General features: G+C 54.2%; 86 protein-coding genes (1 of these 86 running past the window's edge). 56 read left to right on the top strand and 30 right to left on the bottom strand.

Features of this window, described 5'->3' with window-relative positions; translation table 11 throughout:
- The 24 genes from FBR45_RS10920 to FBR45_RS10805 all read left to right on the top strand — a co-directional run.
- Window positions 1–3,411: the 3' portion of a TonB-dependent receptor gene (locus tag FBR45_RS10920; RefSeq protein WP_394344373.1), read on the top strand. It extends 39 nt beyond the left edge of the window; only the last 3,411 of its 3,450 coding nucleotides appear in the window; the start codon falls outside the window, past its left edge; its stop codon occupies window positions 3,409–3,411.
- A 14-nt stretch (window positions 3,412–3,425) separates the two neighbouring features.
- A complete protein-coding gene (locus FBR45_RS10915) occupies window positions 3,426–5,240 on the top strand; it encodes a RagB/SusD family nutrient uptake outer membrane protein (protein ID WP_138502215.1) in 1,815 nt (604 codons plus the stop codon).
- Window positions 5,241–5,404: 164 nt separating this feature from the next.
- On the top strand, window positions 5,405–7,870 hold the full coding sequence (locus tag FBR45_RS10910) for a glycoside hydrolase family 95 protein (protein ID WP_138502212.1): 2,466 nt from the start codon (window positions 5,405–5,407) through the stop codon (window positions 7,868–7,870).
- Between the two features lie 108 nt (window positions 7,871–7,978).
- Window positions 7,979–9,655 carry a glycoside hydrolase family 43 protein gene (locus tag FBR45_RS10905; protein ID WP_138502210.1) on the top strand — a complete coding sequence of 559 codons (1,677 nt, stop codon included), beginning with the start codon at window positions 7,979–7,981 and terminating at the stop codon, window positions 9,653–9,655.
- A 44-nt stretch (window positions 9,656–9,699) separates the two neighbouring features.
- Complete coding sequence (locus FBR45_RS10900) at window positions 9,700–11,979, top strand: glycoside hydrolase family 127 protein (protein ID WP_138502208.1); 2,280 nt, start codon at window positions 9,700–9,702, stop codon at window positions 11,977–11,979.
- A 32-nt stretch (window positions 11,980–12,011) separates the two neighbouring features.
- A complete protein-coding gene (locus tag FBR45_RS10895) occupies window positions 12,012–12,530 on the top strand; it encodes a VOC family protein (RefSeq protein WP_138503065.1) in 519 nt (172 codons plus the stop codon).
- A gap of 145 nt (window positions 12,531–12,675) precedes the next feature.
- Window positions 12,676–14,193, top strand: coding sequence for a glycoside hydrolase family 43 protein (locus tag FBR45_RS10890; protein WP_246082202.1), 1,518 nt, complete (start codon window positions 12,676–12,678; stop codon window positions 14,191–14,193).
- A 35-nt stretch (window positions 14,194–14,228) separates the two neighbouring features.
- On the top strand, window positions 14,229–16,766 hold the full coding sequence (locus tag FBR45_RS10885) for a glycoside hydrolase family 9 protein (RefSeq protein ID WP_138502204.1): 2,538 nt from the start codon (window positions 14,229–14,231) through the stop codon (window positions 16,764–16,766).
- Window positions 16,767–16,777: 11 nt separating this feature from the next.
- Entirely contained in the window at window positions 16,778–18,730 is a 1,953-nt protein-coding gene (locus FBR45_RS10880; protein ID WP_138502202.1) for a glycoside hydrolase family 97 protein, read from the top strand.
- A gap of 68 nt (window positions 18,731–18,798) precedes the next feature.
- The gene (locus FBR45_RS10875; protein ID WP_138502200.1) at window positions 18,799–20,766 is read left to right on the top strand and encodes a family 43 glycosylhydrolase; all 1,968 of its coding nucleotides are present in this window, start codon (window positions 18,799–18,801) and stop codon (window positions 20,764–20,766) included.
- A gap of 44 nt (window positions 20,767–20,810) precedes the next feature.
- Window positions 20,811–21,665 (top strand): sialate O-acetylesterase, encoded by an 855-nt coding sequence (locus FBR45_RS10870; protein WP_138502198.1) that lies wholly within the window; start codon window positions 20,811–20,813, stop codon window positions 21,663–21,665.
- Window positions 21,666–21,786: 121 nt separating this feature from the next.
- Complete coding sequence (locus FBR45_RS10865; protein WP_246082201.1) at window positions 21,787–22,689, top strand: alpha/beta hydrolase; 903 nt, start codon at window positions 21,787–21,789, stop codon at window positions 22,687–22,689.
- Window positions 22,690–22,779: 90 nt separating this feature from the next.
- A complete protein-coding gene (locus tag FBR45_RS10860) occupies window positions 22,780–24,453 on the top strand; it encodes a GH39 family glycosyl hydrolase (RefSeq protein WP_138502194.1) in 1,674 nt (557 codons plus the stop codon).
- A 118-nt stretch (window positions 24,454–24,571) separates the two neighbouring features.
- Window positions 24,572–24,784, top strand: coding sequence for a discoidin domain-containing protein (locus FBR45_RS10855; RefSeq protein WP_317128615.1), 213 nt, complete (start codon window positions 24,572–24,574; stop codon window positions 24,782–24,784).
- A 79-nt stretch (window positions 24,785–24,863) separates the two neighbouring features.
- Entirely contained in the window at window positions 24,864–25,991 is a 1,128-nt protein-coding gene (locus FBR45_RS10850) for an esterase (protein WP_138502192.1), read from the top strand.
- An 80-nt stretch (window positions 25,992–26,071) separates the two neighbouring features.
- Window positions 26,072–27,232 (top strand): esterase, encoded by a 1,161-nt coding sequence (locus FBR45_RS10845; RefSeq protein WP_138502191.1) that lies wholly within the window; start codon window positions 26,072–26,074, stop codon window positions 27,230–27,232.
- Between the two features lie 15 nt (window positions 27,233–27,247).
- A complete protein-coding gene (locus tag FBR45_RS10840; RefSeq protein WP_138502189.1) occupies window positions 27,248–28,327 on the top strand; it encodes an alpha/beta hydrolase-fold protein in 1,080 nt (359 codons plus the stop codon).
- A gap of 48 nt (window positions 28,328–28,375) precedes the next feature.
- Complete coding sequence (locus FBR45_RS10835; RefSeq protein WP_138502187.1) at window positions 28,376–29,482, top strand: alpha/beta hydrolase-fold protein; 1,107 nt, start codon at window positions 28,376–28,378, stop codon at window positions 29,480–29,482.
- Between the two features lie 183 nt (window positions 29,483–29,665).
- The gene (locus FBR45_RS10830) at window positions 29,666–30,889 is read left to right on the top strand and encodes a glycosyl hydrolase family 8 (RefSeq protein ID WP_246082200.1); all 1,224 of its coding nucleotides are present in this window, start codon (window positions 29,666–29,668) and stop codon (window positions 30,887–30,889) included.
- 286 nt (window positions 30,890–31,175) lie between these two features.
- Complete coding sequence (locus tag FBR45_RS10825) at window positions 31,176–32,315, top strand: alpha/beta hydrolase-fold protein (protein WP_138502185.1); 1,140 nt, start codon at window positions 31,176–31,178, stop codon at window positions 32,313–32,315.
- Window positions 32,316–32,406: 91 nt separating this feature from the next.
- Window positions 32,407–34,329, top strand: a complete 1,923-nt coding sequence (locus FBR45_RS10820; protein WP_138502183.1) for an alpha/beta hydrolase-fold protein — start codon at window positions 32,407–32,409, stop codon at window positions 34,327–34,329.
- Between the two features lie 148 nt (window positions 34,330–34,477).
- Window positions 34,478–35,281 (top strand): oxidoreductase, encoded by an 804-nt coding sequence (locus tag FBR45_RS10815; RefSeq protein WP_138502181.1) that lies wholly within the window; start codon window positions 34,478–34,480, stop codon window positions 35,279–35,281.
- A gap of 9 nt (window positions 35,282–35,290) precedes the next feature.
- A complete protein-coding gene (locus tag FBR45_RS10810; RefSeq protein WP_138502179.1) occupies window positions 35,291–36,205 on the top strand; it encodes a helix-turn-helix domain-containing protein in 915 nt (304 codons plus the stop codon).
- 71 nt (window positions 36,206–36,276) lie between these two features.
- Complete coding sequence (locus FBR45_RS10805) at window positions 36,277–37,392, top strand: endo-1,4-beta-xylanase (RefSeq protein WP_138502177.1); 1,116 nt, start codon at window positions 36,277–36,279, stop codon at window positions 37,390–37,392.
- A 43-nt stretch (window positions 37,393–37,435) separates the two neighbouring features.
- Here FBR45_RS10805 and FBR45_RS10800 read toward each other — a convergent pair whose 3' ends face one another.
- The 3 genes from FBR45_RS10800 to FBR45_RS10790 all read right to left on the bottom strand — a co-directional run bounded on the left by FBR45_RS10800 (window position 37,436) and on the right by FBR45_RS10790 (window position 40,234).
- On the bottom strand, window positions 37,436–38,518 hold the full coding sequence (locus FBR45_RS10800) for a fatty acid desaturase family protein (RefSeq protein WP_138502175.1): 1,083 nt from the start codon (window positions 38,516–38,518) through the stop codon (window positions 37,436–37,438).
- Between the two features lie 10 nt (window positions 38,519–38,528).
- Window positions 38,529–38,858: a winged helix-turn-helix transcriptional regulator gene (locus FBR45_RS10795; RefSeq protein ID WP_138502173.1), complete on the bottom strand. Its 330-nt coding sequence runs from the start codon at window positions 38,856–38,858 to the stop codon at window positions 38,529–38,531.
- 254 nt (window positions 38,859–39,112) lie between these two features.
- Window positions 39,113–40,234: an endonuclease/exonuclease/phosphatase family protein gene (locus FBR45_RS10790; RefSeq protein ID WP_138502171.1), complete on the bottom strand. Its 1,122-nt coding sequence runs from the start codon at window positions 40,232–40,234 to the stop codon at window positions 39,113–39,115.
- Between the two features lie 191 nt (window positions 40,235–40,425).
- Here FBR45_RS10790 and FBR45_RS10785 point away from each other — a divergent pair, with 191 nt between their 5' ends.
- From FBR45_RS10785 to FBR45_RS10770, 4 genes are all read left to right on the top strand, one after another.
- Window positions 40,426–40,935 (top strand): ribosome maturation factor RimP, encoded by a 510-nt coding sequence (locus FBR45_RS10785; protein WP_138502169.1) that lies wholly within the window; start codon window positions 40,426–40,428, stop codon window positions 40,933–40,935.
- 117 nt (window positions 40,936–41,052) lie between these two features.
- Window positions 41,053–42,297: a transcription termination factor NusA gene (gene nusA / locus FBR45_RS10780; RefSeq protein ID WP_077921335.1), complete on the top strand. Its 1,245-nt coding sequence runs from the start codon at window positions 41,053–41,055 to the stop codon at window positions 42,295–42,297.
- A 166-nt stretch (window positions 42,298–42,463) separates the two neighbouring features.
- The gene (gene infB, locus FBR45_RS10775) at window positions 42,464–45,703 is read left to right on the top strand and encodes a translation initiation factor IF-2 (RefSeq protein WP_138502167.1); all 3,240 of its coding nucleotides are present in this window, start codon (window positions 42,464–42,466) and stop codon (window positions 45,701–45,703) included.
- A 300-nt stretch (window positions 45,704–46,003) separates the two neighbouring features.
- The gene (locus FBR45_RS10770; RefSeq protein ID WP_138502165.1) at window positions 46,004–48,067 is read left to right on the top strand and encodes a BatA domain-containing protein; all 2,064 of its coding nucleotides are present in this window, start codon (window positions 46,004–46,006) and stop codon (window positions 48,065–48,067) included.
- Between the two features lie 32 nt (window positions 48,068–48,099).
- On the opposite strand, the gene FBR45_RS10765 is transcribed toward FBR45_RS10770, so the two are convergent.
- Both FBR45_RS10765 and fmt read right to left on the bottom strand, forming a co-directional pair.
- Entirely contained in the window at window positions 48,100–48,609 is a 510-nt protein-coding gene (locus FBR45_RS10765) for a dihydrofolate reductase (protein WP_138502163.1), read from the bottom strand.
- 105 nt (window positions 48,610–48,714) lie between these two features.
- On the bottom strand, window positions 48,715–49,641 hold the full coding sequence (gene fmt / locus FBR45_RS10760; RefSeq protein ID WP_246082199.1) for a methionyl-tRNA formyltransferase: 927 nt from the start codon (window positions 49,639–49,641) through the stop codon (window positions 48,715–48,717).
- Between the two features lie 315 nt (window positions 49,642–49,956).
- Here fmt and greA point away from each other — a divergent pair, with 315 nt between their 5' ends.
- Window positions 49,957–50,430 (top strand): transcription elongation factor GreA, encoded by a 474-nt coding sequence (gene greA / locus FBR45_RS10755; protein ID WP_077921339.1) that lies wholly within the window; start codon window positions 49,957–49,959, stop codon window positions 50,428–50,430.
- 91 nt (window positions 50,431–50,521) lie between these two features.
- Window positions 50,522–50,914 carry an HIT family protein gene (locus tag FBR45_RS10750; RefSeq protein ID WP_138502161.1) on the top strand — a complete coding sequence of 131 codons (393 nt, stop codon included), beginning with the start codon at window positions 50,522–50,524 and terminating at the stop codon, window positions 50,912–50,914.
- Window positions 50,915–50,928: 14 nt separating this feature from the next.
- Here FBR45_RS10750 and FBR45_RS10745 read toward each other — a convergent pair whose 3' ends face one another.
- The 3 genes from FBR45_RS10745 to FBR45_RS10735 all read right to left on the bottom strand — a co-directional run bounded on the left by FBR45_RS10745 (window position 50,929) and on the right by FBR45_RS10735 (window position 55,344).
- The gene (locus tag FBR45_RS10745; RefSeq protein WP_138502160.1) at window positions 50,929–53,115 is read right to left on the bottom strand and encodes a PQQ-dependent sugar dehydrogenase; all 2,187 of its coding nucleotides are present in this window, start codon (window positions 53,113–53,115) and stop codon (window positions 50,929–50,931) included.
- A 144-nt stretch (window positions 53,116–53,259) separates the two neighbouring features.
- Entirely contained in the window at window positions 53,260–54,264 is a 1,005-nt protein-coding gene (locus tag FBR45_RS10740) for an NAD(P)H-dependent glycerol-3-phosphate dehydrogenase (protein WP_138502158.1), read from the bottom strand.
- A 48-nt stretch (window positions 54,265–54,312) separates the two neighbouring features.
- Window positions 54,313–55,344, bottom strand: coding sequence for a Gfo/Idh/MocA family protein (locus FBR45_RS10735; RefSeq protein ID WP_138502156.1), 1,032 nt, complete (start codon window positions 55,342–55,344; stop codon window positions 54,313–54,315).
- A gap of 174 nt (window positions 55,345–55,518) precedes the next feature.
- Between FBR45_RS10735 and FBR45_RS10730 the strand changes: the two genes are divergently transcribed.
- Together FBR45_RS10730 and FBR45_RS10725 are read left to right on the top strand one after the other, a co-directional pair.
- Window positions 55,519–57,993 carry a DUF2339 domain-containing protein gene (locus FBR45_RS10730; RefSeq protein WP_138502154.1) on the top strand — a complete coding sequence of 825 codons (2,475 nt, stop codon included), beginning with the start codon at window positions 55,519–55,521 and terminating at the stop codon, window positions 57,991–57,993.
- Entirely contained in the window at window positions 57,990–59,225 is a 1,236-nt protein-coding gene (locus tag FBR45_RS10725) for a DUF3999 family protein (RefSeq protein WP_138502152.1), read from the top strand. The genes FBR45_RS10730 and FBR45_RS10725 overlap by 4 nt, the downstream gene beginning before the upstream one ends.
- Window positions 59,226–59,243: 18 nt before the next feature.
- Here the strand turns inward: FBR45_RS10725 and FBR45_RS10720 are convergent, their stop codons facing one another.
- The 3 genes from FBR45_RS10720 to FBR45_RS10710 all read right to left on the bottom strand — a co-directional run bounded on the left by FBR45_RS10720 (window position 59,244) and on the right by FBR45_RS10710 (window position 62,831).
- Window positions 59,244–59,633 (bottom strand): T9SS type A sorting domain-containing protein, encoded by a 390-nt coding sequence (locus FBR45_RS10720; protein WP_138502150.1) that lies wholly within the window; start codon window positions 59,631–59,633, stop codon window positions 59,244–59,246.
- 199 nt (window positions 59,634–59,832) lie between these two features.
- Window positions 59,833–61,242, bottom strand: coding sequence for an efflux RND transporter periplasmic adaptor subunit (locus tag FBR45_RS10715; protein ID WP_138502148.1), 1,410 nt, complete (start codon window positions 61,240–61,242; stop codon window positions 59,833–59,835).
- 83 nt (window positions 61,243–61,325) lie between these two features.
- The gene (locus FBR45_RS10710) at window positions 61,326–62,831 is read right to left on the bottom strand and encodes a TolC family protein (RefSeq protein ID WP_138502146.1); all 1,506 of its coding nucleotides are present in this window, start codon (window positions 62,829–62,831) and stop codon (window positions 61,326–61,328) included.
- 75 nt (window positions 62,832–62,906) lie between these two features.
- Between FBR45_RS10710 and FBR45_RS10705 the strand changes: the two genes are divergently transcribed.
- The gene (locus FBR45_RS10705) at window positions 62,907–63,704 is read left to right on the top strand and encodes an aminotransferase class IV (protein ID WP_138502144.1); all 798 of its coding nucleotides are present in this window, start codon (window positions 62,907–62,909) and stop codon (window positions 63,702–63,704) included.
- 11 nt (window positions 63,705–63,715) lie between these two features.
- Here FBR45_RS10705 and FBR45_RS10700 read toward each other — a convergent pair whose 3' ends face one another.
- Entirely contained in the window at window positions 63,716–64,411 is a 696-nt protein-coding gene (locus FBR45_RS10700) for an ABC transporter ATP-binding protein (RefSeq protein ID WP_138502142.1), read from the bottom strand.
- A 271-nt stretch (window positions 64,412–64,682) separates the two neighbouring features.
- Between FBR45_RS10700 and FBR45_RS10695 the strand changes: the two genes are divergently transcribed.
- Entirely contained in the window at window positions 64,683–65,387 is a 705-nt protein-coding gene (locus FBR45_RS10695) for a head GIN domain-containing protein (RefSeq protein WP_138502140.1), read from the top strand.
- On the opposite strand, the gene FBR45_RS10690 is transcribed toward FBR45_RS10695, so the two are convergent.
- Window positions 65,371–65,640 (bottom strand): hypothetical protein, encoded by a 270-nt coding sequence (locus tag FBR45_RS10690; protein WP_138502138.1) that lies wholly within the window; start codon window positions 65,638–65,640, stop codon window positions 65,371–65,373. The two genes, FBR45_RS10695 and FBR45_RS10690, sit on opposite strands and share 17 nt — an antisense overlap.
- Window positions 65,628–66,182, bottom strand: a complete 555-nt coding sequence (locus tag FBR45_RS10685; RefSeq protein ID WP_138502136.1) for an RNA polymerase sigma factor — start codon at window positions 66,180–66,182, stop codon at window positions 65,628–65,630. The genes FBR45_RS10690 and FBR45_RS10685 overlap by 13 nt, the downstream gene beginning before the upstream one ends.
- Before the next feature lie 243 nt (window positions 66,183–66,425).
- Here FBR45_RS10685 and FBR45_RS10680 point away from each other — a divergent pair, with 243 nt between their 5' ends.
- Genes FBR45_RS10680 through FBR45_RS10660 form a run of 5 tightly spaced genes read left to right on the top strand, consistent with a single transcriptional unit; the run spans window position 66,426 to window position 75,121 of the window.
- Window positions 66,426–66,965 carry a heme NO-binding domain-containing protein gene (locus FBR45_RS10680; RefSeq protein WP_138502134.1) on the top strand — a complete coding sequence of 180 codons (540 nt, stop codon included), beginning with the start codon at window positions 66,426–66,428 and terminating at the stop codon, window positions 66,963–66,965.
- Between the two features lie 4 nt (window positions 66,966–66,969).
- Window positions 66,970–69,099 carry a PAS domain-containing hybrid sensor histidine kinase/response regulator gene (locus FBR45_RS10675; protein ID WP_138502132.1) on the top strand — a complete coding sequence of 710 codons (2,130 nt, stop codon included), beginning with the start codon at window positions 66,970–66,972 and terminating at the stop codon, window positions 69,097–69,099.
- A gap of 3 nt (window positions 69,100–69,102) precedes the next feature.
- The gene (locus FBR45_RS10670; RefSeq protein WP_138502130.1) at window positions 69,103–69,795 is read left to right on the top strand and encodes a LytR/AlgR family response regulator transcription factor; all 693 of its coding nucleotides are present in this window, start codon (window positions 69,103–69,105) and stop codon (window positions 69,793–69,795) included.
- Window positions 69,796–69,841: 46 nt separating this feature from the next.
- A complete protein-coding gene (locus tag FBR45_RS10665) occupies window positions 69,842–73,954 on the top strand; it encodes a nitric oxide synthase oxygenase (RefSeq protein ID WP_138502128.1) in 4,113 nt (1,370 codons plus the stop codon).
- Between the two features lie 30 nt (window positions 73,955–73,984).
- Complete coding sequence (locus tag FBR45_RS10660; protein ID WP_138502126.1) at window positions 73,985–75,121, top strand: 5-(carboxyamino)imidazole ribonucleotide synthase; 1,137 nt, start codon at window positions 73,985–73,987, stop codon at window positions 75,119–75,121.
- Here the strand turns inward: FBR45_RS10660 and FBR45_RS10655 are convergent.
- Window positions 75,118–75,954, bottom strand: a complete 837-nt coding sequence (locus FBR45_RS10655) for a fumarylacetoacetate hydrolase family protein (protein ID WP_138502124.1) — start codon at window positions 75,952–75,954, stop codon at window positions 75,118–75,120. The genes FBR45_RS10660 and FBR45_RS10655 overlap by 4 nt on opposite strands.
- A gap of 134 nt (window positions 75,955–76,088) precedes the next feature.
- On the opposite strand from FBR45_RS10655, the gene recO reads away from it, so the two are divergent.
- Window positions 76,089–76,781, top strand: a complete 693-nt coding sequence (gene recO, locus FBR45_RS10650) for a DNA repair protein RecO (protein WP_138502122.1) — start codon at window positions 76,089–76,091, stop codon at window positions 76,779–76,781.
- Window positions 76,782–76,784: 3 nt separating this feature from the next.
- Here the strand turns inward: recO and FBR45_RS10645 are convergent, their stop codons facing one another.
- Window positions 76,785–78,269 carry an alpha-L-fucosidase gene (locus tag FBR45_RS10645; RefSeq protein WP_138502120.1) on the bottom strand — a complete coding sequence of 495 codons (1,485 nt, stop codon included), beginning with the start codon at window positions 78,267–78,269 and terminating at the stop codon, window positions 76,785–76,787.
- A gap of 101 nt (window positions 78,270–78,370) precedes the next feature.
- Between FBR45_RS10645 and FBR45_RS10640 the strand changes: the two genes are divergently transcribed.
- Window positions 78,371–80,836, top strand: coding sequence for an ABC transporter permease (locus tag FBR45_RS10640; protein ID WP_138502118.1), 2,466 nt, complete (start codon window positions 78,371–78,373; stop codon window positions 80,834–80,836).
- A gap of 16 nt (window positions 80,837–80,852) precedes the next feature.
- On the opposite strand, the gene lptB is transcribed toward FBR45_RS10640, so the two are convergent.
- Together lptB and recJ are read right to left on the bottom strand one after the other, a co-directional pair.
- Entirely contained in the window at window positions 80,853–81,584 is a 732-nt protein-coding gene (lptB, locus tag FBR45_RS10635; protein ID WP_077921363.1) for an LPS export ABC transporter ATP-binding protein, read from the bottom strand.
- Between the two features lie 124 nt (window positions 81,585–81,708).
- Entirely contained in the window at window positions 81,709–83,460 is a 1,752-nt protein-coding gene (gene recJ / locus FBR45_RS10630; protein ID WP_138502116.1) for a single-stranded-DNA-specific exonuclease RecJ, read from the bottom strand.
- A gap of 40 nt (window positions 83,461–83,500) precedes the next feature.
- Between recJ and FBR45_RS10625 the strand changes: the two genes are divergently transcribed.
- Window positions 83,501–83,923, top strand: a complete 423-nt coding sequence (locus tag FBR45_RS10625; RefSeq protein WP_138502114.1) for a DUF2141 domain-containing protein — start codon at window positions 83,501–83,503, stop codon at window positions 83,921–83,923.
- Between the two features lie 140 nt (window positions 83,924–84,063).
- On the opposite strand, the gene FBR45_RS10620 is transcribed toward FBR45_RS10625, so the two are convergent.
- The 4 genes from FBR45_RS10620 to FBR45_RS10605 all read right to left on the bottom strand — a co-directional run bounded on the left by FBR45_RS10620 (window position 84,064) and on the right by FBR45_RS10605 (window position 86,219).
- On the bottom strand, window positions 84,064–84,360 hold the full coding sequence (locus FBR45_RS10620) for a winged helix-turn-helix domain-containing protein (RefSeq protein WP_138502112.1): 297 nt from the start codon (window positions 84,358–84,360) through the stop codon (window positions 84,064–84,066).
- Complete coding sequence (locus FBR45_RS10615; protein ID WP_138502110.1) at window positions 84,357–85,004, bottom strand: hypothetical protein; 648 nt, start codon at window positions 85,002–85,004, stop codon at window positions 84,357–84,359. Before FBR45_RS10615 ends, FBR45_RS10620 begins: the two co-directional genes overlap by 4 nt.
- A gap of 63 nt (window positions 85,005–85,067) precedes the next feature.
- Window positions 85,068–85,442 (bottom strand): diacylglycerol kinase family protein, encoded by a 375-nt coding sequence (locus tag FBR45_RS10610; RefSeq protein ID WP_138502108.1) that lies wholly within the window; start codon window positions 85,440–85,442, stop codon window positions 85,068–85,070.
- A gap of 81 nt (window positions 85,443–85,523) precedes the next feature.
- Complete coding sequence (locus FBR45_RS10605; RefSeq protein ID WP_138502106.1) at window positions 85,524–86,219, bottom strand: DUF1361 domain-containing protein; 696 nt, start codon at window positions 86,217–86,219, stop codon at window positions 85,524–85,526.
- A 294-nt stretch (window positions 86,220–86,513) separates the two neighbouring features.
- On the opposite strand from FBR45_RS10605, the gene FBR45_RS10600 reads away from it, so the two are divergent.
- The 4 genes from FBR45_RS10600 to FBR45_RS10585 all read left to right on the top strand — a co-directional run bounded on the left by FBR45_RS10600 (window position 86,514) and on the right by FBR45_RS10585 (window position 91,135).
- The gene (locus FBR45_RS10600; protein WP_138502104.1) at window positions 86,514–87,872 is read left to right on the top strand and encodes a DUF1800 domain-containing protein; all 1,359 of its coding nucleotides are present in this window, start codon (window positions 86,514–86,516) and stop codon (window positions 87,870–87,872) included.
- 57 nt (window positions 87,873–87,929) lie between these two features.
- Window positions 87,930–89,471, top strand: a complete 1,542-nt coding sequence (locus FBR45_RS10595; protein WP_138502102.1) for a DUF1501 domain-containing protein — start codon at window positions 87,930–87,932, stop codon at window positions 89,469–89,471.
- Between the two features lie 105 nt (window positions 89,472–89,576).
- The gene (gene mazG / locus FBR45_RS10590; RefSeq protein ID WP_246082198.1) at window positions 89,577–90,401 is read left to right on the top strand and encodes a nucleoside triphosphate pyrophosphohydrolase; all 825 of its coding nucleotides are present in this window, start codon (window positions 89,577–89,579) and stop codon (window positions 90,399–90,401) included.
- Window positions 90,401–91,135, top strand: coding sequence for a metallophosphoesterase (locus FBR45_RS10585; protein WP_138502100.1), 735 nt, complete (start codon window positions 90,401–90,403; stop codon window positions 91,133–91,135). Before mazG ends, FBR45_RS10585 begins: the two co-directional genes overlap by 1 nt.
- Window positions 91,136–91,210: 75 nt before the next feature.
- Here FBR45_RS10585 and guaB read toward each other — a convergent pair whose 3' ends face one another.
- Entirely contained in the window at window positions 91,211–92,683 is a 1,473-nt protein-coding gene (gene guaB / locus FBR45_RS10580; RefSeq protein ID WP_077921366.1) for an IMP dehydrogenase, read from the bottom strand.
- A gap of 784 nt (window positions 92,684–93,467) precedes the next feature.
- On the opposite strand from guaB, the gene FBR45_RS10575 reads away from it, so the two are divergent.
- Window positions 93,468–93,965: a cupin domain-containing protein gene (locus FBR45_RS10575; RefSeq protein ID WP_246082197.1), complete on the top strand. Its 498-nt coding sequence runs from the start codon at window positions 93,468–93,470 to the stop codon at window positions 93,963–93,965.
- Window positions 93,966–94,246: 281 nt separating this feature from the next.
- Window positions 94,247–95,614: an MATE family efflux transporter gene (locus FBR45_RS10570; protein ID WP_138502098.1), complete on the top strand. Its 1,368-nt coding sequence runs from the start codon at window positions 94,247–94,249 to the stop codon at window positions 95,612–95,614.
- Window positions 95,615–95,897: 283 nt separating this feature from the next.
- Here the strand turns inward: FBR45_RS10570 and FBR45_RS10565 are convergent, their stop codons facing one another.
- From FBR45_RS10565 to FBR45_RS10545, 5 genes are all read right to left on the bottom strand, one after another.
- Window positions 95,898–96,980 carry a PA14 domain-containing protein gene (locus tag FBR45_RS10565; protein ID WP_246082196.1) on the bottom strand — a complete coding sequence of 361 codons (1,083 nt, stop codon included), beginning with the start codon at window positions 96,978–96,980 and terminating at the stop codon, window positions 95,898–95,900.
- Window positions 96,981–97,096: 116 nt separating this feature from the next.
- Entirely contained in the window at window positions 97,097–99,196 is a 2,100-nt protein-coding gene (locus tag FBR45_RS10560; RefSeq protein WP_246082195.1) for an acylase, read from the bottom strand.
- A 78-nt stretch (window positions 99,197–99,274) separates the two neighbouring features.
- Window positions 99,275–101,677, bottom strand: a complete 2,403-nt coding sequence (locus FBR45_RS10555; RefSeq protein ID WP_138502096.1) for an ABC transporter permease — start codon at window positions 101,675–101,677, stop codon at window positions 99,275–99,277.
- Between the two features lie 48 nt (window positions 101,678–101,725).
- Window positions 101,726–102,223: a hypothetical protein gene (locus tag FBR45_RS10550; RefSeq protein WP_138502093.1), complete on the bottom strand. Its 498-nt coding sequence runs from the start codon at window positions 102,221–102,223 to the stop codon at window positions 101,726–101,728.
- Between the two features lie 36 nt (window positions 102,224–102,259).
- Window positions 102,260–102,613: a PadR family transcriptional regulator gene (locus tag FBR45_RS10545; protein WP_138502091.1), complete on the bottom strand. Its 354-nt coding sequence runs from the start codon at window positions 102,611–102,613 to the stop codon at window positions 102,260–102,262.
- Window positions 102,614–103,587: 974 nt separating this feature from the next.
- Between FBR45_RS10545 and FBR45_RS10540 the strand changes: the two genes are divergently transcribed.
- From FBR45_RS10540 to FBR45_RS10510, 7 genes are all read left to right on the top strand, one after another.
- Complete coding sequence (locus FBR45_RS10540; RefSeq protein WP_138502089.1) at window positions 103,588–103,980, top strand: barstar family protein; 393 nt, start codon at window positions 103,588–103,590, stop codon at window positions 103,978–103,980.
- A 194-nt stretch (window positions 103,981–104,174) separates the two neighbouring features.
- On the top strand, window positions 104,175–104,591 hold the full coding sequence (locus FBR45_RS10535; RefSeq protein WP_138502087.1) for a PH domain-containing protein: 417 nt from the start codon (window positions 104,175–104,177) through the stop codon (window positions 104,589–104,591).
- A 228-nt stretch (window positions 104,592–104,819) separates the two neighbouring features.
- Window positions 104,820–107,645 (top strand): GAF domain-containing protein, encoded by a 2,826-nt coding sequence (locus FBR45_RS10530; protein WP_138502085.1) that lies wholly within the window; start codon window positions 104,820–104,822, stop codon window positions 107,643–107,645.
- Window positions 107,615–108,871 (top strand): hybrid sensor histidine kinase/response regulator, encoded by a 1,257-nt coding sequence (locus tag FBR45_RS10525; protein WP_138502083.1) that lies wholly within the window; start codon window positions 107,615–107,617, stop codon window positions 108,869–108,871. Before FBR45_RS10530 ends, FBR45_RS10525 begins: the two co-directional genes overlap by 31 nt.
- A 137-nt stretch (window positions 108,872–109,008) precedes the next feature.
- Complete coding sequence (locus FBR45_RS10520) at window positions 109,009–110,325, top strand: sensor histidine kinase (RefSeq protein ID WP_138502081.1); 1,317 nt, start codon at window positions 109,009–109,011, stop codon at window positions 110,323–110,325.
- A 410-nt stretch (window positions 110,326–110,735) separates the two neighbouring features.
- On the top strand, window positions 110,736–111,698 hold the full coding sequence (locus FBR45_RS10515) for an SDR family oxidoreductase (RefSeq protein WP_138503052.1): 963 nt from the start codon (window positions 110,736–110,738) through the stop codon (window positions 111,696–111,698).
- 29 nt (window positions 111,699–111,727) lie between these two features.
- Window positions 111,728–112,537 (top strand): helix-turn-helix transcriptional regulator, encoded by an 810-nt coding sequence (locus FBR45_RS10510; protein ID WP_138502079.1) that lies wholly within the window; start codon window positions 111,728–111,730, stop codon window positions 112,535–112,537.
- A gap of 124 nt (window positions 112,538–112,661) precedes the next feature.
- Here the strand turns inward: FBR45_RS10510 and FBR45_RS10505 are convergent, their stop codons facing one another.
- Window positions 112,662–113,498 carry a helix-turn-helix domain-containing protein gene (locus FBR45_RS10505; RefSeq protein ID WP_138502077.1) on the bottom strand — a complete coding sequence of 279 codons (837 nt, stop codon included), beginning with the start codon at window positions 113,496–113,498 and terminating at the stop codon, window positions 112,662–112,664.
- 12 nt (window positions 113,499–113,510) lie between these two features.
- Entirely contained in the window at window positions 113,511–114,263 is a 753-nt protein-coding gene (locus FBR45_RS10500) for an oxidoreductase (protein ID WP_246082226.1), read from the bottom strand.
- 662 nt (window positions 114,264–114,925) lie between these two features.
- Between FBR45_RS10500 and FBR45_RS10495 the strand changes: the two genes are divergently transcribed.
- A partial coding sequence (locus tag FBR45_RS10495; protein WP_138502073.1) for a transposase occupies window positions 114,926–115,343 on the top strand: 418 nt, incomplete at its 3' end.

Raw genomic sequence — 115,343 nt, 5'->3', positions numbered from 1 at the left:
ATTGTCAACATAAGCTTCGCGGTTAAAGGCAAGGCACAGGAGATTCTGAACCGGCGCGTTACCCTGAGCATCCAGAACCAGGATGTGGAAGAGGTAATCCGGCGGATTCAGGAACAGACAAAAATCCAGTTTCTGTTCAGTCGGGAAGTGATTCAGTCGAAACGAAAACTGAGCTACCAGGCCAAAAATGAACAGCTCCAGCAGGTACTGAACCGCTTGCTGACTCCACTCAATTTAAGTTATGAAGTTGCCGGTCAGCAGATCGTTATCAAGCGAATCGCGACCGCCCCCGTTCTTCCCCAGAACGCCCCCCGCGAATCCTCGATGGAAACCAGTCAGGATATACAGATCACGGGCCGGGTTGTTGACGAAAAAGGCGAAGGACTGCCCGGCGTCAACATCCAGATCAAATCGACAACGCGCGGCACTACCACCGACGAACGTGGTAATTACCGGCTGGCCGTTCCGGATGCCAACGCCGTGCTGGTATTCTCGCTGGTGGGCTTCACCGCCCGGGAGGTTACCGTTGGCTCACAGAGCGCCATTAACGTTACGATGGCGCCTGATAACAAAACGCTGGATGAAGTGGTAGTCGTCGGCTACGGTACGCAGCGCAAACGCGACGTTACGGGCTCCGTTGTTTCGGTCAATGAAGCTACCCTACGTGAAGTACCGGCTCCTAACCTGGTTAACCAGCTGAAAGGCCGGGCCGCCGGGGTAACGATTGTCAGCAACGGCTCCACGCCCGGTAGCCAGGGTTCTATTCGTATCCGGGGTAACCGGACGCTGACCACCTCGAATGGCGATGGACTCGATGGTCCGCTGGTCGTGGTCGACGGGATACCGTATGGCGGGCTGAACGATATCAACCCCGACGACATTGCCAACCTCGAAATCCTGAAAGATGCATCGGCTACCGCCATTTACGGATCGCGGGGCGCGGGCGGGGTTATCCTGATCACCACCAAGCGGGGTAAAATCGGGAAACCGGTTTTCACCTACGACGGCTACCACGGCGTAACGACCATCATGGACAAATACAACGTCATGAATGGACAGGAGTACGCTCAATTCAAGAGCGACGCGACCAAATATAACCGCACCGCTCCGGGAACCACGGCCTACCCGCTGACAATCAAGGAGCAGGAAGCGCTGGCGGCCGGCGTTTCGACCGACTGGCAGGATTTGATTTACAAGCCCGGCTTCAACACCAACCACCAGCTGGGGATGCAGGGCGGTACTGAAAACACCCAGTACTCTCTGGGCCTCGGTTATTTTAACGAGACGGGTATTATTCCCAGCCAGAAATTCGAACGCTATACCATCCGGGCTACCATCGATCAGCGGCTTGGAAAAAGCATCAAGATTGGTTTGAATACCCTTAATACACTTACCTACACCAATACACCGGGTGGAGGTGGTGTACCGGGTGGTTTGGTTCGGCTAACTCCGCTGGCCTCTCCCTATAATGCGGATGGAACCGTAAACCTCTTCCCTTCGGAAGGGTCTATCGATGCGGCTAATATAAATCCGCTGACGATCATCACGAAAAGAGACGCCTATCTGGGACGGACCCGGTCGTTGAGAACGTTTAATAGTCTGTATGGGGAGGTGAACATCCTGCCCGGTCTGCGGTACCGGTTCAATGCCGGTCTGAACTTTAGCCAGTCTAACTACAATGGCTACAATGGCCCGCTTACCTATTTCAATCAGGCTCAGGTTCAGTCGTCGTCCAACGCCGAGATCAGCAACACTGAGTTCTGGGATATCAACATTCAGCATCTGCTGTATTACGATAAAACCTTTGGTAAGCACAAACTGGGCGTAACGGGTCTGTACGAAATCACCAAAAACCACTCGCTGGGAAGCCGGTTTACGGTAACGGGGGTACCAGCCGATTACATCAAAACGTCTAACTTCTCGCTGGCGTCGGGGCAGCCCGTGGCCAACTCCGATTTTGGCAACTCGTTCTCCGAAACCGGGTTGATCTCGTACATGGGTCGGGCCAACTACAGCTACAACGACCGCTACCTGTTAACCCTGACCCTGCGTCGCGACGGATCATCGACCCTGTCGCCTGCTAACCGGTACTTCAACTACCCGGCCATTGGCGCGGGCTGGAACGTGATCGAAGAGGGCTTCATGAAAAGCGTTCCTGCCATCTCGAACCTGAAGCTACGCGGTGGCTGGGGTATCTCCGGTAACCGGAACGTAGGCGCTTATGCTACCCTGGGCGCCTTATCGGCAGGCTACTATAACTTCGGCCTGGGTACGGCCGGTCAGCAGCTGGCCTATACCGTTACCAGCCTGCCCGCCACCAACCTGGGCTGGCAGTCGACATCGCAGGTCGACATCGGGATTGACTTTGGCTTCCTGAATAACCGGATCACCGGTACGGTTGACTGGTATCTCCAGAAAACCAAAGACATCCTGCTGTCTGTTCCGCTGCCACCCAGCAACGGGGCCGGATCGACCCTGCAGAACCTGGGCCGCACAGAAGGTCGGGGTTTAGAAACATCGCTGACGTTTGATATTTTCAGAAAGCCCGGCGGATTCAACTGGAGTGCCGATGTGATTTACTTCTTCAACCGGGAAAAAATCACCCAGCTCACCAAGCCAACCGAACTGTCAAATATTGGTGCCGGCTGGTTTGTAGGACAGCCTCTTTCCGTCATTTATGATTACAAGAAGATTGGCATCTGGCAGACGGCCGATCAGGAAAGTGGCGCGCTGGCCCGGCAAACTACGCCGGTGCAGTTTCCTGGACAGATCAGGGTTGAAGACATAAACGGTGATAACCGCATCGACCCGGCCGACCGGCAGATTCTGGGCAACTTCCAGCCCAAGTGGGAAGGCGGCATTACGAACCGGTTCACCTTCAAGAACTTCGACGCGTCGATCGTCACCTTTGCCCGGATGGGTATGAAAGTAGTCGTTCCGTATCTGACGGGTAACTCGACGGGTTCGGGCGGGTTCGCCTTCTTCAACCAGGGCCGCGTAAACCAGGTAAAAACTGACTACTGGACGGATACCAACCCAACCAACGCCTTCCCGGCTCCTGACGCGGGCCAGGCCGTAGCCTGGTTTGGATCAACGCTGGGCTATTATGACGGATCATTCGTTAAGATCAGAAGTATTAACCTGGGCTATACCTTCACCAGCCAGTTGCTCAAGAAGGTGGGCGCCAGTTCGGCCCGGCTTTACGTTAACGCAACCAACCCGCTCATCCTGTATTCGCCTTTAGTACGCGACAACCTGGCTATCGATCCGGAAGGAAACAGCTACGCTACGGGCCAGTCAACGCTGAGCGCACAGGGAGCCGATCGGGCCACGCCGGAGCGCCAGATTGCGGTTAACCTGAACAACCCACCTATCCGGCAACTCACAGTCGGCGTAAATCTCAAATTCTAATCATTGACACTCCTATGAAATCGATAAAAGTTGGAGCCCTGCTTGGCCTTATGGCTTTATTAAGTACAGGGTGCGAAGAGATTCTGGAAGAGAATCCGCAGTCGCAGATTGTTCCTTCTTACTTCAACAGCCCGTCGGGTGTGCTGGGTGGTATTGCCGGGGTCTACAACGACATCCGGTCGCAGTGGGGTACTGAAGGGTTTACCGTTGAAATGCAGGCTGGCACCGATGATTTTCTGCAGGGAGCCAGCTCAGGCGGAGGCCCCGCCTACACCTATAACGGCCTGAACGGCAGTAACTTTGGCTCGGCCTGGGGCATAGCTTTTCAGGACATCAACACCCTGAATGGCGTACTCCAATATGGGGCTACTATCGATTTACCGGAGGCTACCCGCAAGCAATACCTGGCCCAGGCCAAGTTTCTGCGCGGATTCTGGTACTTCTATCTGGTACAGACCTGGGGCGATGTACCCCTCAGCACCACGTTTATTACGGTGCCTTCGCAGGCCGCTTCCCGTCAGCCAGCCGCCGAGGTGTACGCCCAGGTCATCAAAGACCTGACCGAAGCCGCGGCCGACCTGCCCAACACACCAACGGCGCCGTTCCTGGGTAAAGCCGCCACCAAACCCGTGGCGCAACTACTGCTGGCCAAGGCGTATCTGACTCGTGGCTGGCTCAATAATACGGCGGCCGACTTCACCCAGGCAGCTACTATCTGCGCCGATATCATTGCCAACAAAGCCACTTATGGGCTCGACCTCTGGGCCGACTATGGCGATGCGTTTGTGCCGGCCAATGACTACGGTAAAGAAACCATGTTTGTGAGCGACCACGTGCTCGATCCAAAGTTTGGGTACTATCAGGTAGGCGCGGGGGCCAGTGGCGGAGCCGCCCAAAACCTGACGCCCTGGTTTACGACCTGGAACTACCCCAACAACAGCGGTGTCAACTCGTTTATCAATGCCGCCGGCACGCTGGTCAACAGTGGTACCTCCGGCATGATTCGGGACTCTCAGTACGGACGGCCGTATGTTCGGATGCGGCCCAACACCGACAGGCTGAAAACGGGGCCTAACACGGGTAAGAGCTATTTCCTCGACCAGGCTTTCACGAACCGGAACATCGATACCCGCTTTGCCAATTCGTTCACGACGGTATACATCGCCAACACATCGGTCACCAACACCCCTACAGCCGCCAACAACAGACGGGGTATTGGCTATACAACCGTGGTTGGTGCCGATACGGCCGTGTGGCTGCCGGATTTTGAGGTGGCGGGGGCTCCCCAGTTTGTCGGCACCAGGCCCTTCAAAGGCATCGTTGTACCGCCCAGCCTGTGGAACAACGGTATTTTCCCGGCGCTGAAGAAGTTTATGGACCCCAGCCGCGGGGCTAACTTCAACGATCCCTCGACCCGTCCTGTTGTTTTATATCGCTTCTCGGATGTGTACCTAACGGGGGCCGAAGCCTATCTCAAAGCCAATGATCCTACCCGGGCAGCCGCTCTGATTAATGTAGTACGGCAGCGGGCAGCCTTTAAAAAGACCAACACAGCCGCCCAGAACGCAGCTGCAGCTACGGCCCTGACCATCACCCCCGCTGACGTAACGGTCGATTTCATCCTGGATGAACGCAGCCGGGAGTTCTTCGGTGAATGGCAACGGTGGCATGATTTGGTCCGGACCCGTTCGCTGGTGCGCCGGGTGCAGGCCTGGAATCCCGAAGCGGCAGCCAACATTAAGGACTACCATATGCTGCGGCCAATTCCCCAGACACAGATAGACCGGGTTGTTGAAGGACCTAAGTTCCCCCAAAATCCTGGTTACTAAATTCTTATAAGTAGCAGTAGTATCAGATGGAAGAGGCTATTTTAGTCCTCTTTCATCTTGTTTTTAGGTAGTTGGTTTGTCGTTTTTGCCGGTAACTTTGGCAGACCGCATTCCTTCAGTTTGCAACCGGGGCCATCGAATCCGCCCCTTTTAGCACGTTTTAGATGAGACACTTTCTTTGCTTGCTTCTGCTGGTCGTACCGATCCAGGTTTTTTCGCAGACCAGCTCAGAGCTGAAACTCTGGTACAACAAGCCATCGGGCCAGACCTGGGAAAATGCCTTGCCAGTCGGTAATGGCCGTCTGGGCGCTATGGTCTATGGCAACGTAGCCCGGGAAACCATACAACTCAATGAGCACACGGTCTGGAGCGGAAGCCCCAACCGCAACGACAACCCCGATGCGCTGGCGGCTTTGCCAGAGGTTCGTCGGTTGATCTTTGAGGGTAAGCAGAAAGAAGCAGAGCAGCTGGCTAACAAAGCGATAATTACCAAAAAGTCGCACGGACAAATGTTTCAGCCGGTAGGGAGTTTTCATCTGACATTCGACGGACACGACCAGTACACCAATTATTACCGGGATCTGGATATAGCCAGAGCCGTTGCCAGCACATCCTATACGGTCAACGGGGTAACCTACACCCGCGAAGTGCTGGCTTCGTTCCCCGATCAGGTGCTTGTTATGCGGCTGACCGCCAGCCAACCGGGCCGGCTGTCGTTTTCCGCTTCTTACTCCACTCCACAAGTTAACGCGAAGATTACCGTTAACGCAGCCCGCGACCTGACCATTGCCGGCCTCACATCGGACCACGATGGGGTCAAAGGCATGGTCAGGTTCAAAGGCATTGCCCGAATAAAAACCGAAGGCGGCTCGCTCGCAGCCACCGACACCTCGCTGACGGTGCAGGGTGCCAATGCTGCCACCATTTATCTGTCAGTAGCCACCAACTTCAACAACTACAAAGACCTCAGTGGCGACGAAAACGCCCGGGCAGAAACATACCTCAACAAAGCCTACCCCAAATCCTACGCGGCTATTCTGACACCACACGTGGCCGCTTACCAACAATACTTCAACCGAGTGGGGCTGAACCTCGGGTCAACCGAGGCCGCCAATCGGCCAACCGACGAACGACTAACGAATTTCCGATCAGTCAATGACCCCCAACTCGTCACGCTCTATTACCAATACGGCCGTTACCTGCTGATTTCATCATCGCAGCCTACGGGTCAGCCCGCTAACCTGCAAGGCATCTGGAACAACAGGATGCGGCCACCCTGGGACAGCAAGTACACGATCAACATCAACGCCCAGATGAATTACTGGCCCGCCGAGAAAACCAACCTGGCCGAGCTACACGAGCCGTTTTTACGGATGGTACGCGACATGTCGGAGACTGGTCAGGAAACGGCGCGGGTCATGTACGGGGCCCGCGGCTGGATGGCTCACCACAACACCGACATCTGGCGGGCAACGGGCGCCATCGACGGAGCGCTCTGGGGCATGTGGGTGGCCGGGGGCGGCTGGACCAGCCAGCATCTGTGGGAGCACTACCAGTACAGTGGCGACAGGAAATTCCTGGCCTCGGCCTATCCTGTCCTGAAAGGAGCCGCCCAGTTTTACGTCGATTACCTGGTCGAGCACCCTAAATACAAGTGGCTGGTAGTAACACCAGGCACATCGCCCGAAAACGCACCGCAGGCCCACGGTGGTTCATCGCTGGACGCTGGCACGACGATGGACAATCAGATTGCGTTCGACGTTTTCACGACCACCATCCGGGCAGCCGAACTGTTGAAGCAGGATGCCGCCTTTGTCGACACGCTGAAGCAGATGCGGAGCAAGCTTCCGCCTATGCACATCGGCAGGCACGGCCAATTGCAGGAGTGGCTGGAAGACATCGACGACCCCAACGACAAACACCGCCATATTTCGCATCTATACGGTCTGTTTCCATCCAATCAGATTTCGGCTTCCCGCACGCCCGGCCTGTACAATGCGGCCAAAACAACCCTGATTCATCGGGGCGATGTATCGACGGGCTGGAGTATGGGCTGGAAAGTAAACTGGTGGGCGCGCTTGCAGGATGGCAACCATGCCTACACGCTAATTCAGAACCAGCTCACACCACTCGGTGCCAACAAGGAAGCTGGAGGTGGCGGTACCTATAACAACCTGTTCGATGCGCATCCGCCCTTTCAGATCGATGGCAACTTTGGTTGTACATCAGGCATCACCGAAATGCTCGTACAAAGTGCGGATGGAGCCATTCACCTGCTCCCCGCCCTGCCCGACGTATGGCCAACCGGTAGCATCAAAGGCATACGGGCCATTGGTGGCTTCGAGGTAGTGAATATGGAATGGAAGAACGGCAAACTGACAAAGCTTGCTATAAAGTCGAACCTCGGCGGCAACCTGCGCGTACGCACGCCCAACACCCTGAAAGCGGGCAAAGGCGTAGCGTTAAAACAGGCATCAGGTCCGAATAGCAACCCATTTTACGCCGTCGAAACCACCCCAGCGCCCATTATCGCTACCAACGCTAATCTGACGGCTCCCGTCCTGAAAGAAACCATGCTGTACGATATAGCCACTCAGCCGGGGAAAGTGTATTCGCTGGTGGGGCAGTAATGTGTTTTTGTTTTTTATCATCCCTCCTGCCGCACCAGCAGACTGGTCGGGATGACATAAAAAGCGAACAACAAAACAGTCATTAAAAACGTGAAAATCAAATTATTGATGAAAAGACATATTGCCTCTTTTGCCCTGATTCTATGCTGTTTTATTTTCAGCCACATCGCATCGGCGCAGACCACCCTGACCAACCCCGTCCTGACCGGTTTTTACCCCGATCCGAGCATTGTTCGGGTGGGGCCTGATTATTATTCGGTGCATTCTACGTTTTCGTATTTCCCGGGTTTGCCCATCATGCACAGCCGCGACCTAAAAAACTGGAAGCAAATCGGCAATGTGATCAATCGTCCTTCGCAAATGGAGTTCATGGGTGAGCGGATGACGCGCGGGCTGTTTGCCCCGGCCATCGCGTACTACAAAGGGACGTACTACGTGACCTGTACGGATATTGACCATGATGGAAATTTCGTTGTGACATCCAAAAATCCGGCGGGCCCGTACAGCAATCCGGTGAAAATCCCGCAGGTCCGCGGTATTGACCCCTCCATCTATTTCGATGAAGAAACCGACAAAGCCTACATCATCTACAACAGCGATGCGCCCGACCGCAAACCGCTGTACTCGGGCCACCGCACCATCCGAATGTACGAGTTCGATTATAAGAATTTGACCGTTGTCGGCGAAGAAAAACAATTGGTGAATGGTGGTGTAGACCTTTCTAAAAAACCCGTCTGGATCGAAGGGCCTCATATTTTAAAGCGTAATGGCTGGTATATTCTGTATGCGGCCGAAGGCGGAACCTCCGTGAATCACTCGCAGGTGGCCCTGCGCAGCCGGGATGTCTGGGGCCCTTATGTGCCGTTTGAAGGCAATCCGGTGCTGACGCAACGAGGCTTACCAGCCGACCGACCCAACCCGATCACGTCGGCTGGGCACGCTCAGTTTATTGAAGGTCCCGATGGTAACTGGTATTCAATCTTCCTGGCAGTGCGTCCCTACGAAGGCGATTATTACAACACGGGCCGCGAAATGTTCATCGCTCCACTAACGTGGGTAAACGATTGGCCGATGATCGAACACGGCGAAAAAGCCATTGAATACCAATACAAAACCAACATCAAAGAAGTAAAACAGAAAGGGGCTTTGCCGCAAAGCGGGAACTTCGCGTATACGATGACGTTCGACAAAGGGCTCGATCTGTCGATGCTTTTTTTGAGAACCGTTGATAGCAGTTCGTTTAAAACGTCGAAGGCGAATGGACTGACGCTTACACTCAAACCGGAAACAATTTCAGAAGCCGGCAATCCATCGTTTGTGGGCAAGCGGCAGCAACATTTGTACAGCACCGCCGAAACCGAACTAAGTTTCTCCCCTAAGTCAGACAACGAGAAAGCGGGTTTGGTGATTTTTCAGGACGAACGTCATTTTTACTTCGCGGCCAAATCAAAAAAAGAAGGTAAAGACGTGATTCAGCTGTTCAAGAGCAAAGACAAAGCCCTGGAGTTGGTAACAGAAGTGCCTTTGACATCATCTGCTGCGAAGGTGAATGTCAAAATACAGTCGGAAGGTGCCTTGTACAGTTTCTACTACTCAACCGACGGGAAAAACTGGACCTTGTTAAAAGATCAGGTTGACGGCAAGTTTTTGAGCACCAAAGCAGCGAACAGCTTCATTGGCTGCGTGTACGGCCTGTATGCGACGTCATCGGGCGAAAAATCCGACAATTCGGCTTCGTTCAAGTACCTGACCTACAAAGGCGACGATCCGATGTACAAGAAGTAGCTTGTCATCAGGCTGGGATGACAAAAAACAACACAACGTTACCCTTGAAAAAAAACCTACTCCATATCGCGCTTCTTCTGCTCAGCGTTTCCGCTCTGGCGCAGATGCAGCCGTTTGCTTTGCAGGATGTGAAGCTGACGGGCGGGCCTTTTAAAAATGCGCAGGATGTTGACCAGAAGTACATTCTGGCTCTGAACCCGGATAAACTGCTGGCTCCATACCTGATTGATGCCGGTTTGCCGGTAAAAGCACCGCGCTATGGCAACTGGGAGAGTTCGGGGCTGGATGGGCACATTGGTGGGCACTACCTGTCGGCGCTGGCCATGCTGCATGCCTCGACCGGGGATGCCGAACTGAAAAAACGACTCGATTACATGGTCGATCAACTGGCGCAGTGTCAGGCGAAGAATGGCAATGGGTACGTCGGCGGCATTCCGCAGGGCAAGGTGTTCTGGGAGCGGATTCACAAAGGCGACATCGATGGCAGCAGCTTCGGGCTGAACAACACCTGGGTGCCGCTCTATAACATTCACAAGCTGTTTGCCGGCCTGCGCGATGCCTATGAGTACACCGGAAACAAGCAGGCCAAACAAGTGCTGATTGGTCTCGGTGACTGGTTTGTTGAGCTGATCAAGCCCCTGTCCGACGAGCAGATTCAGCAGGTGTTGCGCACCGAACATGGCGGCATCAACGAGACCTTCGCCGACCTGTACATCCTCACTAAAGACCAGAAATACCTCGAAACGGCGCAGCGGATTTCGCACCGGGCCATTCTGGAACCGCTGATGGCGAAACAGGATAAGCTAACCGGATTGCACGCCAACACCCAGATTCCGAAGGTGATCGGGTTCGAGAAGATCGCTACGCTGACCGGTCAGGAAGACTGGTCAGAAGCGGCCCGGTATTTCTGGCAAAACGTGTCTCAGACGCGTAGTGTGGCTTTCGGCGGCAACAGCGTGCGCGAGCATTTCAACCCGACAACGGATTTCAGCCAGGTGCTAAAATCGAATCAGGGGCCGGAAACCTGTAACTCGTTTAATATGCTGCGACTGAGCAAAGCCCTGTTTCTGGATAAGAACGACGTCAGCTACGTTGATTTCTACGAACGGACGCTCTATAACCACATTCTATCGAGCCAACACCCGGAAAAAGGCGGCTTTGTCTATTTCACCCCCATCCGGCCTAACCATTACCGGGTGTATTCGCAGCCCGAAACCAGCATGTGGTGTTGCGTGGGGTCGGGCATCGAGAACCACACCAAGTACGGCGAACTCATCTACAGCCACTCGACTAATGACCTGTTTGTGAACCTGTTCATTCCATCGACAGTGAACTGGACCGATAAATCCGTCAAGCTGATCCAGCGCACCGACTTTCCCTATCAGAACCAATCTGATCTAGTCATCGAGACAACAAAACCACAGGAGTTTTCATTGAATATCCGCTATCCGAAATGGGCCGAAAACCTGGTCGTTCTGGTAAATGGCAAAGCACAGGCGGTCGATGCGAAACCGGCCAGCTACGTAGCCGTTCGTCGAAAATGGAAGTCGGGCGATAAAGTGACGGTTCGTTTCAATACCTCGACACGGCTGGAGTATCTGCCCGATGGGTCGAACTGGGCGGCCTTCGTGAACGGTCCTATTGTGCTGGCCGCCAAGACGTCGACCGCCGACCTGACGGGTATTTTTGCCGACGATAGCCGGATGGGCCACGAAACAAAAGGGAAACTGTACCCGATCACCAATGCCTACGCGCTCGTGGGCGATCCGACCACCTACCTGGGGCAGATCAAACCGACCAGTAAACTCCGCTTCAGCCTGGATTCGCTGACCCTTCAACCGTTCTACGAGGTACACGACGCCCGGTACCAGATGTATTTCCAGACGTTTACCAAGGCGGCCTACGATGAGCAGAAAGCCCGGTTGAAACAACAGGAAGCCGAAGCACTCGCCCTTGAAGCTATCACGGTCGACAAGGTAAACTGCGGGGAACAGCAGCCCGAAGTCGATCACCAGTATACAGGTGAAAAGAGTGATTCGGGCTATGACGACGAGCGGTTCTGGCGACGTACCCGATCCTCGATCAGCTACCAGTTGCAAAACAAAAACCGGGCGGGTAAGTACATCGACATTCGTGCTTTAGACACTATAAAGCCGGAGACAGTACGCTTTCTGATCAACGAAAAACCAGCCGAGATTCTTTCTGCCGACGGAAAAACGATCCGATTAAACGCAAATGATACTGAAGCGATTACGATAAAAATTATAGCTACCACCGGGACGAATACTCCGCGTTTCCACCAAATCAGACTCATAACGAACTAACCATGTTTCTTTTCAAAAAGAATAAAACAACGATGCTTGCCCGTAAATGTGTCAAAATAACACTATTCATAATTGGATGTGCTTTACCATCCTTTGGGCAATCCAACTTTACCAGCAAAACCATCGGCGTGGGAGTTGTCGTTGCCGACATTGAGCGTTCGGTTGACTTCTATGTCAATGGCATCGGCATGGTCAAAACCGGCAGCTTCACTATCAATGAAGACTTCGGCAAACGCTCCGGCCTGACTAATGGTGTAGCCACGAACGTAACCATCCTGAAACTCGAAAACAGCCCCGAAGCCACCGACTGGAAGCTGATGAGCTTCGGCAAAAAAGCGTCGCATCCGAAGCCCACCTACATCCAGGACGATACGGGTATGCAGTACATCACCATTCAGGTGAAAGCCCTCCAGCCCATCATCGACCGGTTGACACAGATGAAGGTGAAGTTTCTGGGCAGCACGCCCACACCCCTGAACGCCAAAGCGCACTTCGTTTTCGTGCAGGATCCCGACGGCAATTTTATCGAGTTGATCGGGCCGTTGCAGTAGCTCTTTTTGTCATCCCGAAGAATGACAAACCACTGACATAAACAGTACAACAGCAAAAAGCCATTGTAGAATGCTTACTATCAACCAATTGTATCAAAAAATACTGCTTCGATCGTTGACGATGGTGTTGCTGCTAACGCAGACTATGGTAATTGCTCAAACGGCCCAAAACCCGGTGATTTTTGCCGACGTGCCCGACATGGCCATGATTCGCGTAGGCAACACCTACTACATGAGCAGCACGACCATGCACCTGAGTCCGGGTTTGCCGATTATGAAATCGAACGACCTGATCAACTGGCAACTGGTCGGCTACGCGTACGATACGCTGACAACGGTAGACGCGATGAGCCTGAACAACGGCAACAGCACCTACGGGCGCGGCTCGTGGGCCAGCAGTCTGCGTTACCACAACGGACTTTACTACGCGACGACCTTCGCCCAGACCAGCGGCCGAACTCACATCTACACCACGAAAAATATCGAAAAAGGCCCCTGGAAAGAGGTGTCGTTCAAGCCGTCGTACCACGACCACAGCCTGTTTTTCGACGATGATGGACGAACATACCTGATCTACGGCGCGGGTAAACTCCGACTGGTTGAACTTACCGCTGATGCTACCGGGGTGAAGCCCGGCACCACCGAGCAGGTCATCATTGAAAACGCCAGCACGCCATCGGGTACGGGTGGTGGCCTTCCTGCAGAGGGGTCGCAGTTGTTCAAAGTAAACGGCAAATACTACCTCTTCAATATTTCGTGGCCACGTGGCGGCATGCGGACAGTCATCATCCACCGGGCCGACAAGATTACCGGTCCGTGGGAAGGGCGCGTGGCGTTGCAGGATCTGGGCGTGGCGCAGGGCGGATTGATCGACACCCCCGACGGAAAGTGGTTTTCGTACCTGTTCCGCGACTTCGGCGGAGTAGGCCGCATTCCGTATCTGGTACCTGTCGAATGGAAAGACGGCTGGCCGGTATTGGGCGAAAACGGCAAAGTGCCCCAAACGCTCAACCTGCCCGCCAGCAAGGGCCTGATTCCCGGCATCGTGAACTCCGACGAGTTTACCCGCAAAAAAGGCGACCCCGCGCTGCCGCTGGTGTGGCAGTGGAACCACAACCCCGACAATAGCCTCTGGTCCGTCTCGGAGCGAAAAGGGTTTCTGCGCCTGAAAACCGGCCGTACCGATACCTCCTTCGTGATGGCCCGCAACACCCTCACCCAGCGGACCATTGGCCCCGAATCGACCGGGTCGACAATGCTTGATGTGTCGAATCTGAAAGATGGTGATTTTGCCGGGCTGAGTCTACTGCAAAAGAACTATGGGCTGGTGGGCGTAAAAATGGAGAACGGTGCGAAAGCCATTGTGATGGTCAGTGCCAGTTCGGGCAAGCCAGTAGAGGTACAGCGCGTGCCGCTGGGCCAGAAAACGGTCTATCTAAAGGCTGAATGCGATTTCCGCGACCGCAAAGACACTGCTCATTTCTTCTATAGCCTCGACGGCAAGACCTGGACGGCCATTGGCGACCCGTTGAAAATGCCGTACACCATTCCGCACTTTATGGGCTATCGATTCGGGCTGTTCAACTACGCCACCTCACAAACGGGCGGCTTTGCCGACTTCGATTACTTCCGGATCAGCGACAAGCTGGGCCAAAAGCAATAACCCACTCCCCTCTCCTGCCTACCTAAACCCTTACCATGAAAAAAACACTGACCTATCCAGGCCTTCGGGCAACGGGCCTGTTCCTGCTTCTTTTGACCACGACAGCCGCCTTTTGTCAGAAGACCAAACTGAATGATGCGGAATATTTCGAAACGCCGGGGCTCAACGTACTGGTTTTCAGCAGCCAGTACAACGGGATGTTCTTCGACGAAAAAACGGCCGGCATCGAGATGATTCACCACGGCGTCCGTACCTCGACGGGCGGAGCGGTGCGCCTGCAGCACACACCCGAACAATGGGACCTGGTGCCAAAAATGACGTCGCGCAAAGTAGATAAAGCAAACAATAGCATCGAAGTGGGCCTACGCTATCAGGAAGTCGATTTCGACTCGCGGGTGGTGGTCAGCGCCAAAGGCAACGGGTTCGAAATCAGCGTGTACCTCGACAAACCACTACCCGCAAAAGTGGTTGGCAAAGCTGGCTTTAACCTGGAGTTTGTGCCGTCTGCTTACTTTGAGAAGTCGTATATGGCCGACGGTAGGCCAGGTACGTTCCCACTGTATCCGGCCAGCAACACTAAAACAGAGCCGCTCTCCGAGAAGATTCAGCAGTTCGGCATCCACAATACCTTCGAGGAGCGGGGCAAGCCCGAATTTATCGTACCGGCACCGCTGACGTCGGGCAAAAGCATGGTGCTGGCCCCCGATGATCCCGAACACATGGTCAGCATCCAGTCGGAAACGGAGTTGATGCTGTTCGACGGGCGGAATCTGGCCCAGAACGGCTGGTTTATTGTACGCAGTCTGCTACCCGCCGGAAAAACCGGCAAGGTGCTGACCTGGTACCTGGAACCCAATGTGATCCCCAACTGGAAACGCGCCCCCGTGATTGAATTCTCGCAGGTAGGCTATAACCCGGGGCAGGAAAAAGTAGCGGTGATTGAGTTGGATCAGACGGATCAGGCGCTGAAAACGGCGTCGCTGGTTCAGGTGATGGCCGATGGCAAACAGGTCGAGAAGCTGAAGGGCGCCGTGACGCCCTGGGGCAAATTTCTGCGCTACAACTACGCCCGATTCGACTTCAGCTCGGTCAAAGAGCCAGGCGTATACTTTATCCGGTACGGCGATCAGAAGACCAATATCTTCCCCATTGCGGCCGATGTATACGAAAAGACCTGGCACCCAACGCTCGATGTCTGGTTTCCGGTGCAGATGGACCACATGACGGTAAACGAAGCGTATCGCGTATGGCACGGGGCTCCGTTCAAAGACGATGCGTTACAGGCGCCACTTAACCAGCAGCACTTTGACGGCTACTCGATGGGCGACAAAACTGATACGAAGTATAAACCGCTGGAGCGAATTCCGGGACTGGGCGTAGGCGGCTGGTTCGACGCGGGTGATTTCGATATTCAGACCGGCTCCCACAACACCACGATCCTGAACTTCGTGGATGCCTGGGAAAAGCTGAAACTGACCCGCGACGAAACCCGCATCGATCAGGCCAGGCAATATGTCGATATCCACCGACCCGACGGCAAACCGGATCTTCTTCAGCAGATCGAACACGGCACGCTGAATCTGGTGGCGCAGGTCAAGAACATCGGCCATCCCGTTCGGGGCATCATTGTACCCAATCTGCACCAATACCACCACCTCGGCGACGCGAATACCGAAACCGACAACCTGCCCTACAACCCGAACCTGAAACCCTACGAGTCGGACGGAAAATCGAGCGGTACCATGGACGACCGCTGGGCCTTCACCACCCGCTCGGCTTTTCTGGACTATAACACGGCCGCAGCGCTGGCAGCCGCCAGCCGGGCACTGAAAGGCTTCAACGATACCTTATCGACGCAGGCACTGACATACGCCAAAAAATTGTGGGACGAAAACGACGGCAAAGTCAACACCGACACCTCCCGCTTTGCCATGTTCCGCCGGAATACCGAAATGGCCGCGGCATTGCAGCTATTCATTACTACCAAAGACGACCGCTACGCCAAAAAATTCAACGACGCAATATGGCCCGCCCTCGACCGGAATGTTGGGCTGGGCCTGACGGCGGCTCTGCAAGCGTATCCGTTTATGGACAAGGCCTACCAGACCAGGCTGAAAGACTATGTGGTCAAGTTCAGGGCGGCAAACGATGAGCTTACCAAACAGAATCCATACGGCGTTCCGGCGGGTACGCGGGGCGGCTGGGGCAGCAACCAGCAGGTAATCAGCTGGGCCATCACCAACTACCACGCCAACCGGCATTTTCCGGACATCATCAGCCCGGAATATGTCTTCAGAGGACTAAACTACATTTTCGGCTGCCACCCGTATCACAATCTCTCATTCGTGTCGGCGGTGGGTACGCGATCCAAGAAGATTACCTACGGCAGCAACCGCGCTGACTTCAGCTACATCGCCGGTGGGGTAGTTCCCGGCATTATGGTGCTGAAGCCCGACTTTCCGGAGAACCGCGAGGACTGGCCGTTTCTGTGGGGCGAAAACGAAGTGATCATCGACATCTGCTCGGCCTATATTCTGCTGGCCAGCGCGGCTAATGAATTAGTTAAAAAGTAACGTAACCCGTTATGAAACACCTTATTTTCCTGTTGCCGCTCTGGATTTGTGCGTATGCAGGTCATGCGCAAACGCCAAATTCGGTCGTGAGCAGCCCAGACGGCAAATTGCAGGTAACCCTATCGCTGGATAATGGGAAGCCAGTTTACAGTGTGTCGCTGAACGGCAACCCATTTGTCGTAAAATCCCCCCTTGGTTTGAAAACGAATGTGGGCGACTTTACGGAAGGACTCTCCGTTGGTAAAGCATTGGCGATCAGCAAGCTTGACAACACCTACGAGTTGCCGAACATCAAGCGGAGTAAGGTGCATTACGTGGCCAACGAAGGCGTCATGTCATACTCGAAAAACAATGCTGCGGCCATCGACATTACGTTCCGGGTCAGTAATAACGATGTGGCGTTCCGGTACAGAGTATATCCGCAAAAGGCGTCGCGGTCCTGCGTAATTGACGAAGAAAAAACGGGCTTTACGTTTCCGGCCGGTACCACCACGTTTCTGTCGGCGCAAAGCAAAGCGATGGTGGGTTTCGCCCGGACCATGCCCAGCTACGAAATTCCGTATACGGTCGACGACACCCTGGGCGAAAACGGCCGGGGCAATGGCTACACCTTTCCCTGCCTGTTCAAGGTCAATACCAACGGCTGGGTACTGGTCTCTGAAACGGGCGTCGACAGTCGCTACTGTGGCAGCCGCCTGATTGGCCATACCGACGGCTTGTATACCATCGGCTTCCCGATGCCCGACGAAAACAACGGCATTGGCACTTCGGCACCGGGTATTCCACTACCCGGCGAGACGCCCTGGCGCACGATCACCGTCGGCCAAACGCTGGCTCCCATCGTTGAAACCACCGTGCCCTTCGATGTCGTTGAACCGCGTTACGAGGGGTCTCAGCAATACGAATACACAAAGGGAAGCTGGAGCTGGATCATTGGCATGGACAGCCGAACGGTGTATGACGAACAGATTCGCTACATCAATTTTAGCGCGGCTATGGGCTACAAAACCGTGTTGGTCGACGCCCTCTGGGACACACAGATCGGACGGGATAAAATAGCCGAACTGGCCAGGTACGGAGCCAGCAAAGGTGTTAGCCTGTATTTGTGGTACAACTCAAACGGCTACTGGAACGACGCTCCGCAGGGGCCACGCGGTATTATGGACAATACCATTGCCCGTCGGAAGGAGATGGCCTGGCTGAAGAAAATCGGCGTAAAGGGAATCAAGGTCGATTTCTTTGGCGGTGACAAGCAGGAGACGATGAAGTTGTACGAAGACATTCTGTACGACGCCAACGACTTCGGCATCCTGTGCATTTTTCACGGCTCGACACTCCCCCGCGGCTGGGAGCGGATGTACCCCAACTACGCAGCCAGCGAAGCCGTACTGGCCAGCGAGAACCTGGCTTTTTCGCAGGGAAGTAATGACAGAGAAGCGTTTAACGCCACGCTGCACCCGTTTATCCGCAACACGGTGGGTAGCATGGACTTTGGCGGCAGTGCGCTGAACAAATTTTACAACGCCAGCAACACGCCCAACCGGGGGTCGAAACGGGTTACATCCGACGTGTACGCGCTGGCCACGGCGGTCCTGTTTCAGAGTGGCGTTCAGCATTTTGCGCTGGCACCGAACAACCTCACCGATGCGCCGGACTGGGCTATCGACTTCATGAAAACCGTGCCCACCACCTGGGACGACGTGCGCTTCATCGATGGCTATCCGGGCAAGTACGTTGTCCTGGCTCGTCGGCAGGGCACGAAATGGTACGTAGCCGGGATAAACGCCCAGAAAGAACCCCTCAAGCTGAAACTGAAATTATCCATGATTGCCGCCGGTGCCGAGTATAAGCTCTACAGCGACGATGCGCAATTGACCGGCAGGGTGAGCACCGCCAAACTACCAAAAAATGGGGAAGTAGACTGGGTAATCCCGACAAACGGGGCCGCCCTTCTAGTGAATTGATGGAAAGTGAGTACGGCTACTTTTCCCGAGAGCCGGTGTACAAATAAGTAGCGAAAATTGGTAGTTGAATGAATCCCCAAAAAACATATATACGGCTAGCCATCCTGGCACTTTCTATAACCTGTGGTTCCCTGTTGGCGCAGCGTACCACAGGCGATAAATCATTTTATAACGAAGTAAAGACGTATGTCAACCCCGTTTTGCCCGGCGATCACCCGGACCCGACGATGTTGCGCGTGGGTGACGATTTTTACCATTGCGGGTCGAGCTTTCATTTCACGCCCTACCTGCCCATCTACCATTCCAAAGACATGGTGCATTGGGAGGTAATCAGCCGCGTGGTGCCACCCACAGCCAGTTTCGTGACCGACCGGCCCTCGGCGGGCATCTGGCAGGGAGCCATCACCTATTTCTACGGCTCGTACTGGATCTATTTCTCGGCCAACGGGCAGTGGTTCTCTAAAGCCAGCAACCCAAAAGGGCCGTGGTCGGAGCCGGTGCGGGTAAAGGGCGACCCAAAAACGGGACCGCTGGGTTACGACAATTCGATTTTCGTCGACGATGATGGCAAGCCGTACATGGTCATCAAGAACGGCCAGAAAACCAACCGCATTCAGGAGCTGGGCCGAGACGGGCAGCTAACGTCGTCGGTCATTGATCTCGACTGGGTCAACGCTAAACTCCAATACAGCTGGGCTGAGGGGCCGGTGATGTGCAAGCGCAACGGCTACTACTATTATTTCCCGGCGGGCGACGTGTCGGGCGGGCAGTACGCCATGCGCGGTAAAGCGCTCACCGCCGACTCGACCCAGTGGGAACGCCTGGGGGAGTTCTTTAAACCCATCACCGATCCCAAAACGGGCTTTCGTCGACCAAACCATATTTCGGCCCCCATTCAACTGGCCGATGGCACCTGGTGGACCGTGGGCCAGAGCTACGAAAAGCCGCTTCAGGGAGCCGACTGGTCGGGCATGGGCCGGCAGACGAGCCTGTATCAGGTGATCTGGGAAGGTGATCGGCCATGGGGTCTGGCACCTACCACGCAGCCGGTGATAAAGCCCAACCTGCCCCAATCCGGCATTCTGTGGCGTAGCGCGCAGTCTGACCAGTTCGATAGCGAAACGCTGTCGATGAACTGGCATTTCCTGAATAAACGGGCGGCTACTCGGTATTCGCTGTCGGCCCGGAAAGGCTGGGTACGTCTCTCGCCCGACACGGCCCGCGTGCACCTGATGCAAAAGGAGACGGACCACTATTATTCCGCCGTTACCCGCGTTGACCTCAATGCCGAAGATGCCGCTACAAAAGCCGGCCTATACCTGACCAACGGGAATCAGAACGTGTTTGTGCAACTTTATAGTGGCTTCGACAACGGCAAAAAACTCGTCTTCAAACTCGATACGGCCATGCGTACGGCTCCTAATTTGATCGGTAACGTGGTTTGGCTGAAAGTGGAGCGGAATGAACACCAGTTGACTGGCTACTACAGCCGTGACGGAAAGAAATGGACAGCCATGGGCGCGCCCATCAGCGCGGTGAGTCTGGATAAAGCCCAGCCTAATTTCAATTCGTGGGTGGGCACCAGCGTGGGCCTGTTTGCCGAGGGTAAACCCGCCGACTTTGATTTCTTCATCGGCAAAGATGGCTTTTCAAGCCTCCCCGCTGTGGGATACAGCAATTACTACGGCATCGAAAAAGTAGACAAAGCGGCCGAAGCGGCCGTCACCAACGACTCCGATCAGGGCGGCTGGTTCATGCTGTCGGGCGTTGATCTGGGCACTGGAAAAGACGCGGCCAAACAGATTCAGGTCCAGCTAACGGCCGCAACGTCAGGTACGCTGGAAGTGTGGCTCGACGATCTAACCACGGGGAAAAAGATGGCTGGTATTCCGTTCAAATCAACCGGAGGAAAGGCAACCTGGAAAACGGTAAGCCAATCCGTCAAAGGCATCACCGGCCATCACGACGTGTTCGTAAAGTTTCCGGCCGGACAGGCCAGGGTGGCGACAATTAAAACTATTCAATTTCAAAAGTAGCCGGGCCTCTACCAATAACGACACCTCCTAAACCGACTAAATTGATGAAAAAGCGAACTGGTATTTTCCTGTTGATCGGGCTCTTTCTGCTGAGCCTGAACGCCGTGGCGCAGGACAAGAACTTTTACATTTTCCTCTGTTTCGGGCAATCGAACATGGAGGGTAACGCCCGAATTGAAGCGCAGGATACCGTCAATGTGAACCCCCGTTTTCAGGTGATGGAAGCGGTAGACTGTCCGGCCATCAACCGGACGAAAGGCAACTGGTACACCGCCAAACCGCCCCTCTGCCGCTGCCGGACGGGCCTTACCCCTGCCGATTATTTTGGTCGTGAACTGGTAGCTAACCTGCCCTCAACAGTCCGCATTGGCGTAATCAACGTGGCGGTGGGCGGCTGTAAGATCGAGTTGTTCGACAAGGATCAGTATATGTCCTACACCACCAACGTACCCGGCTGGATGAAAAACTTTATCGGGGAATACGGCGGAAATCCGTACGGTCGGCTGGTCGAGATGGCGAAGCTGGCGCAGAAAGACGGGGTGATCAAAGGCATTTTGCTGCATCAGGGTGAGTCGAACACGGGCGATACCCTGTGGACCAAAAAGGTCAAGGTCGTGTACGACAACCTGATGAATGACCTGGACCTGAAGCCCAAAAAAGTGCCGCTGCTGGCCGGTGAAACGGTCAACGCCGACCAGAATGGCAAATGTGCGAGCATGAATAAGATCATTGCCACGCTCCCGCAAACGATCAAAAATGCCCACGTGATCTCATCGGCAGGCTGCACAGATTCGGCCGACGACCTGCACTTCAATGCCGCCGGTTATCGGGAATTGGGCAAACGGTACGCCATGCAGATGCTATCGTTGCTGGGGTATAAGCCAATGGCGACGAATTAGTATGATTCAACGCTGTTTGTCATCCCGACGGAGGACCGGGCCGCCGGGATGACAAAAAATCAATGAATACCACAAGTCATCAGGATAAACCCCCACCCAGATGAAACCCTTTCGTTTAATCATGACATTGCCCCTAGCCGCGTTAACTGGTTGGCTAGTAGTTGCATCGTTTGCCGCACAAGCCCAGGAAATCATTCCCCTGTATGCCACTGTAGTGCCCAACTCAAAAGCGTCCGATGTGCAGGAGTCGGGGATGGAATCGGGCGTGATCAGGGGGGTCACAAAACCCACGCTGGAGTATTTCAAACCGGCCACAGACAAAGCGTCCGGCGCGGCAGTCATCATCATTCCCGGCGGGGGATATGGCGTGGTGGTCTACAAAGGCGAGGGCGTCAATACGGCAAAAGCGCTGGCCGAAAAAGGCATAGCCGCATTTGTGCTGAAGTACCGCTTGCCCAGCGACGCCATTATGCCCGACAAGAAAATCGGGCCGTTGCAGGATGCGCAACAAGCCATCAAACTCGTCAGGGAGAATGCGGCCAACTGGGGAATCGACCCCGCAAAGGTAGGCATCATGGGTTTTTCGGCGGGTGGGCATCTGGCCTCGACGGCCGCCACGCATTTCGAGAAAGCGTATGTCGACAACGCCAGTAACACCAGCCTGCGCCCTGATTTTCAGATTCTGGTTTATCCCGTTATCAGCATGCGCGACAGCCTGACGCACGGCGGCTCCCACGACGCCCTGCTGGGCAAAAACGCATCGCGACAGGACGTGGAGCTGTTCTCCAACGAGCTGCAGGTACGTGCCAACACGCCCCCAACGTACCTGACCCACGCGGCCGACGATAAGCTGGTCGACGTTGACAATAGCATCGCCTATTTTGAAACCCTGCGACGCCAAAAAGTACCCGTCGAAATGCACGTCTACCCCAAAGGCGACCACGGTTTCATTTTTCGTCACCCCGGCTGGATGGACCCGCTGTTCGCGTGGATGAAAGCCAATAACTGGCTCACTAGCAATTGAGTTTACCTGCCAATTTTATGAAGTCTGGGTGCTGTCTCGCTGTACGAACTCCACACAAAACAGGCCCTGTCATTTCTTTATTACTTGACCATGAATCGTATCATCGTCCTTTCTCTTCTACTGCTTTGCTATCGGGTCGCTCCCGCGCAACAGTCGCCCGTTTCTATTCAGGTGGACGCGGCAAAACCTGTGGGCGAGATGAAACCGTTCTGGGCCTTTTTCGGGTATGATGAGCCCAATTACACAACCCGAAAAGATGGCCAGAAACTCCTGAGCGAGCTACAGCAGCTAAGCCCTGTTCCGGTGTATGTCAGAGCGCACAACCTGCTGACCTCCAAAGGTGAAAGCTCCGGACCCGATCTCAAATGGGGGTTCACCGATGCCTATAAAGAAGACGCCAACGGCAAGCCCGTCTACAACTGGGTAACAGTCGACAGCATTGTGGATACCTACGTCAAACGGGGCATGAAGCCACTGATGGAGATCGGGTTCATGCCGAAAGATCTGTCGTCGAAACCCGAACCATACGCCCATACCTGGAGCAAAAACGGTACCATCTGGACGGGCTGGACGTACCCACCCAAAGACTACGACAAATGGCGCGAACTGGTATACCAGTGGGGCAAGCATTCCATTGACCGTTACGGCAAAAAAGAAGTAAGCTCGTGGCTGTGGGAAGTCTGGAACGAGCCGGACATTGGCTACTGGTCAGGTACCTTCGACGAGTACTGCAAAACTTACGACTATGCTGCCGACGGCCTGAAACGGGCCTGTCCCGAATGTACCATCGGCGGGCCGCACACCACCAGTCCGCGCAGCGACAAAGCGTACAGCTATCTGACGCGTTTCATCGAGCATTGCCTGCGGGGCAAAAACTACGCGACGGGCCAAACCGGTACACCGTTGCAATACATCGGCTTTCACGCCAAGGGCAGTCCGGAAATTGTCGACGGGCACATCCGCATGAACATGGGTGTGCAGCTGAAAGACGTGCAACGGGCGTTTGAAGCAGTCAACTCCTTTCCCGAACTCAAAAATATCCCCATCATCATCGGCGAATGCGACCCCGAAGGTTGTGCCGCCTGCTCCGCCACGCGTGACCCCAAATACGGGTATCGCAATGGCACTATGTATTCGAGTTACACGGCCTCTTCATTTGCGCGCATCTACGAACTGATGGACCAGTACAACGTAAACCTGCGCGGGGCCGTGAGCTGGTCGTTCGAGTTTGAAGATCAGCCCTGGTTTGCTGGTTTCCGCGACCTGGCCACGCATGGCGTCGACAAGCCGGTATTGAACGTTTTTCGGATGTTCGGCAAGATGAACGGCCAGCGGCTGGCTGTCCAAACGGGCAATGGGCTGAAGGCGAGCGACATCATCGCCAACGGTGTCAGGGCCGGTAACGACGTGAACGCCATCGCCAGCAAAGGCCCGAACTCGGTTTGTGTGATGGTCTGGAATTACCACGACGACAACGTATCTGGCCCGGCGGCTCCGGTAGAGCTGACCGTGAGCGGCCTCGGCAAAAACAAGGTGCAGGTGCGCCATTACCGGGTAGATGATCGACATAGTAACTCGTTTGAGGCCTGGAAGTCGATGGGCAGTCCGCAGCAGGTGTCGGCCGATCAATACAAGGCGCTGGAAACGGCCGGACAGCTACAGGAACTGACGCCCCCGAGTTCGAAAGCCATCGCTAACGGAAAAACAACGCTAACCTTCGACCTGCCCCGGCAGGGCGTATCCTTCGTTGAATTGACTTGGTAACGTGTAACACATGAAACCAACCGATGCCTACAGCCATTTTCGTACAACTGGCGCTGGGTAAGAGAATCTGATCGGCTTCCGCTACCTGCCCGCCCAGAACTAGCGGGAAGAAGCGAGTATCATAACCCGTTATCAGGTTGAGGTATCTACCGATAACACAACCTGGAAGCGGGTTAGTGAAGGCGAATTTTCCAACATTAAAAACAGTCCGGTCTGGCAAACCAAGTCATTTGAGCCAGTCCGCGCCCGATACGTCAAACTGCGTGCGCTGAAAAACACGCAGGAGGGGTCAGCTTCAGGCTATGCTGAAATTGATGTCATTACGCAGTGAGTGCAGTTTATTAACCTGTTTTTGTTATCCCGGCGGCTGCGTCGGGATAACAGAAAATAACTACTAAACCCTTACTAAAATGAACCAACAACTAACCCGTCAATTATGGCTACTAATAGCCCTGATTAGCTTGTACGCCGGGGCATTGGCTCAGCCACCCGGAGGAGCAGTCGTGGTATCACCCCAGGTGAATGCCGACAATACGGTCACGTTTCGGTTGCAGGCTCCCACAGCAAAAGACGTGAAGCTAAATGCTCAGTTCGAGAAGGCTCCCGTCGCCATGACCAAAGATGCGCAGGGCGTCTGGAGCGTGACAGTCGGCCCCGTGAAGCCGGATATGTACCCGTATTTGTTTGTGGTGGACGGCATTTCGGTAGCGGACCCCAAAAACTCAGCCATCTTCCCGAACGAAGGGTTTCAGAACAGCGTGGTCGAGATAACCGGCGCTACGCCACTCGTGCACACCCTTCAGAACGTACCCCACGGCACGTTGTCGTACCGCTATTACACCTCGCCCGAACTGGGGCAGCGGCCCGTGGTGGTATATACCCCACCCGGCTATGAAACCGATCCGAAAACAACATACCCGGTGTTGTATCTTCTCCACGGCACCACGGATCTGGAAGAAACCTGGACCAAAGTGGGCCGCGCCAACATCATTCTGGACAACCTCATTGCGCAGCGCAAAGCCAAACCGATGATCATCGTCATGCCCTACGGACGCGCGTATCCCGTCATCAGTAAATCATCGGGAAGCCTCCGGAACTGGGACAATCTACAGGAGTTCAAGAAAGATTTTCTGGGTAACCTGCTTCCGTTCGTCGAGAAAAACTATCGGGTGAAAAAAGACAAGGACAGCCGGGCCATTGCCGGTTTTTCGGGTGGCGGTGGCGAGACGCTTTTCCTCGGCCTGAACAACCCCGACCTGTTTAGCTGGGTGTGCGGCTTCGCACCAGGAATGCTGAAAGAAGAGTTCGACCGCAACAACGCCACGGCGTTTGCTAACCCCGCTCTTACCAACCAGCGGCTGAAACTGTTCTGGATCGGCGTCGGGAAGGAGGATATGCTGTACCCGGTCATCAATGACTATCTGAAGGTGCTCGATGAGAAAAAGATCAAGCACGAAACGCTGATTTCGGACGGGGGCCATACCTGGATGAACTGCAAACTCTACCTGTCGACCATCGCCCAGAAATTATTTCAGTAACCCATTGACGAGTTCTAAAACCGTGGTCTGTGTCCTCACAGACTACAGAAAAGAAAAAATACCTAAACACGTAACAACCCATGAATCAACAACAAATCCGCCAATTCTGGCTCCTGGTAGTCCTGATTGGCCTGCATGCCGGGGCTTTGGCCCAGCCGCCCCGCGGGCCGCTGGTAGTATCGCCCCAGGTGAACGCCGACAAGACCGTTACCTTCCGCTACCAGGCCCCGCAGGCTAAAGTGGTGGAACTGAGCGCGCAGTTTGAAAAAGCGCCCGTTGCCATGACCAAAGACGCCCAGGGTATCTGGAGCGTAACGGTCGGTCCCGTCAAACCCGATATTTACCCGTACAACTTTCGGGTAGATGGCGTATCGGTGATGGACCCCGCCAACGTCGCGTTTTTCCCCAACGAACGGTTCAAGGCCAGTCTGGTCGACGTGCCCGGCGATCAGCCGCTAATTCACGCCCTGCGCGACGTGCCGCACGGGTCGATCAGTTACGACTATTACCCGTCCATGGAAGGCACAACGGGCTCGCTGGTGATCTATACGCCACCGGGCTATGACCAGTCGCCGTCGAAGAAGTATCCGGTCTATTACCTCATCAGTGGCACAACGGATACGGAAGAGACCTTTTTTAAAGTAGGCAAGACCAACCTGATTCTGGACAATCTGCTGGCCGAAGGCAAGGTGAAGCCCATGATTGTTGTGATGCCTTACGGCAACATTGCGGCCCGCGTAGCCGAGCAAAAAGGGGGCGCCAAACCCGCCGACCCAACCGTTCGCGATGGGGCTGATGCAGTGAAACGAGCCAACGATTTCACGACGGACCTGGTGAGTAATGTTATTCCGTACGTGGAGAAAAGTTACCGGGCCATTCCCAACCGGGAGAACCGGGCCATTGGCGGGTTTTCGCGCGGGGGCGGGCAAACGCTCCGGGCGGCTTTCAACAACATGGATAAGTTCGCCTGGGTATGCGCATACAGTTCGTACCTGTCGCCCCAGGAGATGGACGGCAATTTCAGCCAGATCGTGAACAAACCCGACCAGACCAACAAACAACTCAAGCTGCTGTGGGTAAGCGTCGGCAGCGACGATTTTCTGTACAAGGGCACGGTCGAATTTATGGACTACCTGAAGGCAAAGAAGGTGAATTACAAAAGCCTGATCACCGACGGCGGTCACACCTGGATGAATGTAAAGACGTACGTTGCCGCCACCACGCCACTGCTATTCCACTAATAGACATCCACGCTCATGAAACGCATTCTCTGTTTACTCCTAGCCGTTCTATTGTCAGGAATTTCGGCTTTGGCTCAGCAACGTCCGCCGGCCATCAGTTCACCCGATGTGCATAAAGATCACAGCATCACATTCCGGTATTTTTCCCGAAACGCAAAAAAGGTAATGGTTTCCGGCGAGTTTTTGAAAACACCCGTCGCCATGACCAAAGACACCTCGGGCATCTGGAGCGTGACGGTGCCGCCGGTAAAGCCGGATATTTACCCGTACAGCTTCACGGTCGACAGCGTACAAATAGCCGACCCCAGCAACACTTACATCTTCGCTAATGAGCGCTTCAAACGCAGCATTGTCGACGTACCCGGCGATCAGCCGCTGGTGCATTCGCTGCAGAACGTACCCCACGGCAAAATCAGCTACCGGTATTACAAATCCGGTACGCTGGGAACCACGCGGCAGTTGCTGGTCTACACCCCGCCCGGCTTCAACCCGAATGGCAAGACCAGATACCCGGTGCTGTACCTGATTCACGGCGGTTCCGATACCGAAGAAACCTGGACCAAAGTGGGCCGCGCCAACCTGATTGCCGACAACCTCATTGCGCAGGGCAAAGCCAAACCGATGCTGATCGTGATGCCCTACGGTAACGTTCGGCCGGCCCCGATGGCTGATTTTACCAAAGACATGGTGAACGACATTGTGCCGTTTGTAGAGGCCAATTACCCCGTCATCAAGGAAAGCACCGGCCGGGCGGTGGCAGGCTTTTCGGTCGGTGGCGGACAGACGCTGAACATCGGCCTGACCAACCCCTCCACCTTCGCCTACGTCTGTTCGTACGCACCCTACACGGCCACCGACGAGTTCAAGGCAAACTTTACGAACTGGACACCGGACGCCAACAAGCTCAACAGTCAGTTGAAACTGTTCACCATCAGCGTCGGCACGGAAGACTTTCTGTATGAGCCGGTGAAGCAGAACATCGCCATGTTTACCGACAGGAAAATCAACGTAAAACCGCTGATCGTACCGGGTGGGCATACCTGGATGAACTGCAAACTGTACCTGGCCGATACGTTACCGCAGTTGTTCAAATGATTTTGTGTGTACAAACCCAATATTCTCCTAACATAAACCTATACCCCAATGACCATCAAACCAATTGCTGCATTCGTGGTAGCCACGATGATGAGCGTTAGCTGCTTCGCGCAGACAATCCAGGAGGATTTCAAACCCTCCTCACTGAATCAACCGGGGCAGGAGTACCCACAGGTGAACTCGCAGGGCTACGCCCGATTCCGGATCCATGCCCCCAACGCCGACAGCGTCCGGGTGAGCCTGGGTTTGGGTGGCCGGGGCGGTACCATCCTGACCAAAGGAGCCGACGGCTACTGGACCGGAACCACCGCAGGCCCTATGGATGAGGGATTCCATTACTACAATGTGACTATCGACGGCGGGAAGTTCAACGACCCCGGCGCCAAGAACTACTACGGCTCCGTTCGCTGGGAAAGTGGCATCGAAATACCGGCCCACGATCAGGATTTCTACGCCCTGAAAGACGTACCCCACGGCAACGTTCAGCAGATACTGTTCCCGTCAAAAAGCACGGGCGCACCCCGTCGGGCGTTTGTATACACGCCACCGGGCTACGAGAAAGAGAAGTCGAAGAAGTATCCGGTGCTGTACCTGCAACACGGCTGGGGTGAAGACGAAACGGCCTGGAGCAATCAGGGACACGCGAACCTGATCATGGATAATCTGATCGCCGAAGGCAAAATCAAGCCGTTTCTGATTGTGATGACCTACGGCATGACCAATGAAGTGAAATTTGGCAAGATACGGGAGTTCAAGATCGACCCCTTCCAGACGGTGCTTACTGAGGAGTTGATACCCTACGTTGACGCCAATTTCCGCACAATGGCTAACCGGGATAACCGGGCGATGGCGGGCCTCTCGATGGGCGGTATGGAAACCAAGATGATTACTCTCAACAAGCCCGAGGTGTTCGGTTATTACGGTCTGCTCAGCGGTGGTGTTTACGCACCGGACGATCTTAAGGACAAAGCCAAACCGAAGCTGGTGTTTATCAGCTGCGGCAGCAAAGAGCGGCCCGATGGCGTGAAGAAAGCCGCCGAGGATCTGAAAGCCGCCGGGTACAACGCCGTTTCGTACGTATCCGACAAAACCGCCCACGAGTTTCAGACCTGGCGCCGAAGCCTGCATGAGATGGCCCCGATGCTGTTTAAGTAAGCCATTCTCTTCTGTCATCGCGCGTTTTTGTCATCCCGGTGTCAGGACCGGGCCGCCGGGATGACAAAAACGCGCGATGAGCAAAGGCTCATAATAGCCTCATCACTAATAGCTTACTCAACCTAGTTTATGGTACAATCAATACGAATGAACGGAAAGCGCCGAATCAGTTTTTGTCTGATCATGACGATGCTATGTATCGGACAGGGTGTCGTGTCGGGGCAAAGTAAAAAGACAAGTAAGCCCAACTACCGCAATCTGTTTCGCGAAGCAGGCTACAAACAGGCCGACATCGACGCGAAACTGGCGAAAGCGTATCACGACATCTTCGAAGGCCCCAACAAGGTCTACTTTGAAGTTGGAGATACGATGGCGTATGTGTCGGACGTGAAGAACAAAGACGCCCGAACCGAAGGCTTGTCGTACGGCATGATGGTAGCCGTTCAGCTGGATAAAAAAGACGTCTTCGACCGAATCTGGCGGTGGTCTAAGAAGTACCTGCAACACCAGAGCGGCCCACGCGAAGGCTATTTTGCCTGGAGCATCAACCCGCAGACGATGAAGAAAAACGCCGAAGGGTCGGCCTCCGACGGCGAGTTGTACTACATCACCAGTCTGCTGTTTGCGGCCAATAAATGGGGCAACAACACCGGCATCAACTACTACGGCGAGGCCCGGCGGATATTGGATGCGATGTGGAAGAAAGATGGCACCGGCAACATCTACAACCTGATCAACACCGACGCCAAGCAGATCTCATTCGTCCCCGAAGGGAACAACTACAAATGGACCGACCCATCGTATCACCTACCCGCCTTCTACGATGCCTGGGTGCTGTACGCCAAAGACGGTCACGAAGCGTTTTACAAGGAATGTGCCGACACGTCGCGCGTATTCCTGCACCGGGCCTGCCACCCTGTTACGGGTCTCAACGCCGACTACACAGAGTTCAGCGGCAAACCACACGACACCCGCTGGTCGCCCTCGGCCTTCCGGTACGATTCGTGGCGGGTGCCCATGAACATAGCCATGGATTATACCTGGTCGGGAAAAGATAAAGCCTGGCAGGAAGATTACGCCAAACGGTTTCAGGGCTTCCTGCGCTCGAAAGGCATGGACACCTACGAGGATCAGTTCAACCTGGACGGTTCGCGGCCCGAGTTCATTTTGCAGGCCGGGCCGGTGAAGAAACTCCGCCACTCGCTCGGGTTGGTGTCGACGGCCGCAACGCTCTCGCTGATCAACAACGAAAAGAACAGCCGTGATTTTGTGGATGCCCTCTGGAACGCCAAACTCGAGCCGTTCGACGATGGCTACTTCGACCCGTATTATGATGGACTATTGTATCTGTTCAGTCTGATGCATTTGAGTGGAAACTATCAAATGATCACGCCAGCGACCCGTTAGGCAAGCCACGGCATTACCAACCAGCCGTTTAAGACAACCCATATTTCTCTGTAAAGCGAGTTACCAATCCCGTAGGGGTTCAACAGCGCAGCATTGGTAGAAAATTGGCGCACCCAAATCACCAGCGTGCCGTTGGTACGCGACATCCGAGCGGGTTGCGTACCAACGGCACGCTGTAAATGAACGGGACGATATCGGTTTTCTTTCTACCGACGCTGCGCTGTTAAGCCCCTAACGGAGCTCCGGCCCTAAACTATTAATCACCAACCCTTTACCACGAAATAATATGAAGGCATTATTCACCTTATTCATCGGAGCATTGACCCTGATGGGACCGGCTCTGGCCCAGACCGGGGGCGTACCGGCCTCGACCAACATTCCGGGGCAGAAGTATCCCCAGATATTACCTGACAACCGGGTGGTGTTTCGCGTGAAAGCACCGGACGCCCGCAAGCTCCAAATTGACCTGATGAAGAAGTACGACATGGTGAAAGACACCAGCGGCTTCTGGACCGTCACGACGGACCCCGTCGGTGAAGGGTTTCACTACTACTCGCTCATTGCCGACGGTATTGCCATCTGCGATCCGGCCAGCCAGACCTTTTACGGCATGGGACGTATGGCCAGCGGTATTGATATTCCCGACAAGGACATGGACTATTACCAGCCCAAAAATGTGCCGCATGGTCAGGTGCGTTCGGTCAATTACTACGCTGACATGACCAGAGCCTGGCGCCGGGCTAATGTCTACACGCCCCCCGGCTACGACGAAAACCCGAAGAAGCGCTACCCCGTGCTGTACTTACAGCACGGCTCGGGCGAAGACGAAACCGGCTGGCCCACGCAGGGCAAAATGGACTTTATTCTCGACAACCTGATCGCCGAAGGCAAAGCCACACCCATGATCGTGGTGATGGAACGCGGCTATGCCACCGACCCCACCAGGCCCGCCAGCACAACCAATGGCATGGCCCCTAATGTATTTCCTGAACTATTGGTAAAAGAGGTAATCCCGATGATCGACAAGTCGTTCCGGACGCTGACCGACCGCGATAACCGGGCCATGGCGGGTCTGTCGATGGGCGGTTTCCAGACGTTCCAGACTACCATGACCAACCTCGACAAGTTTGCCTACATCGGCGGCTTCAGCGGAGCGGGTCGGTTGCAGCCGGGCGCCGACGTCAAACAGCTTTACGACGGCGCTTTGGCCGATGCCGATGCGTTCAACAAGAAAATGAAGGTGGTGTATGTAAGCATTGGCACCAAAGAACCGGAGCGCATGTATGCGGGCGTGAAAGGCTTTCATGAAGCGCTCGACAAAGCAGGGATCAGGCATGTGTATTACGAATCGCCGGGTACATTGCACGAGTGGCAAACCTGGCGTCGGTCGCTGCGGCAGTACGCCAGTTTGATTTTTAAAAAATGAGCCTTTTGTTGTTGTGATTCCCAAGCACGAGGGATGACAAAACCAGTAATAACAAATAAATCACCGACCTATATCAAAAACGATATAACAGATGAAACGATTCGTCGCATTAGTAGCTGTTCTGGGAATGCTATACAGCAACAGCTACGCCCAAAAAATTGAGAAAGAAATGCCGAAGGGCTTCGATCAGGTCCGTTCGGGAACTGCCACGGGTAAGCTGGATTCGATCAGCTATCCGTCGAAAACCGTGGGCACAACGCGCAAAGCGCTGGTCTACACCCCGCCGGGATTCTCGAAGAAGACAAAATACCCGGTGCTATATCTGCTGCATGGCATCGGTGGCGATGAAAAAGAATGGCTGAAGGGGGGTAATCCGCAGGTAATTCTGGACAATCTGTACGCCGAAAACAAACTCCAGCCCATGATCGTGGTGATGCCCAACGGCCGCGCCATGAAAGACGACCGGGCGGTAGGAAATATCTTCGACAAAGACAAGGTAGAGGCCTTCGCTACATTCGAGAAAGACCTGCTGAACGACCTCATTCCGTTTATCGAAAAGAAGTACCCCACCCTGACCGACCGGGAACACCGCGCCATTGCCGGACTGTCGATGGGGGGCGGCCAATCGCTGAATTTCGGACTGGGCAATCTGAACAGGTTCGCCTGGGTCGGTGGTTTTTCGTCGGCTCCCAATACCAAACGCCCCGAAGAACTGGTTCCCGATCCCGAAGCCGCTAAAAAGCAATTGAAACTGCTCTGGATTTCGTGCGGAGACGCCGACGGGCTGATCTCGTTTAGCAAACGTACCCACGACTATCTGTACCAGCACAGCGTTCCGCATATCTACTACGTGGAGCCGGGTGGGCACGATTTCAAAGTCTGGAAAAACGGCCTGTACATGTTCTCGCAGTTTCTGTTCAAGCCCGTCGATAATGCCTCACTGACCCAATACAGCGTGTTGGGAACGCCGGCTTCGACCAATATCCGTAACGCCAAATACCCGCAGATTCTGCCCGACAATCGGGTCGTGTTTCGCGTCAAAGCGCCCGACGCCCAGAAAGTACAGGTCGACCTGGGTAAGAAGTACGATATGGTGAAAGACACAGCCGGTTTCTGGACCGCCACCACCGACTCCATCAGTCGGGGCTTTCATTATTACTCGCTGCTGATCGACGGCGTAGCCATTGCCGACCCAGCCAGCGAAAGTTTCTACGGCATGAGCCGCATGGCCAGTGGCATTGAGATACCTGACAGAGACGGAGCCTTTTACGCCCTGAAAGACGTACCCCACGGCGACATTCGCATCAAGCGCTACCTCTCGAAAGCCACCAACAGCTGGCGAGAAATGTATGTGTATACCCCGCCCGGCTACGACCAATCGACCGACAAATACCCGGTGCTGTACCTGCTGCACGGCGGAGGTGAAGATCAGCGCGGCTGGGCCACGCAGGGCAAAACGGACCTGATTCTCGACAACCTGATCGCCGAAGGAAAAGCCAAACCGATGATCATCGCCATGCTCGACGGCAACGTGAGCGCCGGTGGCCTGGCCGGTTTCAACGAAAACGTGCTGAAGGCCTTTGAAAACGAACTGAAGCTGGGCGCCATTCCCTTTGTGGAAAGCAACTTCCGGGTCGAGGCCGATGCCAAAAGCCGGGCGCTGGCGGGCCTGTCGATGGGCGGGTTGCAGACGCTGTACGCGGGCATCAAAAACACGCCGATGTTCTCGAGTCTGGGCGTGTTCAGTTCGGGCTGGTTTGCCAACAACCCCAAGCTGTCCGACCCGCAGTATGCGTTCATGAAAGATAACGCGTCGACCATTAACTCGAACCTAAAGAACCTGTGGATTTCGATGGGTGGTAAAGAAGACATTGCCTGGCAGAACTGCCAGACCATGATGAAGAAATTCGACGAGATGGGTATCAAGTACAACTACAGCGAATACGCCGGTGGGCATACCTGGCCCGTCTGGCGGCACGATTTAATGCTGTTCAGCCAGGTGCTGTTTAAATAGCCGAATTCCGGTTTGCGTCGGGATGCTCCGGTGTATAGCACCCCGACGCAAACCGGAATTCGTATACAACATTCAGGAATTCGATGTACCACTTGCCTGCACACAGGCCTGACCTTTGTCTCATTGATCAACCAAAACAAATTGAACCATGAGCAAGGTAATTTTAATCACAGGTGCGTCGTCGGGTATGGGTAAAGAAACTGCTAAAACGTTAATCGCCGAAGGACACAAAGTATATGTGGCGGCCCGGCGAATTGATCAGATGCAGGACCTTCAACTGGCAGGAGGCATTGCCCTGCAACTGGATGTTACCGACGAGGAAAACATTCAGCAGGTGGTCGATACCATCATCGGACGGGAAGGAAAAATCGATGTGCTGTTTAACAATGCCGGATACGCCATTTACGGATCAGTCGAGGAAATTCCGATTCAGGAGGCCCGGCGGCAGTTTGAGGTGAATGTGTTTGGGCTAGCCAGCTTAACCCAGAAAGTGATTCCCTTCATGCGCGAAGCCCGATCCGGCACCATTATCAACACCTCCTCGATGGGCGGTAAAATGTACACACCGATGGGTGCCTGGTATCACGCGTCAAAGCACGCCATCGAGGGCTGGAGTGATTGCCTGCGTCTGGAGTTGAGCCAGTTTAACATCCACGTCGTCATCCTGGAACCTGGTCTGATTGCCACCGAGTTTGGTGACGTGATGAGTGGTCCTATGGTGGCCCGGTCTGGCAGCGGTCCGTATGCCAATATCGTGAAAGGGGTTGCCAGTGCAGCTTCGATGGCGATGTCGCCAGCCTCGGTGATTGCGAAAACGGTGTCAGCCATTGTCAGGAGCCGGAAGCCAAAAACGCGCTATCGGGTGGGTAATCTGGCCAAGCCGATGGTCTGGATGCGGGTTAATCTGGGGGACCGACTGTTCGATAAAATCATTATGAGTCAGGTAAAATAAGCAAATCGTATGGCAGCCGTTCATCATATTGAAACCATCAGCGAGCTGAATCAACTCTTCAGCCAGGACAAGCCCCGGCATCCTCTGGTATCGATTATTGACTTTACCCGCGCCGACATCAATGCGCAGGACGGGGTGCTGATGACTTCTGGTTTCTACTCCGTCATGTTCAAGAATTACTGTGTGGGCGACGTAAAATATGGCAGAAAGCAGATCGATTTTCAGGAAGGAACCTTATTCTGCATTGCGCCCCGGCAGGCCGTAACGATTGAGGATGATCGACGCGAACCAGATGATCGGATCGGCTGGGGTTTATTCTTTCACCCCGACCTGATCCGGGGTACTTCGCTGGCCAGTAAAATAAAAGAGTACTCTTTTTTTTCGTATGAAGTCAGCGAAGCCCTGCACTTGTCCGATAAAGAGAAACAGACCTTACGTACCTGCATTCAGACTATCGATCAGGAACTGAGCGAAAATATTGACCGGCACAGTCAGACGCTGCTTGTCTCAACCATTGAACTGCTGCTGAACTACTGCTCACGGTATTACGACCGTCAGTTCATCACCCGAAAGTCGGCGAACAGCGATTTGCTGATCCGGTTCGATCAGGTATTAAAAGCGTATTTTGACGACAAACAGCTCCGAACAAAAGGCTTGCCTACCGTGGGGTATTTAGCGGAACAACTGGCACTCTCCGCCCATTATCTGAGCGATTTGCTGAAGAAAGAAACTGGCCAAAATGCGCAGGATCATATTCACGCGTACCTGATTGAAGAAGCCAAAACGAAGCTGCTCGGCTCACGAGCCAGCGTGAGCGAAATAGCCTATCAATTAGGATTCGAGTATCCGCAGTATTTCAGCAAGTTGTTCAAAGCGAAAACAGGCATGACGCCTGCTACCTATCGAACATCAGCTACTGCATAGGTAACAACTGACTCTCAATAACTGGTAAGAAACCCTTAACAACGTACACAACTTTAAACGGTATAAACCTCATGCAGCTCAACAGACATGTCTTTACCACCAGCACGGCCGCACTCTTGCTGGCAACCCTTATCCTGCCCTTTAAATCGGCATCGGCCCAAACCATTCCCTCGCTGAAAGACGCCTTCAGGAAAGATTTCGGCATCGGCACCTGCCTCAACAACGCGCAGATCGACGAACGGGACCCCAAAACGACAGAATTTATTGCACGTCAGTTCAACATGGCCACGCCCGAGAACATCATGAAGTCGGCGCTGCTTCATCCAAAGTGGGATACCTACAACTTCGAGATGGCCGACAAGCTGGTGGCATTTGGCAAAAAGCACAACATCAAAATCAACGGACACACGCTGGTTTGGCACAGCCAGTTGCCCCCGTTCATCAGGGGCATCAAAAGCCCGGATTCGATCCGGACGTTCTTCACCGATCATATCAAAACGGTGGCCGGGCGTTACGAGGGTAAAGTCTTTTCGTGGGATGTCGTCAACGAAGCCCTGAACGAAGACGGCTCCCTGCGGAAATCGGTCTTCCTGCAGCACCTCGGCGACGATTACATAACGGAAGCGTTCCGGCTGGCGCAACAGGCGGCTCCCAAAACGGAATTGTACTACAACGATTACAACAACGAGCAACCCAAGAAGCGGGCGGGCTGTATCGACATCATCAAAAAGATCAAAGCCGCCGGGGTGCGCATCGATGGCGTGGGCATACAGGGGCACTGGCATGTCGGCAAAGTACCCTTCGCCGACATCGAAGAAAGCATTCTGCAATACGCAGCGTTGGGCGTAAAAGTGATGTTTACGGAGCTAGATATTGAAGTACTGCCGCGCAACTTTCAGGGAGCCGACGTGGGGCAGCGAATGACCGCCAACGAGCAATCCAATCCCTACGTGAACGGACTCCCCGACGCGGTGCAGCAACAGCTAGCCGCCGATTACGAGAATCTGTTCAAACTCTTTCTCAAGCACAAAGACAAAGTCACCCGCGTCACGTTCTGGGGCGTCAACGACGGCGATAGCTGGCTGAACGGCTGGCCCATCCGCGGCCGGACCAATTACCCGCTGCTATTCGACCGCAACAACCAGCCCAAGCCCGCTTTCGAGAAAGTAATTGCGTTGAAGAAATAGAAGCAGCCAGCCAGCACCCATCTGACAGGGTGCTGGCTATAACCTAGACCGGGCGGCCCAGTTTCTGAAGCAGCCGAAAATGAGATACCAGCGCCGACCCAAAGCTATGGTTTTCCAGGTAGGGTAATCCGAACTCCTGCGCCGTATTCTTTACAATGGCCGTAATAGCCGGGTAGTGAATATGGCACACCTTCGGAAACAAATGGTGCTCGATCTGCCGGTTGAGGCCGCCACAGAAGAAAGCCGCGGTTCGGCTGCGGGGTGCAAAGTTGGCCGTCGTCTGCAACTGGTGTATCGCCCAGGCGTTCTGTACTGTACCGCTTTCGTCGGGCTGCGGAAACGTAGTACCCTCTACTGCGTGAGCCAGCTGAAAAACAAGCCCCAGCACCAGTCCTTCGACCAGGTGCATGACCACAAACCCGATCAGCAGTTGCCACCAGGTGATGTCAAGCACCAGCATGGGCAGCACCAGGAAAAAGAAGTAGTAACAGGCTTTTGAAAAGAACAGCCGGACATACTCCCGGCGCGGATGCGCCGAGTTGTCATGCTGACCGATTTGCTTCTTGAAGAACTTGACGTAATCTTTCCGAAATACCCACGACAGCGACGCCAGCGCGTAAAGTGGGAACGTATACCAATGCTGATACCGATGCCACGGATGCAACGCTTCCTGCACGTCGAGCCGAACAAGTCCCGGAGCTACTTCAATATCTTCGTCGTGACCCGGAATATTGGTATAGGTATGGTGAACCACATTGTGGGTTATGGTCCAGACGTATGGATTGGCGCCCAGCAGATAGAAGCTGTTACCCAGTATTCTGTTTACCCACCGGCGTGATGAAAAAGCCCCATGCAGCGCATCGTGCGATACGTTGAACCCGATAAAGGCCGCAAACATACCCAACAGCATAGCCAGCCCCAGCATGGCCCACGGGCCAAACTGATTCGACAGGATAAGACCATACAGGCTGACGTACCCAATCAGGAAGAAGCTGGCCTTAGCCCACATGGCTCCGTTGGCGTGGGGCGACAAAGCCTGTTCGGCGAAGTAAGCGTCGACCCGTTTTCGGACCGTGGGGAAAAAGGCTGACTTGTTTTTATTAACGAATTTCAATTGGGCAGACATAGTTGGATGCTTATTGGATGAGTTGACCGATGAGCTGAATCTGCCTTAATATGGGCAGCGCCATCCGTCCTTGTGGGGTTAGCGAATACTCTACTCGTGGCGGAATCTCGGCATATGCTTCACGTTTCATGATACCCAGCGCAACCAGTGCCTTCAACTCACTGGCCAGCACTTTCTCGCTTACCTCGGGCAACAAATCACTTAGTTGACTGTAACGAAGCGTTTGCTCGTTGAGCAGCAAAATGATATACAGGCGCCATTTGCCACATATAACTGACAACGCACTGGTGATCAGGAGCAGGTCCGGCTCCGGCGGCAGCTCAGAGCGGTCGCTTGACATAACGGGTTAAGGTTGGCAGACTATCAGACTAAACGGGAACGCATCGGTTGGGGCACGTACCTGACTACTAACGTCAATATACCGGCAGCGTATGGGGGAAAGTCGATCACGCTGTCACTGAAAAACCCAAAGACCGAATGAGGGGAGGGAAAACGAAAAGCGATTGTAGTATCCCAGTCACTATACTGTACGAAACCAACTTACGGAGCAGTAAGTTCCTAACTTAGTATACTATTATAGTAGACTAGCAAGTATTACTTTAGCTGGTACGTACCCACAATGGGGTAATGATCCGAATAGCTGACGTAGTTGAGCGTCTCAAAGTTAAGGATGTGCAGTTCAGGATCATAAAACTGGTGATCGATTCGGATAAAGCCCGGTAGCCGGTTGTAGGTAAAACCAAAACCACGCCCGCTGGTTTCGAAACTGTTGGGTAACGTTTGCCGCATCCGTTCGTAGACAACACTGTAAGGCGTGTCATTATGATCGCCGGTCACCACAACCGGATAGCGACTGTTCCTGATATATTCTTCTACCCGCCGGACCTGCTCCCGCCGGCTAATAAATCCGGATCGCAGCGCGCTTAGCACCCCCCGCGTTTCGTGTTTCACGCCGGTCAGCTCGTCCTGGCGTAACACTTTACCCACCCGGATTCCCATAGACTTAAGGTGTACGTTGATGACGCATATGGTATCTGTACCGATCTTAATATTGGCCCATACGATACCATTGAAGCCACTGAATGGTTCGCGGCCCGAGGATACAATAGGATAGGTCGAGAAAATAGCCGCACCGATGGGCCCATTCCGGGCGGTGGCCAGTTCAGGATGCAGCAGTACGGAGTATACATAGCCGCTCTGCCGGAACCGGCTAACCAGATCGTAATCCTTCAGGGCTACTGAATTATAAAACTCCTGCAAACACTTGATAGGGGCCTCGTAGCGTAGCACATAATTAGCCATCCGGCGTACCTTCGGCGAACTTTCCGGGTAGTTTACCTGATCATCGGTATAGCCAAACCCCTGCACGTTATAACTGAAGACTCGGAACGGAACAGTACTGCCGGTCGGCTCAATGGGACTGTTCCAGACAAAGGTGCGCGGCCCGAACAGGATCATGCCGATAACAAGTACCAGCCCCGACAGCCAGCTCCGCCAGGGACGACTCGTGAGCCAGAAAAAAACGAACAGCAGATTAAAGACCCACGCAACCGGTATCGAGATCATGATCATGCCCGATAACCAGTGTTCAGTCGGCATCGACTGCAGCAGCCAGTAAGCAAGGGCGGTGTATAGAACGAGAAGTAAGTTAAGCGACCACAACAGCGAGCGAAAAAAAAAGGCAATAAATCGGCTAACCTGTGTTCGAACCGTCATGGTGTCTGATCATTGAGCTGGACGATGCTCCTCAAAAGCCCAAAAGTACGGTATAATGGCCGAAACGCCCACAAACCCAGCCCAATCGGCACTTGCGAACCCCACAAAAAAATACTATCTTTGCACCAGAAATGATATTTAGTGTTAATGAAAAAAGGGAGTCGCACTCCCTTTTTTGTTAGCCCTACAGTATGGACGACAAAACGCGATTAACCGAATTACTGCAGCCGTACCTGAACAACGGCCAGTTTTACCTTGTTGATCTTCAGGTAGTTGGCCGCCAGGGTGGCCGCATCAAGGTAACCATTTTACTCGATAGCGACGAGGGGATTACCATAGATCAGTGTGCTGACATCAGTCGTCGGCTGGGTGGCGAGATGGACGAAGCCAACTTCTTCGGCGATTCGCCCTTCACGCTCGAAGTTTCGTCGCCAGGGGTTGACTTTCCGCTGGCGTTTCCGCGTCAGTACGTGCGTAACATCGGTCGGCAACTAGCGGTGGTGCTAACCGATGGCAGCCTGCACCGCGGCAAACTCGAGGCCGCCGATGAGCAGCAGATTGTGCTGAATATCGTCCCCGAGAAACGGTCAAAAACCAAACAGAAGAAAGACGCTGAAGCTGGTATCGATGTGTTGAGTGGCCCAACCACCCTCCCCTACGACCAGATAAAAAAAGCAACCGTAGAAATATCGTTCAATTAAGTTACAGACTGCTGCTTTCAGGGAACGACAAGTCCGTTCTGACTTTACTCGCTGACTGCCTGCCCGGGGTAGACCACCAATACAGAAACTGAAACAGAAAAACTGCACACGAAGAAAATGACCAGTGGATTATTAATCGAATCGTTTGCCGATTTCGCCCGGTCGAAGAACATTGACCGGCCCACCATGATCGCTATTCTGGAAGAAGTCTTCCGGACAATGATTCGTAAGAAATACGGCACCGACGAAAACTTCGACGTCATCATCAACGCCGAAAGTGGCGATCTGGAGATGTGGCGCACCCGCGAAATTGTCGACGATGACTCCGAAGACATCTGGGATTATGATAAAATCCCCCTTGCCGAAGCCCGCAAAATTCAGGACGACTTCGAAGTAGGCGAACAGGTTGCCGAAGAGGTAAAACTGGAAGACTTTGGCCGCCGGGTTGTTCAGACAGCCCGCCAGACCCTGATTCAGCGTATCAAGGATATGGAGAAAGAACTCCTGTATCAGAAATACAAAGATCAGGTAGGCGATCTGGTCAGCGCTGAAGTGTATCAGCTGCTGAAACACGAAATCATCCTGGTCGATTCGGAGAACAACGAATTGAGCCTGCCCCGTACCGAACAGATTCCTAAAGATCGGTACCGGAAAGGAGAAGCCGTTAAAGCTGTGATCAAGAGCGTCGAGATGCTGAACGGTACGCCCAAAATCATGCTGTCGCGCACGTCGCCGGTCTTCCTGGAGCGCCTGTTCGAGATTGAAGTTCCCGAAATTTACGATGGCCTGATCTCCATCCGTAAAATTGTTCGCGAACCGGGCGAGCGAGCTAAAGTAGCCGTTGAATCGTACGATGATCGCATCGATCCGGTGGGTGCCTGCGTAGGTATGAAAGGCTCCCGGATTCACGGCATCGTTCGTGAGCTGGGTAACGAAAACATTGACGTTATCAACTATACCGAAAACCTCGAGCTACTCATCAGCCGCGCCCTGAGCCCGGCCAAGATCAGCTCGATGCAGATCGACCGCGAAACCAAACGGGTGTCGGTATTCCTTAAACCCGATCAGGTATCTTTGGCCATAGGTAAAGGCGGACAGAACATCAAGCTGGCCGGCCGGCTGGTCGACATGGAAATCGACGTATTCCGCGACAACGAAGGCCAGGAAGACGACGAAGACGTTGACCTGATGGAATTCTCCGATGAGATCGACGAGTGGATGATCGATGAGCTGCGTAAGGTGGGTCTCGATACCGCCAAGAGCGTACTGGCCCTCAGCCGGGAAGAACTCGTTCGGCGGACCGATCTGGAAGAGGATACCGTTGAAGAAATCCTCAATATCCTCAAGCAGGAGTTTGAGTAAGACCGGCGGGCAGCGTAACCGATGAAGAATGGACAATTAACAACCTGACCAGGTGTTCATTCTTCACTTTTCACGCGGCATTATTGAAAGAAGGGATTTTAATTGCTGTAACTGTTGTTCATACCATATCAACAACCATTAAATTTGCCGAATATAGACCGAACGTATGGCAGAAGAAAAGTCAATGCGCCTGAGCCAAGTGGCAAAAATTCTCAACAAAGGGCTTTCCTCTGTTGCGAATAGTCTGTCTGCCAAAGGGTTTAAGGTCGAAATTAATCCTAACACCAAAATCAACATGGAACAGTTGGAGGTGTTAGCGAAGGAGTATAAATCAACGGAACTCCTGAACGGAGCTCGCCGGACCGAACCGTCGGTTGCGGTCGCCGAGCCACCGCGTCGTCGGGAGGAAGATTTCCTACCGGCCTACCGTCGTGATGACGCAGGTCGCCCCCTTGCCGAAGCCAAGCCTGAAGCGCCTAAACCCGCACCGGCCGAGCCCAAACCAGCCCCCCAGACCGCTCAGACGGGTTTGCCGGGCCTGAAAGTTGTTGGCAAGATTGATCTAAATGCCAGACCGGCTGCCACACCTGCCCCCGAAGCCAAAGCGCCGGTGGAAGAGAAGCCCGTCGAAGCACCAAAACCGGTTCCCGCTCCGGCTCCGGTAACACCACCCAAAGTGGAAGCTCCGGTTGAGAAGCCGGTTCAGCCAGAACCGGTGAAGGCTCCGGTCGAAGCACCGAAGCCGGCTCCCGCTCCGGTAGTGGCTAAAGAAGAACCCGCTCCGGCAGCTGCTCCTGTAGAGCCAAAGCCCGAAGCACCTAAACCAGTACAGGCCGCACCCGTTCCGGCTGCGCCAGTAGCGCAACCAGAACCACCAAAAGTGGAAGCACCCAAGCCTGTTCCTGCAGCAGCTCCGGCGCCCGCCCAGCCCCGTGCTGAAGAACGGCCGGCCGCTGCTCAGGCACCAGCCACGCCACCGCCCGCCCCAGCCCCGGCCGAGAGTGAGCCGGCACCAACCGAGACAATCCGGGCAGCCGGTAGTCACCAGTTGGGCGGTCTGAAAATTCTGGGTAAAATCGAACTGCCGGTCAATAACCCCCGTCAGGGTGGTGGTGGCAGCAACGCCGATAAAAAGAAACGCAAACGGATTCGAGGTGGTCGCGAAGGCGCCGTTGGTGGAACAAACCAACAGGGTCAGGGCGGCAACGGACAACCGCAGGGTCAAGGCAATAACAATCGTCCGCAGGGCGACCGCGGTCCGGCAAACCGGGCGCAGGGCGACCGGCCACAAGGCGATCGGAACCAGCCGCGCGATGGAAATCGTACACCGGCCCAGGGCGATCGGACGGCAACCAACAATCCGGCACCAGCTGGTGGCAACCAGGCTAATACCGGCAACAACGCCAACCGGGGCGGCAACAATGCCAACCGGGGTGGTAACAATGCCAACCGGGGCGGTAACAACGCCAACCGGGGTGGTAACAACCGTCGTGAAGCCCCCTCACAGGCCGATGTACGGAAGTCGATCCAGCAGACCAACGCCCGGATGCAGGGCAACCAGCCCAACCGGGGTGCAGATCGTCGGCGCGACCGCCGGAACCAGCGCGAAGAAGATCGTCGCCTGCTGAACGAACAGGAGGAACTCGAAGCAAAAATCCTGAAGGTAACCGAGTTCGTGTCGGCCAACGACCTGGCTTCGCTGATGAACGTTTCCATCAATGAGGTGATCTCGGTCTGCCTGAACCTGGGTATGTTCGTCTCGATCAACCAGCGACTCGATGCGGAAGCCATCACGGTTATCGCCGATGAGTTTGGGTATGACGTACAGTTTGTATCGGCCGAAGATGAAACCGAAGCGGGTATTGATGTAGAAGGCGACGAGCCGGACGATCTACAGCACCGGGCACCGATCGTTACGATCATGGGACACGTCGACCACGGTAAAACATCGCTGCTCGACTACATCCGACGGGCCAAGGTAGCGGCTGGTGAAGCCGGTGGTATTACGCAGCACATTGGTGCCTACAGCGTACGGACCAACGACGACCGGGCCATTACGTTCCTCGATACCCCGGGTCACGAAGCCTTTACGGCCATGCGGGCCCGCGGTGCAAAAGTAACCGACGTTGTTATCATCGTAATCGCGGCCGACGATAGCGTGATGCCCCAAACCCGCGAGGCTATCAACCACGCGCAGGTGGCTGGCGTACCGATTGTCTTTGCGTTCTCGAAAGTAGATAAACCAGGTGCCGATGCCGAGAAGATTCGTTCTGAGCTAGCGTCTATGAACCTCCTTGTCGAAGAATGGGGTGGTAAATACCAGGCCCAGGAAATTTCGTCGAAGTCGGGCATGGGCGTTGACGAGCTGCTTGAGAAAGTACTGCTCGAAGCTGAATTGCTCGAACTTAAAGCAAACCCCGACCGCCGGGCGCTGGGTACCGTTATTGAAGCCTCGCTCGATAAAGGACGTGGTTATGTATCAACGGTACTGGTCGAAAACGGAACGCTCCGTCAGGGAGACATCATGCTGGTAGGCGCTCATTACGGACGCATCCGGGCCATGACGAACGACCGGGGCGAACGGATCAAAGAAGCAGGTCCGGCCCAGCCGGTCCAGATTCTGGGTCTGCCGGGTGCTCCGCAGGCTGGCGATAAGTTTAACGTGATGGAAACGGAGCGCGAAGCCCGTGAAATTGCGAACAAACGCGAACAGCTGCTCCGCGAACAAACGCTCCGTACCCGCAAGCACATCACTCTCGAAGAAATTGGCCGCCGTAAAGCGATCGGCACTTTCAAAGAGCTGAACGTGATTGTGAAAGGCGACGTAGATGGTTCGGTGGAAGCTCTGTCGGATTCGCTGCTTCAACTGTCCACCGAAGAAGTCCAGGTGAACATCATCCACAAAGCAGTTGGTCAGATTTCTGAATCGGACATTCTGCTGGCTTCGGCCTCGGATGCGGTCATCGTTGGTTTCCAGGTGCGGCCATCGGCCCCGGCCCGGAAACTGGCCGAACAGGAGCAAATCGAAATTCGTCTGTACTCGATTATCTACGACGCCATCAACGAGGTGAAAGATGCCATGGAAGGCCTGCTGGCACCCACCGTTGAAGAAGTAATTGTCGGTAATATCGAAGTACGCGAGGTGTTCAAGATCAGTAAGATCGGTACAGTAGCCGGTTGTTACGTGACCGAAGGCAACATCAAACGGAACAACAAGATCCGGCTTATCCGCGACTTCATCGTGGTACACACGGGCGAAATCAGCGCCCTCAAGCGTTTCAAAGATGACGTCAACGAGGTGAAGTTCGGGTACGAATGTGGCTTGAGCATCAAAAATTTCAACGACATTGAAGTGGGTGATATCATCGAAAGCTTCGAATTGAAAGAGGTAAAACGGACGCTCTAACCGGCGCTGTCGGGCGGTACGAATTAATCGTGCACCCCGTATAGTAATCTGAGCCCCGATTGTGCTACAATCGGGGCTTTTTTGTGCTTTCGCCCGACCAGAAAACTCAGTATACCCGGCAGAAAGTACATGAATCAGCGTTTTTGGGGGTGATCCCCCCGCGCGGATGATAAACTGGTATAATCTGTGTACGATAGATAGGTGTTGCACCGGGCGGGTCAGGGTTTTACCAAGTCATAATCCCTGACTATCTTAGGGCACCTACAAACCAAAGTCCCGCGCCAGGTCGTTATTTACCAGATGAATTTCCTGTATCCCTCGTTCCTGTTCGGCCTGCTGGCCGTGTCGGTTCCCATTGCCATACACCTGTTTAACTTCCGTCGGACACGCCGGGTGTTTTTCACCAATGTTGCTTTGCTACGGACAGTCCAGACCGAGACCAAATCGTTTCGGCGGTTGAAGCACTGGCTTATTCTGGCGGCTCGCTGTTTGTTTCTGGCGTGCTTGGTACTGGCCTTCGCGCAGCCATTCATCCCGAGCAAAAATCAGCTGGGTTTGTCGCGACAGGGCGTCACGAGTCTGTACATTGACAACTCGTATAGCATGCAGAACGAGCGGAACGAAAAACGGTATCTGGATATAGCCATTGGCCGACTGGATGAACTCCTGACCCTGTTCCGCAACGCAACGTCGCTGCAGCTGCTGACCAACGACTTTTCGGCCGCCGAACAGCAGGCAGGCTCTGCTGAAGCCATTCGCGACCGGGTTACTTCGGTTCGCTTTGCCCACACGCCCCGAAGCCTCGAAACCGTATACCGGCGGCAGCGCAACCTGCTCAGCAGCCTGAACCCGGCCGGCCGTAACCAGCTCTTCTGGTTTTCCGATTTTCAGAAAAGCACGGTAGGTGACCTGACCCGGCTGAAGCTGGACACTACGGACCGGCTCTTCATTGTGCCGCTCGACGCGCAACCTACCCGAAACGTATACGTTGATTCGGTATGGCTCAGCACGCCGTTCATTCGTGAGATGCAGAACAATAGCCTGAACGTGAAGCTGACCAACGGCGGCCGCGAGAACGTGAAGAACCTGCCGGTTCGGCTGTATCTCGACGATACACAGACCTCAACGGCCTCGGCCGTGCTCCCTCCCGGTGGCTCGGCCACGGTGTCTCTCAACTTTAATGTAACCACCAAAGGCTACCACCGCGGCCGGATCGTATTCGAAGATTTCCCGATTACGTTCGACAACCAGTATTTTTTCGTCATAGAAGCCTCGCCGGCCGTTCGGGTACTGCATCTGTTCGAGCAGAAGAGCCCGAAAGATTACGTAGACGCAGTGTATTCAGACGATAGCCTGTTTGTACGGCGCAGCTTCAGCGCGCTGAACTTTGATGTGGGGCAACTACGCGAAACGGATCTGGTTGTGCTGGAGGGCGTATCGCAGGTTTCGGGTACGCTCCGGTCCGAGCTGGAACGATTTGTTAAGCAGGGAGGCAGCCTGGCCGTCATTCCGCCCGCCACCCCCGATGCGTCGACCTATGGGCCGTTCCTAAGCAGCCTGGGTGTAAATGGCGTAAGTACCCTGCCGGCAGAGCAGGCGTCGCGCCCCGTTGCTGACCCCGACCGGCGCAATCCGTTTTTCCAGGATGTCTTTCAGCAAAGCTACCAGTCCGAGCCGCTGAACATGCCCTCGGCTGCTCCGGTTTGGCGCTGGAGTGCCGGCGAGCGTTTGCTTACCCTCCGCGACGGGAGCCCGATGCTCACCCAGACCCGGTCAGGGCAGGGCAGCGTATACGTACTGGGCACGCCCCTGGCGGCCGACTATGGCAACCTGGCCGAGCATGCGCTGTTCGTTCCAATCATGTACAAGATGGCGGCTCTAAGCGTTCGCTCCCAGCGAACCGCCTATTCGTTCGATGAAAACCTGCTGGCGGTACCGATCAGCAATCCAGCGGAACGAGCCGTTTACAAACTGAAGCGCGACAAGCTGGAGATTATTCCGATTCAGCGCGTTGTCGGGAATCAGCTGCTGCTCGAAATGCCTAAGAGCAATGAACTGGCAACTGGTCAGGAGGTTGAAGCCGGGTATTATGAGTTGCAGAACAGCGCGGGTAAGACCGAGCGGCTGCTGGCCTTTAACCACGGAAACGCCGAGTCGGCCATGGACTTCTACTCGGCCGATGAGCTGCGTCGGGTATTCGCCAGCCAGCCCAATGTAGAAGTATTCGACAGCATACAGGATGGCGACTTCGTCCAGGTGCTGGAGCAGGAAAACCTCGGCAAAAGCCTCTGGAAGTACTTTCTGCTGGCCGCCCTGGGTTTCCTGCTGCTTGAAGTTGGTCTGGTTCGGTTCATGAAAGGATAGCCTGGCTTCGACCGGCTAACTGGTGCCCGCTTTTATCGTTTCCGTTCGTATTCGACGAAATCAAAAGCCGCTTCGTGCCGCTCATCGGCCGGATGCGGCACCCGACTCACTTCGGTCCAGTCACGCCGATCGAATGTTGGAAAGTAGGCATCTCCGTCGAACTCCTTGTGAATTTCGGTCAGGTAAAGCGTAGTAGCCACCGGCAACGCCATGGTGTATATTTCGGCCCCGCCAATAACAAATAGCTCATTATCGTTCAGCGACTTCGCTATAGCCAGCGCGTCGTCGAGCGTATGTACAACCGTTGTGCCGGCGGCCTGAAAGTCGGTATTACGGGTAAGTATGATATTGGTCCGGTTGGGTAGCGGTTTACCGAGGGCCTCGAGGGTTTTGCGACCCATGATGATGGGGTGATGGCTGGTTTTTCGTTTGAAAAACGCAAAGTCATCGGGCAGGTGCCAGGGCATATCAGGCTGGCCCTGGCTGTTGTTAATACCGATGACACCATTTTGTGCTACGGCGGCAATAAGACTAATCTTCATACTCCCTGGTTTCTAACGTTTGTTGCGGGCTGACCGCTGGTGCAATGGCACCGGCCACTGGGCTCATAGATACGCAAAAGGCGCACGTACGTATCGGTCCCGTACTCATAAAAGGCGATTGCCGCGTAAAAACTCGTCGGTAGTCATGCGCCGTTTGCCCTCGGCCTGTAATAAATCGACAGAGAGCCACTGATCAGCCGCCCGCACCAGAATCTGTTTTTTGTGGTCGGTATACGCCTGACCCGGTTCGGCAACAAAGGGCGACTCGTTGGCAATGGAAACAGCATAGACTTTGAAAAACTTCTCGTTGATCGTTGTCCAGGCGGCTGGGTAAGGCGACAGGCCTCTTACAAAATTACGAATGTCCCGGGCGGGTTGATTCCAGTTGATTTCGGTGGTTTCGCGACTGAGTTTGGGAGCTGATTTCAGATCATCGGCTGCGGGTTGCGGATGGCGCGGGTAATCACCGGCTTCGATAGCCCGCACCGTCTGTACGACCAGGCTAGCCCCCCGTTCCATGAGTCGGTCGTGCAGCGAACCAGCCGTATCGTCCGGATAGATCGGTTCCCGATCCTGAAAAATCATCTGTCCGGTATCGATTTCTTTTTCGATGAAAAACGTGGTGACCCCCGTTTCGGTATCGCCGTTGATAATGGCCCAGTTGATAGGTGCCGCGCCCCGATACTGCGGCAGCAGCGACCCGTGCAGATTGAACGTACCGATCGTTGGCATCGACCAGACCACCTCGGGCAGCATCCGAAAAGCAACGACAACGAATAGATCGGCGTTATAAGCCTGCAGGGCGGCCAGAAAAGCCGGGTCACGCAGTTTTTCGGGCTGAAGAACAGGTAAACTGGCCGCTTCAGCCGCTTTTTTAACGGGCGACGGCGACAGTTGCAGCCCGCGGCCCGAGGGGCGGTCGGGGGCAGTTACCACAGCGACTACGGTACAACCCGCGCCTAACAGTCGCTGCAGACTGGTAACGGCAAAGTCGGGCGTACCCATAAAAACAATACGAAGCGGTTGCGTCATGAACGGTCAGTCAGTTTTTAGCAGGCGGGCCGGTATGCTGTTGATATAGCCCGGAAGTATTCTTAATTTTGTGAAACAGATGTCCTGCTCCTGGCAGGCGTCGCGTCAGAACGTGATCGGCCGACAGCGGCCCTACCCATGCGACGAACAGATAAACACATATTCGAACCGCTCGCTTCGGACTCCCGACGGCGACACTGACGCGGCTGCAAAGAAAACCAATTTGGATGCAGAACGGTCGGCGTACCGTTCTTTTTGTTTTTAGTAGCGGCCCCAAACCATTGTGAAACTCGAGTAACGCGTATCGTATTTATTATGGGAAAGATTTCATATTACACCGAAGAAGGGCTCAACCGGCTTAAGGCTGAGCTAAATGATCTGAAGACCAAAGGCCGGGCCGAAATTGCCCGTCAGATTGCCGAAGCCCGCGACAAAGGCGACCTCAGCGAAAACGCGGAGTATGACGCAGCCAAAGATGCGCAGGGTCTTCATGAGCTGAAAATATCGAAACTTGAAGAAGTCCTGTCGAACGCCCGTATCCTCGATGAGTCGACTATCGACGCATCGCAGGTATCGGTGCTGTCGAAGGTAAAAATCAAAAACAAGAAAAACGGGGCTGAGATGTTGTACACGCTGGTCTCCGAAGAAGAGGCCGACCTGAAAGCGGGCCGTATTTCGGTCGGTTCGCCCATCGGCAAAGGCCTGCTCGGCAAGCGCGTCGGCGATATTGCCGAAATTAAAGTACCAGCCGGCGTGATGGAATTTGAAGTTGTTGAAATAGCCCGATAATCCGGTTTTTCGATATACGGTTTTCAGGCAGGCGACTAGCTGTAGAGCGCCCACCTGGAAACCGTATACCAAATACCAAATTCTTATTGATATGACTATCTTCTCCCGGATTGTGGCTGGCGAGATTCCCGCCCACAAGATTGCCGAAACCGATGATTACCTGGCGTTTCTGGATGCGTTTCCGACCACAACGGGTCACACGCTGGTGATCCCCAAAAAAGAGGTCGACTATCTGTTTGACCTGGAAGATGAGTTATACATGGGCCTGATGGCCTTTGCCAAACGCATAGCCCCCGCCATTGAAAAAGCCATTCTCTGCAAGCGCATCGGCGTTGCGGTAGTTGGACTGGAGGTGCCTCACGCGCACGTTCATCTGATTCCGTTGAATTCCATGGCCGACATGAACTTCAGTAACAAGATGAAGCCGAGCCAGGAAGAACTGGCCGAAACGGCCGCCCTCATCCGTCAGCATCTGTCGCTGTAGACGCAGCCGCTGGTTCAGGGAAGTACCCGACCAGCAACGTGGGCTTCGTCATCTTCGCCATTCTCATACCCGTTATTGGGCGTCGAGTCAGCATCGGCCGGCCCTGTCAGTGTGGCTTTTATCATCAGAAGGCCGGGGGCGACAGCCCGCAACGGAACGGTTCGACCCAGACTTTGGCCTGGTGCCAGATTGACAGGGTCAGAAAGCAGTTCTGTGCCTGTCAATACCCAGCCCGGCGTCGGTATAAACTGAGCATTTGTCGGCAACTGGCAGCGCAGCTGTACGGCTTCAGCACGTACACCCCCATCGTTACGAATAGTCACTGTGACCTGTAACACCTGATTCTGTTCCAGTACTTGTTTGTCCAGCGCCATGTGTACGCTTAGATCGGGCCGGGAAGAATCGGGAGAGGGTTGATTGGGCAAAACGGCTGGCAACGGCTGGGCAACCGGATTATCCGATGCATAGAGAGCCCCATTGTCAGGACAGGTCCGAAAGTCGACGGTGGCGTTGTCATCCTCTCCATCGGCCGTACCGGTGTCTGGCTCACTGTCTGGATCGGTTACCGCGGCTTTCAGAATCTGCGCAGCATTTCGGTACTGACCCGGCCGCGCCACCCGTGCCCAGTAGGAAAGCAAACGTATGGTGTAGGGCGAAAGCGACTGCACGGTAGCCTGAATGCCCCCAGGTACCTGCTGAAAAACAGTACTCCGACTAAACACCAGTCCGGCAGGTAAGCGGTTATTTACTACAACCGATTGGGCAGCGGCCGGCCCCTGGTTCTCCACGGCAATAGTGAACTGAACCTCCTCCCCTACGGCCGGGGTCCGTTGCTGAACGGTCATGGCCAGGCTCAGATCGGCCTGCGGATACACACGCCGACGAAAACGTACCCGGCTAATAGCCTGTCTACCCCGTTCGAGTACGTAGAGTGTTGTTCCGACCAGCGCGGCATCGACCGGCAGGTTGAAACCTTCCGCTACCCGGCTAACCTGCATTCGGTAATTATCCACAGTCGGGTCGTACTGAAGCCGAATCGAACTCAGATCCAGCCCGCGCCCGTTGGTATAGCCCAGTACGAATCCTGAACCGGTGAAATCGGCCAGACTGCTATCAGCGTCGAATACCAGCCCCAGGGGCGATGCATGGGGCGTAAAGCTGGAGATTTCATTCGATGGTACGGCCTGGCGGGTTGCCGGATCGATCACAAACCAGGCGTCGGGTCCGGTATTGACGATAGCTGCCGTGAACGGACCGGCAGGCCGGGGCGGATAGGCCGGGTCCGTACGAAAGCCCTCGGTTCGGTAACCGGCCGAAAGCAACGGGTCGGTATCCGGGTTGTAGTCAGGAAACTGCTGCGGTGTTTCGTTTCCACCTATGAGCCAGGGGAAGCCATAATGCCGACCGGGCCGCAGCCAGTTTAATTCTTCAGGATCAGACCGATTGCCCGCGTTCTCGGCCCCGAACAGACGGCCTTCGCTGTTGAAGGCCATGTCAAATGTGTTGCGAACACCCTCGCAGAACAGGAGTCCCGACTGCCGAACGGCTTCCTCATTGTTGGGCAGAAACAGATTTTCTGCCGCCAGCGGTAACCGAAAAATACGGGCTGTCAACGCGGTCTCACGCAGGTTGAGGAAACGACCGCCGGCATCCTGTACTTCGCCATGATCCGTTCGGGAGCCACTGGCAATGTAGACCGAATCCTGACCAGGCGACACACAAACACCATTGAACGCATGATCGAAGGCGGTGTTTGAATTAGCGTATGGCGCCGTTTCAAGCAAGGTCGACCACTGCCGGGAGCCATCAGCCTTAAGACGCCCCTTGGCCACGCGGCCCACCCCTTCGTACGGAAACCGGCGAATTCCGACCAGAATCAGCGTACTATCGGAAAAGGCCATGCCCTGCAGGTAATCGATGCCATGCTGAGCTACACCGGCTACAGGCACCTCGTCAGGCAGCCCTCCGGCATGGGTCGGTCTGAGTTGAAACACATTTCCCTCCGTATCGGCATAGAACAGTGTACGCGAAACCGGATCCTGTACCAGCCGAACCCCCGCCCTCGACAGGAGCATATATGTATCGACAGTTACATTGGGATGCAGTGATCTGGGTTGAGCAACGGCCAGGTTCTGACTCGCAATCGCTGCCAGAACGAACAGCCAGCCGGCTCCACCCTTTATACCAATACCTTGTGCCATTTAGTAGTCAATACGTAGGCCCGCTTACAGGAGCAAATGTCGTGACGGCTTCCCGATCCGCATAGCTTCATAGAACTATTTAATCTACCGAATTACTAACAAATTAACGGTGCAGGTATACGGCAAGTCCAGATGGCGCCGGGCTTATTTAAGCTTCTGTTGCAGAGTTTTCATCTCCGTAACGGGCGAGGCTCGTTCGTACAGAACGTTATATACAGCCTCTACAATAGGCATATCGACCTGGTACTGTTGGTTGATAGCGTGAATGCTTTTAACGGCATAATACCCTTCGGCAATCATGTTCATTTCGGCCTGGGCCGACTGGATGGTGTATCCCCGGCCAATGAGCGTACCGAAGGTGCGGTTGCGGCTGAAGGGCGAATAGGCCGTAACGAGCAGATCGCCCAGATAGGCCGAGCCGCTGAGGTCGCGGTGCTGCGGGTATACGGCATCGACAAACCGCTTAATTTCCTGCATAGCGTTGGAGACCAGTACGGCCTGAAAATTATCGCCGTAGCCAATACCGCGCGTAATACCCGACGCCAGCGCGATAATATTTTTCATGACGGCACTGTATTCGATGCCGTAGATATCGGCCAGGGGCGATGCCTGGACAAAGCGGCAGGTCAGCAGTCGGGCTACTTCATCGGCGCAGTCGAGGTCGGTAGAGCCGATGGTCAGGTAGGACTGCTTTTCGAGGGCTACTTCTTCGGCATGACACGGCCCGGCAATAACCGCCATCCGGCTGGTTGGCACGCCATACTGATCGCTGACCCAGTCGGTTACGAGCTGGTTTTTCTCGGGAATCATACCCTTGATCGCTGAGATAACGCATTTTCCGGTAAAGTCGCGGGTTTCCAGTCCGCCCAGCGCGTCGCCTACGAAAGCCGCCGGTACGGCCAGGATGATATAATCGCTGTCTTTAAACGCTTCCCGTATTTTGGTGCAGATTTTTACTTTGCGCGGGTTGATCTGGACATCGCTGAGGTAACTCTTGTTGTGATGAAACTGCCGGATGTGGTCGGCATCGGCTTTACTCCGGAGCCACCATTTGATAAGCACATTGTTTTCGGACAGGATCTTGATGAGCGCCGTAGCCCAGCTTCCCCCACCCACCATCGTTATACGGGTTGGTTGTTGAGATTTCATTGGGTAAAGCTAGGAAAAAGCTCGTCTGGTTCAATAAAATGGCGTTTATCACCCCGCCCCGCCCTGTGCCGATGCATAAATGGCATCGATAACCGTCATCAGCCGGGCCCCCTCTTCGCCGGTGCAGATGGTAGAGGGTTTGCCGGCGCAGGCATCCAGAAACGCAACGGTATTTTTCAGCTGGATATCGACTTCATCCAAATATGGAAACGTGATGTCGGCCAGCTCGCCAGCCACCTCGGTATGCAGCACAAACGGGAACAGCTGCGCTCCGCCCTGGCTGCCGAATACCTCCAGATTCCGGTCTACATCGACCTGGTTGTTGAGCGCAAACGTGGCCGACAGCATAATTGAGGCCTTATTTGGGAACGACAGGTACGCCATACCAGCATCTTCTACCTCGAACGTTTGGGGGTTCCAGGTGCCCTTCAGCCCCTTGCCACCCGCTTTGCCAATAAAATCGTAGGTATTGCCAACCACCCGGTCGGGCAGTTCGTAGTCGAAAGCCATCAGGGCCAGATCGAGCACGTGAACCCCCAGGTCCATCAGCGCCCCGCCCCCCTGCATTTCTTTGTTGGTGAAGTAGCCCCAGCCCGGAATTCCCCGCCGACGCAGGAAGTTGGCTTTGATGTGGTAAATAGCCCCCAGCCGCCCCTCCGCCTTGCAGCGCATCAGCAGTTGCCACTCGGGCGTTTGCCGAAGCTGGAAGTTGTAGCCCAGCACCAGCCCTTTTTCCGTAGCCAGTTCGGCCATGTCGCGGGCTTCCTGCGCCGTTAGCGCCGGTGGTTTTTCGCAGAAAACGTGGCATCCCCACGATAGCGCCTGCCTGGTATACGGGTAATGAAATTTGTTGGGTGTACAGATCACCACCAGGTTCGGCTGGCACTCCTGGTACATAGCTTCGGCATCGGCAAACGCGTACGGAATGGCGTGTTTGTCGGCCAGCGCACGAGCTTTGGTCTGGTCGCGGCTGCAAACGGCTACGATCTCAACCCGATCTGAACAGGCTTTCAGGGCAGGAATGTGGTTCGTATCGGCAATACTGCCTCCGCCAATAATGGCTACACGAAAAGCGGGCATAGGAAGACGGCTTGGGGTTGGGTCAGAACAGAGCGGTAAATATCACAGATTCGGGCTATCATTCCTCGCTCCTCTTTACCGGCAACTCAAAGGCTTACCGCTAACTAACTGGCATACAGCACAATTACTCGTCTTTGTTCTAGCTTTGTTTTCTCTCAAGCCTTTTGCCGTACCATGGAACTGTTCTTACTGCTCATCCTTACGCTTACCGCTTTCCTTTTATACAGCCGCTTTGGCTCCGTAAAACAACTGCTCGAGCAGCAGCGTACCGATATGGGCCAGCTGCGGGCAGAATTGCTTCGGCTGCGCGACGAGATTCGGGGCACTGCCGGCGAGACAGGTTCGGCGCTGATCAGCCCGGCCCGCCCAACGCCCCCCGTAGCGGCCCCCCTTGCTCGGCCCGTTGCCGAGCCGGTGCCGCCCGTGGCAGTACCTCAACCGGTACCGACTCCCGAACCAGTCTCGCAGCCCGTTACTAAATCCGCTCCGCAGCCAGCCCCCGTCCGCTTGGCAGTACCGCCCGCGGTTCGGCAACCGGTCCCGCCCCGCCCGTCGCTCATCCGCCGGTTTCTGACCGACAATCCGGACCTGGAAAAATTCATTGGCGAAAACCTCATCAACAAAATCGGCATTGCCATTCTGGTGCTGGGCATTGGCTATTTTGTGAAGTACGCCATCGATCAGCAGTGGCTCAGCGAAGCCGGACGAGTAGCGATCGGGATAACGGCGGGCGCTCTGCTGCTTGGCATGGCCCACCGGCTTCGGAAGACGTTTACAGCCTTTAGTTCGGTGCTGGTCGGCGGTGGTCTGACGGTTCTTTACTTTACGATTGCTATTGCCTTTCATTACTATAACCTGTTTAGCCAGACCGGCGCGTTCGCGATTATGGTTGTCATAACGGGTTTCGGGGTGCTGCTGACGCTGGCCTACAATCGGGTCGAGCTGGGCATTATGACACTGCTCGGCGGTTTTGCGACTCCCTTTATGGTCAGCTCGGGCGAAGGAAACTACATCGTACTGTTTACTTATATCCTGATTCTCGACGTAGGCATGCTGGTTCTGTCTTACTTCAGAAAATGGCTGCAGGTTCACCTGCTGTCCTATGTATGTACGGTTCTGCTGTATGGTTTCTGGCTGTCGGGCAGCGTGGTAGACCAGCCCAGCGCGCCTTATATCGGCGCCTGGGTGTTTGCCAGTTTGTTTTATGCGCTGTTTCTAACCATGAATTTGCTGCACAACCTGAAAGAGAAAACGCCATTTACCCGGGTCGATATCAGCCTGCTGCTGAGTAACACGGCGCTCTACTATAGCGCGGGCATGATCACCCTTGCTCACATCGACGGTGGACGCTGGCAGGGAGCCTTTACAGCTGGACTGGCGGTTGTCAACCTGGCGCTGGCCCGGTTTCTCTCCCGCCAGTCGGGCGTTGATCGTACCCTGCTCTATTTGCTGATCGGCCTGGTGGTAACCTTCGGCAGTCTGGCGATACCGGTTCAGTTAGAAGGTAACTACATTACCATGTTCTGGGCGCTGGAGGCCGTTCTGCTCCTGTGGTTATCGCAGAAATCCGGTCTTCGGTTCATGGCTACCAGTGCCGTACTGGTTACCGGACTGATGCTCATCAGCCTATGGATGGACTGGGAATCGATGTACGGCGACGGGGCCGTTCAATGGCTGCCTGTTATCCTCAACAAAGCCGTTATTACCAGCCTGGTGGCCATTGGGGGTCTGGTCGGCTCCCGTCAGTTACTGAATCGGCAGGAAGCGCCTATTCCTTTCTGGCCCGCCAGTCTGGGCATCAGCCGGTATCGCCAGTTCCTGAGCTATGTCCTCCTGATTACGATCTACCTGGCCGGTGCTCTGGAAACGAACTATCAGGCTATTAACCAGTATAGCTTCGGCCCCAACCGACTTGTTATTCTGGGTGCCTACAACATGCTGTTCGCGGGTGTTGTGCTAGCGCTGGCCTACCGGTCGGGTATGCAGAGCTGGCTACGCCAGGCCGCCGGCCTAGGGCTAGTGGCCCTGCTTCTGTACGTCTTTGTGTTCGCAGCAGCCCCGCTGAGCGTGCTGGCTGACCATTATTATGGGACAAGCCCATCGCTGGCAGGTTTTGGCTGGCATTACCTCAGCCTGGCCTCGCTGGCCGGTATATTGATCCTGCTTCAGCGAATTATTGCCCGGCTCGACCCGTTGCCGGCCGCTGTTGCCCGGTACTGGCCGTGGGTACTGGGGTTCGTGGTGGTGTATACGGCCAGCTGGGAGCTGTACAACCATGTTGTGTTCAGCCGTTTTCCGGGGGTGGCTATCGCCCAAACCAGCGGGCAGAAAGTCCTTTCCTACGACCAGTTCGACGCCGTTCTTCAACAGGTGACCACGGTTGGGCTGCCCATTCTGTGGGGCATTTGCGCCTTCGTGTTTATGTGGCTGGGGCTGTCGCGCAAAAACCGGAGCTACCGGATTCTGTCGCTGGCCTTGTTTGCGCTGACCCTGCTCAAGCTGTTCCTGTACGACATGCGCGATATTTCGGAAGGAGGCCGGGTAGCCGCATTTATCATTCTGGGTGTGCTGCTGCTCATAATCTCGTTCATGTACCAGCGCATCAAAAAACTGCTCAGTGCCGACCAGCCCGATACGCCCGTTCTATGAGAAGATTAATTTGTATGTGCGCTGTGCTGTGTTTACTCATACGACTCAGCGTGGCGCAGTCGTACCGGTACCGGGCCGATCTGCAGCCGGTACGGCAGTCGGGCTTCCACCGGATTATGCTCCCACCAGCCGTAGTGGGCCAGCTTAACAACACACTGGGCGACATCCGGCTGGTCGACAAGCAAGGCCGGGAAGTTCCATACCGGCTCCGCCAATCGGGAGTAGGCCCGGCCAGCCGGTTCGTGGCTTACCCGATCATCAGCCGGAACAGCGTACCGGACCGGCATACGACGCTGGTTGTTCAGCCACCCAACCGGAAACCGATTCAATCGCTGACCCTGTTGGTCAAAAATGCGCGTCTTCAGAAACAGGCCCGACTCAGCGGCAGTAACGACAACCGGCAGTGGTTTGGCCTGCGGGAAAACATCGTGCTCGAATCGCCTGACAGTAAAGACCATACATCCGGTCACCTGCAGCTGGACTTTCCGCTGAGCGACTACCGGTTTTATCGGCTCGACCTGGCCGATTCGCTGACGGCGCCATTGAACATTCTCCAGATTGGTGGGTATCAGCCGGTAGTCGTAACCCCATCGTATACGCCGATCAAGGGCCTGCGGCAGCAGCAGCTAGCCGTCAAAACGACAACCCATACCGATATACGGCTGACTTTTCCGGCCCCGGCCCGGATTGACCGACTCGTTATTCCGATCGATAGGCCCGCCCGGTTTGAGCGCCGGGCCGAACTCGGCCTGATCAGCCGGCGGAGGGGCCGTCGTCGGCGGGTCGAGACGGAATTTGAGGTACTCCGGTCATTCACGCTCCGCTCCGGCGACAGTGCGGTGGTGCTACTTTCGGGTCTGCGTACACCCAGCCTGCATCTGATCATTCACAACGGAGACAGCCCCCCTTTACAGCCTGGGCGTATTCGGGCGTACCAGCGCACGACCTGGCTCACGGCCGATCTGAACGCCGGTACGCCCTACGCGTTGCTCCTAGGCAACGAGCAGCTGTCAGCGCCCCAATACGATCTGACAGCGTTCAGCAATCCGCTTCCCGATGCGTTACCGATCATCAACCTGGCTCCACTCAGCCCGACGAATACCGACACGATCAGTGATGCAGGTTCGATCGATAACAGGTGGTTCATCTGGCCCGCGCTCGGCCTGGCCCTGCTGATCATGGCCATTCAATCGTACCGACTGATCAAGGAGATGCAACGCCCCGTTTCCTGAACCCGTCAACCAGCACCTTTATGGGATAACCGTAACTGATCGATGCACCGGTGTTTCGACGGGGGTCGACACGCTGATTTCACGAATAACCACGTCGAGTCCGTTTGATAGTTTGAGGGTATAGGTTCCCGAGGCTAGTTCGCTCAGATCCAGTTGCAGGCGAGTTTTGGTTTCGGTCTGGAGCATAGTCCGGTTGAAGCAGGCATTCCCTTTCTGATCCAGCAGCTGGATCGACACCTCGCCCCCCAGTTCTTTATCGATGTTCACCACCAATTTGCCACGTATAGACACGTAGGCCCCCATCTGATAGTGGGCTAGTTTGGTTGGTCGGTCGCGCCGGGGCAGCGGGGCGGCCATGGTCAGGTTGACCAGTAAGGTCAGAAGCAGTGTTGTTGCAAGCCTGTTCATAGTAGTAAGAGGTTAGTTGTTTTGTGCTTAGTCGCGTGATAAAGACACGCAGCAAACCAAACGTTACGCCTATCTGGACAAATGGCTCATTTTGTCCATAAGTGGCAGCAACTGCCCCCGGTATCCGGGCTGGTTATAAACGCCAAAACGCCCGACAGAACAGCGTCGGGCGTTTTGGCATCACACAGTCAGAAGCCGATTACTCTTCTTTTTCTTCTGTCTTTTTCTTGGCTTTATTCGGATCACGTTTCGTCACCAGCTCGCCGTCTTTCAGCTTTTTGGATACCGCAATGAACGGACCGGAAATGATCTGCTCGCCCGGCTTCAGTCCCGATATCACTTCGATATTCTCAAAATCGCTGATCCCGGTTTTCACCTCGCGCTGCACGGCCTTACCGCCGACGTTTACAAACACCAGCTCCTTCACCGCTTCCTTCTTTTCGACCTGACCGGCGGGCTTCTCATCAACTGTGCCGCTGGGTCGATCAGTCTGTTCCGGCGTCTCTACCTCCGCACCGCGCGTCGTTACCGCTGCAATCGGCACCGCCAGCACGCCCGATTTTCGGTCGGTAATTACCTCCACCGAAGCCGTCATGCCTGGTTTGAAAGGATATCCTTTCTTGTCTTTCTGGGCCAGCAGGTCGGCATACGAGCTGTTGAGAATCTTGATTTTGACTTCAAACTCCGTTACGGCATCCGACGATAGCGCTGCGGCTGTAGCTCCCGACGAACTCGTAAGTCCGTTGGCCGTATTGGCAATTTCGTAGACAACCCCTTTGAACTTACGACCCGCCGTGGTGTACGAATCCACTTCAATGTCGGCCGTATCGCCCAGGTTCACCCGGACAATGTCGTTTTCGTTGACGTTCACGCGCACTTCCATATTCTGGAGGTTTGCGATACGCATAATTTCGGTACCGGCCATCTGCGATGTACCAACCACGCGCTCGCCCAGCTCAACGTTCAGTTTGGAAACCGTGCCGTTTACGGGGGCGTAGATGGTTGTTTTGCGCAGGTTTTCGGTAGCATCCCGCAGGCTCGCTTCGGCACTTTGAATGCTGAACTGAGCGGCCCGTACGTTTGCTTTTGCCGCTTCAACTTCCTGCTGGGCTACGTTGTAGTTGGCCTCGCTGGTTTCCAGATCGGCCGAAGAAATCACTTTATCCGCAAACAGTTTCCGGTTCCGGTCATAATCGGCCTTAGCCCGGATCATCCGCGCACTCGATTGTGATACTGATGCTTTCGACTGCTCCAGCTGTGCCCGGCTCTGGTTCACCGTGGCCCGCGCCCGCGCCAGCAGCGACTCGTAGTTGTCGGGCCGGATACGAACCAGCAGCTGACCCGCCTTGACCGGATCACCTTCGTTTACGTACAGGCCAATAATTTCGCCTGATACGTCGGGGCTGATTTTCACCTCTACCTGAGGCTGAACCCGGCCCGACGCACTGACGCGCTCGGTAATATTGGTCCGTTTAACCGTTGCAAAGTCTACTTCGGTCATCTTGGGCTTCCCGATCATGCCAGCCTGCTTGGCGGCTACGAGACCTCCCACGAGTAGCACAACGAGTCCACCCAATATCCACCAGATGCGGTTCGATTTCTTCTTCATAGTTCATTATTGAGTGATCGAGCGATGCGTGATTCGGCGCCTTCTGAGCCAGCCGCTCCATCACAGATTCACCTAATTACTTATTAAAACGTAAGCGGTTTATTCTGATAAAAGTCTAATATCTTGGTTCGGAATACGTAATCGTACTTGGCCTGCACCAGGCTGGCGCGCGCCCGGTCGAGGTTACTCTTTGCAATGTTATAATCTACGGCATTGATGGCCCCGGCATTGAACCGGTTTTCCGACGCCCGGAAGGCCTGCTCAAACGCCGTTACCTGCGTCAGGGTAGCCCGGTACCGGTTGCCCGATGCTACTAAGTTAGCGTAGGCATTTTCAATATTCTGCCGCAGCGCCAGCCGGGTGTTGTCGGCCTGCAACTCAGAGTTCTGCCGGTTAAGCGTAGCCAGCTGCACCCGGGTGCGGGCCTGATACCGGTTAAAGATCGGCACCTGAAGCGTAAGACCCAGCGACCGGTTCTGGTTGTTTTTGAACTGCTCGGCGAAGTTAAAATTCTCGAACGAGTAATTCGGCTGATCGATCAGAATCGTTTGCTGTATGCCGTTGATCGTAATCGTTTGCGGAATCTGCGTAACGCCATTCTCGATCCGACGCTGGGCACCGAAGTTGGAGTACAGGGTCGTTATACCGCCGTTCAGGGTCAGCAGCGGCATGTAGTTGCCCCGGGCTACCCGAACCCCTACCTCATCGCTCCGCACCCGCAGGTCGGCGGCCCGCACATCGGGCATGTTATTGGTCGCAATGTCGTAGACCTGCTGGGGCGACGCATCATAATCGGCTACGTTCGGATCGGGCAGCGACACGGGCTGCACACTGATGGCCTGATTGCCAAACAGGTTCATGGCCTGAAGCAGGGCTACCTTAGCCAGATCGATGTTGTTCTGTGCGTTTACGATGGCCAGATCGTCAGTAGCCCGCTGAGCCTGCAAATCGAACAGGGCCGACTCGGCCGCAGCGCCGGCATTGACCAGTTTCTGCGTCCGCTCGTACTGCGACCGGCTCACATCGGCCTGCCGCTGGGCAATGGCCAGCTGCTCCTGCCCCGTCAGTACGTTCAGGTAGTTCTGCACCACCAGCAGGATGACGTTGTTCTGAGTGGCCAGCAGGTTCTGTTCGTTCGACTGAACCAGCAGCGCATTCTGCCGGATGGTGTTTTGCAGAATACCGCCGTTATAAACCGTTACCGACGAAGTCAGCTGAAAGTTGTTCGACAAAATGGAGCGCTCAACAAACTGGTTGGTTACGGGGTTTACGTTAAAACCCGAGCTGAAGTTCTGGGTAGCAAATCCGTTCAGGTTAGGCAGCCGGTTGAGCTTGGACTGTTGCAGCTGAACATTGCTGTTGTTCACCTGAAGCTGGCTTTGCCGAACAGTGATGTTATTTTTCAGCGCAATTTCGATGCACTGCTGCAGGCTGAGCTGCTGCGACGGAGCGATGGCTGCGTCGCCCGTTGCGGGCGAAACGGCCGCTGGTGGATTGGTGGTCGACTGAGCCAGACTGGTCAGCGCGCTCCAGCCAAAACAACACCCCATTACTCCGATTCGTAGAAAGCGCATGCGTCTTGTATTCATTGTGTTTGATGATTCAATGTTACAAACTTACCTTCGGCGCAGCTATCGTTTTAGGATAAACGGCGCAAACCAAGCATGTTTCTGGTTTATAATTCGGATTTACTCGCTGAAGATGCCTTTCAACTGACGGCCAACGACCGGGCATTTCAATATGGTGACGGTCTTTTTGAGACCATTCGTTACGAAGCCGGGCAACTCTGGTTCTGGGAGGATCACCTCAGCCGATTAACAGCAGGCATGGCCGCGCTCCACCTGTTGGCACCGGCTGCGGCCTGGTCAGAGACGCTGCAGCAGCGTGTTCTGGCCCTGCTGGCGGCCAACGGGCTGACGCAGGCCTGCGCCCGGATCAGAGTTCAGGTCTGGCGGCAGACCGGAGGCCTCTATACGCCCACAACCAACCAGTATAACCTGCTGATAACAGCCCGGCCCGGTCAGCCATTTGCTATAACCAATCAGACAAAAATAGGTATTTATCCAGATATACAATTAGCATATTCTCCCATTTCAGGCTACAAAACCGCCAATGCGTTACCGTATGTACTGGCGGGGTTATTTAAGCAAGAGCAAGGCTACCAGGACGCCATTCTGCTCGACCAGCAGGGTCATTTGGCAGAGTGCGTAGCGTCTAACCTGTTCTGGTTTCAACAGGCTGTGCTGCATACCCCGTCGCTACAGACCGGCTGCATCAACGGTATTGCCCGGCGCCAGCTGCTGCGGGCCTTTCCCATCGTTCGGGAGGGGTTTTTCCTGCCCGCCAGCCTGGACGAAGCGGAGTTGCTGTTTACTGCCAACGTTATGGGTATCCAGGTGTATAAAGGGCAGCTGAGCGAAACGCTTCAGGCCAGGCTCCTGACCCTGTTCAGCCCGGCCTGATAACTACCCGCTCACAGGGTAGTACCAACAGCCGGCTGGCCGCTCTCTTCGAGCCATCCGTCTTTCAGCCGCACGATGCGAGACCCGTATTCGGCGTTCAGCTCGGAGTGTGTCACCTGCACGATGGTAACCCCGTCTTTCTGGTTCAACTCCCGAAACAGTTCCATAATATCGCGGGCCTGATCGGAATGCAGGTTGCCGGTAGGCTCGTCGGCAAAGATGACGCTCGGCTGGGCCGCCAGCGCCCGCGCAATACCGACCAGCTGCTGCTGCCCGCCCGACAGCTGAGCCGGGAACAGATCTTTTTTGGCCACCATATTGAACCGGTCGAGCAGCTCAGCCACCCGACTTTTACGCTCCGAGCTGCCTACGCCTTTGTACAGCAGCGGGGTTTCAATATTTTCATAGACCGTCAGTTCGTCAATCAGGTGATAGGCCTGAAACACAAAGCCGATCTGCGTTCGGTGGAGTTCGGTCCGGCGTTTTTCGCTCAGTTTCTGAACGGGCTGATCGGCAAACAGATACTCCCCTTCCGATGGTTCTTCGAGCAGGCCCAGAATATGGAGCAGCGTACTTTTACCCGATCCGCTCGGCCCCATGATCGACACAAACTCGCCCTGCGCGATGCTAAGATTGATAGTCCGCAGTACATAAACCCGACCAAATCCGGCCGGATAGTATTTCGACACGTTGCGAAGTTGAATCATAATCGATTTATTTTGAGTTACTTCAGTCGCGCTGATATTCCGTAATTTGCGGGCCGCGGCTGCAGCCCGGCGCTCTGACCCCGACACCCTGTTCAAGCGCCGTGCCAGCTTCCTTTTCTGGTTGTCTGTCAGTTAATTACCTAAAATAAAACCACTATGACGTCCGATAGCGGACAGGAATTCCTCTAAAACCGGACACTTTTTTTTGGGCTTCATGCAACAATAAGCCATTAACTCGCATCTTGTATCAAATCATTAACTTGTTTCAGCCATGAAAATACTTACTGTGCTGCTGGTTCTCTTTACGGCGAGTCTGAGTACGACCAGCCGTGACTGGAAAAAAGACCGGCCTATATCGAGCTTTACGAAACTAAGCGTTTCGAGTGGCATTGACGTCTATCTGACGCAGGGCAACAGCGAAAGGCTGACGATCGAATCCAAAGGGGTTGACGAAGAAGACGTGAAGTCGGAGGTTCGCAACGGCACCCTCCGGCTGTACATCGAGCGCAAAGGAGGAAACTGGGGGTTCAACTTCGGGCGTGACCGCTACGTCAAGGCTTACCTGACGTTCAAACAACTGACCGATCTGCAGGCATCGGGGGGCGCCGATATACTGGGCCAGGGAACGCTCTCGTTCAACGATCTGAACATCGACGCATCGGGTGGGGCTGATATTAAGCTGAGCCTGAAAGCAAACGACCTGAATGCGTCGGCCTCGGGCGGAGCTGATCTGCTCATCGAAGGGTCGGCCCAGGTACTCAACGCCAGCGGCTCGGGCGGGGCCGACCTCGACGCCCGCAAGCTGGTTGTCGAAGTTGGCAATGCGGTCTCGTCGGGTGGGTCTGACGTCTACATCAACGCCACCCGCGAGTTAAGTCTGAAAGCCTCGGGCGGCTCTGATATTTACTACTACGGCTCGGCCCGGGTGCTGGGCAAGAGCGAGTCGGGCGGGTCTGATATTACAAAAAGAAACTAAACAGCCGACCAGCTGACCACGATGCGACCGGGCGTTTGTAATAAACGACCCGGTCGTACTGCGTTTGTACGATGGCCAGCGTGGTGGCCCGGCCTGCACTGGTGTGGGTAGTGAGGTAGGTCCGGGCTTCGTCATAGGTATCGAAGCCCGTCAGATGGGTACGTTTTTCGGTATGCTGACACGCGATATAGCGGGGCGCCGGCGACGTTGCCAGCAGCCCGGTAACGCAGAAATCATGGTTCAGGACGCCCATAGTGATGCTTCGCAAAGGGTACGAACTTTATCGCGCGACCGTTTCAGGCGCATTTTCACGGCACTTTCTTTCAGGTTCAGCTTCTTGGCAATCTGAAGCACATCCAGCCCTTCCTGATACTTCATCCGCAGAATCAGCGCTTCCTGCGGAGCAATGGATTCCATGGCTTTGGCCAGCTGCTGCAGGTTATTTTCTGCACTGTCACTATCGGCCGACTGCGCTACAGCGTATTCGGTTTCCTGATCCAGATCGGTTGTGGCCAGCCGGTTCGACCGCTTGATCTGATCGATGCAGTAGTTGTAAGAGATCGAATAAAGCCAGGTTGAAAACGACGACCGCTCCTGAAAACGATCCAGGTGAGCAAACATGCGCAGGAAAATATCATGAGTAAAATCCTGAGCCTGCTCCGAATTTTTTGTCATTGAATAACATCTGTTGTATACCTTGCGTACATATCGGTTATACAACAGCTCAAAACACTCGTTAGGGTTAGTATTACGGTACTGACGAATAACTTCTTCGTCATTCAATGCTGGTTTCATACGTTTGAAAATGGTAGAAGTTTTGGCGTAGTTGACTTAAGTACTATTTTGTTCTTTGATGACCCAAATTTGATCTTACTGTTATAGTTTGTGGCCAATTATTCGATGAACTGTACCGTTTTGCCGATTTTTGGAAAACCTAAGTCGATATTCCATTATGATTTGTAATTATTTCATCTAATAATTTTATAATTTGTTACCCATATTGGTATATTGCCAAGGTTTTAATCTCACTGCTTGTACATGAAAGGAATTGTATTTACGGAGCTTTTAGAAATGGTTGAGGACCAGTATGGTTACGCGCTGGTAGACACCATATTGGACCAAAGTAATCTTCCTTCCGGAGGCATTTATACGGCTATTGGGACGTATGATCATGCCGAGATGGTTACTTTGCTGCACAGTCTCAGCCAGCATACAACAACCCCCGTTCATGAGCTGCTGCGGGCCTACGGCCGGTATATGTTTGGTTCCTTTACCCGCAACTACTACCAGTTTATCGAGCGGTCTACCTCTGCTTTTAGTTTACTAAACTCCATTCAGCATTACATACATGTTGAAGTGAGAAAGCTATATCCGGATGCGGAGCTACCCCACTTCGCCATGGAGCAGCCTTCAGAAAACCACCTGAAGATGTATTACCAGTCAGAGCGGAAACTATCTGATTTCGCCTATGGTCTGATCGAAGGGTGCCTGGCTCATTATGGAGAAACGGCCACCATCCGGAAAACGGAGTTGACCGCCGATGGCAGCCAGGTTTTGTTCGACATCGTGAAAGACTAAGCGTATGCCCGACAACGACATAGACCTGATCAAAAGGCGGTTGGCGCGGGAAAAAGCAGCCCGCTTACAGGCAGAGGCCATACTTGAAAAAAAAGCACTGGCCCTCTACAATGCCAACAACCAGCTCCAGCACCTTAACGACCACCTCGAACAGCAGGTGCGCGACAAGCTGGGCGAGCTGGAGCAAAGCGAACAACGCTATCGGCAACTGATCGAATCGGTACAGGACATCATCTACAAAATTTCGCCCAGGGGGTATTTCACGTTCGTTAGTCCGGTAGTTGAGAAATCGCTCGGCTATACGGAAGCGGAATTTGTCGGTACGCATTTTACGCGCTTCGTCGATGACGACTACCGCAAACCCCTGACCGATTTTTACCTGGCCATGATGACCGAAGGCCAGGACAGTACCTACAACGAGTTTCCGATCCGGTCAAAAGACGGTCGCCACGTCTGGATTGGTCAGACCGTACGGCCGATTACCGTCGATGGTCAGATTGTAGAACTGGTAGCCGTGGCCCGTGACGTGTCGGACCGCAAACTGGCCGAACAGGAGCTGGCCAAAGCCCGTCAGGTAGCCGAAGAAGCCCAACGGGCCGAAAAGCAGTTTCTGACCAACATGAGCCATGAGATCAGAACGCCCCTCAACGCCATTATCGGAATGTCGCACCTGCTGTTCGATACACAGCCGACCCGCCAGCAACGCGAGTACATCGATATCCTGAAAACATCGGCCGACTTTCTGCACAGCCTGATTTCCGATCTGCTCGACATGACCAAAATTGAAGCAGGCCGCATTGAAGTGAGTCCGCGCCCCTTCGACCTGGCGGGGCTGCTGCGGGCAACCCAGAAGGTGTTCGAGATCAAACTGCATAACCGCCCCGTTACCATCGACGTGATGCACGACGCCCGTATTTCGGGCGATTTTATCGGCGACGATGTCATGCTGAACCAGATTCTGATGAACCTGATCGGCAACGCCGAAAAATTCACGGAAGAAGGCAGTATTCAGATCACCGCCCGGATTGTACAGGAGGACGACAACCGCTGCTGGATCGAGTTTAGCGTGACCGATACGGGCGTCGGTATTCCAGAAGATAAACAGGGTCTGATTTTCAAGAAATTCAGACAAGTAAATCCGCAGGGACACAAGTACAAAGGAACCGGTCTCGGCCTGGCTATCACCAAAGAGCTGGTTGAGATTCAGGAAGGAACCATCAGCGTCAGAAGCCAGAACGGACAGGGAAGTACCTTTACGTTCAAATTACCCTACGTCCGCGCTACGGCCACGACCGACAACCGGGATGCTGGCAACCCTGTTCTGAAGACAGTGGGTAAACTGCCCGTCAGCCACGTTATGGTCGTTGAAGACAACCTGATGAACCAGACCTATATCGGCAGTCTGCTCACCAAGTGGAAGATTCCGTTCACGCTGGCGTCGGACGGGAAAAAAGCCGTTGAGGAAGCCAAACAGCAGCGGTTCGACATGATCCTGATGGATATTCAGATGCCGATTATGGACGGCTACGAAGCCACTGTGGCCATCCGGAGCACCCACAACCCCAACCAGCACATACCCATCATCGCCCTGACAGCCTCCGCCATGCTCGATCACAAAAGCCTGGCAATGGAAGTAGGAATGAACGATTTCCTGACCAAGCCTTTCGAGCCAAGTCAGCTGCTGAACATACTGGAGCGATACGCCCCAACGGCCGCGTCGGAAGCCGCCCCCCGTAAAACAGACCCTTCGGTTAAGCCGAAACCCACCTTACCAGCCGATGATGTTCTGGACCGGCAGCGACTGTTTGAACTATACGGTTCGGATAAAGAGCATGCCGCCGAGATGTTCGCCACGTTTCTGGACGATGTGGTGCCTGAACTACTCCAGTTACCGGACCTTTGTACCGACCAGAACTGGTCGATGCTGGCTTCTATGGCCCATAAGCTGAAGCCAACGCTGGGTATGGTGGGCCTGTCGAGACTGGAAGATGAACTGCGCCAGATTGAACGGAGCCTGGGTCAGAACGCAGACAAAGAGCCGCTGGTGCAACGTTGTCAGGCGCTGGTCGAAGAGGTTACAGACCTGCTGCCGGTCTTACGGAACGAGATAAAAACGCTTTCTCCAAAAGCTTAATCGATGAGCTTGACATGTATCATTGTAGATGACGAGCTGATGGCGCGGAACGCGTTGCAGCGCATGTGCGAACAGCACGAGGCCCTGAGTGTGGTGGGTACCTTTGCCAGCGCAGCACCAGCGCTGAATTACCTGGCCGAACACAGCGTTGACCTGATCTGGCTCGATGTCGAAATGCCGGACCTGTCGGGCTTCGGACTGCTCGAGCAACTGTCGTCTATTCCGCTGGTGGTGCTCACCACCAGTAAGACCGAGTATGCCTACGATGCGTACCAGTATCAGGTAACCGACTACCTGAAGAAGCCAATTACCCTGCCCCGGTTTAAAATTGCCGTTGAGCGGGCGCTGGAACTGGGGGCGCGTAATCGGCCGACGGTATCGCAGGATCGGCAGGAAATTTACATCAAAACCGACGGGCGCTATATCCGGCTCCCGTTCGACACCATCGCTTATATTGAGAATATGGGCGACTACGTCAAGATCTTCACCACGACACAAACCTATATTGTGTACGCTACCATGAAGTATATCGAGGAGAAGCTGGGCCCACAGTTTCTGCGGGTTCATCGATCGTATATCGTTCACCTCGGCAAGATCGTGGATATCGAAGAGAATACGCTGGTTATTCAAAACAAGGTAATTCCAATCAGTCGGGCCAACAAGTCCGAACTGATGAACCGGCTGAACCTGTTATGACTGATCAACGACGCCTGCCGACTCCATTAAACTCAATATACTTACGATGAATACTTTCTCCGTTCACGATCCGGCTCACTCCCGTGGTCCTGACCTTGCCCCGGCAACGGTCTCTGCCATTCAGGATGAGCTGGCTGCCATGCCACTCCTGACAGCCCCCGAAAAGGTGCTTGTCAAGGATGTATGGAATAAATTCCTGGCTTTTCAGGATATGCTGGTTGAGTTGTTCTTCGAGCGGCTCCTGCACGAGAACCCCGACCTGGCCGAACGGCTGGGCGATTCGGTCGATCTGGTTCCGGGTTATTTCGCGCAGCTGTTCGACCAGAGCGTGCGGCAGCTGATTCCGCAAACCGAGCGTATTCTGCGGGAAAGTTACCGGGGTGTATACCCATCCCAACCGGCTCACCATCAATCAATCGACCAGCAGATAGCGCTCCTGACCGATCTGGGTATGCGCCCCGTTCACTGGATCTCGGCCCGCCGGGTGTGGATGTGGACCATCGCTCAGGTGCCACACCTTGAAGATTACGATCGGGATAATATAGCCAAGGGCAACGAGTCGGCCTTCTACCGCTTTTTCTCGCTCCAGCTGCTGCCCACTGCTTTTGACGTGGATCGGGCCTATGCCAGCATGCTGACGCCGGACATGGTGCAGGTCATGCGGAAAAGCTGCGAGATTATGGCGGCCAACGCACTGGCCACCGGTACGGAGTTTTATCAGGAGCTGTTTCAGACCCAGCCCGAGCTACTCCCCTACTTCGGCCGTACCGACGTTGACGGGCTGGCCGAACACCTGATGCATACGCTGGTGTTTCTGACGCGCTCGCTCGAAGCAGGCCGTGATGTAGCTACGGAACTCCGCGACCTGGGCCGTACCCACCTGCGGGCCGGCATTCCGCCGGAGGCCTATCCTAAACTGGTGGCCCCCATGCTGGCGGTCATGAAACGGCATCTGCCCAACTTCTCCGCCGAGCAGGAGAAGGCCTGGTCGATGCTCCTCATCCGGGTGAGCCATGTGCTGCAACAGCCCATGATCAGCGTACAGCGGCTACTGGCCTCAGCCCGCGAGTTTATTGACCAGCTGGCCACCGAGCTGGAGTGGACCCAGGCCGATCGGATTCGGCGTTGGGGCGAAGTGGAACGGGAAATCAAGGCGACAGGTACCTATACGCAGACCTACGACGAACTGTCATACGGCGCACAGCTGGCCTGGCGAAACGCCACCAAATGCATTGGGCGCATCTCGTGGCGGAACATGCTGGTTCGGGATATGCGGCACGTGAACGACCCCGACGCGATGTTCCGCGAGTGCGTTGAACACATGCGGCTGGCTACCAACGGCGGCATCATCCAGACGGTAATGACCGTTTTCCGCCCCAAAAAACCGGCCGAACGCTGGGGACCGCGCATCTGGAACAGCCAGTACGTCCGGTTTGCGGCTTACGAACAACCCGACGGATCGATACTGGGCGACCCCGCCAACCTGAAACTCACTCAGGCCATTGTCCGGCAGGGCTGGACACCCCCGGCCGAAAAAACCGCCTTCGACTACCTGCCACTGGTCATTGACGTACCGGGGCAGCAGCCGCGTCTGTATTCGTTTCAACCCGACGATGTGCTGCGGGTAACGCTCGAACACCCGCAGTACCCGGCGTTTGATGCCCTCAACCTGCAATGGTGTGCGGTGCCGGCCATTACCAACTTCCGGCTCGACATCGGGGGCGTTCAGTACGGTTGTGTGCCGTTCAACGGCTGGTTTATGGAAACCGAAATTGCCCGCAACCTCTGGGAAGAAGGCCGCTACAACCTGGCCGAACCCATTGCCCGCAGCTTCAACCTGGACACCTCCAGCGCACTCTGGCACGACCGCGCCTTTCTGGAGCTGAATGTAGCCGTACTGCACTCCTTCACCAAAGCCCGGGTTACGCTGGTCGATCACCAGACGGCCGCCCGCCAGTTTATGACCCACGATCAGCGCGAAAAACGAGCCGGTCGCGAGTGTCCTGCCCAGTGGTCGTGGGTGGTGCCGTCGGCTGGCGGCAGTACGACGCCCGTCTGGCACCACGAAATGCGGGATTTTTACCTGAACCCCAGCTTTCACTACGCGGCCGACCGCTGGTCAGTTATTGATGATCAGTACGTCATGGCTGATGATCAGGTGATGGCCTCGACACCGGTTGCGCAGCGGCTGCTCATCCTGTACGGATCGGAAACCGGCACGTCTGAAAGCTACGCCCACCAAACCGCCCGCCGGCTGAGTCGATATCATCCGCGGGTTATGGCGCTCGACGAATACGATCTGGCGCAACTCCCTCAGGAACAGTGGCTTCTGATTATCTCATCCACGTTCCGAAAAGGGGAACTACCAGCCAACGCTCAGCACTTTTACGCCCAGATCAGACAGTTGCCCGATGGAGCCTTCAACAAACTTCATTTCGCGGTACTGGCCCTGGGCAATACCGTTTACCCGCACTTCTGCGCAGCTGGTATCATGCTGGACCAGCAGCTGGCCCGGCTGGGCGCTAACCGGGCAGCCGCCCTGCACAAAGCCGACGAAATCAACGGCCAGGCCGCTACCTTCCGGCAGTGGCTGGGTCTGGTAGCCCGCTTGCTGGGCGAAGATCCGAGCCGATCGACCGAGGAGCAGACCAGCCAGGCCGACTGGAAACTTCAGGTGTCGTTTGTTGATGCGGAGCAGGTCGATACCGCCGAGACGGATAAGCGGCTCCATCGCCACCCCGGCGTCGACGTGCCCGTAATCACCAACCGCGAGCTGCTCAAAGAGGTGATTGTAGGCAGCCGGTCAACCCGATTCATCGCGTTCGATATTTCAGAGACCGGCCTTACCTACGAAACCGGCGATCACGTTGTCATTTACCCACACAATCCACCCGACCTGGTGGAGCGGATTTGCCATCAGATCAACATAGACGCCGACGCCTATTTTTATACCTCTCTGACAACCCCGGAAGGAGCCGACGTCCTGGGCGATCATACGTACCCGGCTCCGGTGCGGGTAGGCGACGTGCTGACCAAAGACCTCGATCTGTCGCTCCGCGAACCCTACGACGAGCTTGTCGATGCCCTGCTGGCGGCTGCCCAGGACCCGGCCGAACGCGCCATGCTGGAGAGCTGGAGCGAACTGCTGAACCGCGACGAGTATGACCCCGATGGGCAGGCCCTCAAAAAACACATTACCGACGCATTTATGAGCGTCTGCGATTTGCTGGATGCGTTTCCGTCGGCAGCGCTCACATTCGGTCAGCTCATTGAGCTGCTACCCCGCCAGCGCCCCCGCCTGTATTCGATCTCATCCTGCTCGCTGGTGTACCCGACTGAGATCCACGTTACGGTTGGCGTTGTGCAGATCACCACCGATGAAGGCTATACGCGACCGGGTCTGTGCTCTAACTATCTGGCCCGGCTAACCACGGGTGATCATGTCAGGCTATCGGTACGCACCTCCAACTTCCGCCCCCCGCGCGATCCGCAGGCGCCAATGCTCATGGTCGGACCCGGAACGGGCCTGTCGCCCCTGGTTGGTTTTCTGCAGCACCGCGAAGTACAGCTTCGTATGCTCCGGCAGGCGCAGCAGTCGGCCAGCGGCCATGCTCTGTCCGATGCGCCGTCGGCTACGCTCAACTACCCCGTAAGCCCGCTGCTGAAAGCCATGAACGGCCGACCCAAAACCGGCTGGAGTTCGGCCCGGCCGGGCGAAACACGCCTGTTTTTCGGCTGCCGCAACCTGAACGACTACCTCTACCAGCAGGAACTGGAAACCTGGCACGAAGAAGGCATCCTGACCCACCTCGACGTTGCCTTTTCCCGGCTGGGCGAAGACCGCATCTACGTGCAGGATCTGATGGGACGGCAGGGAGCCGCCATCTGGGAGGTGCTGTCGCAGCCCGATTGTCACTATTATGTCTGCGGAGACGCCAAGATGGCCGACGACGTATTTGCCGTTCTGCTCAATGTGGCCCGCACGTATGGCGGTCTGTCGGCTACCGAAGCGGTCGAGTTTTTCAGGACCATGCAGCACGAAAACCGTTTCTTCATGGACGTCTGGGGGGTATTGCTCAACTTCAAACAGTCGATGGCCGAAGTGCAGGCCGCCAAGTATACGCAGGGAGAACGCTGGTTAATGGATCGAATCGGGTAATTTTGCCCACTCATTCATCCGTTCACGCTCTTGACACCGACTCTCGGAATTCTGGGCGGAGGGCAGCTGGGCCTTATGCTCCTGCAAGCCGCCATTGACTGGAACCTGCGTGTGCACGTGCTCGACCCCGACGCCGACGCACCCTGCCGCCATTTGTGTACTCAATTCAACACCGGCTCCCTGACCGACTACGATACCGTGTATCAGTTCGGCCAGGGAGTCGATGTGCTGACGATTGAGATTGAGCGCGTTAATGTAGACGCACTCGAAGCCCTCGAACGCGAAGGAAAGCGCGTATACCCCCAGCCCGCCGTTATCCGCGTTATTCAGGATAAACGACTTCAGAAGCAGTTCTACCGCGACAATAACCTGCCCACGGCCGACTTTATCCTGACCGACAACCGCGCTGACGCCATCCGGCAGATCAACCAGAACCCGGCGTTACTGCCCGCCTTTCATAAACTCGGCCGCGACGGGTACGACGGGCGGGGCGTTCAGCGAATCGCTACCGCAGCCGACGCCGACAAAGCCTTCGACGCGCCGGGCGTACTCGAAAAAGCGGTCGACTTCGAGAAAGAGCTGGCCGTTATCGTGGCCCGTAACGAAGGGGGCGACGTGCAGACGTTCCCGACCGTAGAGATGGTTTTTCATCCGGAGCTGAACCTGGTCGAGTACCTCTTCGCCCCCGCCGAAATTACCGCCGACATAGACCGGCAGGCGCAGGCCATAGCCCGCCAGACGGCCGATGCGTTTGGCATTGTCGGGCTGCTGGCCGTTGAGCTGTTTCTCGACAAAGCCGGTAACGTACTCATCAATGAAGTAGCGCCCCGGCCCCACAACAGTGGTCATCATACCATCCGGGCCAACGTAACCTCCCAGTTTGAACAACACTGGCGGGCCATCCTGAACTACCCCCTGGGCAACACCGACGCCTACCAGCCAGCCGCCATGCTCAACCTGCTGGGCGAAGACGGGCATACCGGCCCGGCGCGCTACGAAGGACTCGAAACGCTGCTGACCATGCCGGGGGTGTTCCCCTTCTTTTACGGCAAAGCCATTACCAAGCCATTCCGGAAGATGGGCCACGTTACGGTTATGGACACCGACATGGATGCCCTTCGCAAGAAAGTATCGGCTGTAAAAACGGGAATCCGGGTAGTGACCTAGGCTACCCGATTGGTCAGCGTTCCGATTCCGTCAATGGTGATACGAACCTCATCCTGACTGGCCAGGGTAAAATCATCGGGCGGAACGATACCGGTGCCGGTCATGAGGTAGCAACCGTTCGGAAACGAGCACTCCCGAAACAGAAACGAAACCAGTTCGTTATGCTGACGCTTCATCTGGCTGATGGCAATGCGGTTGCTGAAAACAGGCTGACCCGCCCGGAGAATATCCAGCTGTATCTGCGCATCGGGCGCGATGGGCGATTCGGGCACGTACAAACAAGGCCCGAGAGCCGCGCTGCCGTCGTAGGTTTTGGCCTGCGGCAGGTAAAGCGGATTTTCGCCCTCAATGCTGCGTGAACTCATGTCGTTACCGCAGGTGTAACCAACAATCTTACCCAACGAGGTCATAAACAGGGTCAGTTCGGGCTCCGGCACATTCCAGGTCGAATCGGCCCGAATCCGGACGGCGTCGCCCGGTCCAACGACCCGCTCGGCCGTGGATTTAAAAAAGAGTTCGGGCCGCTCAGCGTCGTAAACGCGGTCGTAGAAATTATCGCCCCCCGATTTTTTCGACTCTTCCATCCGGGCGTCGCGGCTCCGCAGGTAGGTTACGCCCGAAGCCCATACTTCCTGCCGGCCGATGGGAGCCAGCAGGTCGATTTCGGCCCACTGTTGGTACTCGTCAGATGGCGTGTTCTGGGTGGTGTACTGGCGCAGTATGGTATGGAGGTCATCCTGATTGACGAGTTCGTCCCAGTCCGTAACGGGGAGGTGATAATACTGCTGCTGATCACTCAGAACGATACCGGAGCGGGTTTTATACAGATGCATAGGAACGCTAAAACTAGATCGTGATAATAGTACAGTGAATAAATGCCAGGCGGGCGTAGAATTACTGACGTCGGCTGCTTTTTTTGCTGCATTCGTTGTTAACCAGGTATACGGTTCCCTTTCCTTGAGTCCTGATGCTGCAGAAAACCCGGGGCATTGCCCTTAGCTACATCCGCTACCGCGAAACGTCGATCATTGCCCGCGTTTACACCGAAGAATTCGGTTTGCAAAGCTACATTGTGAACGGCGTACGGTCGGCCAAGAGCAAAAATAACCGCATTGCCCTCTTTCAGCCGCTAACGTTACTGGATATGGTCGTCTATTACAAGAACGACCGCGATCTGCATCGGCTTTCGGAGGTAAAAACGCTGCATCCGTTTCAGAGCCTGCCGTTCGAGGTGACCAAATCGACCATTGCACTCTTCGTTACGGAGATGCTCAATAAGGTCCTGAAAGAAGAGGCCGGCAGCCCAGTGCTGTTCCGGTTTCTGCTCGACTCGGTCCTGTTTCTGGAAGAAGCCCGGTCCAACTACGAAAATTTCCACCTGATCTTCCTGCTCAAACTGTCGTTTTTCCTGGGTTTCGGTCCCGAAGGCGCGCGCGAGTTCGAAGACCAGCTGCGCGAGAACTCCTACCCCTTCTTACCCGATGCGGCTGTTGAGGAAGCGCTGAACACCATGCTTCGGAAACCCTTTGGCACGCCTATCTCGCTGACCCGAACGGCCCGAAACGAATTGGCTAATGCGCTGGTTGCGTACTACCAGATCCATATCGATACGGTTGGCGACGTAAAATCACTACCCGTCCTGCGCGAGGTACTTGGCTGATGATCATAGCTTTACGGACGTAACTTTCACGACACCGGCTCCGTCCAGCACATCGCCCGGCTGCAGGCCCGACAGGTCAATGCTCAGATCAGTGCCCACCCGTTTCCAGGGCAGTTTTTTGGCCGAACCCAGCAGTGTAACGGTCGACGTTTCGGTCATGAGTACATTCTGAAGGGTTAGCTGCGGCACGTAACGGGGCACGATGGCATAGAGGGTATTGGCTTTTCGGGTAAAAAAGGCGTTGATATGCGCTTTCCCGCCCGGTTGCGGTTTGGTCAGCTCGCTTACGTCATAGCTGGTCTGGTAGCCTCCTTCCTTGACGTCGGGTCGCTGACCAGCGCTCCACTGACGCGGCACTGTCCAAGCTTCCGCGTCGAATATGGCTTCGCCATTCCGATCCAGCCAGTCCCCCAGTTGCCTCAACCGGTCTTCCATCAGGTCAGGAATGCGCCCGTCGGCGGTAGGGCCGATGTCGAGCAGCAGGTTACCGCCCCTCGATACAATATCAGCCAGAATCAGTACGAGGTCGGCTCCGCTTTTGTAGTCGGTAACGGTTTCCATGCGGTTGTACCCGAACGACTGCCCCATACCCCGGTTCTCTTCCCACACCACACTGGCATCCATACCCGACCCGTATTCGGAGGTGAAGTACGTGCTCCGATGCACCTTCCGGGTGTTCTTGCCCCAGCGGTCGTTGACCACTACTTCGTTCTTCACCGGCGATTCGTTATAGAGCCAGGCCAGCAGGTCGGGGCTTCGCCACTGCGTATCGGTCAGGTCCCACTCGCCATCCGAGAAGATAACAGACGGCTTGTAGCGCGTTACCACATCCTTAAACTGCGGAAACAGGTGTTCGTTGACAAACCGGCTTTTGTCGGCCTGCAGCCATACCGGGTTGTACCATTCATACAGCGAATAATAAATGCCCATCTTTAGCCCGGCTTTCCGAACCGAATTGCTCAGATCGCCGAGCAGGTCACGCTTAGGCCCGACCGAAACCGCATTCCAGGGCCGACCCCACGACCGATCGGCTTCGGCGCTGGGCCAAAGGGTAAAGCCTTCGTGGTGTTTGCTGGTCAGCACCACGTACCGCGCGCCCGATTTCCTGAACACCTCGGCCCAGTGGTCCGGCTCGAACAGCTCCGCCCGAAACTGGGGGGCAAACTCCTTATAGTCGAAGCTGGCTCCGTAATTCTTCGCGTGGAACGCTTTCACCTCCTTGTGGCTGTGCCGGTCGGTCTCCATCAGATTACTCCAGTACCATTCAGAATACCCGTCGGGCCGAACGGGCGCATAAGCCGGCACAGAATACGTGCCCCAGTGGATAAAGATGCCAAACTTGGCTTTCCGGAACCAATCGGGAATAGGCCGCTGGTCGAGCGACGCCCAGTTGGGTTGGTAAGGTTGGGCATGAACGGGCGAACCGGTTCGGATAAACAGAGTGATCAGCAGCAGAAAGGCCGTGTGCGCAGCTTTAATCGATTGCATGAATAGAGAGAAAAGGGTGGGTCATGAAAAGGTTAGAAATACTGACTAATACTGCTTTTAGGGGCACTACCACCTGCAGGCCAACCTAACCATACACTCCCATGAATGGCCAGTCTCTCAAACTCTTCTGGCGACGAACCGCTCAGCGAAAGAGTCATTTTTTTATCAATCTGTTCGGACTGTCGGTAGCCATTGCGGCCACGACTCTTATTTTTTTGTGGGTAAACCACGAAATCAGCTTCGACCGGCATTTCAGCAACGCCGACAATATTTACCGTGTCTATCCGGAAATCAGCGTCAATGGTAAAGATTTCAGCAATGCCATGGCCCCGCCCCCACTGATGCGCGTTCTCACCCGCGACTTTCCGGAAGTTATGGCCAGCACACGTATCTGGAGTTACCCGAACAAACTGGTTAGCTACGAGCAGGAAGGCCACGAAACGAAGGCTTTCAACGAGAAACGACTGTATCAGGCTGACTCCACATTCTTCGATCTATTCAACATCCGGATGCTCCAGGGCGATGCCAGAAAAGCCCTGACGGTACCCTTCAAAATGGTCATCACCGAAGAAACGGCCATTCGGTATTTTGGCGAAGCCGTTTACCGCTCGGGCAAAGCCCTGGGTAAAAGTCTGTCCATCACTTTCTTCGGCAAAAAATACGACTGCGAAGTAACGGGCATCACCGAAAACGTACCGGCCAACTCGCATTTCCACTACGACCTCATCCTGTCTAACGTCACCGATCCCTGGTGTAACTCCAACGTCTGGGTCGACAACACCTATTACACCTACGTGTTGCTACGCCCCGGCAGCAATCCCAAAGCACTGGAGGCTAAGCTGCCTTCGCTCATCCGCACCCACCTGAACCCGCAGCTACAGGTAAATTTCGGGGTCAGTTACGATGCTCTCCGGAAGCGGGGCGAGTACTGGGACTACAAACTATTGCCGCTGACCGACATCCACCTGGGCTCTAACTTTGCCCGGGAGCTGGAGCCCAATGGCAACCGGAACAATGTTACGTTGCTGATGGCGGTTGCCTTTTTCATGCTGCTCATTGCCTGTATCAACTACACCAACCTGACCATGGCAGGGGCTATCGAGCGCTCGCGGGAGGTCGGTGTGCGGAAGGTGCTGGGATCGACGGTCGGGCAGCTGCGCGCCCAGTTTTTTACGGAGTCGGCGCTGATGAGCGGGTTGGCGCTGGTGCTGGCCACCCTACTGATCATGCTGCTGCTGAACCCGTTTACCGAGATACTGGGCGCTTCTTTACCAACTAACCCATTGCGTGAGGGTACCACATGGCTCCTGCTGGGAGGCATTTTTAGCCTGGTAACGCTATTGGGTGGCGCTTATCCGGCTTACTACCTGTCTACGTTTACGACCACACTGGCCCTGAAGGGGAAAGTTAGCCCCCGCTCAGGCACGGTAAGCTTTCAGGGGGTTTTGGTAACCGCCCAGTTTGCTATTTCCATCACCCTGGCCATCTGCTCTCTGGTTGTCTATCGGCAACTGAATCTACTTCGATCACAGTCAGCTGGTTTTCAGAAAGACAACGTGATCATGGTGGCCGACCCTTCTGTCAAGCTGCGCGATCAGTCGGAGGTGTTCATACAGGAACTTTCCCGTTTTCCGGGTATCAACAGTGCCAGCGTCTGCTCCGACTATCCGGGCAGCGGCAGTTACTCGTTTCCCATCGCGGCCCGGCGCAAAGGCGAATCAGCGGATCAGCTCCTATATAATTTCACCGCGGGATACGATTTTCTGAAGACCTTTTCGATCAACCTGCTGGAGGGACGCGATTTTGCGAAGACGTTCGACGATGCCAGCCCCAAACGGGTTATCCTTAACGAAACGGCAGTCCGGATGCTGGGGCTGAAAACACCCATTCATGCTCAGATCGTCACCAAAAACCTGAATGTACTTAAACTGGAAGAGCAAACCTACGAGGTGATTGGGGTAGTAAAAGACTTCAACTTCGAGTCGCTGCACAAAGCCATTCTGCCGATGGCTATTTTTCTCGATCAGAACGGTTCGTACATATCCATCCGGGTTAAGCCCGGCAATCCGGATCAGCACCTGGCCGCTATCCGGCAGGTATGGGAGAAACGGCTGCCCGGTATCCCGTTTGAGTATTCGTTTCTGGATTCTCAGCTGGATACGCTCTACAAAACCGAACGTAGCCTGAGCCAGGTGCTGGCTATACTGACTGGTCTTACCATTCTGGTAGCCGCGGTGGGTCTCTTCGGGCTAACCCTGCTGATGGTGCAGCGCCGAACCAAGGAAATCGGCATTCGAAAGGTGATCGGAGCGAGTTTAGCGGATGTGCTGCTGACGCTGAACCGCGATTATATCCGCTGGATGGGTGCTGCGTTCCTGATCGCCTGCCCAATGGCCTGGTTCGCTATGAACCGCTGGCTCCAGCATTTTGCCTATCAGGCCACGATCCCCTGGTGGTTGTTTGCCGCAACGGGCATACTCGCCCTGGGTATTGCCCTGCTAACCGCCAGCTTTCAAACGATCCGGGCCGCCCTGCAGAACCCCGTAAACTCGCTGCGTAACGAATAAACCCCACAGACGACGGCTATATCTTCCGCTTCAGTTCGAAGTGCTGACCCAGGTAGAGCCGCCGTACCTGCTCATCGCTGGCCAGTTCTTCGGCGGAGCCTTGTTTCAGGATTTTTCCTTCGAACAGCAGATAGGCCCGGTCGGTGATCGACAGGGTTTCGTTTACGTTGTGGTCGGTAATGAGAATGCCAATGTTGCGGTGCTTGAGCTTGGCCACAATGCTCTGGATATCTTCAACGGCAATAGGGTCAACGCCCGCAAATGGCTCATCGAGCAGGATAAACTTAGGATCAACAGCCAGCGCGCGGGCAATTTCGGTGCGCCGACGCTCACCACCTGATAGCACCTTGCCCTTACTTTTCCGAACGTGCGTCAGGCTGAACTCGTCCAGCAGCTCCTCAACCTTATCGCGCTGCTGTTTCTTGGGCAGGTCGGTCATTTCGAGCACCGCCAGCACGTTTTCCTCGACCGATAGATCCCGGAATACCGAAGCCTCCTGCGCCAGATAACCCAGTCCAAGCCGGGCGCGTTTGTACATGGGCAGGTCCGTTACGTCGATATCGTCGATAAAGACCTTGCCGCTGTTGGGTTTTACCAGCCCCACCGCCATGTAGAACGACGTTGTTTTACCGGCTCCGTTGGGTCCCAGCAGACCGACGATCTCACCCTGGGCCACCTGGTACGACACGTTGTTGTTCACAAACCGCGCCCCGTATTTTTTAACTAAATTTTCGGTTCTAAGAATCATTGACTTAATCGGTATGGAGTACGCCGGCCTGTAGCTTGCTCCCTAAAGTGGGCTGGCACCTCGGGGGAAACCAGTATGGTTCAACGTCGTTCTGTCTTGCCGGCGGTCGTAATGCTGACTTAGCTCACGAACACCGAATATCTTTCAGCATCAGCTGGGTCGATATGTTGCCGTTATATACGTTCTGCTCAACATGGTAGCAGATCGAAAACGGACTACCCGCCCGCAGGTGCCCGGCCATGTGGGCCATACCGAAACCGACGGCTGTCAGCGTTGGGCTCGGCCGGTGAGTGGTCCGCTGCCGCACCTGAATTTTCAGGTGTTTCTCTTTCATGATCGTCGGCTCGCTGGCCAGATACACCTCCTCGGTCATGAACGTTGGCTGCATATTGTGCGGCCCGAACGGCCCCATCTGCCTCAGTATCCGGACAAACTTGGCGTCGATCTCGCTGAAGTCCATGGGCAGATCGATGTCGATCAGGGGCGTCAGATGCTCTTCTTTGATCTTACGCGCCACCACTTCTTCAAACTTCTGCCGAAAGGCGTCAATCTTGTCTTCGGCCATGGTCATGCCGGCGGCAAACGTATGTCCCCCAAACTGCTCGAGCAGGTCAGCACACTCTTCAATGGCTTCGTACACATCGAACCCCGGCACCGACCGGGCCGAACCGGCCGCTTTATCGTTGGAGCGCGTCAGGATAATGGTGGGGCGGTGAAAATGCTCGATACACCGCGACGCCACAATCCCAATTACACCCTTATGCCAGCTGGCATCGAACAGGACGGTACTTTTGGCGTTGGTCAGCGCTTCGCTCCGCCGGATCATTTCCAGTGCCTGCTCGGTCATGCTGCTGTCAAATTGCCTCCGGTCGTTGTTGTGTTTGTTGATGGCCATCGCAAACGCATCTGCTTCCTCGTCATCTTCGGCCAGTAACAACTGTACGGCTGCTTTGGCGTGCTGGATGCGTCCGGCGGCATTGATCCGCGGCCCAATCCCGAACACCACGTTCGTAATATCCAGCTCGCTCCGGAAGCCTGCTATATTGATTAACGCTTTCAGCCCGGTTCGGGGTGCTGCGTTAAGATATTTTAACCCATAGTAGGCCATTACCCGGTTCTCGCCCGTAATGGGTACAATGTCTGACGCGATGCTGACCGCTACCAGATCGAGATGCGGAAACAGGTCGGTGAGCGGGATCTGGCGGCACTGGCAAAACGCCTGCAACAATTTGAAGCCGACGCCACAGCCGCTCAGTTCTTTGTAGGGATAGTCGCAGTCGTCGCGTTTCGGATCGAGTACAGCAGCCGCAGCCGGAATCTCGCTACCCGGCCGGTGGTGATCACAGATGATAAAGTCGACACCCAGCGCTGTAGCATGAGCCACCCGATCAACCGATTTGATGCCACAGTCGAGCGCAATGATCAGTGTAAATCCGTTCTCGGCTGCCCATTCGACGCCCTGCTGCGAAATGCCGTAGCCTTCCTTATAGCGATCCGGAATGTAGTAGTCGATAGCCGAATGGTACTGTTTCAGAAAGCCATAGACCAGCGCAACCGAGGTGGTACCATCTACATCGTAATCGCCATAGATCAGAATTTTCTCCGGCTGTTCCGGATCCATAGCCCGATCCAGACGACTGATGGCCCGATCCATATCGCGCATTAGAAAAGGATCGTGTAAGTGATTAATTTCAGGCCTGAAAAAGGCCCGGGCCTCCTCGTAGGTATGCACACCCCGCTGCACCAGCAAAGCCGCCAGAAACGGACTAACCCCCAACGACGCCGTCAATGACTCAATAGCAGTCTGTTGTGGAACAGCATCGGGAAAGGGTTTCCTAATCCATCGTTTGGCGGGTGGTGTCGACTGGGCTATCATAAATGCAAAATAAATCCGTTTTTAGAGAAACTTCGTGTCTATGCTTCTTTTGCTATCGTTCATCAACCTGTTTTTCACCGGTTTTCAGTCCGCATCCCCACCCGCCAAAGTAGGTTTAACGATTGATATTCAGAATATCCGCAAAAAGCAGGGCGCTGTGTACATAGCCCTGTTCGAGCCCGGCAAAACATTTCCTGAAGGTAACCCGATGGAAGGCCGGAAACTCGACGTAACCGGCAGCAGCGTAAAAGCCACTTTTTCGGTAGAGCCCGGCGAATATGCGGTGGCGGTGTACCACGACGAAAACGGCAACGGAAAAATGGACAAACGGGTATTCGGCATTCCCAAAGAACCGTATGGCTTCAGTAATAATTTCCGGCCGGTAATGTCGGCTCCAAAATTCGGCGACTGCCGCTTCAGCGTTAACGAGAGCGGCAAGGCAATCAGCATCCGGTTAGAGTAACTGTTCCTTCCGCATCCGGTTCAGCGAGACCGTCGGCCTCAATCATTTTACTGGCCAGCCCCGCAGGCCCTGTCGACGCGCGCCCGTGTCAGTTTATAGCTTACTGACCCATACATAGTATAGCCACTATGATTGCGGGGTTACAGGTTTTTGATGAAGGCTTCGAGGGCGTTGAGGTGGTCCTGAAAAGCCTGGCGGCCGGTGTCGGTGGCTGCGTAGGTGGTGTTTGGCTTTCGACCCACAAACTGCTTGGATACAGTAACATACCCCGACTCTTCCAACGCCCGCAAATGCGTTGCCAGGTTGCCGTCGGTAAGACCGAGCAACTCCTTCAGCGCGTTAAAACTCATGGAGTCATTTACCATCAGTACTGACATGATATTCAGACGCGCTTTGCTCTCGAAGGCTTTGTTAAATTGAGCGAGCAGATCGATCATGCCGTATTTCGTTCATATTTATAATACATGGTGAGGCCGTAGACAATGTGCAGCACACCAAACCCGATGGCCCACGCCAGCAGGTTATAGCCGGGCCAGACTAACGCCAGCAACCCCAGCCCAATTTCGCAATAGCCCAGCGATTCTACATCCCGGACGGTGTACCGACTGCCGTTCAGCAGGGCCAGGCCGTAAAAGATCAGCGTAGCCGGAAAGGCCAGCCAGATGAGCTTGTGCATCAGCAGAACCAGGCAAAATAAGCCCCCCGTAGCCAGCGGAACCAGCATAGCCCACAGTAACCGCCGTGAGCTGGCATTCCAGACGCGTTGCTCCTGCCGGCGGGCTTTCCGAACGGTAAAGTAGGTTCCTGACAGCAAGGCCAGTACCAGCACCGCTACCGCCACCTGCACCAGAAACGGCACGAGGGCTGCGCGGGTCGTATCGGTATTCGGACCGGCGGGCAGATAGCCTAATGCACTGACCCAGTCGGCGCGAAGTCGTGTGTAGACAACGGCTGCCCCGGCCAGCGCCACCACCCCCGCCGATACGCCCGACAGCCCGCTCAGGGACAGGAATTTGGACGACCGTTCCATCAGGCTGCGGATCTCTGTCAGCGTCTGCAGATGTTCGTGAGATTCGTACATAAGATCGTGTTCAATTTAAAGGAGTCAACCGGGCCTCAACGGCTGGGTTGGCTGGTCAACGGTTTAGTTACTCATGAAACGCTCGAGCAGGTGTCCGCCCAGAATCAGAACGCCGACTACCACCGCCGTGATGGCCAGTATCAGGACCGCGCCCGACGAAAGATCCTTGACGGCTTTGATCTGCGGATGATAGCCCGGCGATACCAGATCGCACAACTTCTCGATGGCGGTATTGACGGCTTCAGCGGCCCAGACCAGACCGATCTGCGTTACTATAATGGCCCACTCCGTCCGGCTGAGCTGCAGCCACAGGCCCGCGCCGACCACCAGCCCCGCCAGGAGCAGATGGACCCGGGCGTTGTTTTCGAAACGGAACAGATCCAGGATGCCCTGCCCTGCAAATCGAAAGCTGCGTACTACCTTCTGCCAGTCGATCATTCGGCAAACATACAGTTGAAACAGGGTAGATAGCTGCCAGGCGGGGCAAAACTGCGGCCATACGGGCGCAAAACAGACTCCTTACCGCCGGGCGTCTTCTACATACCAGTAAAATGCAACATAGACGACCACCAGCACAAATCCGTACGATACCGTCATTTTGAGGCTCAGATGGTCCTGGTACACCCTGGTCAGCGCCCGCGTCAGAGCAAGGGGGCTAGTTAGAACGTCCCAGCTGTTCCAGCGGCCAAACCGACCCAGGTATATGCCCAGTCCCGACAAGACCTGACTGCCCAGCATGAGTCCCCAGGTTGGCCACATGCCCGCCAGGGGGCGCACGATCCGATGCACAATCAGTGTCGAGTAGAGGCCGGCCAGCAACCCGGTCTGGGCAAAGAGAAACAGGGTCATCGTGTCGAACCAGAGCAGGGGCGGCTTAATATGCTGAATATGGAAGAGGTCGGTGATGATGTAAGGCGCATTGGGCAGAAACGCGAGCCATACGGCCAGGCTGCCCAGTAACAACCACCGGTTCAGGAACCCCGCCGTGCGCAGGTCGCGGAGGACCAGCACTACACCCAGCGGGAAAAAGGCCAGAAACAAATTCCGGATGAGCACGATAAAAAACCACCAGTTTCCTGTCAGAAGCCCCCGCATCGTGACCAGACTCAGACCCGCCAGGATTAAACCAGCCAGCGCCGTTAACCCTTTCCCGGGCCTGGTCTGTCCTGGCTGGCTGACCAGCGTCTGAGCAAATGGAGTAAGTAAATGTTGCATAAAACGTAAAGTACTTTGTTTGTCAAAGTAACGATGCCACTTTTTAATTTCCAACGTTTTTTCAGGAAATCATTTGAATGCTCTCGACTGCACTATAATCCTGGGAGGGGGGCAATTGATACCGCCGGTCCAGACGCCTGTCGGTATGATTATTTATCGAAAAAATAAGTTGAAACGCAGCTGCGTGGTTATATTCAAGTGGCTGACTGCTAATTAGTTGACTTATCTGTTGAGTTGTTAACAGAAGGGCTAATCAAGTTTATATATTGTTCGCTGACATAACACTCGTACATCATGCAGGTTTGGAACGCCGACTCAGCCCGCCATCTGCTGGCCCGTTGTCTGTTCGGTTACACCCGGGCCGATCTGGCCAAAGCGCTGTCGTACCCATCGGCGGCTGACTTTGTGAGCCAGGAGCTTCTGGCCGATCGGCCGCAGCCTGCTCCTCCCGCGAGCTGGGTAACCGAGCGCCCCGTGGCCAACGACACCATGCGGGGCGTTCGTTATACCGAACTGACCAGCTGGTGGCTGAATCGGATGCTGACCGAAGGCACCAGCCTGCGCGAAAAAATGGTGCTGTTCTGGCATAATCATTTCGTGTCGGACCGGGCCAAGGTAGAGTATCCGCAGTACATGTACCAGCAGAATGCTTTGTTCCGGCAGCATGTGTTTGGCGATTTTCGCCAGTTTACGAAAGAGGTCAGCGTCAACCCGGCCATGCTCATCTACCTGGATGGTCGGCAGAACAATAAAAACGCCCCGAACGAAAACTACGCCCGCGAGCTGATGGAGCTGTTTACCATGGGCATCGGTAACTACACCGAAACAGATGTGAAGCAGGCAGCCCTAGCCCTGACGGGGTGGCGGGTCGATGGATTGACGGCCGTGTTCAGCAAAGCCAATTTTGCCGACGTCAGTAAAACCCTGCTGGGCCGAACCGGTAACTTCACCTATGCCGATGTGGTGGATATCATCCTGAGCAAAGACGTCGTTGCCGAATTCATCTGCCGGAAGCTGTACCGGGAGTTTGTGTACTACAAGCCTAATGAGATGTTCGTTGGGCAAATGGCTGATGTGTTCCGGAAGGCCAGCTACAGCATCCGGGCTGTTTTGCAGTTTCTCTTTACCGCCGATGAGTTCTACCGGCCCGAGTACCGGGGGGCTAAAATAAAGAGTCCGACCGAGTTGATGGTTGGTGCGCTGAAAGGCCTGGGCGTTACCGCCCCGGATCTGGTTTATCTGGGTGACATGGGCCGGGTGCTGCAACAGTACCTGTTCTATCCGCCCGACGTAGCCGGATGGCCCGGTCAGCGCGACTGGATCAGCTCCAACACCTACCCGGCCCGGGGGGGCTATTCCGATTCGCTGATCAACGGCCGCAAGAGCAATGGACAAACCCTGCCGTTCAGGGTAAACCCGCTTGATTTTGCCCGTTCGTTCAGCAGCTCCGAAAATGCGCCCCAGTTCGTTAAAGACGTGCTTCGTGTGCTGCTGGCGGTCGACCCACCAGCCAGCCGGGAGAAACTGCTGCTGGATACGCTGCTCGACGGTACGGTGGTTACCAACTGGTCGACCAATACGCCCAATGCCGACGCCCGCATTCAAAAGTTTCTGAAAGCGCTGATGCGTCTTCCTGAATTTCAACTAACCTGATCGAGATACGCGCTTGACACACGGATCCGGTATCACACCCTACTACTCTCTATTCTGATGAACCGTCATGATTTTCTTCGCCAGATGAGCCTGCTGATGGGCGGTGTCGCGGTTGGCGTACAGGGCATTCCGGTGCGGGCTTCTGCCTACAATCCGTGGCTGGTCAACGGCTCCGCGCCTGCCGATACCATTCTGGTGCTGGTTCAGTTGCAGGGAGGAAACGACGGGCTCAACACGGTGGTACCGTTCGAAAACGATATCTATTACCAGAAACGGCCTGCCATTGCCATTGCAAAAGATAGCGTGCTGAAGCTGACCGACCAGCTGGGCCTGAATCCGGCGCTGGCCGGTTTTCGGGACCTGTACCATAACGCGCAGCTGACCATTGTTCAGAACGTAGGCTATGAGTCGCCCAATCGGTCCCATTTTCGATCGACGGATATCTGGTTGTCGGGGTCCGACGCCAATGTACAGGAAGAGGAGGGATGGGTAGGGCGCTATCTCCAGAAAAAGTTTCCGGCTTACCCCGTTACCCTGCCCCTGCAGCCAATGGCCATACAGCTCGGTTCCGTTGAGTCGATGCTGCTGCAAAGTAACGTTGGGTCAATGGGTACCGTTTTTGACAATCCGGATGCGTTTTATCAGCTCGTGAAGGGGACCAGCCACGATGCCGGTGCGCTTCAGAATACGCTGGCGGGCGATGAGCTTCGGTTTTTGAACCAGGTGGCTGCCCAGTCGATCCGGTATTCGGACGTGATCAAGCAAAAAGCCGATGCAGGAAAAAACACTGTCACCTATCCCAATACCAATCTGGCTAAGCAACTCGCTATCGTGGCCGACCTGATTTCGGGCGGGCTGACGACCCCCGTTTACCTGACCACGCTGAACGGGTTCGATACGCACGCCAACCAGGTTACGGCCGGCAACCCAACCGCAGGCCTGCACGCCACCCTGCTTCAAACCGTATCTGAAGCCATAAGCGCGTTTCAGAAAGACCTCACTCGTCAGAATCTGGCCGACCGGGTTACCATTATGACGTTTTCGGAGTTTGGCCGCCGGTTAAACCAGAACGGCACTACTGGCACGGACCACGGTACCGCGGCTCCGTTGTTTGTTATCGGCAAAACCGTACGCGGAGGTATTATCGGAAGCGCGCCCAGCCTGGGCGACCTGGACCCGAGTGGCGATATCCGGTTCAAAAACGACTTCCGGCAGGTGTACGCCAGCGTGTTGCAGGACCATTTGGGCGTCAGTGCCGACACCTCCCAACAGCTGCTAGGGCGTTCGTTTGAGACGCTCCCGATCTTCCGTCAGACATCGGCCCTTGAGGTGACCTCGGGTTCGTTTGCACTCGGACAAAATGCGCCGAACCCGTTTGCCGACACGACAGAAATTCAATTTACGCTCAAAAAAGCCCAGTATGCCCGCCTGACGGTATTTGACCTCCAGGGCCGCCCCCTCCAGGTTCTGCGCGACGGTTTTTACGATGCCGGCAATTACGTCGTGCCGCTGAATGGTACCGGACTGGTGGCGGGACACTACCTCTACAGCCTGCACACCGACTCGGGGCAGGCCGTGATGCGCATGGTTAAGACATAAGCCGGGACTAAGTCAGCCGATCTGCTCGTATCTTTGTTGTTTGTCATGGCATTCGGGCGGGTCCGGTAACAGGGAGTCAGGGTCGGGTGTCGGTTCATACACAACATGAAGCCATTTCACGAATTACCCCCGCGTCGTCAGGAGCAGCTGATGGCCTTCGATCGGTTGCTGACTATCATGGACGAGCTGCGGGAGCAGTGCCCCTGGGACCGGAAACAGACGCTCGAAAGCCTGCGCCACCTCACCATCGAAGAAACCTACGAACTGTCAGACGCTATTTTGGAGAACGACCTCCCCGAGATCCGGAAAGAACTGGGCGACATTCAGCTTCACCTGGTTTTCTACGCCCGAATTGCCTCCGAACTGGGTCGGTTCGACATGGCCGACGTGCTGAACAGCATCTGCGAAAAACTCATTCGCCGGCATCCGCATATCTACCCCGATGCCGCAGGTGGTACGGTGGTGGCCGAAACCGAAGAGCAGGTAAAAGCCAACTGGGAGCAGCTCAAGCTCAAAGAGGGCAATAAATCGGTCCTGGGTGGCGTACCGGGCTCGCTGCCTGCGCTGGTAAAAGCTATGCGTATTCAGGAGAAAGCCCGCGGAGCCGGCTTTGACTGGGAAGAACGGCAGCAGGTCTGGGAAAAAGTAGAAGAAGAAATGCAGGAATTTAAAGCCGAATTCAACGGCGATACCGGCGAGGCTATCGACAGCCAGCGGGCCGAAGGTGAATTTGGCGATCTGCTGTTTTCGCTGGTCAACTACGCCCGCTTTATCGACATAAATCCGGAGACCGCGCTGGAGCGTACAAACAAAAAATTCATCAAACGATTTCAGTACCTGGAAGAGCGCGCCCGCGCCAATGGTAAGGCGCTGGCCGACATGACCCTGGCCGAAATGGATGTATACTGGAACGAAGCAAAAACCGTCTGATGCGTATTGCCTTTATTACTGACCCGCATATTGGTGCCGAGGGCGAAAAACCAATGGGTGTCGACGTTCGGCAGAACTTCTTACAGGCCCTGGCTCATCTGGAACACATACGTCCCAACGGACTGGTTATCGGCGGAGACATCTGTTACCAGGCCGGTGATCGGGAGACCTACACCTGGGTGAAAGAATTGCTCAGCGGTTTACCGTTTCCGCATTATATCATTTCGGGTAACCATGACGATTCGGTGCTGATGGCAGAGGTATTTGGCCGGTCCAATTTTCTGACCGGGTCCGAACTCTACTACGCGCTGCCGCTGGAAGGGCACCCGGCCCTGTTTCTGGATTCATCGAAAGGCCAGTTTTCGGCTAAGCAGTGGGCCTGGCTGCGGGAGTACCTGCTGGCCCTGCGTGATAACAACGTGCTGGTATTCATGCATCACCCGCCCCTGCCCGCCGACGTAGCGTTCATGGACGCGCATCACCCGTTTTTACAGACTGAGCAGTTTCTGTCGCTGGTGCGTGAACTTCCTTGCCACGTTACGGTTGTGTGCGGCCATTATCATGTCGACAAAGTCGTACAGCGGGGTAACCTGCTGACGCTCTTATCGCCGTCTACCTATTACCAGATGAAGCAGGACAGCGACGGTTTCGCCGTTGATCATTACCGAGTAGGTGTTCGCGAGATCAACCTCGATACCCATGGCACCACCAGCACTGTGCATTATATTGGCTAAACAACCGGCCGCTGACGGGGCCGCGTCGTGCTTTTGCGCAAAACGGTCCTGCCAGCGGCCGGGTAGAACAGGCGATTACCGCGACGAATAGTTCGGCGCTTCTTTCTGAATCTGGATATCGTGCGGATGGCTTTCGCGCGATCCTGCGGTCGTAATCTTCACGAATTTGGCCTGCTGGAGCGCCGGAATGTCCTTGGCTCCGCAGTAGCCCATACCGGCTTTCAGGCCACCCACCATCTGATAGATGATCTCGGCTACCTTGCCTTTGAACGGTACGCGGCCTACAATGCCTTCGGGTACGAGTTTCTTGATGTCGTCTTCGGCATCCTGGAAGTAGCGGTCCTTTGAGCCATCTTCCATGGCCTCTACCGACCCCATGCCCCGGTAGGTTTTGAACCGGCGTCCTTCGTAAAGCACTACCTCGCCGGGAGCCTCTTCGGTACCGGCCAGCAGCGAGCCGATCATGACCGTGCTGGCACCGCCTGCCAGCGCCTTGGTGATGTCGCCCGAGAAACGGATTCCCCCGTCGGCAATGACCGGAACGCCCGTGCCCTGCAGCGCCTTGGCCGATTCGTAAACGGCCGTCAGCTGGGGCATCCCAATACCGGCAATGATGCGGGTGGTGCAGATACTACCGGGTCCTACGCCTACTTTAACGGCATCGGCCCCTGCGTCGGCCAGGGCTTTCGCCCCTTCGCCGGTGGCTACGTTGCCGGCAATAACTTCCAGGTTGGGGAACTGCAGCTTGATATTGCGTACGGCATCGAGCACACCTTTCGAGTGACCGTGGGCCGTATCGACGCTGATCACGTCGACGCCCGCCTTCACGAGCGCTTCGATGCGCCGGGTCAGGTCGGGGGTTACGCCAACGGCAGCGCCGACGCGCAGGCGCCCCAGACTGTCTTTGCAGGCGTTAGGGTGGCTTTTTCGCTTCAGGATGTCTTTGTACGTAATGAGGCCAACGAGTTTGTAATCTTCGTTGACGATGGGCAGCTTTTCAATTTTGTATTCCTGTAAAATGCTCTCGGCGTCTTCGAGCGAGAGTCCGGCTTTAGCCGTAATCAGGTTCTGCCGTGTCATGATTTCGGTAACGGGCCGGGCCAGGTTACGCTGAAACCGCAGATCGCGGTTGGTCAGGATACCGACCAGTTTGCCCGCTTCGTCAACAACCGGTATGCCACCGATTTTGAACTCACGCATGATTTTGTGGGCATCGGCCAGGGTGGCGCTTTCGGGCAGGGTGATCGGGTCAATGATCATACCGCTTTCGGAGCGTTTCACCTTCCGTACCTGGTCGGCCTGAGCCTCTACGCTCATGTTTTTGTGGATGATGCCAATGCCGCCTTCCTGGGCCATCGCAATCGCCAGCGACGATTCAGTAACCGTGTCCATAGCCGCCGAGATGAGCGGAATGTTGAGCTGGATGTTGCGGGTAAGCTGGGTGACGGTCGTCGTATCGCGCGGTAGAACCTCCGAATAGGCAGGTAAAAGCAGAACGTCGTCGTAGGTGAGAGCTTCGTAAAGAAACTTACTGGAGTCTAAGCTCATGGCAAATAAGCAGGTGGTGTTATTTGCCAGACAAAACTACGGATTTTTTCAATGCGTTCGGCTAAACGGGCAATAATTCACGAGATTAAACGCAAGTACTGATTTTGACAGGTTTATACTGGACAGTAGACAAACCGACTACGGGAGCAATGGGGTATTGACTGTACGGCATCGGAAAATGGAGTCTACCGAACCTCGGGATTGTGTAGTGCCGTATTTGATTACGTATAAGTATTTTTTTGCCTAGTTGACTCGTAAGGCCTTGCCCGATCGCGTAACGACAGTATATCGAGATCGGACCGCTGCCGCGGGCGGTCGCGGCAGCGGACGGCCGCCGATGCGGGAGAGTGTAAGCCAGACTTATGCTTGACAGTGGTTTTTTTACAACAGTGTTACACAGGCAAAGAGAGTATTGACTTTACCTGTGTAACACTGTTTTTTGAATTGTTAGATGGTATGGCTTCACCTAAATGCACTTATATAACGTCAAAATTAAGGTAACGATTTGTCGCCTGAACTCAGAGAATCGCTGAGAACTATATGTTGATTCCTGGGATAGGAATCTGAGTTTGAGCCCAGCTATAATTGATATGATCAAAATAAGTTGGCGGTTGTTCCTTGAAAAGACGATTTAAGTGATGGTAAGCTAGGGTGCTTTGCAAGATTATTGATGGCGTGGAACCAACTGGCTTTTTAACCAATCGTCGCTTATTTTCACAAGTACAAATCGTTGACTATCAGCATGGCTACTAAAGGGCAACTCCTGGATATGACTCCCGTCGGTATGAAGTTCACCGTCCTACAAGCCAGTGCTGACACCTTGGGTAAGTCTTTAAACCTTCACTGGGAATTGTTGCCGGGTTGTAACATGAAGGACCCCTTAGTGCATGCCCACCCCGATGCCATTGAAACCTATGAGGTGCTGGAGGGAGATATGGAATTCTATATCCATGATCGGTGGATTGCCGCCAGAGAGGGGGATCAACTCTCGGTTCCCAAGGGGGTAACCCACTGTTTCCGCAACCCGACCGATAAGGTAGTACGCGTCTTAAACACCCATCAGCCAGCCTTGAAAATGGAAAACTATTTTGAGGATGTCTGTAAAGTACTTGACAAGCTTACCGACCAGCGTCGAAACCGTTTTCGGATGAATCTACGAACGATGCTCTATATGAGTGTGCTGATGAATAAGTATCGAGCCGAAATTATTGCTAAAAATCCGCCGGATGGGGCCATCAAAGCGCTGGGTTGGGTAGCCAAGTTTTTGGGGATACGGTATTAAAAGGTTGAGTAATCAGGCCCTTATTAGTAGACTTCATTATAGCAGCGTTAAGCTCAGCAACTAAAAACTTCACCGTCTCACGAATCACTCCTAATTGAGACGAAGAATCTATTCCGCATATAGGCTTCGGCATTCTGGCGTTTAGTAAGAGGCTTTTAGAGCCGTAACGGTTTGTCGATACAGTCTATATTGTTCTTTTGTATCATTTAATGGGATACGGGGCTCAGTTGCATTTGGGTAGCTAAAAACATACTTTCGCTCCCCCTCCTGAAATCCCGCTCATGTCCACGACCAATCCATTAGGCCGGGCCCCAATCAAGGCCCTGTTTTTTCAGTATTATGGGCCGGCGCTGATTAGTATGCTCTCCTCGACGGCTCATCAGGTCATCAACGGTATTATCATAGGCCAACAAGTAGGCAAGGAAGGATTAGCCGCGGTTGGGCTCTACGGTCCCGTCATTATTGTACTCGTCTCCCTAACCCTACCCATCATGATCGGCGGGGGGGTGCTGATTGGAAAAAGCTTGGGAGCCGCTAACTACCAAAAAGCACAACAGGTATTTCAGTTCGCTACCACATTGGTCCTGCTGCTGGGGGGAATGCTGGCCTTAACCGCTCCTCTGGTAGCCAAACCGCTAGCCCAATTCCTGGCTGGCAGTGGCAATACGGCTTTAGCCCGTAACACGGCCAACTACGCTTTCTGGCAACTCATCAGTCTACCCTTCTTCTTTCTGGGCATGATATGGGGCAACTTCGTACGCGCCGACAACGCCCCCAAAGTATCTAGAAATGCCTCTATCCTGGCCGCTGGGGTTAATGTTGTCCTGGACTTGATACTGATCGTCGGCTTTCATAAAGGGGTAGAAGGCGCATCAATGGCTACCGCGATGGCTTTCGTTTGTGGCCCTATCTACTTATTCGTTTATATGCTTAAGGGCACTACCCACTACAGCATTCCATCGTTTCGCTTCAGCCTTAGACTCGATGAATGGCGTGATTATATCAAGATAGGTCTACCTTCGTTTGCCTCCGAAATTGCCTTCTCATCGGGTCTGCTGCTCATCAATCAAAAGCTGATTAAATATGGTTCTACGGCCATTGCCGCCTTCGGCTTAATCAATTATTTAAGCTTTATTCTCGTACGATTATTCACAGCGGCTATGATTGCGGCCCTGCCCATCATGTCCTTCAATATTGGCGCTCGGCAGCCTCATCGGGTCCTGGAAACGCTTCGCTTTTCCTTACTCTATACGCTGGCATTGGGTGTACTGATCGCAGCATTGGGTTTTCTAGTACCGGATCAACTCGTCACCTTATTTTCTGGTGATCAATCAGCTCAGTATCATCAAGTGGCGAGCCAAGCGATGAGCTTGTATTTTCTGCTGTTCTTGGCCGCTGGCCCCAACTATCTTTTGGCCGCTTACTTGCAAAGCACCGGTAAACCAACTTTATCAATCTTGATCAACTGTTTGAAGGGTTTTGTGCTGGTCGTCCTTTGTCTAGGGGTGTTGCCTGATCGGTTGGGCTTAAGCGGGGTGTGGCTATCACGCTCCCTGGCCGAAATCCTAACGTTGCTGCTAGTGAGTCTGTACACGTTGTATTACCGAAGCAAGTATTACGCTGAAAGCACTCTATTACCCGCTGCTTAAGGCTAAACAATCTCGGGTGGCTAAAGCGAATCACTAATAGCATTAGCTACCGACTTGTCCCATTCTTACAAAAGGCTCGCACGTGAGACGAAGAAACGTACATGAATAGGCTCGTGCCGGAGATGACGAGGTATCGATGTATCTGCCTAATCAATCGGGCGTTTAGTGAATCAACTTCTATCATTAAACGAACTGCTTCTTCTATTAAAAAGGGACTGGACTCAATCCAAGTCCGGAAGAATTGATTCCGATTGGTATCCTTCCGTAGACGAGCAAATCTAACTCAACGAATGGTAATCACGACCCGTCGGTTTTTGCTCCGCTCGCCTTCGGTCATGTTGTCGCCGAGCGGCTGGGTACTGCCAAACCCTTCGGTGGTTATCCGTTCATCAGCGACCCCTCGCCGGATCAGGTACGTTGCTACCACTTTCGCCCGCTGCTCGGATAAGGCCCAATTCAGCCGGGGATCACCCACATTGTCCGTGTGGCCGGCAATGTGGATGTGCCAGTGCGGATTGTCGTTCAGGGCTTGAACCAGCTGGGTTAATTCCATCGATGCCTCAGTCAGCAATACGTAGCTACTTTGTTCAAACTGCACCGTCTGTAAAATAAAGGCAACGCCGATGCTGATAGCCGGTTGCGGTTCGGCATCCACACGACGGATGGGCAAAGATACGGCGGTTAATGAATCAGTAGCCGTTATGACTCTCGGGGGTACTGGTGCCGGGATTAGCTTCGTCTCAGCGGTCTTTCGTTTTTTGAGTAGTGTCGGTTTAGCCAGCGTTGACACAACGGCTGGTGGCTTGGTAATGGGTGTAGTTACCCCTTTAGGAGCTTCCCTCAGTAGGGGAGCTTTTTGAAAAAAATACTGCGCGGGTATGAATTCTCCACTCTCGACGAACGGATTCAGGGTGGATTGGGGCGTTGGCGGGGGCTTCCAGTAGAGGTAAATTTCGCCCCATTCGATGGCATTGAAATAATCAACCCGCAGATCGTAATACTGGCCGGCTTTCAGCGCGATGGTACCATTATAACGTTTATAGGCGTTTAGCTGCCAGGAATCCAGCACGAGCTTGTTGCCCACCCAAACCCGGATGCCATCATTCACTTTCGCAAAAAACTCATACTCCCCCGTCGTGGGAGCCAGCAGTTTACCCGTCCAGCGAATCGAATAGTAGGAGCGGGAAAGACCCTCTCCCGGACTCCGTTTGTCCCAGTTGAAACTGATCGCTGGATCGATTCGGGAGAAAGCTTTCTGCTCAAAATTTGTTCCGACGTAGTAATCACCTCTCAATCCTGACTGAGCCCATGCCTGTTGTGCCAGCAGACTAAGCAGCATGTACCGAAGAACTATGAGTGGTTTCATAAACAGATTTCTACAGCAATCGTATCCGTGACCAGAACTTAGCGTACACTAGGTTTCAAGCTGCATTTCCGGACTCATGATCATTCCAGACAGCCTACCGAGCCGGTTTAGACCAATTAAGGGGTTAGAGTAAGCCGTAGCGTTTCCTGCCTCTCCAGTTGCTGGAGGATAGCTGGCTTCTCGAGCAAGGCCTCCCGAAGTTTTTTCTCAGACATGCGTTTCCAGCTATCACCATTGTGCTTATGACCCGGTTGACTTGCATTTCCGTAGCTGAGCGATACCTGCGCTCGCGGCTTTTCACCAAACTCCGTAATGGCGACATAGGTATCGCCAGCAACAGCCCGATTGATTTGTGGTTGACTGCGGTCCGGGACAAAATGAATGGTTCGGTAGATGCCATATTGTTCGGAGCCACCATTGGCTGGGTAATCTTTTCCGGCTGGCCCGAATCGGTTTATGTCTCCCCAAGCAATATCCAAACGGCCGTATTTTTTAAGTACCTGATTGGCGGCATTACGCAGTAGGTCAACTGCTTTTTTAGGGTCTTTTAAGCCATCGGGTGTACTGACAGGACGCCCAGCATCCCAGCCAATGGCAACCATTCCCGGATTGAACTGATCAAACCAGGACGTAAATAAAACAGCCCCCCGGCTATCCCCATTGGTCGTTTTGTCCCAAGCTTTCAATACTGAAGCCGCCTGCTGGATTAAAGAATCAGGGTATTGCTCCGTGGCTGCCAGTAGGTCATCCAAGAATCGATCAGCGGCTTCCAGACCCGTGTTCAGTTTGTAACCCGCCAATTCCCCGAAGCTAATCGCTGCATCGTCTTTCACTAAATTAATTGACCGCTGGGGGCGGAGCCGTAAGGGAATCACTGGCGACATATATGAGGGAAAGGGCCCTGGATTTACTACACTAGGAAACGTGCAGCTCCAGGGGGCATCGTTGGCATTCTGTACAAAACCGGATGCTGGGTTTAAAACGCGGGGTAGATCTTGATAGGGATGTGTTTTCGTCCAGATGTATTTCGAGCTAGCCCCGTCGATAGCTCCCTGCCAGAAAGGCCAGTCACCTTCACTACGGACAGGAACATTCCCATTAAACAAATACAGAATGTTTCCAGTCTTATCAGCATAAATGATGTTAAACATGGGCAGCTGCATGCGCTGAACAGCCGTTTCAAAGTCCGCCAGATTTTTCGCTTTAGCCATTGCATGATGCTGGGCAGCAATGCCCGGATTCGTTAGCCCAGCAAATCGGAAGGCATATGTTTTCCCATCTTTGGTCTGCATGACCGGCCCATGCTGGCTGTAGCGGTAGGTAATCGACTGCGGCTTGAGTTGTCCATCGGGTTGGCGGACCTGGAGCGTAACGACTTTTGTTTCAAAGGCTTGTTTCGAACCGTCCAGCCTATAGCCATCATCCTGCAACGTGAGCGCATACCGGTCTGCCGCATCGATGGTATTGACGGTATGTGTCCAACCAAGCTGCTCATTAAAGGCAATGTTGAGCACGGGTTGACCCACTAGGGATGCTCCGTAGGCCATAAAAGCAGGGCCGTTCAGATGTGCTTCAAAAAACAGAAAGAAGTTTTCCCAGGGCAGGTGCGGATTGGCCATCAGCATCGCTTTCTTTGAGGCTGACTTAATGGGGGCAATGGCGTAGGCGTTTGAACCGGGCAGCATGACCCGGGCTGCTCCCGCTTCTGATCCGCCGATAAATTCCAGACAAATCACGCGAGTAATATGCGCCAGGACATCCTGGGGCGTTATGGGTAACACTTGTTTGAACTCGTCCCCGATAGCTTCAGGGTGCGCTTTGGCGTAGGCATTTAAACCCCTGACGAAACTGTCCAGACAGGGCTTATAATCGCTTGGCTGTTGGGTATAGTGTTTCTTCGCTTGTTCAGCGACACCAAATAAGGTCACGATCTTATCCGAATCTAGAAAAGAAGGTCCCCAATACTCGGCAGCCCGCCCTCTGGCCTGACCGTAGAGCCGAAGCAGCAGGTTGGCGTGATTCTCCATTTGGGCGTAGCCAAAGCCATAATACATGGCTTCTACCGTTTGCCCATATACGTGAGGCACGCCCGCCGTATCCCATAAAATCTCGACGGTCGAAGCGGCAGAATTACCTGTCTTTACCGTCTTATACGTGGTCGGTTGGGCCGTAGCCATCAGACTCATCAGCAAAAAGCAAACGATACTATAGTTCATATACAGGAAAGGGAATAGATAGATAAGAAGCCGAAGGGAGGTTGATGATCAACAGTCAACCAATTAGAAGAAATCGGATCAGTCGCTTTTTAGATAGCGAATTGGGTTGTCCCGAACCGCTTTCAGCGCTTGCCGCGAGACGGTCAGGCCCGTAATAAGACCGGTTAACAGGAGCGTACAGGCTAGCAACCAGCCATTGACCGAGATTCGGTGGGTGTATTGCTGTAACCAATTCGATAATAGCCAGACTCCCACGGGTGCCGCTACTGAAAAGCCCAGGCCCAATAACTTACCGAATTCTTGCCCCAGCAGCCAAACCAGTTGTCCGGTCCTGGCGCCTAGTACCCGACGAACACCAATTTCTTTGGCTTTCGTCTCGGTCAGGAAGGTAACCAGCCCATACAAGCCCAGGCAACTTAATCCAATGGCAACCAGCGCAAAGGCTTGGACAAAAGCGGCCAATAATCGCTCAAGTTCGGTAAAGCTTTCCAGGAGATCGGTAACGGTCTCGGCATGGTAAACCTGATTTGGTAGCACCCGATCCCAGACCTGTTGGATGGCCCGGCGAGTCTGACCGGAATGAGTTGGAGTCAACCGAAGCATGGCTACCCGGCTATGGAGACCGTCATTGACTAAGGTGATGGGTAAAATGGGCTGGTGTAAATCGCCACTGCGAAAATCCCGCACCACGCCGACAATAACCCGTTCAACATCTTTCACCCGAATGGATTTCCCCACAATCGCCGTTGGCGAGGAAACCCCTAACTGCCTGACCATTGTTTCATTCACCAGCACATCGCGGCCAGTGGTGTCGGTGGAGCGGACGTTTTGACCCGCCACCAGTGATAAAGCAAAAACCGACAAGTAATTAGCGTCAATTGCCCGAACGCGCGTTTCAAACGGTTCCGGCCCGGTAGCGGAATGATAGCTAAACGGACTGGGCCGATTATAAGGGGAAGCAGGCGGGTCACTGCCGAATGCCACCTGCTCGACGCCTGGAATTTGTCCCCACTGCTCGCGTAGGGTCGAGAGGGGGGCAGGACTATGTTGGGGTAGAAAAACGGCGAGGGTCGATGCCGGTTGAAAGCCCCACGGAACTTGCTGCATGTGTCGGAGTTGCAATGTGATGACGAGCACACTCAGAATGAAAAATTGCATTAACACGAATTGCCCCCAAATGAGCCCCTGCCGAACCGTCAGTTTACCAGCCAGCCGAGTTGTCAATTGGCTGGCCAATGCGTTGGCTGGATTGAAACGGGCCAAAACGAACGCTGGATATAAACCTGAGAGCAAAACAACCCCAATGAGTAATCCCAGAAACCAGCCTACTGCCCGAGGCTGAGTTACATCGAGAATAGACAGATTCGGTCGGAGCATATCGGCGCTCGCGGCTAGTGTGCGGTTAATGAACGGTAAACACAGTTGAGTGAACAGCAGGGCAACCAGCATCGCCCCAATTACCAGAAGGGCCGTTTCCAGCATAAGTTGACCCATCAATTGCCCCTGCGTACTCCCCATCACTTTGCGAACCCCGACTTCCCGGACTCGTTTTAAGGCTCTGGCTGTAGACAGATTAATAAAGTTGATGCAACCTGCCAGCACGAGTAGCACACCGACCCCTAGTAAGGCATAGAGGACTGGCCGGGGGGCCATACCACTACGTTCGTGATTGAGTTCGGCCAGCGGTAAAACCTGGTAGTCGTAATGTTGGGCTTCTTTAGCGGGTAGATTCTTACGTCGAATGAGGGGTAAACTTTGATAGAGAAGGATTGGGTCGGTTCCTTCCCGAAGTCGCACAAAGCACATGGCCTGTAAGCCTTTCCAGTCGTTTAAAGCGGTTGGGCCTTCCAATACGGGAATGGTAGCGTAAGACACAAAGGCATCATACCGAAGTTGGGTGTTCGTGGGTGGATCTTTAACAATACCCGTTACGGTTAGGTCGGTGCGGTTATCCAGTCGTAGCGTACGTCCTATAGCCGAGGCTGAGTCGAAAAATTTACGCGCGTATCGTTCACTGAGTACAATCGTGTTGGGAGCTGCCAAAGCTGTTTTACGATTGCCGCTAACCCACTCTACGCCAAATAAATCAAAATACTGAGGCTCAGTAAAACAGACGTTACGGGCTTCTGCAAATTTTTTAATCCAGCCGCCTTTGCCGTTCGGGACACTCAACGTACGACCGAAAAAAGTCTCCAGCCGTGCCGCATTCTCAACAAATGCATAATTCCGCCGAAGCACTTCGGCCAACGGGCGAGGGGCTGCATCGGTGGGCACAGTCCTCTCCCCTTTAATATCGGTCACTAGCCAATAGGTACGATCTAAATGAGGGTGGTAGCGATCAAAACTGAACAGGTAATTGACGACTAGAAAAATGACTAAACCACTCGTTAAGCCTACCGACAACCCTAGTAGGCTAATCAAGTTGACATGCCAATGCTGCCACAGGTGACGCCTGGCCACTGTGAGGTAGTGAATAATCATCAGGAAAGGATTTTAAGGCAAATGGCCAGCTGACAGCTAAGCGAAGGATTAAGCAGTTAGCGGCCGTTTTGATTTGCGAAGCTTATTGGTCAGCCATCCTCCAAGGAGTAGTATACCCGCTAATCCTGCTGCACCCCAGGCCGTTCGAAAAGCGGCCATCGGGATGGCCAAGGGGCGGCTAACGACAAGTAGAAAACCGATTAACAGCAGAAACGTGAGGATGCTGGAGAGTTGCATAAACTGAAAGGGCCTGGTGGTCGGACGCCGTTTCATGCGGAACCTGGCTCTTGATGTTTTAGGCATTCCTAATGAATGCTTTGGGCCCAATTCCTGGTGATACACTTGTTTCAACTGAGCGATGACCTGCGAATTAGCCTGCTGCATAACCTGCTCCGACGCAACAGTGAACGTTTGCCCTTGATCCATTCGCTGTTCAATTAGGGAGGCTATATGATCCAGGAGTTCAGCTTCTAGCGCCAGATGAGGGCCGGTTCGCTGAAGCTGCTGGGTGATTTGGTCAAGTTGGGTGCGTGACAGTTTGTTCATAACTAAGCGTAGGGTTAAAGGGGAATAGAGTTCGCATTATTGGCCAAAGGCTACATCGGGCGCGGGGTTGATGATCAATCGCACAAGTTGGATAAATCGCTCAAATTCACCCGCCTTCCGAACCGCAGTTTCACTCCCTGCTGGTGTGAGTTGATAGTATTTCCGCAATCGTCCGTCCACCTCCAGACTTTGCGTTATTAGTAAGCCTTCATCTTCCAACTTATGGAGTAGCGGATAAAGTGCGCCAAACGTAAGCGTGATTCCTCCGCCTGTCCGCTCTTCAACAGCCTGCGTAATTTCATACCCATACATCTGCCCCTGTTGAGCCAGTAATTGAAGAACAAGGGTTTTCAGTGTTCCTCGTAAAAATTCCTGATTACCTGATTCCATTGGCTGTAGTTAATCGTTAATTTAATTTTCAAACAAAAATATATAAGAAAACTATATATACAATCAATAGAATAAAATTTGCTTCTGGCGAGGAGAATACTTGTAGCAGAATCAATCCAGCAATGGTACCGGATAGAGAGAAGGTAGTGACCGCATGTATAGCGTTCCCCAATAGTTGGACAGGATTTCAGTGTTTTCAAACTTGACGTGCCAAGCCTGAGAATTGTACTTTCCCCTCCCCTCTCCCATCAGCCACGTACCACCTGGCCGGGGTTTAGTAGCCCAATGATTGGTACCTCCGCTCGTGATCGTAGAAACAAAAGTACTCCGTCAGGCCTTCATATGAGCTGTGTCCATCAGTGTAGGCTCTCAGATAAAGATCGGGGCCGCCCGTGCGGCTCATACTCAATGGTTCGCCAAAACCGCTCGATGAAAATACTGTCCAAAGCCCGCCCTTTGAAGTCCATACTTACAAATATCTCATTATCTGTCAATGGATTGACAAAATTATGACTGGTGAACTGACTGCCCTGAACTGTGTTGAAGATGGTTGGCTTACCCTACTTCGAGAGTGCTTCTTCCTGCGCATCGACACAAAATCGTCCAGCAGCGTGTTGCTCAATCGCCAGCTTAGAATGTAACGACTGAACCAGTCAATGATCGCGCAGAGGTAGAGAAACCTGTTCGCCATCGGCACGTCGGTGATGTCGCCGGGCCGCCTGTGCGGTTGATCAGACCTGATTGGGCCATTCAATGGCCAGTCCTCTTAGCAGATCAGGATAGATGAAGTGGCCTTGCTGCGGCTTGGACAGGTTGGGTTTTGGCTCCTTCGAGAGCTTCCAGGACGGCCTTGGTCTTGAAGGCAGCGTCGTGAACACGACGGGGATATTTGGTCATAATAGGACATTTGTAGTCAAACCCTTGACGGCTTAAGTTAAACTACCTGTCCAGCTTTTTTGGGAGCTCGATAAACGATGGTTAAACAGATTGAAATTGAAGGAAATGCCATTAACGACATTGCCTCCTTTTACGAGGAGATCAACCGAGTCTTTGTGGGAGTCGAAAGCTGGCAGATCGGTCAGAGCCTCGACGCGTTTGATGATTTACTGTATGGGGGCTACGGTGCCCTACAAGGAGCCGAGTCGGTTGAGCTTGTCTGGTACCATATGGACCACAGCCGGAATGCTTTGGGGTATCATACTACCCGTGCTTACTATTTGGAGAAGCTGCAGCCTGGCTCGCCCTACAACAAAAAGCTATTTAAAGAAAAGTTGGAAGCGCTGGAGAAGGGCACTGGCAAAACGTATTTTGACACGGTAATGGCCATACTTGCCGAGCATCCAAGCATTCGAGTGATTAGTGAATAAAATTTTTGGGTTGGGCAAGACTTCAGCTGAAAGATGATCTTCTCCCTGATCTGAAGCCATGGGTATCAATTTTCAAAAAAGGCTCCTTCCTGAGACGAATAACTAATCCTGTTTCACTCTTAGCTACGCGCGATAGTTGTTTTTTCCTATCTTAACTCTTGAGGAGTAAGCAGATCGATAAAAAGACCGAAACCATGAAAACCTATAAATCGAAAATAGGACTTGAGCTCGCGATTCCCTTGTCCGGTTTATTCGTTGGATTGGGTAGCCTGATGATCTACAAAGGGATTTACCCAGGAGTAGCCATTGTGCTAGTGATTTTCCTACTGATCCTACACTTGTTTAGCACCACACGCTATAAACTCGACAAAAACACCCTCCATATTCAAGCCGGTTTTTTCTTTCACCAGAAGCTACCCATTACGTCTATCAAAAAAATCATCGAAACCCGAAACCCCATCAGCTCCCCCGCCCTTTCGCTGGATCGCCTGGAAATAGTTTATAATCGATTCGATAGTGTACTCATTTCACCTACTGACAAGATGGACTTCATCGCTGAATTACTCCATCGAAAGCCGGACATTGAAGTTGGGCTAAAAAGAAGCGTCTGAGTTCATGTCCTCAGGCAAAAGCTTAGGGTAACTTCATCGGTAGGCGCTTTCGCCTACCTGAGGCAAGTGAGCGTTCATGGCTCTGCTCACAAAACGGGTGTTTCGAGAGAACAGATGATAGCAGGCTACTTAATGAGACCGATAGCTAATTAAGCAAACAAAAACGTTTAACATATGGTGTAGGCCCTCCATTTATTGGTTAATAAGAAGCACCCGTCTTCTTAGTGTATGAACAACATGCCCCCAAAGGCTTCTTCTTACTCAGCCGGTGACCAGTGGGCCGACGAACTACCAGAGATTCAAAAACTGCTCAGAGCGACACTGGATGCGTCTATGGACATGATTCAGGTCTTCCAGGCCATTCGTAATGAGCAGGGCCACATTATTGATTTTACCTGGCTACTCAACAACCATGCGGCCGAAAAAGTCTACGGCGATGTAGTGGGTAAAAGTCTCTTGCAACGCCAACCCGGCGTGGTAGAAGAAGGCATTTTTGAGATTTTCAAACAAGTAGTGGACACGGGTGAGCCCCAGCACTACGAAAAGCATTACGTTCACGAGCAGTTCAATGGCTGGTTCCATCAATCGGTGGTCAAGCTCAATGATGGCGTAGCCACCACCACCGCCAACATTACCAGCCGCAAAACAGCCGAGCAGCAGCTTCAGCAGAGCCGGGCATTCTTGCAATCGGTGATTGATAGCTCCCTGGATATTATTCAGGTCTTCAAAGCGGTACGGGGTGAGGCTGGCCAGATCCTGGATTTTGTCTGGGTTATGAACAACCAGAAAGCCGTTGCCCAAAATGGGGAGGTCATCGGCAAAAGTCTGTTGGAATTGAACCCTGGCGTGGTTCAGGCGGGCATTTTTGACCACATGGTCGAGGTGGCCCAAACCGGAGTGGCTTATGAGCATGAACAGTACTACAACCACGAGCAGTTTGATGGCTGGTTCTACCTGGCCCTGGTGAAGACCGATGATGGCGTGGCCATGACAACGCGCGACATTAGCCGCCAGAAACGAGCCGAGGGGGAAGTGCTTCGGCTGAAGGAAGAAATAGCCAGAAAGGCTACCGATAAATACCGCATCCTGTTCGAGACCATTGACGAAGGGTTCTGTGTGCAGGAACTGCTCTTCGACCAACACGGGGAGGTCGACGATCTGATTTACCACGAAGCAAATCAGGCCTTCGAGCGGCACACGGGTTTTGCTGACATAAACGGCAAACGAGCGAGCGAGGTGTTTCCCCATATTGAGCCCAACTGGTTCGGGGCCCTCCAGCGCGTGTATCAAACGGGCGTTGCCCAACGGACGGAAGGCTACAACGTAGACACACAGCGCTGGCTCACGGCCCATTATTCGCCAGTCGGTGGCGCAGGCAGCCCCTTCATCGCGGCTGTTTTTCAGGATATCACCGAGCGCAAACGCCGGGAACAACAGCAGGCCTATCTTTTAGACCTGAATGATGTCCTTCGTTCTATGGCTGATCCGATAGCCATTCAACGGGCGGCCATGCGCATCCTCGGGGAGCACTTAGGGGTTGACCGGGCCATCTATGCGGAGGTGAACCTGGATGAAGACTGGTTTGACGCAACCGATACGTATACCCGTAAATCCGTTCAACCCGTAACGGGGCGTTTTCCCTTTACGGCATTTGGTCCTGCCGGCGAACTACTCAAAAAAGGGGAGAGCCTGGTCATTGATGATGTCCGTACAGAGGTCGATGAGGATGCACAAAAAGCGTTTTACTCGATCGATGTGCTAGCCGTTGTTGCCGTACCGCTGGTTAAAAACGGGAAGCTAGTGGCCGATCTCTCTGTTCACCAAACAACGCCACGCCATTGGCAGGACCACGAAGTTGGGCTCTTACAGGAAACGGCCGAACGCACCTGGGCAGCCGTGGAACGAGCCAAGGCCGAAGCCGCCCTGCGTGAAAGCGAAGAAAAATTCCGCACGGTTTTCCAGTCGATTGACGAGGGCGTCAGCACGCTCGAAGCCATCTTCGACGAGGAGGGCAAGGCGGTCGATTACCGCTATCTCGAAAACAATCCGGTGGTGAAGACCATCTTCGGATTTGAATGGCCGGTGGGCAAAACCGTCCGTGAGTTTCTGCCTACCGTTGAACCGTATTGGATTGAAACCATCTGCGGGGTTGCCCGCACCGGCGAGCGGGTGCGCACCGAATACCCGGTCGAGAGTCTGCAGCGCTGGATCAGCGCACACTTTTCGCGCATCGGTGGTGAAGGCAGCCGCCAAGTCGTTGCCGTCTATGAAGACATCACCGAGCGCAAGGCCCGCGAGCGCCAGCAAACGTTCCTGCTCCGGTTTTCGGATAGTTTGCGGATACAGCCCAACCCGGATGCCCTCGCCAACCGGGCTCTTCAACTGCTGGCCGAGCAGTTAGAGCTGGATCGCTGTTACATCGGTGTCTATCAGCCGGCCCAGGATCGGGCCGACATCACTCACCAGGTGGGGAACACCCGGGTGCCGCCCATGCCTGATACCATTTGCCTGTCCGACTTTCCCCAAGCCCTGCGCATCTCCTTCGAGCGTACGCTGGTGATTGACGACTTTTCCCAGACGGAAGGCCTATCCGATACCGATAAGCGAAACATCGGCACCCTCGGCCTGCGGGCACTCGTAGCCGCTACTTTGCGCAAAGGCGAGAACAACCCATACTGGGCGATTGTGGCGGTTTCGGCCGTTCCCCGGCGCTGGACCCCCAACGAGATTCAACTGATCGAGGAGGTAACCGAACGTACCTGGGCTGCCCTGGAACGAGCAAGAGTTGAAGAGGCCATGCAAGAATCCGAAAAACGGCTTCGGCTGGTCATTGAAGCCACCGAACTGGCCACCTGGGAGTGGAACCTGGAAACTAACCAGGTGTATTGGAACGAGCAGCACTTTAAGCTATTTGGCATGACACCCGGTCCTAATCCCGTAAGCCCGGATGACTTCATGCGCCATGTTCATCCCCACGAACGGTCATTGCCGAGCGGGGCGTTTATGATACGGAGTTCTGTGCCGTGCTGGAAGACGGTTCCCAACGCTGGATGAGCGGCTACGGGCGCATCACCGAAGAGCGGGATAGTCAGCCAGTTCGTATGAGTGGGGTCATGTTCGATGTGGATGAGCGACGACGGGCCGACGATGCGCTTCGCTTAGCGGATCGCCGAAAAGACGAATTTCTGGCCATGCTGGCCCACGAACTGCGTAATCCCATGGCCACCATCCGATCCGGTCTGAACATCCTGACCTTGACCACCGCCGGGGATGAGACTACCCATTCGACGGTGGCCATGATGAATCGTCAGACGGCTCATCTGGTGCGCATGGTGGACGACCTGCTGGATGTGAGTCGCATCAGCCGGGGTAAGATCGAGCTGAAAAAGAGTCGGGTCAATCTAGTCGAGTTGGTTCGCCAGGCTCGGCAGAGTATAGCCGCTGAGTTTGAGCTGCAAGGAAAGGTTCTTCATATCCACTTGCCCAGCACACCGGTTGACCTGGAAGGAGATGCCACCCGGCTGATCCAGGTGGTGGCTAATCTGCTGACCAATGGCCTGCGCTATACCGGTGAGGATGGCCAGGTATGGGTGAGTCTCATTCACCAACACCAGGAAGCCATTCTTCAGGTGCGGGATAATGGCATCGGTTTAGCGAAGGATCAGCAATCGGCCATCTTTGAGCTGTTTGTGCAGGTGGACAACTCGGTGGCTCGCTCAAAAGGCGGCTTAGGCCTGGGCCTGACATTGGTGAAGCAATTAGTCGAGATGCATGGGGGACGGGTGGACGTTTACAGTGAAGGGCTGGGCAAAGGCAGCACTTTCACGGTTCATTTACCAACGCTCACCACCGCTGCAGAGTCCAGCCCAATGCCGGCTCCCCAGACGACAGACTCAGCCGCAGCGAGCCGTATTCTGGTCATTGATGATAACGCGGATGCAGCGCTGATGATGACCATGCTGCTCAAGCTGAAAGGGTATGAAGCCTATAGCCGAACCAGCGGTCAGGCGGGTCTGGAAGCCGCCGAACGCTTACAGCCAGCGGCTATTCTGCTGGATATTGGGATGCCGGAGCTGGATGGGTATGCCACGTGTCGGCTGATCCGTGAGCAAGCCTGGGGCCAGGGTTTGGCCGTGATTGCCTTGACGGGCTACGGCCAGCAGGAAGATCGGCAGCGAACCCGGGAAGCGGGCTTTGATGGGCATCTGGTGAAGCCAGTGGATGTGGACGAGCTGACAAACCTGCTCACCGCCCTACTGGGCAAGACCCCATCGGGGTAGTAGGACGTAGCGGGGCGTTGCCAGCACACACCAACCCCTACGCGTACCTCTTCCTACTCAGGATGGCCATAAAAAAGGTGAAAAATAGGCCGGCCAACTTTTCAAACGGGTATTTACTCCGTAAGCGAACCAATCCGATGGCTAAAAAATCTTCTCCCCCACCCATGCGGCAATTGACCGACTATCTCTACGCCCGGCGCGAAGCTATTCTTACCACATGGCGGACCCGGTGTTCGGTCGATATCGACTTACTCACCCGCACGAGCTTTTCACGCGAAGAATTCAATGATCAGATGCCGGTTCTACTTGACATTCTGGCTCAGCGACTGCTGGAACAAGAGGTCAAAACCGACCCCGTAGAGCTGGCGGGTCAGCATGGGCTACACCGCTGGCAACGCGGCTATTCCTTTCAGGAGCTGCTCCAGGAGTTGAATCACTTTTACCTCACCCTGACGGAGGAAATCTATCAGTATCTGCAGCTTTATCCCGACACACCCGCTTCGGTGATTGCCCTCGTCAATCAGCACCTGGTTCGTCTGGCTACCGAAGTCAACGCCGGCAGTATTATCTACTACGACAGCTTACGCCAAACTAGTGCCGCTGAGCAGGCCCAAAGCCTGCAACTGGCGCTGGACCACCTCCAGCAGCTAACCCACCGACGCAGTGAACACCTCCGCGAAATGACTCATGATCTACGGGGCAACTTCGGCTTGGTCTCCGGAGCAGCCAGTTTGCTCAAGATGCCCCTCAAGGAGGGGGAACGCCAGCAATTTCTGGATATGTTGAGCCGTAACGTGGGTAAGGCGGTATCGCTGCTGGAACAACTGACTAATTATGCTCGTCTGGAGGCTGACCAGGACCCGTTGACCATCAAAGCCTTTGATGCTGCCCAGTTGGTACGGGACCTGGTAAAAGGAGCCCAGGGTTTGGCCAATGAGCGCCATATAGTGCTTAGGGCAAATGGTCCTGATCAGCTGCTGGTGAAAAGTGACCCCGCCAAAGTGCAACATATGGTTCAAAACTTGCTGATCAACGCCCTGAACTACTCGACCAATGGCTGGATCAATGTGTCATGGGCTGCGGAAAACGATACGCGCTGGCTCGTCAGTGTGCAGGATACGGGTTCCGGTTTACGTGAGGGGCCGGTGGCGCTGCTGGCCGAGCAGCTAAAGCCACACCCGGAGCCGACCCGCGTTCATCAATCAGAAAGCCTGGCTGATTATGCCTCGGAACGTGTCCCGGCCACGCAGGCGGGCCAAGGAACAACGACAACGCGTCAAGCCCATAGTGAGGGGATCGGCTTGTTTGTGGTGAAGCGACTGAGCCAGTTGCTCAAGGCCGGTATGGATATCGAAACGACACCTGGTCGTGGCACGCTGATTCGGATTCGACTGCTGACTGACCAGACGAAATCGGAACAAGCGGGTAAAGCCGACCAGGGAGCTAGTGGGTAGTGAGGGTGGCGAGGTGAGCGAATAGCCCTACCCTCTACCCACTCAGATGCTGGTCATAACCAATTCATGCCTGAACGGAATGCTTTTGCCGGCAATACCATCATCCGTGGTAGGCTTTAGTTGGTTTGTCTTACAAATCACTCCCCAACGTGAGATAAATAGGAATTAATGCGCCTGCTTATCAAACAAAACAGTTAGTATACTAATAGATCGATACAGTTTTTCGTCACACGAACATACTTCAGGCGTCGAATAGCTACAGAAAATAACGAATAACAAACACACCTACTCTGTTAAATGATTGTTTGAACGATCTATTGACCTTCACAACAAACAAAATGTGACCTTCACAACAAACCTCCCCGCTGCTTTACCTCCCAATTTTGCCCCTGTATTTAAAACAGGAGACAATGACTAATCAAACCGTATTGGTAACCGGGGGCACCGGATTCGTGGGGGTTCACACAATTTTGAGACTGCTCCAAAAAGGCTACACTGTCAAAACGACCGTCCGTTCGTTGGCTAAAAAAGAGGCTATCGTTCAGGCTCTGAATGAATCCGGCATCGTCGATCTGGACCAATTGTCTTATGTGGAAGCCGACCTGACCGCCGATGAGGGTTGGGAGGATGCGGCCCGGGGATGCACCTATGTGTTGCACGTAGCCTCTCCCTTTCCATTAGTGCCGCCTGAAGACGAGAACGAACTCATCATACCGGCTCGTGATGGTTCGCTGAGGGTCTTGAAAGCGGCCCGGAAAGCGGACGTCAAACGGGTGGTGATGACCTCTTCGTTTGCTGCGATTGGCTACAGTATCGATCCCAGCGGGCATACATTTACGGAGAACGACTGGACTGACGAAAACGCCCAGGTTCAAGCCTACATCAGGTCCAAAACGATAGCAGAAAAAGCGGCCTGGAATTTTATTCGGGATCAGGGAGAGGGGTTAGAACTGACGGTGATCAATCCGGTAGGCATTTTTGGTCCCATTATTGGCGGGATTTTTCCGGCTTCGTATGAGGGCGTGATTAAAGCACTCGTTGACGGTACGGTTACCGAAAGCCCCCAATTTACCTTTGGCGTGGTTGACGTACGTGATGTAGCCGATATTCATATCAAAGCAATGGTACTACCCGAAGCCAAAGGCCAGCGCTTTCTGGCTACCTCAGATAGTGTGGTTAGTTTTTATGACGTGGCCCAGCTTATCAAAAAAGAACGTACCCAAAAAGCCGGGATGATAGCTGAGTTGAAGCCTATTGATTCAACCTATTACATAAACATGTCTAATCAAAAAGCGAAAGACATGTTAGACAGGTACCCACGAAGCAAAGAAGAGGCTATTTTGGCCAGCCTGGATAGTGAGATTCCAGCGTAACTTTATGGGCTATTGTCAGACTTCAAAAAATGACTACCTATCAAATCCATTCCTGTCATTTAGGACCTGAACTTTCACCAGAGCAGTTTATTTCAGACCATTATTTTATGTTCCTGCTGAAGGGATCGATGAAAGCGTATGACGGCAAAAAACAGTATGGTATGCAATCAGGCGATTGCTTTATTGCCCGAAAAAATCATTTGATTCGCTATACCAAGTTCAAGGATGATGATCAGTTTATTAAGATCATCATTACGTTGGACGAGCCATTCTTGAAACGCTTTATCGAACGACATGCTTACCCGTCAGGCCCCTCAACCTACGGCGATTCCTTCCTGTTTGTCAACCCGAATCCATTCATTAAGCAGTATATTCAATCGCTGGAGCCGTATTACTCCAGCGATTCAGAGCTGGACCAAACGTTTGCCGATATTAAACGGGAAGAACTTTTGCTGATTCTGTTAAGGTCACAACCCGAATTGGCGTCGATCTTTTTCAATTTTAGCGTCCCCCACAAAATTGATTTAGAAGAGTACATGCAGCAAAATTTTCGGTTCGATATCAGTCTGGAGCGATTTGCCTTTCTGACCGGACGAAGCGTTTCATTGTTCAAACGGGATTTCAAAAGAACCTTTGGCATGACACCCGGAAGCTGGCTGCTGAAGAAACGATTGGACGAGGCTTATTTCCAGCTCAGCAGCCAACATCAGAAACCAAGCACCGTCTATCTGGAAGTCGGTTTCGAAGACTTGTCTCATTTCTCCTTTGTTTTTAAAAAGACCTTCGGAAAAACGCCTTCTGAAGTGGCGACAAGCAGCAAGGCACAAGGCAGCAGATAGTTTATAACCAGCTCGTTGCAAATGACCTTCTCAATAGCGATTTGTCGTCATTGTAGTGGCGAACAAACGTGACGCGTTCTGAGCAAAAGAGTATTGGGAAATTTTACATGCGTTGGCTAGTTAGTCAGTCTTGAGGGCATTCGATGGAAGACGGCGAGCTGTTGTTGCGTAATAATACGGAGGGATTTACACCATACTGTTTCTTAAATGCGATGGAAAAATGAGACAGGTTTTCAAAGCCGGTTTCTAAATAAACGTCGGATGGCTTTCTCTTTTTCTGGGCAATGAGAAAGTAAGCCATTTCCAGCTTCTTTTTTTGCAGCCATCGCTCAGGGGTTGATCGAAAGATGACCGCGAAGTCGCGTTTGAACGCCGAAAGACTCCGGCCAGTCAGTTTCGCAAATTGGGCCAGGGGTACGTTGTATGAAAAATGCCGATTCATATACGCTTCTAGGTACAGCTTATGCGGTTCGCTGAAATCGAATAAAAAATTTTTCAGCGAAGCCTTACGTAATAATAACTCGATGGCCTCCATTGTTTTTATGTGCGCAAGGGCCGGAGTCAGTTTTTCGGGCTGCGCAAAGTAGGGCATTAGCGAATCGAAGTAGCTTTTCATAACTGGATCTACGTCCATGATCACATTCAATTCGCCAACGTACGGACTGTCTGACACAACGCCATAATCTGCGCTGAATTTCTGTAGCGTTTTTTGATCCAAACAAATGCTGATGGAAGAAAACGTGTGGGTATCGCCCACCTTCTTCACCGCTTTTACCAACTGATTTTTCCGGATCAAGCCCAGTGTCCCTGCGGGATGTGAAACAATGCCCTGCTGCGAAAACAATTCTGAGCTCCCCGAAACAATCAGTACCAGCCAATGCTCGGATACAAAAGGGTCATGGCCGAATTCATCTTTTGTACAGGCGTACAAGACGATATGTTGCTGGGGTTGCTGTTGCATAGCCGTCGGGAATTAGCCTTTTGTTTGACTCAAGATTACCTTTTGAAACAAGGTATCTGGCAAAATTTTCCGCAGAAAAAGGATTGGTTTTGCGCCATAGCCGCCGACATATCGCGTTCTAGGTCGTTTCGCTTCAATGCCTTCTTTGATCAATTTTGCAATAACGATTGGTTCCGGGAGAGCCAGGTTCGTGGTGGCTTTCTGTGTGGAGGCCACCATGTCTTTGTAGGCTGTATGTCCTGAGACAGCGGTCATTTTTTCATTGGAAATGTCAGCCCACTCGGACTTGATTCCACCCGGTTCAATAACAATGACGTCAATTCCGAACTGGTTTACTTCCATGCATAAGCTGTCACTTAATGCCTCCAAGGCAAACTTACTGGCATGATACCAACCGGCCAGCGGAAAGGCAACTTTGCCGCCTATGGACGAAATATTTACAATTTTGCCCCATTTATTAGCCCGCATTGCTGGTAAAACCAATTGAGTCAACCGCATGGCCCCAAACAAATTAACATCTAACTGATAACGGGCATCCTCAATGGATAGATCTTCTACCGCCCCACTCGAACCGAAGCCGGCGTTATTGACCAGAATATCAATTGTTCCGGCCTCTTTGGTAATTTGTTGCACACAGTTAACGATGCTTTCCTCAGCAGTTACGTCCAATGCAATTGGCTTGATGCCGTAACTGCTGAGATCGTGCATTTTCTCGGTTCTGCGTGCCGCCCCGTAGACGTTGTACCCGTTCTGGGCGAGTAAAATAGCCGTTGCTTTGCCAATTCCTGCCGAAGCCCTGTAATCAAAACTGTCTTTGCCATAGTTGTAATTGTTTATGAAGCAAAGTTAGCGTACGCTCCGGGGCAAGGTTTTGCTGAAAAGTCCAAATTAGTTTGCCGAGAAGTTCATTGTACGTTTGCTCCTGTGGTTTAGGAGGAGTTCTTTTAAGGAGACCTCAGTGCTGAACCTTCGACTGTACAGAAAGGTGGTTTTGCTTTCTACTGACAATTTGTTTTTGCTCTTTCAAAATAAAAGTAAGTATAGGACAGTAAGCCTGTTACTACACCAGACGGTCTTATTCCAATCTCTTGAAACACGCTAGTTATGTTGTTTACCTGGTGATAAGTGGCGGTTTTCTGGCTATGAATTCGGTGTCTTAACCCCCTGAATGACTGCATAAAAGCACAATTTTTTCAGTACCCAGTGCCGTTTTGAAAAAAATGCCAGGTAGAACCGACAGTCCGTTTTTACGGACTGTAAAAAAGAAAGGATTAGTATTGATCCCTTTTGACAAAATAGTGTTCTACCAACTGCTCTTTAGAAGTTGTTTGGGAATTGTTAAAGGCTGAGCGTCGGGCCATTTTTGTATCGACCAGGATGCAAAGCAATGACCAAACAGTAGAAGCCACTGACCGACGCTCAGTGGGATGCAATCGCTCCGGCGACCCGGTTCGCCTTTTTTACCGCTTCAGCGCAAACGAAAACATGATCTTCGCCCTATCGTCAACGCTCTGCTCTGGCAACTCCGCACGGGCTGTCAATGGCGCAATCTGCCATTCGAGCACCTGCCCTGGCAGACCATCTGCTACTACTTCCACCGCTGGAAGCTGGATGGAACCATTGAGAAACTTAATGCTGCCTTGAATCAAGCCGACCGAATCCGAGCTGGCCAGGAAGCGTCACCTTCGCTACTTTGCATTGATTCACAATCGGTTAAGCTAGCCCCAATGGGCAGCGTGGCACGCGGCATGGATGGCCACAAGGCCGTTAATGGGCGCAAGCGGCAGTGGGTGGTTGATGCGCAGGGGCGACTTTGGGTAGCGGACGTACACGCGGCCAATGAGG

Origin of the sequence: Spirosoma lacussanchae (assembly GCF_005870035.1) — a bacterium.
GTDB classification, from domain to species: Bacteria; Bacteroidota; Bacteroidia; order Cytophagales; family Spirosomataceae; genus Spirosoma; species Spirosoma lacussanchae.
Note: the sequence above shows the minus strand (reverse complement) of the source record. Positions and strands in the feature narration are given on the sequence as shown.

What these genes read in the sequence shown, in the direction of transcription:
- FBR45_RS10770 (WP_138502165.1), top strand. Translation starts at nt 46,004, where the DNA reads ATGAATTTCCTGTATCCCTCGTTCCTGTTCGGCCTGCTGGCCGTGTCG.
- FBR45_RS10535 (WP_138502087.1), top strand. Translation starts at nt 104,175, where the DNA reads ATGAAAACCTATAAATCGAAAATAGGACTTGAGCTCGCGATTCCCTTG.
- FBR45_RS10820 (WP_138502183.1), top strand. Translation starts at nt 32,407, where the DNA reads ATGAAACGATTCGTCGCATTAGTAGCTGTTCTGGGAATGCTATACAGC.
- FBR45_RS10810 (WP_138502179.1), top strand. Translation starts at nt 35,291, where the DNA reads ATGGCAGCCGTTCATCATATTGAAACCATCAGCGAGCTGAATCAACTC.
- FBR45_RS10730 (WP_138502154.1), top strand. Translation starts at nt 55,519, where the DNA reads ATGGAACTGTTCTTACTGCTCATCCTTACGCTTACCGCTTTCCTTTTA.
- FBR45_RS10655 (WP_138502124.1), bottom strand. Translation starts at nt 75,954, where the DNA reads ATGCATCTGTATAAAACCCGCTCCGGTATCGTTCTGAGTGATCAGCAG.
- FBR45_RS10875 (WP_138502200.1), top strand. Translation starts at nt 18,799, where the DNA reads ATGAATCCCCAAAAAACATATATACGGCTAGCCATCCTGGCACTTTCT.
- FBR45_RS10555 (WP_138502096.1), bottom strand. Translation starts at nt 101,677, where the DNA reads ATGATTATTCACTACCTCACAGTGGCCAGGCGTCACCTGTGGCAGCAT.
- FBR45_RS10880 (WP_138502202.1), top strand. Translation starts at nt 16,778, where the DNA reads ATGAAACACCTTATTTTCCTGTTGCCGCTCTGGATTTGTGCGTATGCA.
- FBR45_RS10610 (WP_138502108.1), bottom strand. Translation starts at nt 85,442, where the DNA reads ATGATCGACTGGCAGAAGGTAGTACGCAGCTTTCGATTTGCAGGGCAG.
- FBR45_RS10815 (WP_138502181.1), top strand. Translation starts at nt 34,478, where the DNA reads ATGAGCAAGGTAATTTTAATCACAGGTGCGTCGTCGGGTATGGGTAAA.
- FBR45_RS10550 (WP_138502093.1), bottom strand. Translation starts at nt 102,223, where the DNA reads ATGAACAAACTGTCACGCACCCAACTTGACCAAATCACCCAGCAGCTT.
- FBR45_RS10870 (WP_138502198.1), top strand. Translation starts at nt 20,811, where the DNA reads ATGAAAAAGCGAACTGGTATTTTCCTGTTGATCGGGCTCTTTCTGCTG.
- FBR45_RS10625 (WP_138502114.1), top strand. Translation starts at nt 83,501, where the DNA reads ATGCTTCTTTTGCTATCGTTCATCAACCTGTTTTTCACCGGTTTTCAG.
- FBR45_RS10575 (WP_246082197.1), top strand. Translation starts at nt 93,468, where the DNA reads ATGAAGTTCACCGTCCTACAAGCCAGTGCTGACACCTTGGGTAAGTCT.
- FBR45_RS10620 (WP_138502112.1), bottom strand. Translation starts at nt 84,360, where the DNA reads ATGATCGATCTGCTCGCTCAATTTAACAAAGCCTTCGAGAGCAAAGCG.
- FBR45_RS10665 (WP_138502128.1), top strand. Translation starts at nt 69,842, where the DNA reads ATGAATACTTTCTCCGTTCACGATCCGGCTCACTCCCGTGGTCCTGAC.
- FBR45_RS10895 (WP_138503065.1), top strand. Translation starts at nt 12,012, where the DNA reads ATGCTTGCCCGTAAATGTGTCAAAATAACACTATTCATAATTGGATGT.
- FBR45_RS10670 (WP_138502130.1), top strand. Translation starts at nt 69,103, where the DNA reads ATGAGCTTGACATGTATCATTGTAGATGACGAGCTGATGGCGCGGAAC.
- FBR45_RS10890 (WP_246082202.1), top strand. Translation starts at nt 12,676, where the DNA reads ATGGTAATTGCTCAAACGGCCCAAAACCCGGTGATTTTTGCCGACGTG.
- FBR45_RS10585 (WP_138502100.1), top strand. Translation starts at nt 90,401, where the DNA reads ATGCGTATTGCCTTTATTACTGACCCGCATATTGGTGCCGAGGGCGAA.
- FBR45_RS10915 (WP_138502215.1), top strand. Translation starts at nt 3,426, where the DNA reads ATGAAATCGATAAAAGTTGGAGCCCTGCTTGGCCTTATGGCTTTATTA.
- FBR45_RS10825 (WP_138502185.1), top strand. Translation starts at nt 31,176, where the DNA reads ATGAAGGCATTATTCACCTTATTCATCGGAGCATTGACCCTGATGGGA.
- FBR45_RS10720 (WP_138502150.1), bottom strand. Translation starts at nt 59,633, where the DNA reads ATGAACAGGCTTGCAACAACACTGCTTCTGACCTTACTGGTCAACCTG.
- FBR45_RS10865 (WP_246082201.1), top strand. Translation starts at nt 21,787, where the DNA reads ATGACATTGCCCCTAGCCGCGTTAACTGGTTGGCTAGTAGTTGCATCG.
- FBR45_RS10885 (WP_138502204.1), top strand. Translation starts at nt 14,229, where the DNA reads ATGAAAAAAACACTGACCTATCCAGGCCTTCGGGCAACGGGCCTGTTC.
- FBR45_RS10640 (WP_138502118.1), top strand. Translation starts at nt 78,371, where the DNA reads ATGAATGGCCAGTCTCTCAAACTCTTCTGGCGACGAACCGCTCAGCGA.
- FBR45_RS10705 (WP_138502144.1), top strand. Translation starts at nt 62,907, where the DNA reads ATGTTTCTGGTTTATAATTCGGATTTACTCGCTGAAGATGCCTTTCAA.
- guaB (WP_077921366.1), bottom strand. Translation starts at nt 92,683, where the DNA reads ATGAGCTTAGACTCCAGTAAGTTTCTTTACGAAGCTCTCACCTACGAC.
- FBR45_RS10645 (WP_138502120.1), bottom strand. Translation starts at nt 78,269, where the DNA reads ATGCAATCGATTAAAGCTGCGCACACGGCCTTTCTGCTGCTGATCACT.
- FBR45_RS10505 (WP_138502077.1), bottom strand. Translation starts at nt 113,498, where the DNA reads ATGCAACAGCAACCCCAGCAACATATCGTCTTGTACGCCTGTACAAAA.
- FBR45_RS10570 (WP_138502098.1), top strand. Translation starts at nt 94,247, where the DNA reads ATGTCCACGACCAATCCATTAGGCCGGGCCCCAATCAAGGCCCTGTTT.
- nusA (WP_077921335.1), top strand. Translation starts at nt 41,053, where the DNA reads ATGACCAGTGGATTATTAATCGAATCGTTTGCCGATTTCGCCCGGTCG.
- FBR45_RS10595 (WP_138502102.1), top strand. Translation starts at nt 87,930, where the DNA reads ATGAACCGTCATGATTTTCTTCGCCAGATGAGCCTGCTGATGGGCGGT.
- FBR45_RS10695 (WP_138502140.1), top strand. Translation starts at nt 64,683, where the DNA reads ATGAAAATACTTACTGTGCTGCTGGTTCTCTTTACGGCGAGTCTGAGT.
- FBR45_RS10520 (WP_138502081.1), top strand. Translation starts at nt 109,009, where the DNA reads ATGGCTAAAAAATCTTCTCCCCCACCCATGCGGCAATTGACCGACTAT.
- FBR45_RS10910 (WP_138502212.1), top strand. Translation starts at nt 5,405, where the DNA reads ATGAGACACTTTCTTTGCTTGCTTCTGCTGGTCGTACCGATCCAGGTT.
- FBR45_RS10725 (WP_138502152.1), top strand. Translation starts at nt 57,990, where the DNA reads ATGAGAAGATTAATTTGTATGTGCGCTGTGCTGTGTTTACTCATACGA.
- FBR45_RS10700 (WP_138502142.1), bottom strand. Translation starts at nt 64,411, where the DNA reads ATGATTCAACTTCGCAACGTGTCGAAATACTATCCGGCCGGATTTGGT.
- FBR45_RS10600 (WP_138502104.1), top strand. Translation starts at nt 86,514, where the DNA reads ATGCAGGTTTGGAACGCCGACTCAGCCCGCCATCTGCTGGCCCGTTGT.
- FBR45_RS10675 (WP_138502132.1), top strand. Translation starts at nt 66,970, where the DNA reads ATGCCCGACAACGACATAGACCTGATCAAAAGGCGGTTGGCGCGGGAA.
- FBR45_RS10565 (WP_246082196.1), bottom strand. Translation starts at nt 96,980, where the DNA reads ATGAAACCACTCATAGTTCTTCGGTACATGCTGCTTAGTCTGCTGGCA.
- FBR45_RS10830 (WP_246082200.1), top strand. Translation starts at nt 29,666, where the DNA reads ATGACGATGCTATGTATCGGACAGGGTGTCGTGTCGGGGCAAAGTAAA.
- FBR45_RS10545 (WP_138502091.1), bottom strand. Translation starts at nt 102,613, where the DNA reads ATGGAATCAGGTAATCAGGAATTTTTACGAGGAACACTGAAAACCCTT.
- FBR45_RS10790 (WP_138502171.1), bottom strand. Translation starts at nt 40,234, where the DNA reads ATGACGGTTCGAACACAGGTTAGCCGATTTATTGCCTTTTTTTTTCGC.
- FBR45_RS10805 (WP_138502177.1), top strand. Translation starts at nt 36,277, where the DNA reads ATGCAGCTCAACAGACATGTCTTTACCACCAGCACGGCCGCACTCTTG.
- FBR45_RS10835 (WP_138502187.1), top strand. Translation starts at nt 28,376, where the DNA reads ATGACCATCAAACCAATTGCTGCATTCGTGGTAGCCACGATGATGAGC.
- FBR45_RS10615 (WP_138502110.1), bottom strand. Translation starts at nt 85,004, where the DNA reads ATGTACGAATCTCACGAACATCTGCAGACGCTGACAGAGATCCGCAGC.
- FBR45_RS10745 (WP_138502160.1), bottom strand. Translation starts at nt 53,115, where the DNA reads ATGGCACAAGGTATTGGTATAAAGGGTGGAGCCGGCTGGCTGTTCGTT.
- mazG (WP_246082198.1), top strand. Translation starts at nt 89,577, where the DNA reads ATGAAGCCATTTCACGAATTACCCCCGCGTCGTCAGGAGCAGCTGATG.
- FBR45_RS10785 (WP_138502169.1), top strand. Translation starts at nt 40,426, where the DNA reads ATGGACGACAAAACGCGATTAACCGAATTACTGCAGCCGTACCTGAAC.
- FBR45_RS10560 (WP_246082195.1), bottom strand. Translation starts at nt 99,196, where the DNA reads ATGAACTATAGTATCGTTTGCTTTTTGCTGATGAGTCTGATGGCTACG.
- FBR45_RS10740 (WP_138502158.1), bottom strand. Translation starts at nt 54,264, where the DNA reads ATGAAATCTCAACAACCAACCCGTATAACGATGGTGGGTGGGGGAAGC.
- fmt (WP_246082199.1), bottom strand. Translation starts at nt 49,641, where the DNA reads ATGACGCAACCGCTTCGTATTGTTTTTATGGGTACGCCCGACTTTGCC.
- FBR45_RS10800 (WP_138502175.1), bottom strand. Translation starts at nt 38,518, where the DNA reads ATGTCTGCCCAATTGAAATTCGTTAATAAAAACAAGTCAGCCTTTTTC.
- FBR45_RS10605 (WP_138502106.1), bottom strand. Translation starts at nt 86,219, where the DNA reads ATGCAACATTTACTTACTCCATTTGCTCAGACGCTGGTCAGCCAGCCA.
- recO (WP_138502122.1), top strand. Translation starts at nt 76,089, where the DNA reads ATGCTGCAGAAAACCCGGGGCATTGCCCTTAGCTACATCCGCTACCGC.
- FBR45_RS10860 (WP_138502194.1), top strand. Translation starts at nt 22,780, where the DNA reads ATGAATCGTATCATCGTCCTTTCTCTTCTACTGCTTTGCTATCGGGTC.
- FBR45_RS10905 (WP_138502210.1), top strand. Translation starts at nt 7,979, where the DNA reads ATGAAAAGACATATTGCCTCTTTTGCCCTGATTCTATGCTGTTTTATT.
- FBR45_RS10795 (WP_138502173.1), bottom strand. Translation starts at nt 38,858, where the DNA reads ATGTCAAGCGACCGCTCTGAGCTGCCGCCGGAGCCGGACCTGCTCCTG.
- FBR45_RS10515 (WP_138503052.1), top strand. Translation starts at nt 110,736, where the DNA reads ATGACTAATCAAACCGTATTGGTAACCGGGGGCACCGGATTCGTGGGG.
- FBR45_RS10750 (WP_138502161.1), top strand. Translation starts at nt 50,522, where the DNA reads ATGACTATCTTCTCCCGGATTGTGGCTGGCGAGATTCCCGCCCACAAG.
- FBR45_RS10735 (WP_138502156.1), bottom strand. Translation starts at nt 55,344, where the DNA reads ATGCCCGCTTTTCGTGTAGCCATTATTGGCGGAGGCAGTATTGCCGAT.
- FBR45_RS10685 (WP_138502136.1), bottom strand. Translation starts at nt 66,182, where the DNA reads ATGAAACCAGCATTGAATGACGAAGAAGTTATTCGTCAGTACCGTAAT.
- FBR45_RS10540 (WP_138502089.1), top strand. Translation starts at nt 103,588, where the DNA reads ATGGTTAAACAGATTGAAATTGAAGGAAATGCCATTAACGACATTGCC.
- FBR45_RS10845 (WP_138502191.1), top strand. Translation starts at nt 26,072, where the DNA reads ATGAATCAACAACAAATCCGCCAATTCTGGCTCCTGGTAGTCCTGATT.
- FBR45_RS10530 (WP_138502085.1), top strand. Translation starts at nt 104,820, where the DNA reads ATGAACAACATGCCCCCAAAGGCTTCTTCTTACTCAGCCGGTGACCAG.
- FBR45_RS10850 (WP_138502192.1), top strand. Translation starts at nt 24,864, where the DNA reads ATGAACCAACAACTAACCCGTCAATTATGGCTACTAATAGCCCTGATT.
- FBR45_RS10765 (WP_138502163.1), bottom strand. Translation starts at nt 48,609, where the DNA reads ATGAAGATTAGTCTTATTGCCGCCGTAGCACAAAATGGTGTCATCGGT.
- FBR45_RS10680 (WP_138502134.1), top strand. Translation starts at nt 66,426, where the DNA reads ATGAAAGGAATTGTATTTACGGAGCTTTTAGAAATGGTTGAGGACCAG.
- greA (WP_077921339.1), top strand. Translation starts at nt 49,957, where the DNA reads ATGGGAAAGATTTCATATTACACCGAAGAAGGGCTCAACCGGCTTAAG.
- FBR45_RS10510 (WP_138502079.1), top strand. Translation starts at nt 111,728, where the DNA reads ATGACTACCTATCAAATCCATTCCTGTCATTTAGGACCTGAACTTTCA.
- FBR45_RS10690 (WP_138502138.1), bottom strand. Translation starts at nt 65,640, where the DNA reads ATGGGCGTCCTGAACCATGATTTCTGCGTTACCGGGCTGCTGGCAACG.
- FBR45_RS10840 (WP_138502189.1), top strand. Translation starts at nt 27,248, where the DNA reads ATGAAACGCATTCTCTGTTTACTCCTAGCCGTTCTATTGTCAGGAATT.
- infB (WP_138502167.1), top strand. Translation starts at nt 42,464, where the DNA reads ATGGCAGAAGAAAAGTCAATGCGCCTGAGCCAAGTGGCAAAAATTCTC.
- FBR45_RS10710 (WP_138502146.1), bottom strand. Translation starts at nt 62,831, where the DNA reads ATGAATACAAGACGCATGCGCTTTCTACGAATCGGAGTAATGGGGTGT.
- FBR45_RS10715 (WP_138502148.1), bottom strand. Translation starts at nt 61,242, where the DNA reads ATGAAGAAGAAATCGAACCGCATCTGGTGGATATTGGGTGGACTCGTT.
- recJ (WP_138502116.1), bottom strand. Translation starts at nt 83,460, where the DNA reads ATGATAGCCCAGTCGACACCACCCGCCAAACGATGGATTAGGAAACCC.
- lptB (WP_077921363.1), bottom strand. Translation starts at nt 81,584, where the DNA reads ATGATTCTTAGAACCGAAAATTTAGTTAAAAAATACGGGGCGCGGTTT.